Annotated in this window: 117 protein-coding genes (2 of these 117 running past the window's edge); 55 read left to right on the top strand and 62 right to left on the bottom strand. The window is 72.7% G+C overall.

The window, feature by feature from the left end:
* The 4 genes from ACIQMJ_RS30135 to ACIQMJ_RS30120 form a co-directional block, all read right to left on the bottom strand.
* Window positions 1–836: the 5' portion of an SIS domain-containing protein gene (locus ACIQMJ_RS30135; RefSeq protein WP_499764360.1), read on the bottom strand. 241 nt of this gene lie to the left of the window's left edge; only the first 836 of its 1,077 coding nucleotides appear in the window; the start codon lies at window positions 834–836; its stop codon lies beyond the left edge, outside the window.
* 6 nt (window positions 837–842) lie between these two features.
* Entirely contained in the window at window positions 843–1,040 is a 198-nt protein-coding gene (locus ACIQMJ_RS30130; RefSeq protein WP_073886315.1) for a Trm112 family protein, read from the bottom strand.
* A 5-nt stretch (window positions 1,041–1,045) separates the two neighbouring features.
* The gene (locus ACIQMJ_RS30125; RefSeq protein ID WP_499764385.1) at window positions 1,046–2,398 is read right to left on the bottom strand and encodes a phosphomannomutase/phosphoglucomutase; all 1,353 of its coding nucleotides are present in this window, start codon (window positions 2,396–2,398) and stop codon (window positions 1,046–1,048) included.
* Window positions 2,399–2,485: 87 nt separating this feature from the next.
* The gene (locus tag ACIQMJ_RS30120; protein ID WP_073885657.1) at window positions 2,486–2,845 is read right to left on the bottom strand and encodes a DUF3499 domain-containing protein; all 360 of its coding nucleotides are present in this window, start codon (window positions 2,843–2,845) and stop codon (window positions 2,486–2,488) included.
* Between the two features lie 150 nt (window positions 2,846–2,995).
* Here ACIQMJ_RS30120 and ACIQMJ_RS30115 point away from each other — a divergent pair, with 150 nt between their 5' ends.
* Window positions 2,996–3,439 (top strand): metallopeptidase family protein, encoded by a 444-nt coding sequence (locus tag ACIQMJ_RS30115; RefSeq protein WP_366196808.1) that lies wholly within the window; start codon window positions 2,996–2,998, stop codon window positions 3,437–3,439.
* Between the two features lie 127 nt (window positions 3,440–3,566).
* Here ACIQMJ_RS30115 and ACIQMJ_RS30110 read toward each other — a convergent pair whose 3' ends face one another.
* Together ACIQMJ_RS30110 and ACIQMJ_RS30105 are read right to left on the bottom strand one after the other, a co-directional pair.
* On the bottom strand, window positions 3,567–6,839 hold the full coding sequence (locus ACIQMJ_RS30110) for a glycosyltransferase (protein WP_499764359.1): 3,273 nt from the start codon (window positions 6,837–6,839) through the stop codon (window positions 3,567–3,569).
* An 88-nt stretch (window positions 6,840–6,927) separates the two neighbouring features.
* A complete protein-coding gene (locus tag ACIQMJ_RS30105; RefSeq protein ID WP_360452261.1) occupies window positions 6,928–7,233 on the bottom strand; it encodes a WhiB family transcriptional regulator in 306 nt (101 codons plus the stop codon).
* 269 nt (window positions 7,234–7,502) lie between these two features.
* Here ACIQMJ_RS30105 and ACIQMJ_RS30100 point away from each other — a divergent pair, with 269 nt between their 5' ends.
* From ACIQMJ_RS30100 to ACIQMJ_RS30085, 4 genes are read left to right on the top strand one after another with little or no spacing between them, the layout of a single operon-like run.
* A complete protein-coding gene (locus tag ACIQMJ_RS30100; RefSeq protein WP_499764358.1) occupies window positions 7,503–8,255 on the top strand; it encodes a site-2 protease family protein in 753 nt (250 codons plus the stop codon).
* Window positions 8,256–8,280: 25 nt separating this feature from the next.
* A complete protein-coding gene (gene cofD, locus ACIQMJ_RS30095; RefSeq protein WP_499764357.1) occupies window positions 8,281–9,246 on the top strand; it encodes a 2-phospho-L-lactate transferase in 966 nt (321 codons plus the stop codon).
* Window positions 9,239–10,573 carry a coenzyme F420-0:L-glutamate ligase gene (locus tag ACIQMJ_RS30090; RefSeq protein WP_499764384.1) on the top strand — a complete coding sequence of 445 codons (1,335 nt, stop codon included), beginning with the start codon at window positions 9,239–9,241 and terminating at the stop codon, window positions 10,571–10,573. The genes cofD and ACIQMJ_RS30090 overlap by 8 nt, the downstream gene beginning before the upstream one ends.
* Window positions 10,570–11,106: an NUDIX hydrolase gene (locus ACIQMJ_RS30085; RefSeq protein ID WP_499764356.1), complete on the top strand. Its 537-nt coding sequence runs from the start codon at window positions 10,570–10,572 to the stop codon at window positions 11,104–11,106. Before ACIQMJ_RS30090 ends, ACIQMJ_RS30085 begins: the two co-directional genes overlap by 4 nt.
* Before the next feature lie 243 nt (window positions 11,107–11,349).
* On the opposite strand, the gene ACIQMJ_RS30080 is transcribed toward ACIQMJ_RS30085, so the two are convergent.
* Window positions 11,350–11,742: a hypothetical protein gene (locus ACIQMJ_RS30080; RefSeq protein WP_499764355.1), complete on the bottom strand. Its 393-nt coding sequence runs from the start codon at window positions 11,740–11,742 to the stop codon at window positions 11,350–11,352.
* A gap of 157 nt (window positions 11,743–11,899) precedes the next feature.
* On the opposite strand from ACIQMJ_RS30080, the gene manB reads away from it, so the two are divergent.
* Both manB and ACIQMJ_RS30070 read left to right on the top strand, forming a co-directional pair.
* On the top strand, window positions 11,900–12,976 hold the full coding sequence (gene manB, locus ACIQMJ_RS30075; protein ID WP_499764354.1) for a mannose-1-phosphate guanylyltransferase: 1,077 nt from the start codon (window positions 11,900–11,902) through the stop codon (window positions 12,974–12,976).
* Window positions 12,977–12,985: 9 nt separating this feature from the next.
* Entirely contained in the window at window positions 12,986–13,876 is an 891-nt protein-coding gene (locus ACIQMJ_RS30070) for a DNA-3-methyladenine glycosylase family protein (RefSeq protein WP_499764353.1), read from the top strand.
* On the opposite strand, the gene ACIQMJ_RS30065 is transcribed toward ACIQMJ_RS30070, so the two are convergent.
* The 4 genes from ACIQMJ_RS30065 to ACIQMJ_RS30050 form a co-directional block, all read right to left on the bottom strand.
* A complete protein-coding gene (locus ACIQMJ_RS30065) occupies window positions 13,814–14,245 on the bottom strand; it encodes a hypothetical protein (protein WP_499764352.1) in 432 nt (143 codons plus the stop codon). The genes ACIQMJ_RS30070 and ACIQMJ_RS30065 overlap by 63 nt on opposite strands.
* A gap of 764 nt (window positions 14,246–15,009) precedes the next feature.
* Window positions 15,010–15,861, bottom strand: coding sequence for a glycosyltransferase family 2 protein (locus tag ACIQMJ_RS30060; RefSeq protein WP_499764351.1), 852 nt, complete (start codon window positions 15,859–15,861; stop codon window positions 15,010–15,012).
* Window positions 15,862–15,924: 63 nt separating this feature from the next.
* A complete protein-coding gene (locus ACIQMJ_RS30055) occupies window positions 15,925–17,052 on the bottom strand; it encodes a glycosyltransferase family 4 protein (protein WP_499764383.1) in 1,128 nt (375 codons plus the stop codon).
* 79 nt (window positions 17,053–17,131) lie between these two features.
* Entirely contained in the window at window positions 17,132–18,166 is a 1,035-nt protein-coding gene (locus tag ACIQMJ_RS30050) for a glycosyltransferase family 4 protein (RefSeq protein WP_499764350.1), read from the bottom strand.
* Between the two features lie 26 nt (window positions 18,167–18,192).
* Between ACIQMJ_RS30050 and ACIQMJ_RS30045 the strand changes: the two genes are divergently transcribed.
* From ACIQMJ_RS30045 to ACIQMJ_RS30020, 6 genes are all read left to right on the top strand, one after another.
* Window positions 18,193–19,107, top strand: coding sequence for a glycosyltransferase family 2 protein (locus tag ACIQMJ_RS30045; protein ID WP_499764382.1), 915 nt, complete (start codon window positions 18,193–18,195; stop codon window positions 19,105–19,107).
* 10 nt (window positions 19,108–19,117) lie between these two features.
* Window positions 19,118–19,516 carry a CU044_2847 family protein gene (locus ACIQMJ_RS30040; protein ID WP_499764349.1) on the top strand — a complete coding sequence of 133 codons (399 nt, stop codon included), beginning with the start codon at window positions 19,118–19,120 and terminating at the stop codon, window positions 19,514–19,516.
* Between the two features lie 47 nt (window positions 19,517–19,563).
* Window positions 19,564–22,053 carry a glycosyltransferase gene (locus tag ACIQMJ_RS30035; RefSeq protein WP_499764348.1) on the top strand — a complete coding sequence of 830 codons (2,490 nt, stop codon included), beginning with the start codon at window positions 19,564–19,566 and terminating at the stop codon, window positions 22,051–22,053.
* Window positions 22,046–23,131 (top strand): glycosyltransferase family 4 protein, encoded by a 1,086-nt coding sequence (locus ACIQMJ_RS30030; RefSeq protein WP_499764347.1) that lies wholly within the window; start codon window positions 22,046–22,048, stop codon window positions 23,129–23,131. The genes ACIQMJ_RS30035 and ACIQMJ_RS30030 overlap by 8 nt, the downstream gene beginning before the upstream one ends.
* A 329-nt stretch (window positions 23,132–23,460) precedes the next feature.
* Window positions 23,461–23,802, top strand: a complete 342-nt coding sequence (locus ACIQMJ_RS30025) for an SdpI family protein (protein WP_499764346.1) — start codon at window positions 23,461–23,463, stop codon at window positions 23,800–23,802.
* Window positions 23,803–24,080: 278 nt separating this feature from the next.
* Window positions 24,081–24,521 (top strand): Imm1 family immunity protein, encoded by a 441-nt coding sequence (locus tag ACIQMJ_RS30020; protein WP_499764345.1) that lies wholly within the window; start codon window positions 24,081–24,083, stop codon window positions 24,519–24,521.
* Here ACIQMJ_RS30020 and ACIQMJ_RS30015 read toward each other — a convergent pair.
* Genes ACIQMJ_RS30015 through rfbB form a run of 3 tightly spaced genes read right to left on the bottom strand, consistent with a single transcriptional unit; the run spans window position 24,518 to window position 27,177 of the window.
* Complete coding sequence (locus tag ACIQMJ_RS30015; RefSeq protein WP_499764344.1) at window positions 24,518–25,264, bottom strand: hypothetical protein; 747 nt, start codon at window positions 25,262–25,264, stop codon at window positions 24,518–24,520. The two genes, ACIQMJ_RS30020 and ACIQMJ_RS30015, sit on opposite strands and share 4 nt — an antisense overlap.
* A 27-nt stretch (window positions 25,265–25,291) precedes the next feature.
* Window positions 25,292–26,185, bottom strand: a complete 894-nt coding sequence (gene rfbD, locus ACIQMJ_RS30010) for a dTDP-4-dehydrorhamnose reductase (protein WP_499764343.1) — start codon at window positions 26,183–26,185, stop codon at window positions 25,292–25,294.
* Entirely contained in the window at window positions 26,185–27,177 is a 993-nt protein-coding gene (rfbB, locus tag ACIQMJ_RS30005; protein WP_499764342.1) for a dTDP-glucose 4,6-dehydratase, read from the bottom strand. Before rfbB ends, rfbD begins: the two co-directional genes overlap by 1 nt.
* A 254-nt stretch (window positions 27,178–27,431) precedes the next feature.
* Between rfbB and ACIQMJ_RS30000 the strand changes: the two genes are divergently transcribed.
* The 3 genes from ACIQMJ_RS30000 (at window position 27,432) to ACIQMJ_RS29990 (ending at window position 31,101) form a co-directional block, all read left to right on the top strand.
* Window positions 27,432–28,880 (top strand): LCP family protein, encoded by a 1,449-nt coding sequence (locus ACIQMJ_RS30000; RefSeq protein WP_499764341.1) that lies wholly within the window; start codon window positions 27,432–27,434, stop codon window positions 28,878–28,880.
* 83 nt (window positions 28,881–28,963) lie between these two features.
* Entirely contained in the window at window positions 28,964–30,154 is a 1,191-nt protein-coding gene (locus tag ACIQMJ_RS29995) for an LCP family protein (RefSeq protein WP_499764340.1), read from the top strand.
* A 251-nt stretch (window positions 30,155–30,405) separates the two neighbouring features.
* A complete protein-coding gene (locus tag ACIQMJ_RS29990) occupies window positions 30,406–31,101 on the top strand; it encodes a TIGR03089 family protein (protein WP_499764339.1) in 696 nt (231 codons plus the stop codon).
* Between the two features lie 2 nt (window positions 31,102–31,103).
* Here ACIQMJ_RS29990 and ACIQMJ_RS29985 read toward each other — a convergent pair whose 3' ends face one another.
* Entirely contained in the window at window positions 31,104–31,511 is a 408-nt protein-coding gene (locus ACIQMJ_RS29985; protein ID WP_499764338.1) for a DoxX family protein, read from the bottom strand.
* Between the two features lie 144 nt (window positions 31,512–31,655).
* Here ACIQMJ_RS29985 and ACIQMJ_RS29980 point away from each other — a divergent pair, with 144 nt between their 5' ends.
* The 3 genes from ACIQMJ_RS29980 (at window position 31,656) to ACIQMJ_RS29970 (ending at window position 33,639) form a co-directional block, all read left to right on the top strand.
* The gene (locus ACIQMJ_RS29980; protein WP_499764337.1) at window positions 31,656–31,994 is read left to right on the top strand and encodes an ArsR/SmtB family transcription factor; all 339 of its coding nucleotides are present in this window, start codon (window positions 31,656–31,658) and stop codon (window positions 31,992–31,994) included.
* Entirely contained in the window at window positions 31,984–32,460 is a 477-nt protein-coding gene (locus tag ACIQMJ_RS29975; protein WP_499764336.1) for an SRPBCC family protein, read from the top strand. The genes ACIQMJ_RS29980 and ACIQMJ_RS29975 overlap by 11 nt, the downstream gene beginning before the upstream one ends.
* A 111-nt stretch (window positions 32,461–32,571) precedes the next feature.
* The gene (locus ACIQMJ_RS29970; protein WP_499764335.1) at window positions 32,572–33,639 is read left to right on the top strand and encodes a VanZ family protein; all 1,068 of its coding nucleotides are present in this window, start codon (window positions 32,572–32,574) and stop codon (window positions 33,637–33,639) included.
* Between the two features lie 11 nt (window positions 33,640–33,650).
* On the opposite strand, the gene ACIQMJ_RS29965 is transcribed toward ACIQMJ_RS29970, so the two are convergent.
* Complete coding sequence (locus ACIQMJ_RS29965; RefSeq protein WP_499764334.1) at window positions 33,651–33,980, bottom strand: hypothetical protein; 330 nt, start codon at window positions 33,978–33,980, stop codon at window positions 33,651–33,653.
* Between the two features lie 446 nt (window positions 33,981–34,426).
* Between ACIQMJ_RS29965 and ACIQMJ_RS29960 the strand changes: the two genes are divergently transcribed.
* Complete coding sequence (locus ACIQMJ_RS29960) at window positions 34,427–35,947, top strand: ATP-binding protein (RefSeq protein WP_499764333.1); 1,521 nt, start codon at window positions 34,427–34,429, stop codon at window positions 35,945–35,947.
* A gap of 160 nt (window positions 35,948–36,107) precedes the next feature.
* Here the strand turns inward: ACIQMJ_RS29960 and ACIQMJ_RS29955 are convergent, their stop codons facing one another.
* From ACIQMJ_RS29955 to ACIQMJ_RS29930, 6 genes are all read right to left on the bottom strand, one after another.
* Complete coding sequence (locus tag ACIQMJ_RS29955; protein WP_499764332.1) at window positions 36,108–37,271, bottom strand: acyl-CoA dehydrogenase; 1,164 nt, start codon at window positions 37,269–37,271, stop codon at window positions 36,108–36,110.
* Window positions 37,272–37,323: 52 nt separating this feature from the next.
* Window positions 37,324–37,830: a 5-(carboxyamino)imidazole ribonucleotide mutase gene (gene purE / locus ACIQMJ_RS29950; protein WP_499764331.1), complete on the bottom strand. Its 507-nt coding sequence runs from the start codon at window positions 37,828–37,830 to the stop codon at window positions 37,324–37,326.
* The gene (locus ACIQMJ_RS29945) at window positions 37,827–39,023 is read right to left on the bottom strand and encodes a 5-(carboxyamino)imidazole ribonucleotide synthase (protein ID WP_499764330.1); all 1,197 of its coding nucleotides are present in this window, start codon (window positions 39,021–39,023) and stop codon (window positions 37,827–37,829) included. The genes purE and ACIQMJ_RS29945 overlap by 4 nt, the downstream gene beginning before the upstream one ends.
* A 133-nt stretch (window positions 39,024–39,156) precedes the next feature.
* Window positions 39,157–40,137, bottom strand: coding sequence for an ABC transporter permease (locus ACIQMJ_RS29940; protein WP_499764329.1), 981 nt, complete (start codon window positions 40,135–40,137; stop codon window positions 39,157–39,159).
* Complete coding sequence (locus ACIQMJ_RS29935) at window positions 40,134–41,003, bottom strand: ABC transporter ATP-binding protein (protein ID WP_499764328.1); 870 nt, start codon at window positions 41,001–41,003, stop codon at window positions 40,134–40,136. The genes ACIQMJ_RS29940 and ACIQMJ_RS29935 overlap by 4 nt, the downstream gene beginning before the upstream one ends.
* Window positions 41,000–41,389 carry a GntR family transcriptional regulator gene (locus ACIQMJ_RS29930; RefSeq protein ID WP_499764327.1) on the bottom strand — a complete coding sequence of 130 codons (390 nt, stop codon included), beginning with the start codon at window positions 41,387–41,389 and terminating at the stop codon, window positions 41,000–41,002. Before ACIQMJ_RS29930 ends, ACIQMJ_RS29935 begins: the two co-directional genes overlap by 4 nt.
* Window positions 41,390–41,677: 288 nt before the next feature.
* Here ACIQMJ_RS29930 and ACIQMJ_RS29925 point away from each other — a divergent pair, with 288 nt between their 5' ends.
* On the top strand, window positions 41,678–42,157 hold the full coding sequence (locus ACIQMJ_RS29925) for a ricin-type beta-trefoil lectin domain protein (protein WP_499764326.1): 480 nt from the start codon (window positions 41,678–41,680) through the stop codon (window positions 42,155–42,157).
* A 115-nt stretch (window positions 42,158–42,272) separates the two neighbouring features.
* Here the strand turns inward: ACIQMJ_RS29925 and ACIQMJ_RS29920 are convergent, their stop codons facing one another.
* On the bottom strand, window positions 42,273–43,079 hold the full coding sequence (locus ACIQMJ_RS29920; protein ID WP_499764325.1) for a GGDEF domain-containing protein: 807 nt from the start codon (window positions 43,077–43,079) through the stop codon (window positions 42,273–42,275).
* A gap of 148 nt (window positions 43,080–43,227) precedes the next feature.
* Here ACIQMJ_RS29920 and ACIQMJ_RS29915 point away from each other — a divergent pair, with 148 nt between their 5' ends.
* From ACIQMJ_RS29915 to ACIQMJ_RS29905, 3 genes are read left to right on the top strand one after another with little or no spacing between them, the layout of a single operon-like run.
* Window positions 43,228–45,504, top strand: coding sequence for a sigma-70 family RNA polymerase sigma factor (locus ACIQMJ_RS29915; RefSeq protein WP_499764324.1), 2,277 nt, complete (start codon window positions 43,228–43,230; stop codon window positions 45,502–45,504).
* Between the two features lie 35 nt (window positions 45,505–45,539).
* On the top strand, window positions 45,540–46,055 hold the full coding sequence (locus ACIQMJ_RS29910; RefSeq protein ID WP_499764381.1) for a GtrA family protein: 516 nt from the start codon (window positions 45,540–45,542) through the stop codon (window positions 46,053–46,055).
* 37 nt (window positions 46,056–46,092) lie between these two features.
* A complete protein-coding gene (locus tag ACIQMJ_RS29905) occupies window positions 46,093–46,641 on the top strand; it encodes a GtrA family protein (RefSeq protein WP_499764323.1) in 549 nt (182 codons plus the stop codon).
* 4 nt (window positions 46,642–46,645) lie between these two features.
* On the opposite strand, the gene hisN is transcribed toward ACIQMJ_RS29905, so the two are convergent.
* Window positions 46,646–47,431 (bottom strand): histidinol-phosphatase, encoded by a 786-nt coding sequence (hisN, locus tag ACIQMJ_RS29900; RefSeq protein ID WP_499764322.1) that lies wholly within the window; start codon window positions 47,429–47,431, stop codon window positions 46,646–46,648.
* 39 nt (window positions 47,432–47,470) lie between these two features.
* Here hisN and ACIQMJ_RS29895 point away from each other — a divergent pair, with 39 nt between their 5' ends.
* Window positions 47,471–48,136: a response regulator transcription factor gene (locus tag ACIQMJ_RS29895; protein ID WP_499764380.1), complete on the top strand. Its 666-nt coding sequence runs from the start codon at window positions 47,471–47,473 to the stop codon at window positions 48,134–48,136.
* Window positions 48,136–49,410, top strand: a complete 1,275-nt coding sequence (locus tag ACIQMJ_RS29890; RefSeq protein WP_499764321.1) for an ATP-binding protein — start codon at window positions 48,136–48,138, stop codon at window positions 49,408–49,410. The genes ACIQMJ_RS29895 and ACIQMJ_RS29890 overlap by 1 nt, the downstream gene beginning before the upstream one ends.
* Here ACIQMJ_RS29890 and ACIQMJ_RS29885 read toward each other — a convergent pair.
* From ACIQMJ_RS29885 to ACIQMJ_RS29845, 9 genes are read right to left on the bottom strand one after another with little or no spacing between them, the layout of a single operon-like run.
* On the bottom strand, window positions 49,397–49,702 hold the full coding sequence (locus ACIQMJ_RS29885) for a hypothetical protein (protein WP_499764320.1): 306 nt from the start codon (window positions 49,700–49,702) through the stop codon (window positions 49,397–49,399). The two genes, ACIQMJ_RS29890 and ACIQMJ_RS29885, sit on opposite strands and share 14 nt — an antisense overlap.
* Window positions 49,699–52,341 carry a glycohydrolase toxin TNT-related protein gene (locus ACIQMJ_RS29880; RefSeq protein WP_499764319.1) on the bottom strand — a complete coding sequence of 881 codons (2,643 nt, stop codon included), beginning with the start codon at window positions 52,339–52,341 and terminating at the stop codon, window positions 49,699–49,701. The genes ACIQMJ_RS29885 and ACIQMJ_RS29880 overlap by 4 nt, the downstream gene beginning before the upstream one ends.
* Before the next feature lie 14 nt (window positions 52,342–52,355).
* A complete protein-coding gene (locus ACIQMJ_RS29875; RefSeq protein ID WP_499764318.1) occupies window positions 52,356–52,664 on the bottom strand; it encodes a WXG100 family type VII secretion target in 309 nt (102 codons plus the stop codon).
* Complete coding sequence (locus ACIQMJ_RS29870; protein WP_499764317.1) at window positions 52,661–53,176, bottom strand: YbaB/EbfC family nucleoid-associated protein; 516 nt, start codon at window positions 53,174–53,176, stop codon at window positions 52,661–52,663. Before ACIQMJ_RS29870 ends, ACIQMJ_RS29875 begins: the two co-directional genes overlap by 4 nt.
* On the bottom strand, window positions 53,173–53,856 hold the full coding sequence (locus tag ACIQMJ_RS29865; RefSeq protein WP_499764316.1) for an adenosylcobinamide amidohydrolase: 684 nt from the start codon (window positions 53,854–53,856) through the stop codon (window positions 53,173–53,175). Before ACIQMJ_RS29865 ends, ACIQMJ_RS29870 begins: the two co-directional genes overlap by 4 nt.
* Window positions 53,853–54,410, bottom strand: a complete 558-nt coding sequence (locus tag ACIQMJ_RS29860; RefSeq protein ID WP_499764315.1) for a GNAT family N-acetyltransferase — start codon at window positions 54,408–54,410, stop codon at window positions 53,853–53,855. The genes ACIQMJ_RS29865 and ACIQMJ_RS29860 overlap by 4 nt, the downstream gene beginning before the upstream one ends.
* 10 nt (window positions 54,411–54,420) lie before the next feature.
* Window positions 54,421–55,350 carry a hydroxymethylglutaryl-CoA lyase gene (locus ACIQMJ_RS29855; protein WP_499764314.1) on the bottom strand — a complete coding sequence of 310 codons (930 nt, stop codon included), beginning with the start codon at window positions 55,348–55,350 and terminating at the stop codon, window positions 54,421–54,423.
* Complete coding sequence (locus ACIQMJ_RS29850) at window positions 55,337–55,867, bottom strand: PH domain-containing protein (protein WP_499764313.1); 531 nt, start codon at window positions 55,865–55,867, stop codon at window positions 55,337–55,339. Before ACIQMJ_RS29850 ends, ACIQMJ_RS29855 begins: the two co-directional genes overlap by 14 nt.
* A gap of 48 nt (window positions 55,868–55,915) precedes the next feature.
* Window positions 55,916–56,704, bottom strand: coding sequence for a biotin--[acetyl-CoA-carboxylase] ligase (locus ACIQMJ_RS29845; protein ID WP_499764312.1), 789 nt, complete (start codon window positions 56,702–56,704; stop codon window positions 55,916–55,918).
* Between the two features lie 176 nt (window positions 56,705–56,880).
* Here ACIQMJ_RS29845 and ACIQMJ_RS29840 point away from each other — a divergent pair, with 176 nt between their 5' ends.
* A complete protein-coding gene (locus ACIQMJ_RS29840; protein WP_499764311.1) occupies window positions 56,881–58,512 on the top strand; it encodes an acyl-CoA carboxylase subunit beta in 1,632 nt (543 codons plus the stop codon).
* Window positions 58,509–58,721, top strand: a complete 213-nt coding sequence (locus tag ACIQMJ_RS29835; RefSeq protein WP_499764310.1) for an acyl-CoA carboxylase subunit epsilon — start codon at window positions 58,509–58,511, stop codon at window positions 58,719–58,721. Before ACIQMJ_RS29840 ends, ACIQMJ_RS29835 begins: the two co-directional genes overlap by 4 nt.
* A gap of 55 nt (window positions 58,722–58,776) precedes the next feature.
* On the opposite strand, the gene ACIQMJ_RS29830 is transcribed toward ACIQMJ_RS29835, so the two are convergent.
* Window positions 58,777–59,178 carry a hypothetical protein gene (locus tag ACIQMJ_RS29830; RefSeq protein ID WP_499764309.1) on the bottom strand — a complete coding sequence of 134 codons (402 nt, stop codon included), beginning with the start codon at window positions 59,176–59,178 and terminating at the stop codon, window positions 58,777–58,779.
* A 173-nt stretch (window positions 59,179–59,351) separates the two neighbouring features.
* Between ACIQMJ_RS29830 and ACIQMJ_RS29825 the strand changes: the two genes are divergently transcribed.
* Window positions 59,352–59,960, top strand: coding sequence for a Maf family protein (locus tag ACIQMJ_RS29825; protein ID WP_499764308.1), 609 nt, complete (start codon window positions 59,352–59,354; stop codon window positions 59,958–59,960).
* Window positions 59,961–60,138: 178 nt separating this feature from the next.
* Window positions 60,139–61,461: a dicarboxylate/amino acid:cation symporter gene (locus ACIQMJ_RS29820; protein WP_499764307.1), complete on the top strand. Its 1,323-nt coding sequence runs from the start codon at window positions 60,139–60,141 to the stop codon at window positions 61,459–61,461.
* 121 nt (window positions 61,462–61,582) lie between these two features.
* Here the strand turns inward: ACIQMJ_RS29820 and ACIQMJ_RS29815 are convergent, their stop codons facing one another.
* A complete protein-coding gene (locus tag ACIQMJ_RS29815; RefSeq protein WP_499764306.1) occupies window positions 61,583–62,218 on the bottom strand; it encodes a hypothetical protein in 636 nt (211 codons plus the stop codon).
* A gap of 163 nt (window positions 62,219–62,381) precedes the next feature.
* Between ACIQMJ_RS29815 and ACIQMJ_RS29810 the strand changes: the two genes are divergently transcribed.
* From ACIQMJ_RS29810 to ACIQMJ_RS29770, 9 genes are all read left to right on the top strand, one after another.
* Window positions 62,382–64,154: an acetyl/propionyl/methylcrotonyl-CoA carboxylase subunit alpha gene (locus ACIQMJ_RS29810; protein ID WP_499764305.1), complete on the top strand. Its 1,773-nt coding sequence runs from the start codon at window positions 62,382–62,384 to the stop codon at window positions 64,152–64,154.
* 10 nt (window positions 64,155–64,164) lie between these two features.
* Window positions 64,165–64,548 carry a DUF1707 SHOCT-like domain-containing protein gene (locus ACIQMJ_RS29805; protein ID WP_499764304.1) on the top strand — a complete coding sequence of 128 codons (384 nt, stop codon included), beginning with the start codon at window positions 64,165–64,167 and terminating at the stop codon, window positions 64,546–64,548.
* Window positions 64,545–65,420, top strand: coding sequence for an HAD family hydrolase (locus ACIQMJ_RS29800; RefSeq protein ID WP_499764303.1), 876 nt, complete (start codon window positions 64,545–64,547; stop codon window positions 65,418–65,420). Before ACIQMJ_RS29805 ends, ACIQMJ_RS29800 begins: the two co-directional genes overlap by 4 nt.
* A gap of 11 nt (window positions 65,421–65,431) precedes the next feature.
* A complete protein-coding gene (locus ACIQMJ_RS29795; RefSeq protein WP_499764302.1) occupies window positions 65,432–65,872 on the top strand; it encodes a GNAT family N-acetyltransferase in 441 nt (146 codons plus the stop codon).
* 6 nt (window positions 65,873–65,878) lie between these two features.
* Window positions 65,879–66,466 (top strand): DUF3558 domain-containing protein, encoded by a 588-nt coding sequence (locus ACIQMJ_RS29790; protein WP_499764301.1) that lies wholly within the window; start codon window positions 65,879–65,881, stop codon window positions 66,464–66,466.
* 114 nt (window positions 66,467–66,580) lie between these two features.
* Entirely contained in the window at window positions 66,581–66,958 is a 378-nt protein-coding gene (locus tag ACIQMJ_RS29785; RefSeq protein ID WP_499764300.1) for a transcriptional regulator, read from the top strand.
* Window positions 66,959–66,985: 27 nt separating this feature from the next.
* A complete protein-coding gene (locus tag ACIQMJ_RS29780) occupies window positions 66,986–68,329 on the top strand; it encodes a PPE domain-containing protein (protein WP_499764299.1) in 1,344 nt (447 codons plus the stop codon).
* On the top strand, window positions 68,329–69,126 hold the full coding sequence (locus tag ACIQMJ_RS29775; protein WP_499764298.1) for an ESX secretion-associated protein EspG: 798 nt from the start codon (window positions 68,329–68,331) through the stop codon (window positions 69,124–69,126). The genes ACIQMJ_RS29780 and ACIQMJ_RS29775 overlap by 1 nt, the downstream gene beginning before the upstream one ends.
* A 197-nt stretch (window positions 69,127–69,323) precedes the next feature.
* Window positions 69,324–70,166 (top strand): DUF559 domain-containing protein, encoded by an 843-nt coding sequence (locus tag ACIQMJ_RS29770; RefSeq protein WP_499764297.1) that lies wholly within the window; start codon window positions 69,324–69,326, stop codon window positions 70,164–70,166.
* A gap of 56 nt (window positions 70,167–70,222) precedes the next feature.
* Here ACIQMJ_RS29770 and ACIQMJ_RS29765 read toward each other — a convergent pair whose 3' ends face one another.
* A complete protein-coding gene (locus tag ACIQMJ_RS29765) occupies window positions 70,223–70,672 on the bottom strand; it encodes a gamma-glutamylcyclotransferase family protein (RefSeq protein ID WP_033429064.1) in 450 nt (149 codons plus the stop codon).
* A 136-nt stretch (window positions 70,673–70,808) separates the two neighbouring features.
* Between ACIQMJ_RS29765 and ACIQMJ_RS29760 the strand changes: the two genes are divergently transcribed.
* Window positions 70,809–72,212, top strand: coding sequence for an NAD(P)H-quinone dehydrogenase (locus ACIQMJ_RS29760; RefSeq protein WP_141980507.1), 1,404 nt, complete (start codon window positions 70,809–70,811; stop codon window positions 72,210–72,212).
* Window positions 72,213–72,268: 56 nt separating this feature from the next.
* Here ACIQMJ_RS29760 and glpK read toward each other — a convergent pair whose 3' ends face one another.
* Both glpK and ACIQMJ_RS29750 read right to left on the bottom strand, forming a co-directional pair.
* Window positions 72,269–73,774, bottom strand: coding sequence for a glycerol kinase GlpK (glpK, locus tag ACIQMJ_RS29755; RefSeq protein WP_499764296.1), 1,506 nt, complete (start codon window positions 73,772–73,774; stop codon window positions 72,269–72,271).
* A 14-nt stretch (window positions 73,775–73,788) separates the two neighbouring features.
* Window positions 73,789–74,529: an MIP/aquaporin family protein gene (locus ACIQMJ_RS29750; RefSeq protein WP_499764295.1), complete on the bottom strand. Its 741-nt coding sequence runs from the start codon at window positions 74,527–74,529 to the stop codon at window positions 73,789–73,791.
* A gap of 177 nt (window positions 74,530–74,706) precedes the next feature.
* On the opposite strand from ACIQMJ_RS29750, the gene ACIQMJ_RS29745 reads away from it, so the two are divergent.
* Window positions 74,707–76,431 (top strand): glycerol-3-phosphate dehydrogenase/oxidase, encoded by a 1,725-nt coding sequence (locus ACIQMJ_RS29745; RefSeq protein ID WP_499764294.1) that lies wholly within the window; start codon window positions 74,707–74,709, stop codon window positions 76,429–76,431.
* A gap of 9 nt (window positions 76,432–76,440) precedes the next feature.
* Here the strand turns inward: ACIQMJ_RS29745 and ACIQMJ_RS29740 are convergent, their stop codons facing one another.
* The 6 genes from ACIQMJ_RS29740 to ACIQMJ_RS29715 form a co-directional block, all read right to left on the bottom strand.
* Window positions 76,441–77,703: an amidohydrolase gene (locus ACIQMJ_RS29740; protein WP_499764293.1), complete on the bottom strand. Its 1,263-nt coding sequence runs from the start codon at window positions 77,701–77,703 to the stop codon at window positions 76,441–76,443.
* Entirely contained in the window at window positions 77,700–78,866 is a 1,167-nt protein-coding gene (locus tag ACIQMJ_RS29735; protein WP_499764292.1) for a M20 family metallopeptidase, read from the bottom strand. The genes ACIQMJ_RS29740 and ACIQMJ_RS29735 overlap by 4 nt, the downstream gene beginning before the upstream one ends.
* 194 nt (window positions 78,867–79,060) lie before the next feature.
* Window positions 79,061–79,390 carry a hypothetical protein gene (locus ACIQMJ_RS29730; RefSeq protein ID WP_499764291.1) on the bottom strand — a complete coding sequence of 110 codons (330 nt, stop codon included), beginning with the start codon at window positions 79,388–79,390 and terminating at the stop codon, window positions 79,061–79,063.
* Window positions 79,391–79,486: 96 nt separating this feature from the next.
* A complete protein-coding gene (gene meaB / locus ACIQMJ_RS29725; RefSeq protein ID WP_499764290.1) occupies window positions 79,487–80,482 on the bottom strand; it encodes a methylmalonyl Co-A mutase-associated GTPase MeaB in 996 nt (331 codons plus the stop codon).
* Window positions 80,475–82,685 (bottom strand): methylmalonyl-CoA mutase, encoded by a 2,211-nt coding sequence (scpA, locus tag ACIQMJ_RS29720; protein ID WP_499764289.1) that lies wholly within the window; start codon window positions 82,683–82,685, stop codon window positions 80,475–80,477. Before scpA ends, meaB begins: the two co-directional genes overlap by 8 nt.
* A complete protein-coding gene (locus ACIQMJ_RS29715; RefSeq protein WP_499764379.1) occupies window positions 82,682–84,484 on the bottom strand; it encodes a methylmalonyl-CoA mutase family protein in 1,803 nt (600 codons plus the stop codon). The genes scpA and ACIQMJ_RS29715 overlap by 4 nt, the downstream gene beginning before the upstream one ends.
* A gap of 102 nt (window positions 84,485–84,586) precedes the next feature.
* Here ACIQMJ_RS29715 and ACIQMJ_RS29710 point away from each other — a divergent pair, with 102 nt between their 5' ends.
* The 3 genes from ACIQMJ_RS29710 to ACIQMJ_RS29700 all read left to right on the top strand — a co-directional run bounded on the left by ACIQMJ_RS29710 (window position 84,587) and on the right by ACIQMJ_RS29700 (window position 88,777).
* On the top strand, window positions 84,587–86,263 hold the full coding sequence (locus tag ACIQMJ_RS29710; protein ID WP_499764288.1) for a serine/threonine-protein kinase: 1,677 nt from the start codon (window positions 84,587–84,589) through the stop codon (window positions 86,261–86,263).
* A 73-nt stretch (window positions 86,264–86,336) separates the two neighbouring features.
* On the top strand, window positions 86,337–87,167 hold the full coding sequence (locus tag ACIQMJ_RS29705) for a purine-nucleoside phosphorylase (RefSeq protein WP_499764287.1): 831 nt from the start codon (window positions 86,337–86,339) through the stop codon (window positions 87,165–87,167).
* The gene (locus ACIQMJ_RS29700; protein WP_499764286.1) at window positions 87,164–88,777 is read left to right on the top strand and encodes a phospho-sugar mutase; all 1,614 of its coding nucleotides are present in this window, start codon (window positions 87,164–87,166) and stop codon (window positions 88,775–88,777) included. The genes ACIQMJ_RS29705 and ACIQMJ_RS29700 overlap by 4 nt, the downstream gene beginning before the upstream one ends.
* Before the next feature lie 3 nt (window positions 88,778–88,780).
* On the opposite strand, the gene ACIQMJ_RS29695 is transcribed toward ACIQMJ_RS29700, so the two are convergent.
* Together ACIQMJ_RS29695 and ACIQMJ_RS29690 are read right to left on the bottom strand one after the other, a co-directional pair.
* Window positions 88,781–89,089 carry a hypothetical protein gene (locus ACIQMJ_RS29695; RefSeq protein ID WP_499764285.1) on the bottom strand — a complete coding sequence of 103 codons (309 nt, stop codon included), beginning with the start codon at window positions 89,087–89,089 and terminating at the stop codon, window positions 88,781–88,783.
* A 119-nt stretch (window positions 89,090–89,208) separates the two neighbouring features.
* Window positions 89,209–89,439, bottom strand: a complete 231-nt coding sequence (locus ACIQMJ_RS29690; protein WP_499764284.1) for a hypothetical protein — start codon at window positions 89,437–89,439, stop codon at window positions 89,209–89,211.
* A 327-nt stretch (window positions 89,440–89,766) separates the two neighbouring features.
* On the opposite strand from ACIQMJ_RS29690, the gene ACIQMJ_RS29685 reads away from it, so the two are divergent.
* Entirely contained in the window at window positions 89,767–90,219 is a 453-nt protein-coding gene (locus ACIQMJ_RS29685) for a flavodoxin family protein (RefSeq protein ID WP_499764378.1), read from the top strand.
* Here ACIQMJ_RS29685 and ACIQMJ_RS29680 read toward each other — a convergent pair.
* The 5 genes from ACIQMJ_RS29680 to ACIQMJ_RS29660 all read right to left on the bottom strand — a co-directional run bounded on the left by ACIQMJ_RS29680 (window position 90,216) and on the right by ACIQMJ_RS29660 (window position 93,670).
* A complete protein-coding gene (locus ACIQMJ_RS29680) occupies window positions 90,216–91,145 on the bottom strand; it encodes an aldo/keto reductase (protein WP_499764377.1) in 930 nt (309 codons plus the stop codon). The two genes, ACIQMJ_RS29685 and ACIQMJ_RS29680, sit on opposite strands and share 4 nt — an antisense overlap.
* Before the next feature lie 64 nt (window positions 91,146–91,209).
* Complete coding sequence (locus ACIQMJ_RS29675; protein ID WP_499764376.1) at window positions 91,210–92,154, bottom strand: aldo/keto reductase; 945 nt, start codon at window positions 92,152–92,154, stop codon at window positions 91,210–91,212.
* Between the two features lie 44 nt (window positions 92,155–92,198).
* Complete coding sequence (locus ACIQMJ_RS29670; RefSeq protein WP_233824129.1) at window positions 92,199–92,582, bottom strand: MerR family transcriptional regulator; 384 nt, start codon at window positions 92,580–92,582, stop codon at window positions 92,199–92,201.
* Window positions 92,583–92,676: 94 nt separating this feature from the next.
* Window positions 92,677–93,060, bottom strand: coding sequence for a type II toxin-antitoxin system death-on-curing family toxin (locus ACIQMJ_RS29665; RefSeq protein WP_077009934.1), 384 nt, complete (start codon window positions 93,058–93,060; stop codon window positions 92,677–92,679).
* 409 nt (window positions 93,061–93,469) lie between these two features.
* Window positions 93,470–93,670 (bottom strand): type II toxin-antitoxin system VapB family antitoxin, encoded by a 201-nt coding sequence (locus tag ACIQMJ_RS29660; RefSeq protein WP_233824133.1) that lies wholly within the window; start codon window positions 93,668–93,670, stop codon window positions 93,470–93,472.
* Between the two features lie 81 nt (window positions 93,671–93,751).
* Between ACIQMJ_RS29660 and ACIQMJ_RS29655 the strand changes: the two genes are divergently transcribed.
* Window positions 93,752–94,345, top strand: a complete 594-nt coding sequence (locus ACIQMJ_RS29655) for a TetR/AcrR family transcriptional regulator (RefSeq protein WP_499764283.1) — start codon at window positions 93,752–93,754, stop codon at window positions 94,343–94,345.
* A gap of 64 nt (window positions 94,346–94,409) precedes the next feature.
* Here ACIQMJ_RS29655 and ACIQMJ_RS29650 read toward each other — a convergent pair whose 3' ends face one another.
* Window positions 94,410–95,711 (bottom strand): glycoside hydrolase family 18 protein, encoded by a 1,302-nt coding sequence (locus ACIQMJ_RS29650; RefSeq protein ID WP_499764282.1) that lies wholly within the window; start codon window positions 95,709–95,711, stop codon window positions 94,410–94,412.
* A gap of 204 nt (window positions 95,712–95,915) precedes the next feature.
* Between ACIQMJ_RS29650 and ACIQMJ_RS29645 the strand changes: the two genes are divergently transcribed.
* Window positions 95,916–96,755, top strand: a complete 840-nt coding sequence (locus ACIQMJ_RS29645; protein WP_499764281.1) for an NAD(P)H-binding protein — start codon at window positions 95,916–95,918, stop codon at window positions 96,753–96,755.
* A 179-nt stretch (window positions 96,756–96,934) separates the two neighbouring features.
* Here the strand turns inward: ACIQMJ_RS29645 and upp are convergent, their stop codons facing one another.
* Window positions 96,935–97,561, bottom strand: coding sequence for a uracil phosphoribosyltransferase (gene upp / locus ACIQMJ_RS29640; RefSeq protein WP_499764280.1), 627 nt, complete (start codon window positions 97,559–97,561; stop codon window positions 96,935–96,937).
* Between the two features lie 131 nt (window positions 97,562–97,692).
* Between upp and ACIQMJ_RS29635 the strand changes: the two genes are divergently transcribed.
* The 8 genes from ACIQMJ_RS29635 to ACIQMJ_RS29600 all read left to right on the top strand — a co-directional run bounded on the left by ACIQMJ_RS29635 (window position 97,693) and on the right by ACIQMJ_RS29600 (window position 106,073).
* Complete coding sequence (locus ACIQMJ_RS29635; protein ID WP_499764279.1) at window positions 97,693–98,673, top strand: Gfo/Idh/MocA family protein; 981 nt, start codon at window positions 97,693–97,695, stop codon at window positions 98,671–98,673.
* Window positions 98,674–98,748: 75 nt separating this feature from the next.
* Window positions 98,749–99,231, top strand: a complete 483-nt coding sequence (locus ACIQMJ_RS29630) for a hypothetical protein (protein ID WP_499764278.1) — start codon at window positions 98,749–98,751, stop codon at window positions 99,229–99,231.
* A gap of 24 nt (window positions 99,232–99,255) precedes the next feature.
* Complete coding sequence (locus ACIQMJ_RS29625) at window positions 99,256–99,903, top strand: DUF1707 SHOCT-like domain-containing protein (protein WP_499764277.1); 648 nt, start codon at window positions 99,256–99,258, stop codon at window positions 99,901–99,903.
* Between the two features lie 65 nt (window positions 99,904–99,968).
* Entirely contained in the window at window positions 99,969–100,352 is a 384-nt protein-coding gene (locus ACIQMJ_RS29620; protein ID WP_499764276.1) for a hypothetical protein, read from the top strand.
* The gene (locus ACIQMJ_RS29615; protein WP_499764275.1) at window positions 100,352–102,532 is read left to right on the top strand and encodes a bifunctional polysaccharide deacetylase/glycosyltransferase family 2 protein; all 2,181 of its coding nucleotides are present in this window, start codon (window positions 100,352–100,354) and stop codon (window positions 102,530–102,532) included. The genes ACIQMJ_RS29620 and ACIQMJ_RS29615 overlap by 1 nt, the downstream gene beginning before the upstream one ends.
* 280 nt (window positions 102,533–102,812) lie before the next feature.
* Window positions 102,813–103,784: a deoxyribose-phosphate aldolase gene (deoC, locus tag ACIQMJ_RS29610; RefSeq protein WP_499764274.1), complete on the top strand. Its 972-nt coding sequence runs from the start codon at window positions 102,813–102,815 to the stop codon at window positions 103,782–103,784.
* Window positions 103,781–105,214 (top strand): aldehyde dehydrogenase family protein, encoded by a 1,434-nt coding sequence (locus ACIQMJ_RS29605; RefSeq protein WP_499764375.1) that lies wholly within the window; start codon window positions 103,781–103,783, stop codon window positions 105,212–105,214. The genes deoC and ACIQMJ_RS29605 overlap by 4 nt, the downstream gene beginning before the upstream one ends.
* Complete coding sequence (locus tag ACIQMJ_RS29600) at window positions 105,207–106,073, top strand: aldehyde dehydrogenase family protein (RefSeq protein WP_499764273.1); 867 nt, start codon at window positions 105,207–105,209, stop codon at window positions 106,071–106,073. The genes ACIQMJ_RS29605 and ACIQMJ_RS29600 overlap by 8 nt, the downstream gene beginning before the upstream one ends.
* On the opposite strand, the gene ACIQMJ_RS29595 is transcribed toward ACIQMJ_RS29600, so the two are convergent.
* The 9 genes from ACIQMJ_RS29595 to ACIQMJ_RS29555 all read right to left on the bottom strand — a co-directional run.
* Window positions 106,070–106,639 (bottom strand): hypothetical protein, encoded by a 570-nt coding sequence (locus ACIQMJ_RS29595; RefSeq protein WP_499764272.1) that lies wholly within the window; start codon window positions 106,637–106,639, stop codon window positions 106,070–106,072. The two genes, ACIQMJ_RS29600 and ACIQMJ_RS29595, sit on opposite strands and share 4 nt — an antisense overlap.
* Before the next feature lie 121 nt (window positions 106,640–106,760).
* On the bottom strand, window positions 106,761–108,095 hold the full coding sequence (locus ACIQMJ_RS29590) for a hypothetical protein (protein ID WP_499764271.1): 1,335 nt from the start codon (window positions 108,093–108,095) through the stop codon (window positions 106,761–106,763).
* On the bottom strand, window positions 108,092–108,886 hold the full coding sequence (locus ACIQMJ_RS29585; protein ID WP_499764270.1) for an ABC transporter ATP-binding protein: 795 nt from the start codon (window positions 108,884–108,886) through the stop codon (window positions 108,092–108,094). The genes ACIQMJ_RS29590 and ACIQMJ_RS29585 overlap by 4 nt, the downstream gene beginning before the upstream one ends.
* Before the next feature lie 14 nt (window positions 108,887–108,900).
* Window positions 108,901–109,671 carry a zf-HC2 domain-containing protein gene (locus tag ACIQMJ_RS29580; RefSeq protein WP_499764269.1) on the bottom strand — a complete coding sequence of 257 codons (771 nt, stop codon included), beginning with the start codon at window positions 109,669–109,671 and terminating at the stop codon, window positions 108,901–108,903.
* Window positions 109,668–110,189, bottom strand: a complete 522-nt coding sequence (locus ACIQMJ_RS29575; protein ID WP_499764268.1) for an RNA polymerase sigma factor — start codon at window positions 110,187–110,189, stop codon at window positions 109,668–109,670. The genes ACIQMJ_RS29580 and ACIQMJ_RS29575 overlap by 4 nt, the downstream gene beginning before the upstream one ends.
* A 59-nt stretch (window positions 110,190–110,248) precedes the next feature.
* Window positions 110,249–110,593 carry an SRPBCC family protein gene (locus tag ACIQMJ_RS29570; protein ID WP_499764267.1) on the bottom strand — a complete coding sequence of 115 codons (345 nt, stop codon included), beginning with the start codon at window positions 110,591–110,593 and terminating at the stop codon, window positions 110,249–110,251.
* A gap of 16 nt (window positions 110,594–110,609) precedes the next feature.
* Entirely contained in the window at window positions 110,610–111,185 is a 576-nt protein-coding gene (locus ACIQMJ_RS29565) for a Fic/DOC family protein (protein ID WP_499764266.1), read from the bottom strand.
* Window positions 111,185–111,772, bottom strand: coding sequence for a type II toxin-antitoxin system antitoxin SocA domain-containing protein (locus ACIQMJ_RS29560; RefSeq protein WP_499764265.1), 588 nt, complete (start codon window positions 111,770–111,772; stop codon window positions 111,185–111,187). Before ACIQMJ_RS29560 ends, ACIQMJ_RS29565 begins: the two co-directional genes overlap by 1 nt.
* Window positions 111,773–111,854: 82 nt before the next feature.
* Window positions 111,855–112,586, bottom strand: the 3' portion of a protein-coding gene (locus tag ACIQMJ_RS29555; protein ID WP_499764264.1) for a collagen-binding domain-containing protein. 354 nt of this gene lie beyond the right edge of the window; 732 of the gene's 1,086 nt are visible here — the last part of the coding sequence; the start codon falls outside the window, past its right edge — the gene reads right to left on this strand; it ends in the stop codon at window positions 111,855–111,857.

Genomic DNA, 112,586 nt, shown 5'->3' with positions numbered 1-112,586 from the left:
TGCTCGTCGTCCGGGTCGGCGAACAGGTCGACGCCGGACGTGCCGCGCACGGCCCGGCGGTGCAGGACCGACCGGGTCAGGGCTTGAGGATAGCCGGCCACGTCGCTCACGACGCCCGCGTAAGTGGCGAGCACGCCCGCGCCGTGGGCGGCGACGGCGGTCGCCAGGTCGTCCAGGCCCCACAGCAGCGGGGTCCGTTCGGCGATGCGCAGGGCGAGGGTCTTGGCCGGGTTGACGAACGACTCGTGCACGGGGTGGCAGCGTTCGGCTTCGCGGTCGAGCTCGTCCGCGACGGCCTGCACGTCCACGCTGAGCAGCCCCAACGCCTTGAGGGCGGCGACCCAGGCGGCGAAACCGCGGGCGAAGCCGAAGCCCTGCGGCACGGGCACGCGCGGTGGGATGAGCAGCGCGTGCTGGGCGGCGGACGCGGCGACCGGGCCGTCCGGTTCGGCGGTGATCAGCACTCGCGCGCCGCGTCGGGCGGCGCGGTCGACGGCTTCGGCCATCTGGACGTCGCCGGGGTCTTCGGTGTGGGCGAGGACCACGTCCAGCGCGCCGACCCAGGTCGGGACGTCGTCGGCGATCACGACCGGCACGGGGCAGCGCGGGCCGAGCAGGGCGGTGACCACGTCGGCGAGGGAGCCGCCCACGCCGGGCCGCGTGACCAGCACCAGGGCGCGCGGCCGTTCGGCGAAGACGCGGTCGACGCCGAGTTCGTCGGCCGCCTCGGCGGTCGCCCGGACCTGCGCGCCGGCGCGTGCGGCGGCGCGCAGGAGACCTTCCCGGTCGGCGTCGGTGAGCCGGGACTGGTCGTCGAGGAGGCTGTCGTCAAGCACCCGTGCTCACCCGGCCGTCGGCTCGACAGCCTCGTCCAGCAGCAGCACGGGGATGCCGTCCCGGACCGGGAACGACCGGCCGCACGAGGTGCAGGTCAGGTAGTCGGCGAGCGGGTCGGACGCGGTGCCGACCTTCAGCGGCGCGTGCTCGGGGCACGGGCACGCCAGGATTTCCAGCAACTGCGCGTCCAGTTGGACTGCCACGGCGCTCATCCCCTCACGATCGCCAGGACCTCGTCGCGCAGCGCGGCGACGGAGGCCGCGTCGGCGGCTTCGACGTTGAGCCGGAGCAGCGGCTCGGTGTTGGACGCACGGAGGTTGAACCAGGAGCCGTCCGGCAGGTTGACCGTGAGGCCGTCGAGCTCGTCGAGCTCGACGCCGTCGCGGCCGCCGAACTCGGCCTTGATCGCGGCCAGCCTGCCCTGCTGGTCGTCCACCGTGGAGTTGATCTCGCCGGATGCCGCGTAGCGGGCGTAGTCGCTGGTCAGGGCGGACAGCGGGCCGTCCTGCTCGCCGAGCGCGGCCAGCACGTGCAGCGCGGCCAGCATGCCGGTGTCGGCACGCCAGAAGTCGCGGAAGTAGTAGTGGGCGGAGTGCTCGCCGCCGAAGATGGCGCCGGTCTTGGCCATCTCCTCCTTGATGAAGGAGTGGCCGACGCGGGTGCGCACGGGCACGCCGCCGTGCTCGCGGACGATCTCCGGCACGGCGTGCGAGGTGATCAGGTTGTGGATGATCGTGCCGCCGGGGTCCTTGGCCAGCTCGCGCACCGCGACCAGGGCGGTGATGGCGGACGGGGACACCGGTTCGCCGCGCTCGTCGACGACGAAGCAGCGGTCGGCGTCGCCGTCGAACGCGACACCGGCGTCGGCGCCTTCTTCCTTGACGCGTTCCTGCAGGTCGACGATGTTCTTCGGGTCGAGCGGGTTGGCTTCGTGGTTGGGGAAGTCGCCGTCGAGCTCGAAGTACATGGGCACGATCTCGATGGGCAGGCCCTCGACGACCTCGGGCACGGTGTGGCCGCCCATGCCGTTGCCCGCGTCGACGACGACCTTCAACGGCCGGCTGCCGCTTAGGTCGACCAGTTCGCGCAGGTAGGCGGCGTAGTCGGCGAGCATGTCCTGCTCGGTGACGGTGCCCTTGGTCACGCCTTCGGCGTCCGGCACGCCGTTCTCGGCGTCCTCGCGGATCTGCGCCAGGCCGGTGTCCTGGCCGACGGGGGCCGCGCCGGGACGGCACAGCTTGATGCCGTTGTACTTGGCCGGGTTGTGGCTGGCGGTGAACATCGCGCCGGGCAGGTCGAGCTTGCCGGAGGCGAAGTACAGCATGTCGGTGCTGGCCAGGCCGATGTTGATCACGTCGACGCCCTGCGCGGTGACGCCCTCGGCGAACGCCGCGGCCAGGCCGGGCGACGAGTCGCGCATGTCGTGCCCGATCACCACGGCGGGTCCGCCGACCAGGCGGGCGAACGCCGCGCCGAAGTCGCGCACGACGTCGGCGTCGAGCTGTTCCCCGACGACACCGCGGATGTCGTAAGCCTTGACGATGCCGGACAGATCGCGCACGGCCACACTCCCAAGTTGGCTCTTGACACTGCCTTGGGAAGCCTACCGGCGCGCGCGTGGGCGTCGTGTCCGGTCGCTGGGTCTTCGTCAGTCTTCGTTCGGATCGGGCAGAACGCGCAGGTGGCCGCGCCGGATGGTGCCGGCGGGCAGCTCGGGCAGCTCGACCTGCGGTGTGGCCCGGCCGGCTTCGCGGACCGCTTCGGCGAGGGCCGTGAGGTCGTCCACGGTGGGTTCGGGGGCGCGGAACTCGCCCTGGTGCCGGACGACCTCCCAGCCGCGCGGCGCGGTGAGGCGCAGGGCGTGCTCTTCGCAGAGGTCGTAGGAGTGCGGTTCGGAGTAGGTCGCGAGGGGTCCGACGACCGCCGTGGAGTCCGCATAGGCGTACGTGAGCGTGGCGACTGCCGGGTTCGCGCACCCGGTTCGCGAGCACCGTCTCACGCTCCGCACGGCGGGGACGATATCGCGTCCCGCGCGGCGTGTGTTGGATTACCTCCGGCGCGGCGTTGGCGGTGGCTCGCGGGTTGGGCGAGTTGCCTGGTCGCGGAGGTCCGGTTGGACGCGGTCGGGCGGTGGACAACTACCCTCTACCTCGTGGTGATGGCTCGGGGTTCACGGCGGCAGGGCGCTCCGCGGCGACGCAACCGCGACCGGCACGGTCGGGGGTTGCGCGGTCCCCTCTACCCGGCCACGTTGCCGGCGGCCCGCAGCCGGGCGGAGCGGTTCGACGCGCTGGTGCTGGAGGCGTTGGAGCCGATCGAGGCGCGGTGGCGGACGGAGCTGACGCAGCTGGACGTGGCGGTGGACGACGTGCCGGACGTGCAGTCGGGCGATGACGGCGACGTGGTGGAGGACGGCAACGTGCCCTTGGCGCGGCTCGTGCCCGCGGGGGCGGATCGGCGGGCGCGCATCGTGCTGTACCGGCGTCCGCTGGAGGCGCGGGCCAAGGACGGGGCGGACCTGTCGGATTTGGTGCACGACGTGCTGGTCGAGCAGGTGGCGAACTACCTGGGCCTGGACCCGGACGTGATCGACGGCGAGTGACGCCGTCCTGAGCGTTCAACTCGGGGTGCCTGGACGTAGGACTCGCGCGTTCCGAACGTAGGACTCGCGCGAGAGTCGAACGTTCAGGTCCCGAGAGTCGAACGCTCAGGTACCCCGAATTCAACGCTCAGGGTCGGCGGCGGGTGGGGATGGCGGTCAGGAGGGTGAAGAGCGCGGCGGCGGCCTGGAGCATCAGGAGCAGTTCGCGCAGGGTGGAGGAGGCTTCCACGCGCACCTCCGAGGCCGTGGTGGGCACCGTCACGCCGACCAGGTGACCCCAGGCGCGCACGATCGTGGTCTCGCGGCCGTTCACCCACGCCCGCCAGCCCGGCTCCTCCTCGGCCGCCAGCACGAGCAGCCGGCCTTCGGGCCCCTCGGACACCTGGACGCCCACGTCCGGCGGGGCGGCTTCGACCGGGGCGATGCCGGGCGCGCCCAGCTCCACGGGCGGGTTGCCGCCGGTGCGGGCCCGCCGCGCCAGCTCCGGTGACAGCAGCACGGCGTTCCCCGCCGCCAACTGCACCCGCAGCACCGGTCGCCCGTCCGACATCGCCGGCGTCACGGCCACCAGCTCGCCCACCGCGTCACGCACCCGCTGCGCCGTGCCCAGGTCCGGGACGACCACGAACGCCACCCCGGACGCCGCCGCCTGCGCCAACGCCACCCGCGCGGCCTCCGGGGACCCGCCGGTCAGCTCGCGCGACCACCGCTCCAGCCGGGTGGTCGCCGTCGCCACGGGCACCAGGTCGTCGTCGCCGAACGCGGGCATCCGCCCGGCGACCAGCCGCGGCGGCGCGCCGAGCACCAGCACCGACCGCCCGGTGCGCGGCAGCTCCTGCGCCAGCGTCGACGGCAGCCGCGCCCCGTCCGCGGTCAACGCGCCCGACCCCAGCCCGACGAACCCGGCGCACGCCAGCCCCACGACCGTCAGCACGCCGACCACCGACACGACCCGCCGCACCGGCGCGGTGCCCGCGTCACGCCGGAACGCCGACAGCACCACCCACAGCAACCCCCAGCCGACCAGCACCAGCGGCCCGCCGGTCCAGCCGGTGGTGGCGTCACCGCCGGGCAGCGGGGCCACCGGCACGGTCCGCAGCACGATCACCGCGAACCCGCCGAGCACCACCACCGCCACCCCGGCCAGCATCGACCGCGTCGGCCGCAGCACGGCCGCGAGCAGCGCGAACGCCACCACCGCGAGTCCGACGAACGGCACCGCGCCGGTCCCGCCCGGCCGCAGCGACAGCAGGTCCACCAGCCCCACCGCGGGCGACTCGACGAACGCGCCCACCCCGTGCAGCACGACGGCCGGGTGTTGCAGCACCACCGCGGGCCACGGCAGCAGCAGCGCCATCGGCAGCAGCACGATCATGAACAGCGACGCGACCCGCCGCCGCCCGTCGCCGTGCCGTCCCGGCACCACGACGAACCCGGCCAGCGCCGCGAACGCCACCAGCCCGTGCACCAGGGGCGAGAACGCGCCCACGGCCGCCAGCGCCAGCGCCGTCCCCGACGCCACCGGCAGCCACGACGCGCCCGACCCGCCGCGCAGCGCGGACGCCACCCCGGCGAACACCGCCGGCGCGAGCACGTGCACCACGACGACGTCCAGCCGACCCTGGCTCACCGCCGCCGTGGCCGCGGGCAGCAACGCGTACGCCGCCGCCACGAGGGCCCGCACGGGTCGCCGCACGGGCATCCGCCGTGACGCCGCGTACGCCATGAGCCCGGCCAGGGGCGCGTCGCCGAGGAACAGCAGCGCCACCAGCGTGGCCGGTGACCCGACCAGCACGCCGACCGTCCCCAGCACGGCCAGGGCGGCCGGCGCGGGCGCGGTCGTGCCGCCGGCCACCGGGTGCCAGGCCGCCAGGTAGGACGACCAGGTCTCCGCCAGGTCGCCGACGGGCAGCAGCCGCCCGCCGCTCAGGTCGAGCCCGATCCGGGCGGCGTTGGCCAGGACGCCGAACACGGTCAGGCCCACGACCAGCAGCAACGGCGGCCCGAGGACCAGCGACCACAGCACGCGCGCCCGGTCGACCTCCACGAACACCACGCCGGGCGCACCGGGTCCGCGCGGCACCGGCGACGGCCGCGGACGGGGTGACGGCCGGGCCCCGGACGGCGACGCCTCCACCGGCACGGTCACCGCGGGCCGCCGCAACCCGCCCGTCGCCCGCACGGGACGGCGCCGGGACAGCACACCGGCCGGCAGGGCCGCCGGGCCGACCACGGGACGCTCCACTTCGGACGGCAGCGACCAGGCGCGCGGCCGGGCGTCGTCCTCCGGCAACCGGCCCAGCGCCAGGTCCGCCTCGACGCGCCGGCGGACCAGCGCGGCCGACGCGGCGCGGATCGCGTTGCGCAACCGGGTGATCCGGCTCGTGAACAACCCTCGCACGACGCCGTGCTCGGCCCGCTCGGCCCGCCCGGCCAGCAGCCGGGCCCGTCCGCTCAGCAGGTACCGCAGCGCGCCCAGCTCGGCGTGCGCGTCGGAGAACCGGCGCAGCAGCAGGAATCCGAAGGCGCGCAGGAACGCGAGCACGGTGATCCGCGGCAGCCCCAGGGCGAACGACAACGTGCCGCAGTTGACCAGGAACGTGCGCAAGCCGTGCGCCCGGTCCACGCCGCGCAACGCCGGTCCGGGCCGGGCCGCCGTCGCGTCCAACCGCCGCGCGCCGCGGCCGACCGCGCGGGCGTGCCGCATCCGCGCCACCGGCACCGACAGCACCAGGTGCCCGGCGAGGTTGGCGCGCCAGCCGAAGTCGATGTCGTCGCGCAGCAACGGCATCGTGCGGTCGTAGCCGCCGAGGGACTCCCACGCCGTTCGGCGGATCAGCGACCCGGCCGACGGCACGGCCAACGCCTCGGTGCTCTGCTGGAACGACCCGGCCAGCTCGACCCGGCCCATGCCGGTCTGCCGGTGGCCGGACGCGTCGGTCGACAGGCCCGCCTCCACCACCAGCCGCGGGTCGGTCCAGTCCAGGCTCAGCGGTCCGAGGACGGCCGCCGACGGCGACACCTCGGCCGCGGTCAGCAGAGCGGACAGGCAGTCCGGTTCCGGCGCGCTGTCGTCGTGCAGCAACCACAGCCACGCGCCCGGATCACCCCACCGCTGCACGGCGTGCTCGACGGCCGCGTGGACCGCCGCGCCGAACCCCGTGCCGCGCGGCAGCGTCAGCACGCCGTCTATCACCCGATCGGGACCGTCGGAGGCTCCGGACAGGAGCTTCGCCGTGCCGTCCAGCGAACCCGTGTCGACCGCGATCACGTGCCGCGGGCGCGGCTGTTGGCGGCGCAGCGCCGACAGCGCCGTGCCCAGCCACCGGTCGCCGTCGTGGCACACCAGCACCGCCAGCACGGGCGCGGTGCGCAGCCGCGGAGTGGCCCCGCTCGTCAAGTGCCGCTCCTAGGTCGCTCCGACTACGCCGTGGAACGACCACGGTAAGCCAGAGCGCACGCGCAAGCGATCACCCGGCGGGATCCGATCACACCGCGCGCTTTTTGAGCTTCCTCCGCTCACGCTCGGACAGGCCGCCCCAAATGCCGAAGCGCTCGTCGTGCTGCAGGGCGTACTCCAGGCATTCGGAGCGCACCTCGCAGCCGAGGCAGATCCGCTTGGCCTCCCTGGTCGAGCCGCCCTTCTCCGGGAAGAACGCCTCCGGGTCGGTCTGCGCGCACAGGGCGCGCTCCTGCCAGTCCTGCTCATCGGCCGCGTCGAACAGGTCGAGTACGACCGGCTCCCGTGCCGGGACGTCCCCGTCCACGATGCGACCCCCGTCGAATTCCTGCATAGTCCGCCTCCTCGCCTTCCGCTCTCCCCGGTTGGCGGACACCACTCGCCGTCCCCACAACGACGAATGACACCGATGTGATTACACCTGTGTCACAACACGCGGTCAAGCGGAGTCCACAGGACGGGGGATATTCGCGCGGATGGCCTGAAAAGCCTTGACTAGCAGCACAGACGGTGATTGGGGTGGCGCGCGGAGCGACGGCGGCTGCGCGGATGGCCTACCGGGCGGGCTGTGGAGCACCGGGTCGGGAAGGCCACACTGGAGGGGTGAAGCGATCAGCGGTGCGTCCGAGTCCACTGTTCCTCAGCCTGCTCGCGGTGACGGTGGCAGGCGCCGTGCTGACCCTGTTCGAGGACTCCTCGGCCGCGCTCACCGCGGGCACGGTGCTGTTCGTGCTCGGCGGCTGGGCGGTTTCGCTGTGCCTGCACGAGTTCGGCCACGCGATCGTGGCCTACCGGGGCGGCGACTACGCCGTGCAGGCCAAGGGCTACCTCACCCTGGACATCCGCCGCTACACCGACCCGGTGTTCAGCATCGTGCTGCCGCTGGTGCTGCTGGCGTTCGGCGGCATCCCGCTCCCCGGCGGCGCGGTGTGGATCAACCACCACGTGTTGCGCACCAAGCGGGTCGAGTCGATGGTGTCGCTGGCCGGGCCGCTGAGCAACCTGGTGCTGGGCGTGCTGCTGTCGCTGTCGGTGATCCTTTTCACGCCGCCGGCGGGTTTGGCGGCCGCGTTGTCGTACCTGGCGGCCGTGCAGGTGCTCGCGTTCGTGCTCAACATCCTGCCGATCCCGGGGCTGGACGGCTGGGGCGCGATCGAGCCGTACATGTCGTACTCGGCGCGGCAGTTCGGGGCGAAGGCCCGGATGTGGGCGCCGTTCGTGCTCTTCGCGGTGCTGATCGGGTTCCCGACCATCGGCCGGCTGTTCTTCGAGGCCGGGTACACCGTGTTCGAGTTGATCGGCGGCGACCGGTGGCTGGCGGCCCTCGGGCAGGGCACCTTCCTGTTCTGGCGCTGACCCCCGGGTGGGAGGATGGCGACTCGTGAAGGTCGTCGTACTGGTTGGCGGGGTTGGCGGGGCGCGGTTCCTGGTCGGGCTGAAGAGCCTGCTGGCCGCTCCGGAGCACGAGATCACCGCGGTGGTGAACACGGGTGACGACGTGTGGATGCACGGGTTGCGGATCTGCCCCGACCTGGACACCTGCATGTACACCCTCGGTGGCGGGATCGACTCCGAGCGCGGGTGGGGGCGCGCCGGCGAGACGTGGTCGGTCAAGGAGGAGCTGGCCGCCTACGGCGCCGACCCGACGTGGTTCGGGCTGGGCGACCGGGACGTCGCCACGCACCTGGTGCGGACCCGGATGCTGCGCGCGGGCTACCCGCTGTCGGCCGTGGCGGAGGCGCTGTGCCACCGGTGGGAGCCGGGCGTGCGGCTGCTGCCGATGTCGGACGACCGGGTCGAGACGCACGTCGTCGTGACGACGGACGAGGGCGAGAAGGCGATCCACTTCCAGGAGTGGTGGGTCAAGCACCGGGCCCAGCTGCCCGCGCGGTCGTTCGCGTCGGTCGGGGTGGAGACGGCGACGCCCGCCCCCGGTGTGCTGGACGCCCTGCGCGACGCCGACGCGGTGCTGATCGCGCCGTCGAACCCGGTGGTGAGCGTGAACACGATCCTCGGCGTGCCGGGGGTGCGCGACGCGCTGCGCAAGACCGAGGCGGGCGTGGTGGGGCTGTCGCCGATCATCGGCAACAAGCCGCTGCGCGGGATGGCGGACGCGTGCCTGTCGGCGATCGGCGTGGAGACCTCCGCCGAGGCCGTCGGCCGGTACTACGGGTCGCGCAAGACCACCGACAAGGGCGTGCTGGACGGCTGGCTCGTGCACACCGGCGACCGGTCGGACGTGCCGGGCGTGGCGGTGCGCGCGGTGCCGCTGCTGATGTCCGATGTGGACGCGACGGCGGCGATGGCGCGGGCGGCGCTGGAACTGGCCGGTGTCGACGTTGACTGACCACGCGGCGTCCGCGCCGATCACGCTGCTGCCGGTGGCGGGGTTGCCGGAGTTCCGGCCCGGTGACGACCTGGCGGCGGCCATCGCGGCGGCGGCGCCCTGGTTGGCCGACGGGGACATCGTCGTCGTGACGTCCAAGGTTCTGTCCAAAGTGGAAGGTCGGCTGGTGTCGGTGCCGGCCGACCCCGAGGCGCGTGACGCCGTGCGGCGGGAGTGGGTCGAGGCGGAGTCGGTGCGCGTGCTGGCCCGGCGCGGGCGGACGTTGATCACCGAGAACAAGCTGGGGATCGTGCAGGCGGCGTCCGGGGTGGACGCGTCCAACGTGAGCGGTGACGAGATCGCGTTGCTGCCCGTGGACCCGGACGGCTCGGCGGCGTCGCTGCGGTCGGCGCTGTCGGCGCGGCTGGGCGTGTCGGTGGCGGTCGTGGTGACCGACACCATGGGCCGGGCGTGGCGGGTCGGCCAGACCGACGCGGCGATCGGGTCGTCGGGGCTGGCCGTGCTGCACCGGTACGCGGGGTCGGCGGACCGGCACGGCAACGCGTTGGTGGTGACCGAGGTCGCGGTGGCCGACGAGATCGCGGCGGCGGCCGACCTGGTGAAGGGCAAGCTGGGCGCGGTGCCGGTGGCGGTGGTGCGCGGGCTGCCGGTCGTCGACGACGGGTCGTCCGCGCGTGACCTGGCCCGGCCGGTGGAGGACGACCTGTTCCGGTTGGGCACGGCCGAGGCGGTGGCGCAGGGGCGGGCCGAGGCGGTGCTGCTGCGCCGCTCGGTGCGGTCGTTCTCGGCGTCACCGGTGTCGGTGGAGGCCGTGCGGCGGGCGGTGGCGGCGGCGTTGACCGCGCCCGCGCCGCACCACACGCGGCCGGTGCGGTTCGTGCGGCTGACCGCGCGGCGCGAGGCGCTGCTGGACGCGATGGCCGAGCGGTGGCGGGCGGACCTGCGGGGCGACGGGTTGTCGGAGGAGCGGGTCGCGGCACGGGTGGGGCGGGGTGACATCCTGCGCGCCGCGCCGGAGGTCGTCGTGCCGTTCCTGGTGCGGGAGGGCGCGCACTCCTACCCGGACGAGCGGCGTTCGGCGGCGGAGCGGACGATGTTCACGGTCGCGGGCGGGGCGGCCGTGCAGGGGCTGCTGGTGGCGCTGGCCGCGGAAGGGCTCGGCTCGTGCTGGGTGTCGTCCACGATCTTCTGCGCGGACGTGGTGCGTGACGTGCTGGGCGTGCCGGAGGGCTGGGAGCCGTTGGGCGCGGTGGCGATCGGGCACCCGGAGGCGGAGCTGACGCCGCGCCCGCTGCCGGAGTCGGACGAGAGGTACGTGGAGCTGTGAGCCCGTCGTTGCACGCGGACGCGGTGGCGACGTTGGGCGCTTGGCGTCCCGCGGACCGGACGCAGGAGTCGTTGCGGCAGGCGTACCTGGGGTTCCTGGCGGCGCGGGAGGACGCGTGCCGGCGGTCGTGCGAGCCGGGTCACATCACGGCGTCGGCGCTGGTGGTGGACGCGTCCGGGGAGCGGGTGCTGCTGACCCTGCACCCGCGGGTGGGTCGGTGGTTGCAGCTGGGCGGGCACTGCGAGGCGTCGGACACGACGCTGGCGGGCGCGGCGCTGCGTGAGGCGACGGAGGAGTCGGGGATCACGGGCCTGCGGATCTCGCCGGAACCGGTCCACCTGGACGTCCACCCGATCACGTGCTCACTGGGCAAGCCGACCCGTCACTTCGACGTCCGCTTCCTGGTGCGCGCCCCTGTCGACGCCGAACCGCTGCGCAGCTCCGAGTCCCTCGACCTGGCCTGGTGGCCGCTGACCGCCCTCCCCCCGGACACCGACGACCTGCACCCCCTGATCACCGCCGCCCACCCCTGACCCCGCCCCGCGAGTCCTACGTCCAGGCCCCGAGAGTCGAACCCTCAGGTCCCGAGAGTCGAACGCTCAGGTCCCGAGAGTCCTACGTTCAGGACCCCCGAATTCAACGCTCAGGTACCCCGCCGGGTGTCGCGAGCGTTGAACTCGGGGTACGCGAACGTAGGACTCTCGGGCGCTGAACGTAGGACTCTCGGGGTCTGAGCGTTCGACACGCGGGACCTGGAGGTTCGACTCGCGCGGAGGTCAGGAGTCGCCGTTCAGGCGTTGGGTCAGGCCCGGGGGGTGCGGGGGCTGGCCGCCGGACAGGCGCTGGGACAGCGACGGGCGAGCGGTCGGGACCTGTTGGACGGTCGGGACCGGGCCCGGTGCCACGCGCAGCTCGGGCTCCGGTTCCGGGGCGGCCGGGGGTGCGGGTGGCGGCGGCGGGGCCGGTTGACCTGCGGCGACGTGCGCGGCCAGGACCATGGTCGAGTCCGGGTCGCCGCCACGCGGGTCGACCGCGTTGACCATCGCCCGGGGGATCTGCTGGGTCGCCGACGAGTCCATGGGCGACGTCATGTTGTCCGGCGTCACGACGTGGATGCCACGTGCACGAGCACGGGCCAGCGCCGCGTCGGCCCGAGCGCGGGGGTCCATCCGGATCTCTCCTGCGTGTGCCTTGGGCCGGCTGGGGTGACGCCGGCGTGCCGATCGGTGACGCTCGCCGACACGGACCACCGCCCGTGCCGCCGGAGTGCTCGTGCCAGAGTATTCGCAAACTACGGGTGGAAGTAAGCGGAGGAGGAAAAACGGCATGTCGGAGCTGCAAGGCGCCGAGGCAGTGGTTCTGGTCGGGGGCAAGGGAACCCGGCTGCGACCACTGACCCTGTCCGCGCCCAAGCCCATGCTGCCGACCGCCGGGGTGCCGTTCCTCACCCACTTGCTGTCGCGGATCCGGGAAGCCGGCATGACCCACGTCGTGCTGGGCACGTCCTACAAGGCCGAGGTCTTCCAGGAGCACTTCGGTGACGGCGCGGCGCTCGGCCTGGAGCTCGAGTACGTGGTCGAGGACGTGCCGCTGGACACGGCGGGCGCGATCCGCAACGTCGCCCACAAGCTGCGGGAACGCGACGTCGTGGTGTTCAACGGCGACATCCTGTCGGGCGTCGACCTGCGTGCCGTGGTCGACACGCACCGCAAGGCCGAGGCGGACGTCACGCTGCACCTGGTCCGGGTGGACGACCCACGCCGGTTCGGCTGCGTGCCGACCGACGACGACGGCCGCGTCACCGCGTTCCTGGAGAAGACGGAGAACCCGCCGACGAACCAGATCAACGCGGGCTGCTACGTGTTCCGGCGCGAGGTGATCGAGGCCATCCCCGCGGGTCGGCCGGTGTCGGTGGAGCGGGAGACGTTCCCCGGGCTGCTGGCGGCGGGCGCGCGCGTGCAGGGGTACGTGGACGCGTCGTACTGGCTGGACCTGGGCACGCCGGCGGCGTTCGTGCAGGGGTCGGCGGACCTGGTGCGCGGGGTCGCGCCGACGGCCGCGCTGGCGCTGCGGGGTGACGCGGTCATCCTCGACGGCGCGGAGGTGGACGCGAGCGCCGTGGTCACGGGCGGTGCGACGATCGGGACGAACTGCACGGTCGCGGCCGGCGCGGTGGTGGACGGCTCGGTGCTGTTCGACGGCGCGGTGGTCGGCGAGGGTGCGCGGGTGGAGCGCAGCGTGCTCGGCGCGAACTCGCTGGTGCAGGCCGGTGCGGTCGTGTCGGACGCGGTGATCGGGGACAACGCGGTCGTCGGCGCCCGGTGCGAGCTGATCAACGGCGCGCGGGTGTGGCCGGGTGTCGTGCTGCCGGAGGGTGGTGTGCGGTTCTCCGCCGATGTGTGATGGCCGGTGATGCTCACTAGGACGTGGGCGCCGACGTTCCCGCTGGACCTCGGCGCGCTGCTGATGCCGCTGCGGCGGGGCGCGGGCGACCCGACGTTCCGCGCGGGACCCGACGGGGTGTGGCTGACCGCCACCACCCCGGCGGGTCCGGGCACCCTGCGCGTCCACCGCACCGACGTGGTGGAGGCGGACGCGTGGGGTGACGGCGCGCAGTGGCTGCTGGACGGCCTGCCGGCGTTGCTGGGCGCGGCGGACGACGACTCGGCGTTCGAGTGCCACCACCCGCTGGTCGAGCAGACGCGGCGGCGGCGTCCGGGCATCCGGCTCGGCTCGACGGGCCGCGTGTGGGACGTGCTGCTGCCCGCGATCCTGGAGCAGAAGGTCACGGGCGTGGAGGCGTTCCGGTCGTACCGGGAGCTGGCGCGCAGGTTCGGCACGCCGGCCCCGGGACCGGCCGACCTGGTCGTCCCGCCGACGCCGCGGGCGGTCCTGGGCATCACGGACTGGGAGTGGCACCGGGCGGGCGTGGACGGCGGCCGTCGCCGAGCCCTGATCGCGGCGGCCCAGGTGGCGCACCGGCTGGAACGCGCGTGCGAGCTGGGCGGCCAGGAGGGCCGGGACCTGCTGCGGAAGGTGCCGGGCATCGGCGTCTGGACGGCGGCGGAGGTCGCGCAACGGGCGTGGGGCGACCCGGACGCGGTCAGCTTCGGCGACTACCACCTGGCCGGCATCGTCGGCTGGGCGCTGGTCGGCGAGGCCGTGGACGACGACCGCATGGCCGAACTCCTGGCCCCCTACACCCCGCAACGCCACCGCGCCGTCCGCTACATCCTCGCCTCAGGCGTCACGAAGCCCCGCCGGGGCCCCCGCTTCTCCCCTCGCGATTATCGCGCGATGTGATTCCCCCAGGACCGACTTCAGGGCTATGAGCAACGTCTTGTCATCGCCGGCCATTGTTGCGATTTCTTCGTCATCCGGCAGCCGGGAGAGATTCGGACTCGTCGGATTCACGGTCTCCCGGTACAGCCGTGATACGCAACGGACGAGCACCACCGTTTCCAGACCGGCGTTGTGCCTTCCCACAATCGCTTCCCCGAGCAGCGGAACGGTGGTGGCCTCGTCGTCGGCGAGTGCGCTGAGCAGCAGCGTCCAGTAGGTCGCACCGGGCGTGAAGTTCTCGTCCCCGAGAATCGACACAGTGGTCGTGTAAGCGGCGACTCGCTCGTCCGGGTCCGGAGATGTCAGCACGGTGAGCAACAGCCGCGCCAAGGAGTGGAATTCGCCTGGTGCGACACGAGCGAGTTCAGCGCGGTCCCCATGGTGGCCATGAGAGGTTCGAGGACGTGCAGAGCATGTCCCCCGGACCAGGTCGGGCGGAAGTTCTCCCACCGGCGGAAATCGTCGAGCAGAGGCGGTAGGACCGCGCCCGTGGTGTCGGGACCGAGGTCGGACAACCACGCCATGTCGACCGGCCGCGGTGACCGGTCCCCACGCAGGACCACCGCGAGGGCCGACCGACCGTCCACGCGACGGCGCTCGATGTCGAGCACGTCGGTCAGCCTGACGGACTCCTCCCCGCCGAGTTGTGACTGCCACAGCCACGCCAGCGCGTGCCACTCGGTCGGGTGCAGGTCGTCCTCCGGCAGCCGCCCGTGGACGACGACCGCGAGCGTGACCAGGTTGGCGGTGCAGGCCGATGCGGCGGGCGATCGGCAGCACGCGCGGGACGTAGTCGGGGTGGTCGGAGCCCGGTTGGCGGTGCTGGACCGTGTTCACCAGGTCGGTGAACAGCCGGTACAGGGCCGTGCGGTCGGCTTCGGGGGTTTCGGCGAACAGCTCGCGCAGGAACGAGACCACCGGGGCGCGCATCCAGCAGGTCCATCCCGCCCGTGGCCAGCACCGTCGCGGCGGAGACGTGGTCCAGCAGCTTCACGAGACCGGTGTCGCCGCCGAGCAGCTTCATCGCGTCGCCGTACGAGAAGCAGCGGCGCATCGGGACATCATCCACGGCCACGGACCGCGGCGAGGCGCAGTTATCGGGTCATCAGCTTGAGCCGCAGGGACAGGCCCGCGCGCACGGCCAGCATCACGGGCGCCCACAGCGGGCCGCGGTGGCGGTCGGAGAGGTAGCGGTAGGCGCTGGAGTGGTGGGCGGCGAGCATGCGCTTGGACGCGCGTTGGGTCGAGTGGCCGCCGATGTGCACGACCTCGGCCTCCGGCACGTAGACGTTCAGCCAGCCGGCGCGGCCCAGGCGGTCGCCCAGGTCGACGTCCTCGAAGTACATGAAGTAGCGGGGGTCGAAGCCGTCGACCGAGTCGAACGCCTCGCGGCGCATCAGCAGGCACGAGCCGGACAGCCAGCCGGCCGTGCGCTCCTCCGGGGCGGCCTCGGCCTGGCGGTACTCGCGCGACCACGGGTTCGACGGCCACACGACCGCGAACAGCGCGTGGCCCACACCGCGCCCCAACGACGGCAGCAGCCGGGCCGATGGGTACACCGCGCCGGACGGTTCGCGGATCAGCGGGCCGAACGCCCCGCCGCGCGGCCACCGCTTGGCGGCCTCCAGCAGCTTGTCCAGGCTGCCCACGCCCCACGACAGGTCCGGGTTGGCGACCACCACCCAGCCGACCGAGTCGGGCAGCGACGCGACGCCGCGGTTGGCGCCGGCGCCGTAGCCGAGGTTGCCGCCGGTCGGCAGGAACGTCACGTGCGGGTGCTCGGCGGCGGCGCGTTCGGGCACGCCGTCGGTGGACCCGTTGTCCGCCAGCACCACCGACACCGGCCGGGTGGTGGCGGCGGACAGCGTGGACAGGAAGGTGTCCAGGGTCTCGCCGGGCGAGTAGGTGACGGTCACCACCGCCAGCTCGTCTCCGTAACGCGTCACGCCGGCCACCCTAGTGGTGACGCGCCGGGCGCACGAAGGCGTGTCCCCCGCCGCCCGCCGTCCTCAGCGCCGCCGGTGCGAGCGCGCCGCGCGCTCGTAGGCCAACCGGTGCCGCGCCGCCGACGTCGACCAGGAGAAGTCCTTCGCCCGCACGACCGCTGCGGCGGCCAGCTCGGCCCGGCGGGCCGGGTCGTCCAGCAGCTCGGTCAGGGCCGCCGCGATGTCACCCGCGCCGACCCCGCAGTACGCCACCGCGTCGCCGCCGACCTCGGGCAGGCTCAACCGCCGGGTCGTGAGCACGGCCGCGCCGCACGCCATCGCCTCCAGCACCGGCAGCCCGAACCCCTCGCCGAGCGACGGGTACGCCACCACCTCCGCGCCGCCGAGGAACCCGGCCAGCGACGGGAACGGCAGGTAGCCGGCCCGGATCACGCGCACCCGGTGCGGCACGGCGTCCAGGGCGCGTTCGACCTGGCTGTCCCAGCCGGGCTGGCCGGCGAGCACGAGCGCGGGCGGGTTCGGCCGGTCGCGGCACGCCTGCGCGAACCCGCGGATCAGCGCCGGCACGTTCTTGCGCGGCTCCAACGCGCCCAGGAACGCCACGTAGGGCGCGTCCCCGAGCGACAGCATCCGCCGCACCTCGGCCACGTCCTCGGGCTTGGGCGGGTGGAACCGCTCGGTCTCCACGCCGTGCTGGGCGATGTGCAGCACCCGCCGGTCCGCGCCCGCGACCCGGGCCAGCTCGTCGGCGGTCGCCCGCGACGGCACCACGCACAGCTCGGCCCGCCGCAGCGAAGCCCTGGTCCAGGCGCGGAAGAAGCGGGCCTTCACCGACGAGTGCAGCACCGCGTCGGTGAAGAACGTCGCGTCGTGCAGCGTCACCACGGACGCGGCGCGGTTGGCCAGCGGCACGGTGTAGTGCGGCGAGTGGACGACCGCCACGCCGAGCCGGGTGGCCAGCCGTGGCAGGGTGGTCTGCTCCCAGGTCAACCGGGCGGTCCGGGTGGCCACCGCGTCCGTCGCCGGGATGACCCGCGAGCGGGGGGCCAGGGTCGTGTAGAGCGCGGCGTCCCGGGGTTGGCACACCACGCTGAGCCGTGCGCCGTCCGCGTCCAGCGCGGCCACCAGGGAGTCCACGTACCGCCCGACGCCACCTCGGTCGGTCGGGACGGCGGTGGTGTCGATCAGCACGCTGGGTTCGACGGGTGACACGCGCAGAAGGGTACGGCGGGCGGCCTGCGGGTAGACCGTGAATGGCGCAAACTGTGCCTCAACGAACCAGGCCCAGGTGGATGCCCCACACCGCCCGTGCGGCGTTTTCCCAGGTGAACGCCTCGGCCCTGAGCCGGCCCGCGGCGACGAGCCGATCAGCCAGTGACGAATCGGACAGCACCGACCGCAGCCCGGTGACCAGCGCCGCGCGATCACCGCGCGCCACGGCCACCCCCGCGCCGCCGGCCACCTCGACCAGGGCGGGCGCGTCGGAGTGCACGACCGGCACACCGGCCGCCATCGCCTCCACCACCGGCAGCCCGAACCCCTCGGCCAGGCTCGGCGCGGCCAGCACCGCCGCGCGCCGCAGCACGAACGCCAGCCGCGCGTCGCTCAGTCGTCCCATCAGGTGGACGTGCGGCGCGCGCAGGTCGACCCCGCCCCAGCCCTGCGGCCCGACCACGACCAGCGGCACGCCCAGCTCGGCCGTCGCAAACGCCAGCAGGTCGAAACCCTTGCGGGGCTCGATGGTGCCGATCGCGAGGACGTACCGGGGCGGCACGTCCACCGGCTCCTCCGGCGGGAACGCCGTCACCCCGTTTCCCACCACGTGGACGGGCGCGGGTCCGGGCGCGTACCGCCGCAGCTCCTCGGCGACGACGGACGTCGGCACCACGACCGCGCCCGCCCTCGCCGTCGCGCGGCTGATCACGCGCTGGTGCCACGCCACCCCGCGCGGCGTCAACGTCGACGGGTGCGTCCACGGCACGGTGTCGTGCACGGTCACGACCACCCGCCCGCGCGGCGGCGCGAACGGCGTGAACGCGTGCACCGAATCGCCGCCCGGCCAGTACGGCACGCCCCGCTCCCACGCCGCGATCAGCGCACGTCGGGGCAGGGGCAGCACGCGCGGTCCGCGCACGCCGGGTACCACGGCCGCCGACACGTCCGCGTGCCTGCTCACCGCCCCGGTCACGGTCCACCCGGCGGGCGCGGTGGCGGCCAGCGCGGCGGCCAGCTCGCGCGTGTACCGGCCGGTGCCGCCGGGCACCGGCGCCAGCAACTGCTCGGTCAGCACAACGAGGTCGGGCACGTCGCGTACCGTCTCACGCCGTGTCGATCCCCAGCACGACGGTGGTCGTGGTGACGTGGCGGGGCCGGGAGCACATCACCGCGTGCCTCGACGCCCTCGCCCGCCAGCGTCCACATCGGACACTCGTGGTCGACAACGCCTCCGACGACGGCACGGCCGCGCTGATCGCCGCGCACCCCAGCCGCCCCGAGGTGCTGCGCCTGCCGGTCAACCGCGGCTACGCGGGCGGTCTCGCGGCGGCCCTGCCGACGATCACCACCCGGTACGTGGCCTGGCTGAACGACGACGCGGTGCCCGACGACGGCTGGCTCGCCGCCCTCGAAGACGCCCTGGACGCCACGCCCGACGCCGCCGCCGCGTCCCCGTCGATGCTGCTGGCCGACGGCTCGACCCAGTCGGTGGGGGTCCGGTTGACCGCCGACGGGCACGGCGCCGACCTGGTCCTGGCCGGGCGCGAGGTGTTCGGCTTCTGCGGCGGCGCGGCGCTGCTGCGCCGGGACGCGCTGGAGCACGTGGGCGGCGTGCCGGCCGCGTTCTTCTGCTACTACGAGGACACCGACACGGCTTGGCGGCTGCGGCTGGCCGGCCACCGGGTGCTGTCCGTCGGACCGGCCCGCGTGCGCCACCGGCACGGCGCGAGCACCAACCCCGGCTCGCGCCCGTTCCACCGCTGGAACGAGCGCAACCGCCTGCTGACCCTGCTGCGCTGCGCGCCCCCGGGCACGGCCGTGCGCGAACTGGCCAGGTTCGCGGCGATCACCGCCCTGCTGCCGGTCCGGCGCGACGTCCCCGACGCGGCCAACTTCCACGTGCCGCTGCGCCTGCGGGTGCTGCTGGAGGTGCTGGTCAGGCTGCCCGCGACGGCGGTCCAGCGGTGGCGGATCGGCCGACGTGCGACAGTGGACCGCCGCGTGGTGTGGCGGGAGTGGGCGGGCCGTTAGGGGGAGTCCGGTGACCGAGTACGTCGAGGTGCGCACGGAGGACGGCGAGCTGGTGCCGTTCGAGCTGGACGAGGAGTACGACGGCCCGGTGCGGGCGCGCCGCTGGAACCCGGTGGATCGCGCCGAGGAGACCCTGGAGAACGGCATCGAGCGGGCCAAGAAGGTGGCCAGGTCGGTCGCCGCGAAGATCGGCAGCATGCCGTCGCCGCGGCCCGACAAGGTGGCCGTGGAGATCGGCCTGAAGGTCAGCTCCAGCGCCGCGCTGGCGATCGCGAAGTCCTCCGCCGAGGCCCACGTCAAGATCACCGTCGAGTGGCACCGCGACAGCCTGCCCCCGCAGGCCCCGGCCGAGGAGAACGAGTCGAAGCCCGCCGCGGAACCCGCCGACGGGCCCGACGCCGAGGCGTAGGGCACCTTGACCGCACGCTGCGGAGCGTGATGAGGCAGAGTTAGCCCGTGGAGCAAGGGACCCTGCCTGACGTCTCGGTGGTCGTGGTCAACTACCGCGGCGCCGACGACACCATCACCTGCCTGCGCGCGTTGTTCGACGACCTCGACTACCCGGCGGAGAAACTCCAGGTCATCGTGGTCGACAACGCCTCCGGCGACGGCAGCGCGGACCGCGTCCGGGCCGCCTCGCCGAACGCCGAGGTGGTCGAGTCGCCGGAGAACCTGGGCTTCGCCGGCGGGTGCAACCTCGGCGTGCGCTCGGCCCGCGGGTCGGTGGTCGCGTTCCTCAACAACGACGCCCGGCCCCACCCGGGGTGGCTGCGCGAGGCGGTGGCGGTGCTGCGCGCCGAGCCCGCCGTCGGCGCGGTGGCCAGCAAGGTCCTCGATTGGGACGGCCGCGACATCGACTTCGTGGACGCCGGCCTCACGTGGTTCGGCATGGGCTACAAGCGGCACGCCGGCCAACCCGACGACGGCTCCCACGACGTGCCGCGCGACGTGCTGTTCGGCACCGGCTCGGCGCTGGTGGTGCGGACCGGGGTGTTCCGCGAGCTGGGCGGGTTCGACGAGCGGTTCTTCATGTTCTACGAGGACGTCGACCTCGGCTGGCGGATGAACCTGCGCGGCTGGCGCGTCCGCTACGTGCCCACCTCCCTGACCTACCACAAGCACCACGCCTCGATGTCCAGTGTGGACAGCAGCCGTGAGCTGTACCTGTTGGAGCGCAACGCCCTCGCCGCGCTCTACAAGAACTTCTCCGACGAGACCCTGGCCAAGGCGCTGCCCGCCGCGCTGGCCCTGGTGGTCCGCCGGGCCACCGCGCGCGGCGAGATCGACGCCACCCAGCTGGAGATCACCCGCCGCCCCGACAACCCCGCCAACGACCGCGCGCCCGTGCCGGTGTCGCGGCAGGCGCTGGCCGGGTTCCTGGCGATCGACCAGTTCGTGGAGCTGCTGCCGTCGCTGGCCGAGTCGCGCAAGGCCGAGCAGGCCGCGCGCCGCGTGTCCGACGCCGACCTGGTGCCGCTGATGCGCAAGGCCATGGAGCCCGCCTACCCGCTGCCCCGCTACCTGGCCGCGCACGACGTGCTGGTCGAGGTGTTCGGGCTGGAGCAGGTCTTCGGCCGGCCGCGCCGCGTCCTGGTCATCACCGGCGACGCCATCACCGAGAAGATGGCGGGCCCCGCGATCCGGGCCTGGAACATGGCCGACGTGCTGTCCGGCGAGCACGAGGTCCGGCTGGTCACGATCAACCCGCTGTGCGCGCCGCCCGAGGCGTCGTTCCCGGTGCTGAAGGTGGCCCGCCGCGACCTGGGCGCGCAGGTCGAGTGGGCCGACGTGGTCGTGCTCCAGGGGCACGCGCTGGAGTTCGTGCCGGAGCTGAAGAAGCCGACCTCCACCAAGGTCGTCGTCTGCGACATCTACGACCCGATGCACCTGGAGCTGCTCGAACAGGGCAAGGACGCCACCGACGAGCAGCGCGAGCTGGACCTGGTCGGCGTCACCAAGGTGATCAACGACCAGTTGGCGCGCGGCGACTTCTTCCTGTGCGCGTCGGAGCGGCAGCGGCACTTCTGGCTCGGCCACCTCACCGCGCTGGGCCGGCTCACGCCTTCCCTGTACGACAACGACCCGACCGTGCGCTCGCTGCTGGCCGAGGCGCCGTTCGGGCTGCCGGGCAAGCCGCCGCAGCGCACCGGACCGGGGCTGCGCTCCACGTTGGGCATCGACGAGTCCGACAAGGTCGTGCTGTGGGCGGGCGGCGTCTACAGCTGGTTCGACCCGCTGACCCTGCTGCACGCGATGGACCGGCTGCGCACCCGCCGCCCGGACGCGCGGCTGGTGTTCCTGGGCATGAAGCACCCCAACCCCGAGGTGCCGGACATGGACATCGCCGGGCAGACCCGGGCGCTGGCCAAGCGGCTGGACCTCGTGGACTCGCACGTGTTCTTCAACGAGACCTGGGTGCCCTACCACGACCGGCAGAACTGGCTGCTCGACGCGAACGCGGGCGTCACCACGCACTACGAGCACGTGGAGACGACGTTCGCGTTCCGGACCCGGGTGCTGGACTACCTGTGGGCCGGGCTGCCGATCGTGACCACGGACGGCGACTCGTTCGCCGACCTGGTGCGGCGCGAGGGGCTCGGCGTGGTGGTGCCGTCGGAGGACCCGGACGCGCTGGCCGACGCGCTGGAGAAGGTCCTGTACGACACCGCTTTCGCGGCCGGGTGCGTGGAGCGGATCGCGGGCGTGCGGGAACGGTTCACCTGGGAGAACGTGCTCGCGCCGCTCACCGAGTTCTGCCGCAACCCGCGACCGGCCGCCGACCGGCTGCCCGGCTCGACGTTCATGGTGCGCAACCGGCCGCTCGGGCGGATGGAGAAGGTGCAGCGGGACGTCGCGCTGGTCAAGGAGTACATGACCGCCGGCGGCGCGGGCGAGGTGGCCCGCCGGGCGACCGGCCGCGTGCTGAAGAAGCTGCGCCGTGGCTAGGCCGCTGCGGGTGCTGATCGACGGCACCCCCCTGCTCGGGCAGCGGACCGGCATCGGCCGGTACACGGCGGCGCTGGCCGAGGAGCTGGCGTCGATGCTGGACGAGGTCGACGTGCGCGCGGTCGCGTTCACGCTGCGCGGGTGGCGGGCGCTGCGGACCGTGCTGCCGCACGACGTCGTGGCGCGCGGGCTGCCCGTGTCGGCGCGGCTGCTGCGGCAGTTCTGGCTGCGGATGCCGTTCCCGCCGGTGGAGTTCCTGGCCGGGCCGACCGACGTCATGCACGCGACGAACTTCGTCCTGCCGCCGGTGCTGCGGGCGGGTGGCGTGACCACCATCCACGACCTGGCGTTCCTCGACACGCCCGGCGACCTGCCCCCGTCCGACCGGCGGTTGCCGGAGCTGGTGCACAAGTCGGCCACGCGGGCCGACGTGGTGTGCACGCCGACCCGCGCGGTGGCCGAGGTCGTGATGGACCGGCTCGGCGTGCCCGAGTCGAAGATCGTGGTGACGCCGCTGGGCGTCGACCCGGCGTGGTTCGCCGCCCGGCCGCCGTCGCCCGCGCTGCGGTCCCGGCTGGGGCTGCCGTCGGAGTACCTGCTGTTCGTGGGCGCGGGCGGGCCGCGCAAGGGGCTGGGGACGCTGCTGACCGCCCACGCGGCGCGGCCGTCGTTGCCGCCACTGGTGCTGGCCGGGCCGCACGTGGCCGGCTCGGACGACCGGGTGCTGCGCACCGGGTACCTCAACGACGTGGACCTGAGGAGCGTCGTGGCGGGTGCGGCGGCGCTGGTGATGCCGTCGCGCGACGAGGGGTTCGGCCTGCCCGTGCTGGAGGCGTTGGCGTGCGACGTGCCGGTGGTGTGCACGGACGTGGCGGCGCTGCGCGAGGTCGCCGGCGGGCACGCGGCGCACGTGCCGGTCGGTGACGTGGAGGCGCTCGCGTCGGCCATGGTGGAGGCCGTGGAAGCACCGCCGACGCCCGCCGACCAGGCGGCACGGCGGACCCACGCGGCGGAGTTCACGTGGCGGCGCACGGCCGAGCAGACCGTGACGGCCTACCGGCGCGCCGCGGGGCGGTGACCGGAGCCGGGCGTCGCCGCGAGGCGGGTTGCGGGGGCCCACCGCGGGCCGGTGCCGTGGCCGTTGTCGCAGTCGAGGCCCGACGCGTCGAGGACCTTCGGCTCGCGCTTCACGACGTCCGGCAGGCGGCGAGCGGTATAGGCTGGAGTTCTGAGACTTGTGCGGCACCGCGCTCGGCCCGGCCTCGCCGGCCTCGCCGCGGAGGTGGGTCGAGGAGGAGCACAGCGAATGGGAGCGTCGGAGCCGACCTCCGGGACGTGGCGCGAGTCCAGCCACGACGATGCCGTCCCCCGCGCCACCCGGACGGCGTTCCTCGCGGGTCCGCGGCCGTGATCCAGCCCTTCCTGGCACTGGTCCTGGGATTCGGCGGCCTGGTCGTCGGCCTCGTCGGCTACCTCGGCCTCACCGAACGGTTGCCCCGCAACCGCTTCGCCGGCCTGCGCACCCCCGCGACCATGCGCAGCGAAGAGGCGTTCCGCGCCGCCAACAAGGCCGCGGGACCGCCGACGATCGTCGGCGGGGCCATCGGTGTGGTGGGAGCGGTCGTGGCGTGGTTCGTGCCGGACGACGGCACCCTGCTCGCCACGGTCCTGGTCACCTCGGTCGGCATGGTGCCGCCGATGGTCGTCGGCATGCTGCGCGGCATCGGCGCGGCGAAGCAGGAGAGCTGACTACGAGTGCCCGGGTTGCCGGTCGGACTGGGCGGGCTTGAGGACGCTCCACGAGATCTGCCGTGAACCGGTCACGGCACAGACGCGACGCAGGAACCGCTGACGCTCGCCTTCGTGGCGAGGCGCGGTCGCTTCAGGGGATCGCCCGATCGCGGACATGGCGGAAAGGTTCTCGCACTGCTTGAGCGCAAAACCAGTGCGACAAACCTACTCCACCCCAACGGCGCAACCGACCCCTCGGGTGGTCACTCAGCGCGTCCACTGCGATGATGCCGGCCATGAGCTTCACGGCTGTGTGGCCGATCAACGACGAGCAGGACGCCGACGCCGCCGACGAGATGACCGTCGGTGAGCCGGAGGACGTCGACACCCTCCTGACCCGCCTGGCCGAGCCCGGCGCGGGCCCGGCGGTGATCGAGCACCAGGACCGCGACATGATCACCGACACCGAGGGGCTGCTCGGCGCGCCCGGTGCCACCCGGATCCCCGACCACGACGTCGCCGCGGCCGTTCACCGGGGTTACGGCTACCTGACGTACGCCGACCCCGAGCACGACTACTCGACCTTGCAGGGCGACCCGGCGTCCCCCGAGTACCGGTCCGAGTACGTCGACTTCCCGGCCGGTGCCGGTGTGCCGCTGGACGTGCTGGCGACGGCGCTGAAGGAGTTCCTGACGACGGCGGACCGTCCGACGTCGGTCACCTGGCAGGCCGCCTAGGTCCGCGCGACGGCGTGGGACACCCAGACGTTGGGCTCGACGTAGACGGCCACGTCCTGTGACGTCGAGACCAGCACCGGGCTGAGCGCGCCGGGCACGACCACCGGGCCGTCGGAGTCGAACGGCAGCCCGGTCCACGCCCGCCACCGCTCCAGCGGGGCCTGCACGGTGGACGAGCACCGCGCGATGCCCTCCACCCGGCCACCGGCTCGGACGTGGGTGCGCAGCCAGCGGTCGGCGGGCAGGCCGTCGGGCCGGGTGCGCGCGGCGTAGGCGCCCATGGGGGTGCGGGGTTCCCCGGCCTTGTCCGGTGGGCGGAGTGGCACGAGCAGTTCGGTGAGGCCGGTGGCGGCCGTGCGCATCGCGGCCAGGACCGCGGTGGAGAGCCCTCGTCCGAGGTGGTCGGGGGCGACGGCGATCTCCAGGGCGCAGGCGGTGTCCGGTTCGACGCCGTCCATCAGGTCTTCGGCGGCCCACACCGCGACCTGGTCCCAGCCGCCGTCGGGCAGGCGGGGGCGGGAGTCGCGCTGCGCGCGGTAGGCGACCATGATCCCGCGGGCGACGGGCCGGCCGTCGTGCAGCACGGCGACGACGAGGTGGGGCCAGCGTTGCGCCACCCGACGGCCTCGGACGAGGAGCGAGGCCAGGTCGCCCTGCATGAACGCGGGCGAGCCCGGCGGGTAGGGGATGGCGTACACGGCCTCGGCGAGGTGGGGGTGGGAAGCGAGGGTGACGACGTCCACGGTGTCCTCCTGCACCGGTGGTCGGGCTCAGGGGACGGCGTTGGTGGCGACCGCGGTGGTCAGCGCGTCGCGCCAGTTGCGGAGCGGGGTCAGGCCGGCGGCGGCCCAGGTCTCGTTGGAGAGGACCGAGTAGGCCGGGCGGGGAGCCGGGCGGGGGAACTCGGCGGTGGTGCAGGGGCGGACGCGGGCGGGGTCCAGGCCCAGTTCGGTGAAGATGGCGCGGGCGAAGCCGCACCAGGTCGTCTCGCCGGCGCCGGTGGCGTGCAGGACGCGGGGCGGGGTGCCGCCCGCGGCGACGGTGGCGGCGAGCTCCACCAGGCCGTCGGCCAGGTCGAGGGACCAGGTCGGCGAGCCCACCTGGTCGTCCACAACGGACAGCGTGTCGTTCGTCTTCGCCAGGCGGGCCATGGTCTTGACGAAGTTGTTGCCGTGCTCGCCGTAGACCCAGGCGGTGCGGACGACCCAGGAACGGTCCCAAGTGGACAGGACCCGGTTCTCGCCGTCGAGCTTGGTGCGGCCGTAGACGGACTTCGGGCCGGTCTCGTCGGTCGGCTCGTAAGGGCGGGTGCCGTCGCCGGGGAACACGTAGTCCGTGGACACGTGGAGCAGGGGGACGTGGTGCTCGCGGCAGCTCGCGGCCAGGGTGGCCGGGCCGGTGGCGTTCACGGCGGCGGCGCGGTCGGCGTCGGTCTCGGCGGCGTCCACGGCGGTGTAGGCGGCGGCGTTGACGACGACCGGGCGGTAGCCGGCGTCACGGGCGGCGGAGGCGAAGACCGCGACGGCGTCCGCCACCGCCGGGGCGTCGGTCAGGTCCAGCTCGGCCGAGGACGGGGCGTGCACCAGGCCGTCTTCGGGGGCGGCGGCGACGAGGTCGCGGCCCAGCTGGCCGCGACCGCCGGGGACGAGCAGTGCGAGCGCCATCAGCCGGCCAGGGCCGCGCGCTGCTTGAGCGGCTCCCACCACGAGCGGTTGTCGCGGTACCACCGGACGGTGGCGGCGAGGCCCTCGGCGAAGTCGACGCGGGGGGCGTAGCCGAGCTCGGTGCTGATCTTGGTGATGTCCACCGAGTAGCGGCGGTCGTGGCCCTTGCGGTCGGTGACCGGCTCGACGAACGAGTCCCAGTCACGGCCCGTGGCCTCCAGCAGGCGCTCGGTGAGCTCGCGGTTGGTCAGCTCGGTGCCGCCGCCGATGTTGTAGATCTCACCGCCGCGGCCGCCCTCCAGGACGAGCTGGATGCCCCGGCAGTGGTCGTCCACGTGCAGCCAGTCGCGGACGTTGAGGCCGTCGCCGTACAGCGGCACCTTCTTGCCGTCGACCAGGTTGGTGACGAACAGCGGGATGACCTTCTCGGGGAACTGGTACGGGCCGTAGTTGTTCGAGCACCGGGTGATGCACACCGGCAGGCCGTGGGTGCGGAAGAACGAGCGCGCCAGCAGGTCCGACGACGCCTTGGACGCCGAGTAGGGCGAGTTGGGCTCCAGGACGTGGTCCTCGGTCCACGAGCCCTCGTCGATCGTGCCGTAGACCTCGTCGGTGGAGACGTGCACGAACTTGGCCACCCCGGCCTCCAGCGCGCCCTGGAGCAGCGTCTGGGTGCCCAGCACGTTGGTCAGCACGAAGTCGGCCGAGCCGGAGATCGAGCGGTCCACATGCGACTCGGCGGCGAAGTGCACGACCACGTCCGTGCGGCTCATCAGGTCGGCGACCAGCTCGCGGTCGCAGATGTCGCCGCGGACGAAGGTCAACCGCGGGTTGTCGGCGACCGGGGCCAGGTTCGCCTCGTTGCCGGCGTAGGTGAGCTTGTCCAGCACCACCACCTCGGCATCGGCGTAGGCCGGGTACGCGCCGCCCACCATTTCCCGCACGTAGTGGGAGCCGATGAACCCGGCCCCACCCGTTACCAGAACCCGCATGCTCAGTGCCCTCCCGAAGCCGGCTGCTCACCGCAGTCTGTCACGAGGCCCTTCTCTGCAACCCACCCGGTTGTTACAGCGTCTCCCGTATAAGAGGAATGTCCGGCGCGGTTCAGCACCGCGCCACTAATCTCGACCAGGCACGCCTGAGCGCACGGGGGAGGCAGGCAGTGGACTCCAGTCCGCCCGAAACAGCCGGCGGTTCGGCTGCTCTTCGTGTCCTCGCGCTCACGGGGCGTTCCGTCCTGGCCCTGGTGTCGGCGGCTGTGCTCGTCGTCACGTGGTACGGCTGGTACTACTTCAGCGACATCGACGAGAACATCACGACCACCGACGTCATCGCCTCCTCCGTCACCCAGGACGAGGACGGCGTGCCGCGCAAGCCGCTCGACGGCGCGGTCGACATCCTGCTGGTCGGCGTCGACAGCCGCACCGACGCGCAGGGCAACCCGCTGTCCGACGAGGTGTTGGCGCTGCTCAACGGCGGTGTGGCGGACGGCACGCAGAACACCGACACGATGATCCTGGTGCACGTACCCCAGGACGGCACCCGCGCGGTGGCCATCTCGTTCCCGCGCGACGCGTACGTGGAGATCGCCGACGGGTTCGGCACGCACAAGCTCAACTCGGCGCTGGCCAGGCAGAAGAACGACACGGCGCAGCGGCTGCGCGAGGAGGGCGTCACCAGCGAGGCGCGCATCGAGCGGGAGTCGACGCTGGCCGGCCGCAAGACGCTGATCAAGACGATCGAGGGGCTGACCGGCGGCTCGATCACCGTCGACCGGTACGCCGAGGTCAACCTGGCCAGCTTCTACGAGGTCACGAAGGCGCTCGGCGGCGTCGAGGTGTGCCTGAACGAGGCCACCAGCGACCGCGACTCGGGCGCGGACTTCCCGGCGGGCCGGCAGACGGTCGAGGGCGCCAAGGCGCTGTCGTTCGTGCGCCAGCGCGGCGGGCTGCCCGGCGGCGACCTGGACCGGATCGTGCGGCAGCAGGTGTTCATCGGCGCGCTGGCCCGCAAGGTGCTGTCCACCGGCACGCTGACCGACTTCGACAAGCTGGACCAGCTCGTGACGGCGGTGAAGAAGTCCGTCGTCCTCAGCGAGGGCTGGAACATCACCGAGTTCGCCACCCAGATGCAGGGCCTGGTGGGCGGCAACATCCAGTTCCGCACCATCCCGGTGGGCGACCCGATGGACACGTGGAGCGACGGCAACGTGCTGCCGGTCGACCCGGCGCAGGTGCGGCAGTTCATCAAGGGCCTGGCGACCGACAACAACCCGTCGAAGGCGCCCGCCACGACCACGACGCCGTCCGGTCCGCCGGCGTCCGCGATCACCGTGCACGTCCACAACGCCGCCGGGGTGAACCGGTTGGCGGCCAGCGTGCTGGACATGTTGGTGGAGAAGGGCTTCCGCCGCGGCCAAGCGGAGTCCGGGGCCTACGCCGACACGACCACCGTGCGGCACGCGCCGGGCGAGCGGGCGAGCGCCGACAAGGTGATCTCCGCCCTGGGCGGTAACGCCGAGGCCGTCGAGGACGACTCCGTGCCCAGAGGGCAGGTTCTGGTGTACGCCGGTGCCGACTACGCGCCGCCGGACCAGTCCGACCCGGCCTCCGTGGACGGCACCGTCACGAAGACCGCACCCACGACCAGCTCCACCCCACCGATCACCGCCGACGGTGTGGTCTGCGTCAACTGACACACCCACCTCCTGGTGAACCCGGACGTCCGACCGGCCGAAGGTGGTTAGCCTGATCGGACACCCATTCACAGGAGGACCCGGTGCAGGCTGCGGTGATCGCCGGACGCGTGCTCGTCGCGCTGCTGTCCGCGGCCGTGCTCGTGGCCGCCGGGTACGGCTGGACGACGTTGCAGCGCGTGCAGGAGAGCGTGAACACGACCGACGTGCTGACCGTGCTGTCGGACGTGCCCAACGCACCGCCCGCCAACGACGGCGCGACCGACATCCTGCTGGTCGGCAGCGACAGCCGCACCGACGCCCAGGGCGTGCAGCTGCCCGACCACGTGCTGCGGAAGCTGCGCACCGAGGCGACGGACACGCTCAACACGGACACGATCATCGTGATGCGGGTGCCGCACGACGGCAGCAAGGCGCACGCCGTGTCCATCCCCCGCGACACGTACGTGCCGATCCCGGACCTCGGCGAGCAGAAGATCAACTCGGCGTACGGGCTGACCAAGTTCTTCACCATGCAACGCCTGGCGGACGAGGGCGTGGCCGACCTGACCGAGCGCTCCAAGGCGGGCGACCAGGCTGGGCGGCGGGCGTTGGTGCAGGTGGTGCAGGAGCTGACCGGCGTGCGGGTCGACCACTACGCGGAGATCAACCTGTACGGGTTCTACCTGCTCACCGAGGTGATCGGGGGCGTGGACGTGTGCCTGAAGCAGGCCACGTCGGACCCGGACTCGGGCGCGAACTTCCGGGCGGGCGTGCAGACGATCTCGGGTGGTGACGCGCTGGCGTTCGTGCGGCAGCGCAAGGGCATCCCGAACGGCGACCTGGGCCGGATCACGCGGCAGCAGGTGTTCATGTCGGCGGCGATGTCGAAGCTGCTGTCGGCGGGCACGCTCGCCGACCCGGCGCGGCTGTCCGGGCTGCTGGACGCGGTGAGCAAGTCGATCGTGGTGGACCAGGACCTGGACCTGGCGACGTTCGCGGGGCAGGCGCGGGGGTTGGCCGGGGGGAACATCGAGTTCGCGACCATCCCGGTGACCGGGGTCGGGGCGCGCAACGAGCGCGGCCAGAGCATCGTGACGGTGGACCCGGCGCAGGTGAAGGCGTTCGTGGCCGAGCTGCTGGGTGAGAAGACCCCGGCCCCGACCACCGCTCCGTCGTCCACCGCGGCGTCCACCACGGCGTCGTCCACCCAGCGCTTCGCGGCGGACCGCCTGGTGGGCATGGACGGCGCGCGTCGCCGTGCCGCGCAGGCCGGTCCGCCCTGCGTCGACTAGCGCGGCCGTTTCGCCCACCCGTGAGTCGAACGCTCAGGTCGCGAGAGTCGAACGCTCAGGTACCCCGAATTCAACGCTCAGGACGGCCGGCGCGTGCTCTGAGTGTTGAACTCGGATGGTCTGAACGTAGGACTCACGGGACCTGAGCGTTCGACTCACGGGACCTGAGCGTTCGACTCTCGGGACCTGGGGGTTCGACTCACGCGTGGGTGGGTGGGCGGTGAGGCGGCGGGGCGTGGCAAGGTTGGACCATGACCGTCACGGATGCCCTGTTCGCGCCCCTGTTCGCGGCGAACCCCGGCCGTCCCCTGATCACGCACTACGACGACGCGGCGGGCACGCGGGTCGAGCTGTCCCGCGCCACGATCCGGAACTGGGCGGCCAAGACGGCGAACTGGCTGCGTGACGAGCACGACGTCGAGCCCGGTGACCCAGTGGCCGTGCTGCTGCCCGCGCACTGGCAGACCGCCGGCGTGCTGCTGGGCGCGTGGTGGTGCGGCGCGACCGTGACGGACGACCCGAACGGCGCGAAGGTCGCGGTCGTGGCGCCCGGCGGCGAAGCGCCCGGAGCCCTGGTGACGGCCGTGGCGTCGTTGCACCCCATGGGGTTGGGCAGCGGCGCACCCGTGGACTACAACGACGACGTGCGCGTGTTCGGCGACGACTTCGCGCCCTGGGAGCCGGTACCCGGCGACACCCCGGCCCTGCTGCGCTCCACTGTGGACGAAGTGGTGGAGGAGGCGCACCAGCGGGCCGCGACGCTGGGCATCACCACGACGTCCCGCGTGCTGTCCACTGTGGAGTGGGGCCTGCCGGACGGTTTGCTGAACGGTTTCCTGGCCGTGCTGGCGGGCGGCGGTTCGCTGGTGCAGTGCAGCAACGCCGCACCGGACCTGCTGGCCGCGCGCCGCGCCAGTGAGCAGACGACGCTGGACCTCGTCGGCTGACGTCAGGCGGGCTGCTCCGCCTTCCGCCCCTTCGCCCACCGCGCCGCGGACAACGACCCGCCGTTGAACCCGAGCGCGAGCGCGGCCACGCCGAGCACGAGGACCAGCTCGTAGCCGCCCTGGCCGAGCAACCCGTTCGGCAGGTGCACGAGGATCAGCGCGCCGAGCATCTCCACCGCCAGCAGCACGCCGACCACCGGCATCGCCACGCCCAGGATCAGCAGCGCGCCGCCCGCGAGCTCGACGATCGCGGCGAACCAGGCGGACAGCGTCGGCAGCGGCACGCCCATGCCCGCGAACGCGGCGGCGGTGCCGTCGAGCCCCCACTCGGTGACCTTCTGCCAGCCGTGGGCCAGGAACACGACCCCCACGCCGATCCGGCCGATGAGCGCTGCCACGTCCTTGAGCATTGCGTTTCCCTTCGTGTCGACGGTCGAACGCACCCGACGTTATATGAACTTTCAACCAGTTCCGGGCGGGGCGAGCGGTGTTGACAGCGACTCGACAGCGGCGTAGAAAACCAATCAGTTAGATAACCAAGAGGTTAGGTACAGATGGCCGACGATCCCCTGAGCGTCACCTTCGCGGCCCTCGCCGACCCGACGCGGCGGGCGATCCTGGCGCGGCTGGCCGACGGCGCGGCGACCGTGAAGGAGCTGTCCGAGCCGTTCGCGATGAGCGGCCCGGCGGTCTCCAAGCACCTGCGCGTGCTCGAACGGGCGGGGCTCATCACGCGCGGCCGGGACGCGCAGTGGCGGCCGTGCACGCTCGACGCGACGCCGTTGCGCGAGGTCACCGAGTGGGCCGACGGGTTCCGCCGGTTCTGGGACGACAGCTACCGCCGCCTGGACACCTACCTCGAACGGATGAAGGAGCAGGAAGATGACCACTGACACCACCACGTCGTGGAGCACACCGTCCGCTGTGGAGGTAGCCGTCACCAGGACGTTCGACGCGCCGCAAAAGCTGGTGTTCGAGGCGTTCACCAAGCCGGAGCACGTCGTGCACTGGATGCTCGGGCCCGAGGGCTGGACGATGCCCGTGTGCGAGATCGACCTGCGGCCCGGCGGTCGGTGGCACATGGTGTGGCGGCGGGCCGACGGCAGCGAGATGGCGATGACCGGCGAGTACCAGGAGGTCACGCCGTGGTCGAGGACCGTGCAGACCGAGCAGTGGGGTCCGGAGTGGCCGGCGACGGTGAACACCACCGAGTTCATCGCGGACGGTGACCGCACGACGGTCGTGCAGACGATGAGGTACCCATCGCAGGCCGACCGGGACCGCGCCCTGGGCACCGGGATGAAGGACGGGGCGGACAGCAGCTACGAGCGGTTGGCCGCGTACCTGGCGTCCGTCTGACGCTTCGCGTCCGTTCGGCGGGAACGTAAGCCGATCGGGTTTGGCGTTCACGCGATGGGGCTACTGAGCAGATGACCTTCGTCGCGGGGATCGTGAACCGGATCGGTGGACATGCTGAGTTCGTACCTGGAGCCCGTTCGGACGGGCTTCGCGGCGTTCGTGGGCGTCGGCGCGCTGGTCCTGCTGCCGTTGATCGCGTTGCACTACTACCGGTTCGGTCGGGTGGAGCCGCGGCGGGCGCTGGTGCTGTACGGGCTGCTGGCGTACGGGCTGGTGGCGATGGCGCTGATCTTCCTGCCGTTCCCGTCCTCGTTGGAGTGCACCGGCGAGGACATGCTGTCCACCACGCCGTTCCGGTGGGTGACGGACATGCGCAACAACCTGGCGGCCACCGGGCGCTCGGGGATCGAGGCCGTCGTCACGTCCACCGTGTTCCTCCAGCAGGCGTTGAACGTCGCGCTGTTCGTGCCGCTGGGCGTGGTGCTGCGCAAGTCCTACGGCCGCGGTCCGCTCACGGTGATCGCCATCGGCCTGGGCATCTCGCTGGCGGTCGAGGTCGTGCAGTACTCGGGCAACCTGGGCGCGTTCCCCTGCCCGTACCGCATCGCCGACGTGGACGACCTGATCTCCAACACCGCCGGTTCGCTGCTCGGTTGGATGATCGCACCGGCGGCGCTCGTCGTGCCCGCCGTGCCCCACCCCGACGTCTCCGCCGCGCCACCGGACACGGTGAGCGTGCCGCGGCGACTGCTGGGCCTGGCCGTCGACGTGATCATCCTGATCGTGCTGACGCACCTGGTGTTCCGGGACGACCTGTGGTGGCTGCTCGCCCTGACGATCGCGGTCCGCGTCGTGCTGCCGTCGCTGACCGGCCGGACCCCGGGCGGGTGGCTGCTGCGCTACCAACGGCGACGCGCGGACGGCCACCGCGCCAACCCGCTGCGGATCGCCCTTCGGGAACTCCTGGGCGTGACGGGCCTGATCACCTACACGGCGCTGGCGCCGTCGAGCTGGTGGTTCGCCCTGGACCTGACCGTGCTGGCGGTGTTCGTCCTGGGCGCGTTCGTGCTCCCCGTCTTCCGCCGCGACCAGCGGGGCCTGCCGGACCTGGCCGCCGGAACCCGTGCCGTCCCGACGGCCGACCACTCCCGCGCGGCCCCGCTGTCGCCCGTCCCGTGACGGGGTTCGGGTCAGAAGCAGATACCGGTGTAGGCGAGCGCCGAGGCGAGGATGTAACCGTCGCCGAAGTGGGTGTTGTTCTGGTCGTAGAGGTTGCCGTAGTACCAAGTGCCCGACGGGTTGGGCACGTTGAACTTGTCGCCGGCGAACGCGTACGCCTTGACCGAACCCCCGGGCGAGTACCGGAGGGTCGCGTTGCTGGTCAGCACGTACTGCCGGGTGCACTGGACGCCGACGTCACCGGCCGCCGCCTCGACCGGTGCGGCAACCGCGACACCGCCGGACACCGTAAGGCCGACACCCATCGCGAGCGCCACGACAGCGGTCCTGGTCCTGTTCATGAGCCCTGCTTCCTCTTCGCCGTCATCCGCGGTGCGAACGGGACGCAACGGTAGGGGCGGAAAACACAGGACACACTCGACCATCAGAGTAACGCGCCGCTACTAGCCGTGATAACGCGCGAAAAGGCGTGCGGATACCCGTACGTCGAGACATCGCCCTCAAGCGCCCGGACGAGATGCCGGATGTCGACCTGCGGGTGCTCACCAGTGTCTGATCATGAATCTGGCGCCTGAGACAGCGGGCGTGATGACATGATCTTGGTCGCACCAGTGAAACGTTCCACTTCGACGGTGTGGCGACCGCCGCCACCGGTACACGCCACCAACCGGAGCGCCCCATCACGATGGACGAGGCCATGATCAAGGCGCCCTCGTGCGATGCTGTGCAGTGGCTCAGCGTGAGATCGAAGCGGCAGCTCGGTTCAACCTCGTGTACGGAGTGCGCAGTGGCAGACCACACAAACAACACCTGGTCACAAATGGGCGGCATTCCGCACAACGCGGTACAAACCGGAAGTGTAACTGGCGGTATTCACTTCAACAATACAGACAGCAACCTGCCGGTGCCACAGCAGTTACCACCCGACGTAACACACTTCACGGGCCGCCACAGCTTTCTGAGAACACTCGACGCACTACTGGAGAAAGACGAAGAAGGCAAAACGGAACCGGTTGTCATCTCGGCCATTGCGGGAACTCCGGGCGTCGGTAAGACAGCCCTCGCCGTACATTGGGCACATCGAGTGAAAGACCACTTCCCCGACGGCATCCTTTACGTCAACCTACACGGTTACGACCCTTACCAGCCAACCAATCCCATCGAGGTTCTGGACGGGTTCCTCAAATCACTCAACGTGAGCGACGCCCGGATACCGGTGGACCTGGACGGCAAAATGGCGATGTATCGGTCGATACTAGCCAAACGCCAGGTCCTCGTAGTACTGGACAACGCTTCCAAACCCGAACAGGTCCGTCCACTCATCCCCGGCTCGTCGACCTGCCTTGTACTCGTGACGAGCAGGAGCCGGCTGTCCGGACTCGCGATGCGCGATGGCGCCCGGTCGATCTCATTGGGATTGCTGTCATCGGCAGACGCGATAGCCCTGCTGCGCGACATCGTCGGACCCGCTAGAGTGGACTCGGAAATCCACAACGCGACGCGGTTGGCGAAACTGTGCGACCACCTTCCCCTGGCGTTGCGGATCGTGGCACAAAGAATCCGAACCAATCCGTCCACCGATCTACGGCAGCTCGTTGAAGAACTCTCCGTCGAACGGCAGCGCCTGGATGCACTCCAACTGGACCACGAGGACGAGAGTTCGGCCATACGCACGGTCTTCTCTTGGTCATACAAGGCCCTGCCGCCCGACCTGCGACGAACGTTTCGACTACTGGGCCTGCACGACAGTCCGGACATCACCGACGAGACGGCAGCCGCACTGGCCGACGTCGACGCCTTTCGGGCGAAACAGACATTGAACGGACTCGTCAGTGTTCACCTGATCGAAAAATACGGCCTTCACTACCGCTTCCACGACCTGATTCGAGTATACGCCGGCGAGCGCGCGAAGATAGATGAACCCGCAGAGGAACGCACCGCCGCGATCACGCGGCTCAATGCCTGGCGGGCCTACCTTAACCACTACCGGGCAGCTCGCTTGAGCGAATCACTCAACGATCGCTGGGGTGCCGCTGTGCAATTCAGGACGACCGGGGAGATGGTTCTGCCACACCGTTGGAGCGAGCGGGCGATCGACTGCTTCGAGATCGCGCTCACACACTTTCGCCGAGCTAACGATCCACGGCAACTCGGAAAGTGCATGTACGCAATTGCCATCGCCTACGCTCAGCTCGGCGAGGGCGCGAAGTCGACGCGGTACATGCGCATGGCCGTGGAGCAGTTCGCAAAGGTGGGAGACGACTACAGCTATACCGAGTGCCAACGAAGCCTGGATCATCTGGCCTGAGCACGAGAACCGCCATAGCGGCGCCCCATGCGCGTGGGCGTTCCGAACAGTACAGTCACGATGGCGGTGTTCGACTCGCAGGTCCCCGCGAGGTTGCGGCCCGAAGGCGTGCCGATTCTGGCGAATGAGCAGCCTTCGGGACCGCGGAAAACCTGCCGGTTCAGCCGTTGAGCAGGGCGCGCGACATGACCACGCGCTGGATCTGGTTCGTGCCCTCGTAGATCTGGGTGATCTTGGCGTCGCGCATCATGCGCTCCACCGGGAAGTCGCGGGTGTAGCCGGCGCCGCCGAACAGCTGCACGGCGTCCGTCGTCACCTCCATCGCCACGTCCGACGCGAAGCACTTGGCCGCCGCGGTGATGAAGCCGATGTTCGGCTCGCCCCGCTCGGCCTTCGCGGCGGCCACGTAGACCATGTGGCGGGCGGCTTCGATCTTCATGGCCATGTCGGCCAGCATGAACTGGACGCCCTGGAACTCGGAGATCGACTTGCCGAACTGCTTGCGGTCCTTGACGTAGGCGATGGCGGCTTCCAGCGCGCCCTGGGCGATGCCCACCGCCTGCGCGCCGATGGTCGGCCGGGTGTGGTCCAGCGTCTTCAGCGCGGTCTTCAGGCCGGTGCCCGGTTCGCCGATGATGCGGTCCGCCGGGATCGTGCAGTTCTCGAAGTGGATCTCCCGCGTGGGCGAGCCCTTGATGCCCAGCTTGCGCTCCTTCGAGCCCACGACGAAGCCCGGGTCGTCCTTGTGCACGACGAACGCCGAGATGCCCTGCGACTTCTTCGGCGCGTCCGGGTCGGTCACGGCCATGACCGTGTACCAGGTCGACTCGCCGGCGTTGGTGATCCAGCACTTCGTGCCGTTCAGCACCCAGTGGTCGCCGTCGAGGCGGGCGCGCGTGCGCATCGACGCCGTGTCCGAGCCGGCCTCCCGCTCGGACAGCGCGTACGACGCCATCGCCTCGCCCGACGCGATGGACGGCAGCACCTGCTGCTTCAACGACTCCGACGCCGACAGCAGGATCGGCATCGTGCCCAGCTTGTTCACCGCCGGGATGAGGGACGACGACGCGCAGACCCGCGCCACCTCTTCGATGACGATGCACGTGGCCACCGAGTCGGCACCCTGGCCGTCGTAGTCCTCCGGCACGTGCACGGCCGAGAAACCGGACTTGACCAGCGCGTTCAACGCCTCGACCGGGAAGCGCTCCTGCTCGTCCACCTCGGCCGCGTGCGGTGCGATCTCCTTGTCGGCCAGCGACCGCACCGCCTCGCGCAGCGCCTCGTGCTCCTCGGCGAGCTGGTAGGTACCGAAGCTCGGGTCCACGTTAAGTTACCTCCCGGTAGGGCGTCCTACCCGGATGTTAGCGCGCGTTCACTCAGTTCGCCGCTGTGCCGTCGGCAACAGCTCGGAGTGCCGCGTCCTTCTCCAGCACCAGCTCGGCCAGGGACGCCTGGAACGCCTCCATGCGCTTGCGCAGCTCCGGGTCGGCCGCCGCCAGGACCCGCACGGCCAGCAGCCCGGCGTTGCGCGCGCCGCCCACCGACACGGTCGCCACCGGCACGCCCGCCGGCATCTGCACGATCGACAGCAGCGAGTCCATCCCGTCCAGGTACTTCAACGGCACCGGCACGCCGATCACCGGCAGCGGCGTCGCGGACGCCACCATGCCCGGCAGGTGCGCGGCCCCGCCGGCCCCGGCGATGATCACCTGCACGCCGCGCGACGCGGCCGTGGCCGCGTAGTCCAGCATCCGCTGCGGCGTGCGGTGCGCCGAGTACACGCCGACCTCGTAGGTCACGTCGAACTCGGCCAGCGCCTCGGCCGCGGCCTTCATCACCGGCCAGTCCGAGTCGCTGCCCATGATCACGCCGACCTGCGTCACTGCTGCCCTCCGTGGATGTCGTACCCGTCCAGCCACACACCGTCGGACAGCCAGTGCGCCGCGAGCCCCGCCCGCCGCCGCACCTCGTCCATCCGCTCGCCGAACAGCGTCACGTGACCGATCTTGCGCCCCGGCCGCTCCGCCTTGCCGTACAGGTGCACGTGCGCGTCGGGGAACCGGGCGAACAGGTGGTGCAGCCGCTCGTCCGGCCCCATCTCGGGCGGCGCGGACGCGCCCAGGACGTTCGCCATGACGACGGCGGGCGCGACGAGGTCCGTCGCGCCGAGCGGGTAGTCCAGCACGGCCCGCAGGTGCTGCTCGAACTGCGAGGTGCGGGCGCCCTCGATGGTCCAGTGGCCGGAGTTGTGCGGCCGCATGGCCAGCTCGTTGACGACCAGCCCGTCCTCGGTCTCGAACAGCTCGACGGCCAGCAGCCCGACCACGCCCAGCTCGGCGGCGATGCCCAGCGCCAGCTCCTGCGCCTGCTCGGCGAGCGCCGGGTCCACGTCCGGCGCGGGCGCCAGCACCTCGACGCAGATCCCCTCCTGCTGCACGGTCTGCACCAGCGGCCACGCCGCGCCCTGCCCGAACGGCGAGCGCGCGACCAGCGCGGACAGCTCCCGGCGCATCGGCACGCACTGCTCGACCATCAACGGCGTGCCGGCGGCCAGCAGCTCGGGCACGACCCGCTGCGCGCTCTGCGGCGTGTTCAGCATCCACACGCCGCGGCCGTCGTAACCGCCGCGCACCGCCTTCAACACGCACGGCCAGCCGTGCTCCGCGCCGAACTTGAGCACGTCGGCGGCGTCCTGGACGGCGGCGAACGGCGGCACGGGCGCGCCCAGCGCCGCCAGCCGCTCGCGCATCACCAGCTTGTCCTGGGCGTGCAGCAGGGCGTCCGGCCCGGGGAACACCTTCACGCCCTCGGCGACCAGCGCGTGCAGGTGCTCCTGCGGCACGTGCTCGTGGTCGAACGTGACGACGTCGCACGACTTGGCGAACGCCCGCAGCGCGTCGAGGTCGGTGTGCTTGCCCAGTTCGACGTCCCGCGCGACCTGCGCGGCGGGGTCGGAGTCCGACTCGGCGAGCACCCGCAGCGACTGGCCGAGCGGGATGGCGGCCTGGTGCGTCATGCGGGCCAGCTGGCCGCCGCCGATCATGCCGACGACGGGGAGACGAGTTCGGGAGTCCACGGTTCGGTGATTCTACGTGCACAAACGCGATGGTCCGGACCCGGCCGGGCGGGAAGCCTCGCGCACTCCTCGAAGCGCGCGAGACCCCCCTCAGCAGGGCTGCCGCGGTGCGAAGGCGGCGAGCCCGGTCCCATCAGGCCCGACGGGCCCGGCGAACCCACGTGAACGCCAGCACGAGCAGACCGGCGGCGAACGCCAGGAAGATCCCGGCCTCGATCAGCTGGAACGGCACGAGCCGGTCGATCGGGTGGTACTCGGAGACGAAGTGCACGCCCCTGTCGTCCATGCACTCGGTGAAGTCCACGTACGACCTGGTGTCGGAGCACCCCTGCGGGAAGGTGATCTCGTTGCCCGCCGCGTCGGAGTAGCTGCTGCGCACCGTCCACGTCACGTTGTCGGGGTTCCACCCCGTGTGCTGCCCGTACGTCTCGACCTTGCGCAGCGGCTCCTGGTAGAACGGTCGCCAGAACCCCGCCACGGCGGCCCGCACCGCGAGGTACACGCCGAGCGTGAGCCCCATCGACAGCACCGTGCGCCTGGTGATCGCGCTGAACGCCAGGCCGAGCGCGAAGCCGAACGCCGCGTACCCGACCTGGACCTGCGGTGCGGCCTCGAACGCGTCGCTGTAGAAGGGCATGAACGGCGCGAATCCCGTCACGACGGCGTTCATGCTGTTCATCAGCTTGATCAACGCCACGCCGAGCACGGCGGCCAGTGCGGTGGCGGTCACCCCGAGCAGCACGACCTTGGCGGCCAGCCAGCGCAGCGGGCCGACGTCCTGGCTCCACACCACGAGGTGCGTGCGCTGCTCGTACTCCCGCGACAGCAGGGGCGCCGCCCAGAACACCGCGATGACCGCGCCCAGGACCGTGGTCGCGGACGCGAGCGCCTGGCTCACGCCCAGGTACCCCCACTCGCCGAACAGCTCCTGGGCCTCGCCGGTGGCGTCCGCGTGCGACGCCATGCCGACGGCCAGGGCCGCGACCGCACCGACGGCGAGGGCCGTGACGACGATCGCCCACCGGTGCTGCCGCCAGGTCAACCACGCCAGGTCACCCCACCCGACGCGGGCGCGTTCGGTCACGGGCGCGGCGGTCGTCGTGGTGCCGGTCATGCGCCCGCTCCCTTCCGGGTGGCTTCGAGCTGCGCGAGCACGTAGTCCTCCAACGTCGGCAGGCGTTCGACCCACGATCCCGCCACCACCGGCCGCGGTCGCCCCTCGGGCAGCTCGACCAGGAACGTCGACTGGTTGCCGGTGTGCACCGCCCGCACGACCTCGCCCAGCGCGGGCGGCACGTCCGAGCGCGGGCCGGTGTAGCTGACGTGCCGGTCGAGCAGCTCGTCCAGGTCACCACCCGCCAGGAGCCGACCGTGCGCGAGCAGGAGCAGGTAGTCGGCCACGCCGGACAGCTCCGCCACGACGTGGGTGGACAGCAGCACGGTCATGCCGGTCTCGGCGACCTCGCTCAGCAGCTCGGCGGTCACCTCGCGGCGGGCCAGCGGGTCGAGGTTGGCCAGCGGCTCGTCCAGCATGAGCACGTCCGGCCGGGAGCCGACCGCCAGGGCGAACGCCACCTGGGCCTGCTGGCCGCCGGACAGCTTGCCGCACGCCCGGTCCAGCGGGATCTCGAAGCGCGCCAGCCAGCGGCGGGCGCGCTCCTCGTCCCACACGGCGTTGAGCCGCGCGCCCAAGCGCAGCACGTCGGTCGCGGTGAAGTGCCGGTAGACCGGCTTGTCCTGCGACACGAACGCCACCCGGCCCACCGCGTCCGCCGACCCCTCATCGGCGTCGAGGAGTCCGGCCAGGACGCTCATCAACGTCGTCTTGCCGGCGCCGTTCGCGCCGACCAGCGCCACCACCCGACCTCTGGGCAGTTCGAACGTGCACTCGCGCAACGCCCACTTGGCGCGGTAGCGCTTTCCCAGCGACCGCGCTCGCACCGCGACGGCGCCGTCCACAGCTTCGACAGCGGTGCTCACGGGACCGCCACCTCCTCCCCTTCGGCCAGGACGGAACGCACCAGGGCGTCGACGTCCTCGCTGTCCAACCCGGCCGCACGTGCCTGCGCGACCCACTCGGCCAGTCCCGTTCTCAATGCGGCCATCACCTCCGGGTCGGTCGAGCCGAGACCGGCCTTGATGAACGTGCCCGAGCCCTGGCGGGCTTCGACCAGGCCGGACAGCTCCAGTTCGCGGTACGCCTTGAGCACCGTGTTCGCGTTCACACCACTCCTCGCGACGACGTCGCGGACGGTCGGCAGCCGGTCTCCCGGCCCCAGCCAGCCCAGGCGCAGCGCCTCCCGCACCTGGCGCACGAGCTGGAGGTAGGCGGGGAGGCCGCTGGACCGGTCGATGCGGAACTCCACCCGGCGCCTCCAAATTGTGTTACTCAACTAAGACACTGCAACACCGTTCAGCAACGGCCGGCGGTTGTCAAGCCGCCACGGCGCGACCACCCCCGGGAGGCGATCACCCCACCGGCAGTCGTGCCGCCCACGGTGGGGTGCCGCCATCTCCCCCGTCCGTGACAGGCGGGCGGGCACCCGCGACCGGACCGGGTCGTTTATCGCCACAATGGCCGTCCTCGGCGCTCGCGAATCCGGTCCGGCACTTTTACTTGGGGTGCTCGTAAGACCCACCCGAAAGGAATGCGAATGGCATTCGGACGAATCCTCGCCGCCGTCGCCGTGGCCGCGTCAGCCCTGCTCATCGCGCCGACGTCCAACGCCGAGACGCCCGACGCGCAGCAAGAGGAATGGGTGCTCGAAAGCGTCACCCGGCCGGGCGATGTGTGGGACCAGACCAACTGGGACTGGGATCCGATGTTCCCGGTCATCGCCCACCCGTACCACGGCGAGGGCAATCAGAAGTGGCACAAGGACGACGACGGCACCATCAAGGACACGATGTACGGGTGGTGCGCGACCGCGATCGACGGCAAGCTCGCGGGCCGCGACTGCGACGGCTCCGAGAGCCAGCGGTGGGTGGGCCGGTCCTATGACGACTACTACTCCTGGCACTTCGAGTCGGGGTCGTCCGGCCAGTGCGTCACGCACAACGGCGCGTACGCGGAACTGATCCTCACGCCGTGCGACCCCGGGCGGACCGACCAGCGCTGGAACCTCCACCACTGACGGGTGAGGAGCCCGGCGCGCTGGGGAGGCAGGCGCCGGGCTCCTCGTGGGGGAGGGGGTCTTCAGTTGTCGGACGCCGGACAGGGGTTCGGCATCCGGGGGTGCAGCGGGGGTGTCAGCGGCCGAACCCGGCCACCAGCGCCAGGGCTTCCTCGCAGGTCGGGGGCAGTTCCTCCAGCCAGACCCGGACCGGGCCGGTCGGCGCCACGTGCGGGTCCACGGCCAGCCGGTCCGCGGTGAGCACGCGCAGGTTCGCCACGGCCCGCATCAGGTGCCGGTCGCGGCGCAGCAGCACGCACGCCACCGACGTGCCGACCGAGGCCACCGTCTCACCCGCGTCGAACACCTCCTTCAACGCGTCGGCCAGCAAGGTCCTCGCCACCACGCGCGACCACCCGGACGTGCGGGTCAGGTCCAGCGCCACCACGACCAGCACGTGGTCCTGGCGACCGGTCGCCCGCGCCTCGGCGTACACCTCGCGCAACCGCGTGTTGAGGTACGCCGACGTGGCCAGGCCGGTCAGCGGGTCGTCCGCGGCGCAGCTCGCCGCGCGCCTGCTCATCACGTCGGCCCAGCCCAGCGCGGTGGACCGCAGCATCCGCGCCGGGATCGCGTCCACGCTGGGCGACACGATCCCGGTCGACCCGGGCGGCTCCTCCAGCACCGCGTGCAACGCGGCCAGGTCGAGCAGCGTCTCGGCCAGTCCCGCGCCCGACTCGGCCCGCGCCGCCCCGAGCCGGTGCAGCTCCGCGCACGCGTCACCGCCGTCCAGCACGGCCCGGCACACGTCGTCGACCTCTGCCAACGGCCAGTCCGCCGGGAACGCCCAGCCCGCGGCCATCGTGGCGGTGCGCCACCTCGACCGCAGTGCCCGCGACCCTTCAGCGCCGGAGCGCCGCGTGACCGCTTCCCGAACACCCACCCGGATGCCTCCTCGACGTCGGTTTCCGCCTACGAGACGTGCCCCGAGGTCATCCATGACGGCATTGAGTCCACCCAGTCGGGGGGTTCAGGGTGACGGTGCGCGACCTGGTGCGTCACACTGGCGCCGCGCGAGGAGGGAAGACAACGTGGCGACCGTTCCTGCCGAAGTCCAGGGACCGAGCGACGCGGAGCTGATCGACTCCGTGCGCGGCGGGGACATCGACGCCTACGGGCAGCTCTACGAGCGGCACGTGACCGCCGCGCACAACCTGGCGCGCCAGCTCGCGAGGTCGTCCGCCGAAGCCGACGACCTGGTCGCCGACGCCTTCGCCAAGGTCCTCGACGCGCTGCGGGCGGGCCGCGGGCCCGACTCGGCGTTCCGCGCCTACCTGCTCACCGCGCTGCGCCACACCGCCTACGACAAGACCCGCCGCGACCGCAAGCTGGAGCTGGCCGACGACGTGGCCGAGGTCGCGCCCGAGGCGACCAGCGTGCCGTTCTCCGACACCGCGGTGGCCGGGCTGGAGCGGTCGCTGGCGGCCAGGGCGTTCGCCCGGCTGCCCGAGCGATGGCAGACCGTGCTGTGGCACACCGAGATCGAGGGCCAGTCGCCCGCCGAGGTCGCGCCGCTGCTCGGCCTGACCGCCAACGGCGTGTCCGCGCTGGCCTACCGCGCCCGCGAGGGCCTCAAGCAGGCTTACCTCCAGGTCCACCTGGCCGAGACGCAGGCCGAGCGCTGCCGCGCCACCGTCGACAAGCTCGGCGCGTGGACCCGGGGCGGGCTGTCCAAGCGGGAGACCACGCAGGTCGAGGCCCACCTGGACGAGTGCCCGGGCTGCCGGGCGCTGGCCGCCGAGCTGGCCGACGTCAACGGCGCGCTGCGCGGGATCATCGCGCCCCTGGTGCTCGGCGTCGGCGCGTCCGGCTACCTGGCCGCGGCGGGCGCGGGCACGGCGAAGGCGGCCACCGTCGCCGCCGCCGCGGGTGCGGGAGGCGCCGCCGGCGCGGCCGCGTCCGCACCGCGCCAGTTCCTCGGCGCCGCCGTCTCGGCCGCCGCCCTGGTGGTCGCGGTCGCGATCGGCCTGGCGGCCGGGGACGAGCAGGAGGTGCCGGCCGCGCAGGCCGCGCCGGTGCCCACCACGCAGCCCGCCCAGCCGCCGGCGACCAACCCGCCACCACCCGCTCCCGTGCCGTCGCCCGAGCCTTCGCCGGAACCCGCGCCCGCGCCCACCACCGAACCCGCGCCCACCACCGAACCCGCGCCCACCACCGAACCCGCGCCCTCCGCGGAACCGGCGCCCTCCGCGGAACCCGAGCCGCAGCCGCAGCCGCAGCCGGAGCCCGAGCCGCAGCCCGCGCCGCCGAACCTCGTGCCGGTGGTGCCCAGCGGGTTCACCCTGACCCCCGGCGACGACCCGGTCGACCTGCCGATCACCGTGCGCAACTCCGGTGAGACCCCGTCCGAGCCGGCCGGCGCCGCGCTCGTCCTGCCGCCCGGCGTCCGGTCCGTCGGCCCCGCCGCGTCCTTCGCGGGCGACCGCCTGCTCCGGCTCGACGGCGCGGCCGACCAGACGGTGGCCTGCCCGGCCGGCACGGGCGCGGTGACGTGCGCCACCGCGCAGGGCATCGCGCCCGGCGGCACGGCGACGTTCGTCTTCCGGGTGCAGGCCGACTACCAGGCGACGACCGGGCGGATCACCGGCACGGTCAACGCGGGCACGTCGGTGAGCGTGGCGATCGCGGTCGACGTCGAGGTGCGCCCGGTGCACGACGACCTGGAGCTGCTGGTCCACCGCCGGCAGCACGGGTTCTGGGACCCGCGACTGGACATCAAGGCCACCAACACCGGCGGCCGGCCGGGCGACCTGCGGCTGGTCGTGGAGTCCGACCGGCACATCACGCTGGTCGCGCTGTGGCCCGGCTGCGAGCGGTCGTGGGACCGGGTCGTGTGCCAGGTGCCGCTGGAGCGCGGCGAGTCGTTCCGGCTGTCGGTGTGGGCGGTCGGCGCGCCGCACCACGAGGGCGTGGTGCGGGTCTCGGCGACCCTCGGCACCGCGTCCGAGAGCGTCGACGTGCCGATCTCGACCCGGCCCGGCGGCGGCGACCACGACGACCCCGAGCCACCGGTCGTGACGACGACACCCTCGCCGACGCCGACCACCACCCGGTCGACGCCGCCGACGACCACCACCGAGCCGGCCGGGCCGACGACCACCACCACCACCACGCCCGCACCCACGAGCACGCCGTCCCCCGAGCCGACCACGACGACCCGGCCGACGACGGAACCGACCACCGAGCCGACCACCACGCCGGCCCCGACCACGCCCCCGGCGCGCAGCGAACCGTGCCGCCCACGGCCGCCCTGGTTGCCGCCCCTGGTCGGTGACCTGCTGCCGGGTCGTTGCGACACCCCTTCGTGATCGTTCGGTGACGCGGTGGGTAACCTGCCCCGGTGCTGCCACTAGTGCGCAGGGTTCTGGGCCTTCTGCCGGAACCGGTGCGGTTCCTGATCAACAAGCACCGTGAGCTGATCCGCTTCGCCGTCGTCGGCGGCACGACGTTCGTGATCGACAACGGCGTCTGGTACGCGTTGAAGCTGACCGTGCTGCAGGACAAGGTCGTCACGGCCAAGGCCATCGCGGTGCTGGTCGCGGTCATCTCGTCGTACGTGCTCAGCCGCGAGTGGTCCTTCCACACCAGGGGCGGGCGTGAGCGGCACCACGAGGCCGCGCTGTTCTTCCTCGTCAGCGGCCTCGGCATCGGGGTGAACCTGGCCCCGCTGTACGTGTCGCGGCACGTGTTCGACCTGCACTCGGAGATCGCCGACTTCGTCGCCGGATCGGTGATCGGCATGCTCCTGGCCACGGGTTTCAAGTTCTGGGCGATGCGCAAGTTCGTCTTCCCGCAGGCCGACGCGCGCCCGTCGGTGCGACCGCTGCACGTCGTCGCGGAGCAGCGCGAAGTCGCCTGAACAGGGCTTTCACCCCGGCTTTCCGTAGACTGCCGGGGTGTCCGTTGTCGAGAGCGTCGTCCTGCGCCTGCCCGAGCCGTTGCGCTCGCTGGCCCTCAAGCACCGAGAGCTGCTGAAGTTCGCGGTGGTCGGCGGCACGTGCTTCGTCATCGACACGGTCATCTTCCTCGTCCTCAAGACGACCGTGTTGAGCGAGAAGCCGGTCACCGCGAAGATCGTGGCGACCCTGGTGGCCACCATCGTGTCGTACGTGCTCAACCGCGAGTGGTCGTTCAAGACCAGGGGCGGGCGCGAGCGGCACCACGAGGCCGCGCTGTTCTTCCTGATCAACGGCATCGGCATCGCGCTCAACTCGCTGCCGCTGTGGGTGTCGCGCTACCTGCTGCACTTCCAGGAGCCGCACGTGACCAGGCTCGGCGAAGAGGTCGCCGACTTCGTCAGCGCGCAGATCATCGGCACCCTGATCGCCATGGCGTTCCGCTGGTGGGGCTACAAGAAGTGGGTCTTCCCCACCGCCGACTTCCGCCCGCGCCGCGTGACCAGGGCCTACGACCGCAAGGCCGACGAGACCCCCGGCGGCTCCTGACCGGTCAGCGGTTCCCGGCCAGCACCCCGAGCGCCGCGTCGTGCAGGTGCCCGTTGGAGGACAGCACGGTGCCGCCGTCGAACCGCTCCACGCCGCCGAGGTCGCTGAACCGGCCGCCCGCCTCCCGCACCAGCACCTGGAACGGCGCGACGTCCCACGGGTTCACGATCGGCTCCGCGGCCACGTCGATCGCGCCCTCCGCGACCAGGCAGTGCTGCCAGAAGTCGCCGAACGCCCGGTTCTCCCAGCACGCGTCGACCAGCGCCAGGTACGCCTCGCGCGAGTGGTGCTCGACCCACGTGCCCAGGTGCGTGGTGGACAGGTAGGCGTCGGACAGCTCACGCACCCCCGACACGGAGATCTCCCGCTCCCCCGACGCGTCCGACGTGTGCGCGCCACCGCCCGCGGCCGCCCACCACCGGCGGCCCAGGGCGGGCGCGCTCACCACGCCGACCACCGGCACGCCGTCCTGGACCAGCGCGATCAGCGTCGCCCACACCGGGACGCCGCGCAGGAAGTTCTTGGTGCCGTCGATCGGGTCGAGCACCCACGCCCGGCCGTCGCCCGCCGTGCCGCCGCGCTCCTCGCCCGCGACCTGGTCGTCCGGCGCCTCGACCGCGAGCACCGCGCGGATCGCGTCCTCGACCGCCACGTCCGCGTCCGTCACCGGCGTGCGGTCCGGTTTGCGCTCCACCACGAGGTCGCGGGCGCGGAACCGGGCGGTGGTGATCGCGTCGGCCTCGTCCGCCAAGCGGAGGGCCAGGGACAGATCTGCGCGAAGGTCGGACACGCACGGGATCGTGCCACGCCTACGCTGGGTGGTGTGAGCGTGGTCTTGTTGGCCGAGGACGACCCGGCGATCGCCGAACCGCTGTCCCGCGCGTTGCAGCGGGAGGGGTACACGGTGCAGGTCGTCGCCGACGGTCCGGGCGCGTTGGCCGCCGCCGAGCACAGCGGCGTCGACCTGCTCGTGCTCGACCTCGGCCTGCCCGGGATGGACGGGCTGGAGGTGTGCCGCCGGCTGCGCGCGGCCGGGCGCGGCCTGCCCGTGCTGATGCTGACCGCCCGGTCCGACGAGGTCGACTTCGTCGTCGGCCTGGACGCGGGCGCGGACGACTACGTGGCCAAGCCGTTCCGGCTGGCGGAGCTGATGGCCCGCATCCGCGCCCTGCTGCGCCGCCGCGCGCCCGGCACGCTGGAGGTCAACGGCGTGCGGATGGACCTCGCCGCGCGCCGCGTCACCGTGGACGGGCTGGAGGTGCAGCTGGCGAACAAGGAGTTCGAGCTGCTGCGCGTGCTGATCCAGCGCGCGGGCCAGGTGGTGCACCGCGACGAGATCCTGTCCGAGGTCTGGAACGACCCGGAGCTCAAGAGCAGCAAGACCCTCGACATGCACATGTCGTGGTTGCGCCGCAAGCTCGGCGACGTGCGGTCGGTGGAGCGCCGCATCGCGACCGTGCGCGGCGTCGGCTTCCGCTTCAACACCGCGGACTGATGCGCAGCCGGATCCTGCGGGCCATCCTGCTCGCCGTCGCCGTCACCGGGTTCGCCCTGGGCCTGCCGCTGGGCTACACCGCGCTGCGGCTGGTGGAGGACGGCGCGCGCACCGACCTGGCCGCGCGGGCCCAGCGGATCGCCGCGTCCATCGACGACCAGATCGCGAACGGCCGGGAGATCGACCTCGGGCCGGTGGAGGTCGGCGTGCCGGAGGGCGGCCACCTGCTGGTGACCACGCCCGACGGCGCGCACGAGTTCGGCCGCACGCCCGGCCCCGACCCGTTGTCGGTGGAGGTGCCGATCGCGCAGCAGGGCACGGTCCGGCTGGAGCTGTCGTCCGCGCCGATGCACACCGCGCAGTACCAGGTGGCGGCGCTGGTGGTGCTGCTGGTCGTGCTGTCGGTGAGCACCGGCACGGTGGTGGCCACGGTGACCGCGCGCAAGCTCGCCCAGCCGTTGCGGCACGTGGCGGCGCGCGCGGCCCGGTTGGGCGCGGGTGACTTCCGGCGCGACGACCGGCGGCACGGCGTGCCGGAGCTGGACCTGGTGGCCGATGCGCTGGACCGGTCGGCGGGTGCGCTGGCGGAGCTCGTGCAGCGGGAGCGGGAGCTGGTCGGCGACGTGTCGCACCAGCTGCGCAGCAGGCTCACCGCGTTGCAGCTGCGGCTGGAGGCGCTGTCGGTGCACCCGGACGCGGACACGGCGGCCGAGGCGCGGGCCGCGCTGGAGCAGGCCGAACGGCTGGCCGAGGTGCTCAACGAGATGCTGGCCGCGGCGCGGGCCGCCCGCGCGGTGGGCGCGGAGCCGCTCGACCTCGGCACCGAGCTGACGGCCATCGCCGAGGAGTGGCGCGAGCCGCTGCGGCGGGTCGGGCGCGCGTTGCGGGTGCGGGTGCCGGACGGTCTGCTGGCCCGGGCCACGCCCGCGCGGCTGCGGGAGGCGATCGGCGTGCTGCTGGACAACGCGCTGCGGCACGGCGAGGGTCAGGTCGTGGTCTCCGCGCGCCGCGACGACGGCACGGTGGTCGTGGAGGTCGCCGACGGCGGCGCGGGCGTGCCGGACGAGCTGGCGCACCACATCTTCGAACGCGGCGTGTCCGGCGGCGGGTCGACCGGTGTGGGCCTGGCGCTCGCGCGGGCCCTGGTCGACGCCGACGGCGGGCGGCTGGAGCTGTCCACCGCCCGGCCGGCGACGTTCGCGCTGTTCCTGCCCGTGCCGAAGGCCGAGGACGTGGTGGGCGTGACCTGGCGGACCGACCTCACGCCTCGGTAGGCGCGGCGGGCTCCGGGGTCACGGGCCCGGGGGCCGCGGGCTGGGGCAGCACGCCGACCGCGCCGCGCACGACCTGCGCCCACACCAGCCGGCCGAACAGGTAGTGGCAGGCGACGTCCTCGCTGGTGAACGCCGCCCAGTCGTACCGGTTGCCCTGCTCGCGCCAGAAGACCTCGACGCCCTCCTCGGTCGGCACCAGGCACCACCGGTTGTCGGCCTCCGCGCCGATCGACACGACCTCCGCGGGCACGCCGACCGCCAGCAGCCAGCCCTGGATCGACTCCGCGTTCATGCCATCTCCTCCAGGTAGCCCAGCGCGACCAGGTCGGCGACCGGGTAGGTGGCCCGGAAGCGGGCGCCGCCGCCGGGCTGGCCGAACCACTCGGCGGACAGGGTGAACCACACCGGCAGCACCTTGGTGACCCGGTAGCGGTGGTAGCCCGCGTCCACCAGGGCGGGCGGCAGCGACCGTTCCGCGAAGGGGGTGCCGAGCTGGGACAGCACGCGTCCCTCGGGCCCGCCGAACCGGTCCAGCTCCACGCCGACCGCGAGGACGCCGGGCCGGCCCGCCTCGTAGCCGCCCTCGGGGAACAGCTCGCCGGGCGGCCAGGCGTACTCGGGCGGGTCGGCGCGGACCAGGAACCGGCGGTCCCAGTCGCGCTCGTGCATGCCCGCCAGCGGGTCGTAGCCGTCCAGCAGCACGGGGTCGGGCGCGGCGCCGGGCAAGAGGGCCGGGCGCGGCCGGTTGACCGCGGGGACCGGGTCGGTCGACGTGGGCGCGGCCGGCTCGGCGCCGGAGAGCCGCGACCGCAGCGCGTCCTGGCTCACCGCGCGCAGGTCCAGGCCGTACTGGGCGGAGGCGTCGACCAGGTCGCCGTCCGGGTGGCCCTGCGGCTCGAAGCGCAGCCCGGCGGCGAACGTCTCGTCCTCCGACGGCGGCGGCAGTTGGCGCGCGGGCTTGGCGCTGGGCGGCGGCAGCGTGCCGCCGGGGAACATGTGCAGCAGGAACACCGCGGCCGCTTCGGTGGTCGGCTCGGCGGTCTGCGCGGCCCGCACCGGCGGCCCGGCCGGGGTGTCGTCCGGTTCGGCCGGCAGGACCGCGGACGCGGAGCCGGCCGGGAGCGGCGGGGCGATCGCGTCGCGCCCGCCGACCGGGATCGGGACGATCGCGAACGCGAGGTCGCCCTCCTTGACCTGCTGCCCGACGGCGTCCAGGGCGTCCTTGACCTCCTGGCGGAGATCCTCGACCTCGCCCTTGGCCTGGACCTCGCCCTTCGGCTGCGCGTCGGTCTTGACCTGCGCGTCCGCCTTGGCCTGGCCGTCCGCCTTCGGGGCGGCTTCGCCCTTGCCCTGAGCGCCCTGCCCCTGGTTCTGGCCCTGGCCCGACTGGCCCTGGCCTTGACCCGACGACTGACCGGACTGAGTCTGACCGGACTGGGTCTGACCGGACTGGGGCTGACCCGGTTGGGTGGCTTGGGCGGCACGCGCCTCGGCCTTCGGCGCGGCCTGCGCACCGGCCTGCTGACCCGGTGCCTGGGTGGTCGCGTTCGCGGCCGGGCCCTGCGCCACGGCCGCTGCCGCTGCCGCCGGAGCCGCTGCGGGCGCGCCACCACCGACCGACGGGCCGCCGAACGACGGCCCCTGCGGACCCGCCTGGTTCGCGGCGGGCGTCGCGGGCTGGGCGGTCGCGTGCGGCGCTTCGGCGGGCGGCAGCAGCGGTCGGTCCAGGACCGCCGCCGACGACTGGTGCACCGTGCCCTCGGTGCGGGTGACGGCGTCCACGACCGGGTTCGCCGCGCCGACCACGGGGTTCACCACGTTCTCGACCAGGTTGCCGAGGCCGGGCGCGTGGCCCTGGCCGGGTGCGGCACCGGATCGGCCGGGTGCGTTGTCGTGGCCCGGGGCCGCGGTCTCGGCCACGCCGTGCGCCACGTCCGCCGCGCCCTGGACGGTGCGGCCGACCGTGTCGTCCACCACGCCGCCGAGGTGCTGGACGGTCTCGCCGGTCTTGTCCAGCACCGGTTCCACCACGGCCGCGACCGGCGGGGCGACCTTCTCCACCACGTCCAGGACCGGCTCGGCCACCGCGCCCACCGTGTCGGTCACCGCGCCGAGCAGACCGCCGACCAGGCCGGGAGCCGGACTGGTGCCCGCGGTCGCGCCGGCACCGCCGGGGGCCGGGCCACCCGGAGCCGGGCCGCTGCCCGCGCCGGCGGGTGCCGGGACGGTGCTCTCCGACCCGCCGGGCAGCAGGGTGTCGACCAGCCCGGGCAGCAGGCCGCCGAGCGGAGCACCGCCCTGGCCGCCACCGCCCTGGCCGCCGGGCACGGCGCCGCCCTGCGGCTGACCGTGACCGCTGCCGTGACCCGCGTCGCCGGGCGCGTGCACGCCGGGGTTGGCGTCGACCGGCGGCTGGTGGCCGCCGACCAGCACGCCGCTGTCCAGCCGGACCGCGCTGGTCAACGTGTGGGTCAGGTGGGCGACGTTCGCCGCCGCGCCGCGCACCGCCGTGTCCAGCCCCAGCAACGCCGTGGGGTGCCCGGCGTTGGCCGCCTGCTGCGCCGCGTCGTTGTTCTTCGCCAGGTTCACCAGCTCGCGCACCAGCTCGACCTTGGCCGCGCCGACCTGCTCGGCCGCGTGGTCCAACCGGTCGGCCGCCGCGTGGCAGCCGCGCAGCACGGCGTTCAGCGTGCCGTCCGGCGCGGTGAACCTGTTCCAGTGGCCGCGCGCCGCGTCACCGGTCGACCCGGTCATCGCGGCCAGCGCCTTGCCCGCCGAACCGTCGGACTCGCCCGCCAGCGTGGACAGCTTCGCGCCCGCCTCGCGCCACGCCGCGGCCGACGCGCGCAGCTTGTCCTCGTCGGCCTGGGGCCACGAGACCCCGGCCTTCGCGGCGACATCGGCCAGCTCGGCCGGCAGCTCGATCCCCATCACGGCCCCCTGAGTCAGATCGCGCCGAGCGCGTTGCGGTTGCCCTCTTCGACCTCGCCGTACGTGCGTGCCGTCTCGGCGAAGCGCTCCCCGACGCCGCCGAACCCGGCGCTCAACCCGCTCAACCCGCTCAACGCCGCACCGGACGGCTGCACGTGGCTCGCGGCGAAGCTCTGCCCGATCGCGTCGGCGCCCCAGCACTCGCCGATCGAGTCCAGCACGCCGCCCAGCTCGCCCGCGATCTTCCCGGCCCGCTCGGCGAACGCGGTGAAGTCGGCGGCCCCCTCGGCGAGGCGGGCGAGGTCGGTCCGGAAGCCGGTCATCTCGTTCTCCTCGCGGTCGGGCCCGGGCTCGGGATGCCGGCGGCATCGGCGTCGAGCCAGTCGCGCTGTTCGAAGTCCTCGTCGTCGTCCACGGCCGCACGGCGTCGAGCCGGTCGCGCCGGCCCGGCCTCCTCGGCGCGCAGCTCCTCCGGCCGCAGCTCCTCCGGCCGCAGGTCGGCCGTGCCGCGCAACAACGCCTCGGGGTCCGTGCCGGCGGGCAGCACCGGGCTCAACGCCCGGTAGGCGTCCTCGGCGGCCCTGGCCACCGCTTCCCGCGCGGTGCGCACGATCAGCTCGGCGAGCTGCGCCGGCCGCAACCGGTACGCGCCGTCTGCCAGCTCCAGGTCGGTCAGCGCACCCCGGGCGTCGACCACCGCCGTCACCGCGCCGTCGGGGCTGGTCGCCGACCCGGAGACGCGGGCCAGGTCGCGCTGCACGGACGCCAGCTGGTCGCGGCTGCGCCGGTAGTCGGCGAGCAGCTCGTCCACCTGGGCGCGGTGATCGGTCGTCACGGCCACCTCCGGTCTTCGCCGTCGCCGGGCATGGTCGTCGGTCGCGCGTTGGACGTTACGACCCCGGTGCCGGTTCCCGACCGTTCGAGGGAAATCCCGGTGTGCACGGCGCGGTGCACCGTTCGGGCCAACGCCGACCCGATCACCGACCGCGGCCCGCCGTAGGGCTCCACCGGACCGTTCACGGGGCACAGCAGCACGACCGCGTCGGTGACCGTCCCGGTGCCCGGCACGCCCGCCTCTCCCAACGCCTGCGCCTTCGCCTCCGCGACCGTCGCCACCGCGTTCACCAAGGCCGCGTCCGCCAACCGCACCGGCAGCACGCACACCGCGTTGATCGTGCCGACGCTCGGCAGCCGTTCGACGGGCGGCCCGGCGGCCCACGTCGGGTGCGCGCCGATCCCGGTCGTCACCCACGACCGCACGCCGCCGTCGACTTCCACCACCACGTCCCGCACGTCCACGGCGGTGAGCAGCCCGGTGCCGGGACCGCGCAACCCGAGGTCGGCCGCGATCTCGGCGACGTGCGCGTCCGGGTCGTGGCGCGCGTAGTCCTTGGGCACGGTCGCGTTCAGCGCCCAGTGCCGGACGCCGAGGCCGCCGCCGTGCGGGCCGGACGAGATCGCCAGCAGGGGTTCCGGCAACCGCCACACCAGGACGCCGGGGTGCCGCTCGATCACGGCGCGAGCCGCACGAGCGCCCGGTTCGCGCCTCGGCGCTCCACCAGCTCGAACCCCGCGTCGGTGAACATGCCCAGCGTGCCGTGGTACAGGTCGCCGGACCCCTTCTTCGCGCCGGCGGTGTCCACCGGGTAGCCCTCGACGGACCGCGCGCCGTGCTCCCGCGCGTACCGGACGGCGTGCTCCGGCAACACCGCGCCCACACCGCGGCGGCGGGCCGTGCGGTGGATGACGAAGCACGTCACCGACCACACGTCGGTCAGGCCGTCGTCCACCGGGGCGGCCACCTTGGTGCGCGCCAACCGGACGTAGCCGAACCGCGGCGCGACCGCGACCCACCCCACCGGCCGGTCGTCGTCCCCGAACGCCGGCAGCCCGACCGGGACGCCGGACCGGACGCGGGCGCGCGGCAGCTCCTTGTTCCCCGCCGAGCCGTTGGCCCGCATCTCGGCGCTGGTCTGGAAGAACCACGTGGACCAGCAGCCGGACCGCGCGCCGTTGGGCCCGAACAGCTCCTCCAGCGACGGCCAGGTCCCCGGGGTCAGCTCGACCACCCGCACCGCGCTACCCCCGCAGCGCCCGGACCACCCGCGACGGGCTCGGCCGGCCCAGCCGCTGCGCCATCCACGCGCTGGTGTCGGCGAGCTTGTCCAGGTCGACGCCGTGCTCGACGCCGAGCCCGTCCAGCATCCACACCAGGTCCTCGGTGGCCAGGTTGCCGGTCGCGGACTCCGCGTACGGGCAGCCGCCCAGCCCGCCCGCCGACGAGTCGATCGTGCGCACGCCCGACTGCATCGCGGCCAGCGTGTTCGCCAACGCCTGCCCGTACGTGTCGTGGAAGTGCACGGCGAGCCGGTCCACGCCGTCGAACCCGGCCAGCAGCGCGGTCACCTGCCCCGGCGTGGCCACGCCGATCGTGTCGCCCAGCGACAACTGGTCGCAGCCCATGTCCAGCAGCCGCTTGCCGACGCCGACGACCTGCTCGCGCGGCACGGCGCCCTCCCACGGGTCGCCGAAGCACATCGACACGTACCCGCGCACCGCCAGCCCCTCGGCCTTGGCCTTGGACACGACCGGGTCGAACATGGCGAACTGCTCGTCCAGCGACCGGTTCAGGTTGCGCCGCGCGAAGGTCTCGGTGGCGCTGGCGAAGATGGCGACGTGCTCGACGCCCGCCCGCAGCGCCCGCTCCAGCCCGCGCTCGTTGGGCACCAGCACCGGGTAGCTCACGCCGGGCCGCCGCACCAGGCCGGCCAGCAGCTCCTCGGCGTCGGCCAGCTGCGGCACCCACTTGGGGTGCACGAAGCTCGTGGCCTCCAGCACCGTGCCGCCCGCGTCGGCCAGCCGGTCCAGGAACTCGAGCTTCGTGCCGACCGGCACGACCTCCGACTCGTTCTGCAGCCCGTCCCGCGGTCCGACCTCCCAGATCGTCACGCGGTCCGGCAGACCGCCCGCGCCCACCGTGTCCGGCAGGCCGACTTCACGCGCGCCCATCTGCGACCCTGTCCTCCGGCCGGTGGTCGTCGGCCGGGTTGTCGTTGATCTCCCGGTACAGCATCGAGTGCACCTTCTCCACCCGCCCGATGTCGTCGAACTCCAACGGCTCGTCCGACGCCGACTCGACGATCAGCGTGCCGCAGCCGAGCACCCGGTCCAGCAGGGAGTGCTCGAAGCGGACGCTGTTGATGCGACCGAGCGGGATGTCCAGGCCGGTCCGCTTGACCACGCCGATCCGGTACATCACCCGCTCGCTGGTGACGATGAAGTGCGTGGTGCGCCAGCGGATCACCGGCGCCAACGTCAGCCACGCCACCAGGACCAGCACGACCGCGGCCGGCACCGCCCACGCGACCGGCGCCCAGCCGAGGTCCGCCACCTGCACCGCGAGGTAACCGCCACCGCCGACCGCGACGACGAGCACGAGCACCGGGACGACCAGCGTCTTCCAGTGCGGGTGCTGGTGGATCACGACGTGCTCGCCGGTGCTGAGCAGGTCGTCCGGGTAGGCCACGACGGTCCCCTTCGGTGGCTCGGCTCGCCTCCACGTGCGGCTCGAGCCTCACCGTACCCGCAGGTGCACCACGTCCCCGGCGGAAACGGAGTGGTCGGCACCCGCGTCGTCGCGCACCACCAGCGTGCCGTCGGTCTCCACGCGGGTGGCCGTGCCGAGCAGCGCCTCACCCCTGGCCAGCTCGACCCGCACCGGACGGCCGAGGGTCACGCAGTGCGCGCGGTACTCCTCGCGCAACGACGGCTCGTCGCCGCCCGCCCGTCGCCACTGCTCCTCCAGCGCGGCCAGCTCGCGCAGCAGCGTGATCGCCACCCCGGTGCGGTCCAGCGGACCGGCGTGGTCCTCCAGGCTGGTCGGCACGAGGCCGCCCGCGCCCGGCTCGACGTCGGCGGGCAGCTTCGCCACGTTGAGCCCGATGCCGAGCACCACCGCGTGCCCCGGGCCCGCGATGATCTCGGCCAGCACGCCCGCCGCCTTGGCATCACCGACGAGCAGGTCGTTCGGCCACTTCAGGGACGCCTCGACGCCGACGCCGCGCGCCGTGCGGACCAGCGCCACCCCGGCCAGCAGCGTCAACCACGGCAACCGCGCGGGCGCCACGCCCGTCGGGCGGAACAGCACGCTCAGGTAGACGCCGCCGGAGGGCGACGTCCAGCCCCGGCCGCGCCGCCCCTGGCCCGCGGTCTGCCGCTCGGCGACGAGCACGGTCCGGTCGTGCGCGCCCCGGGCCGCCGCGGCGCGCAGGTCGGCGTTCGTGGAACCGGTCTCGGCGACCACGTCGACGGTGGCGTAGCGGCCGGAGAGGGCGGAGCGGAGGGCGGCGGCATCCAGGGTCACGGCTCGAAGGGTAGAAGCGACCCGCCCCACCCGCTGTGTCGGAGCGGTGTGGATGGCGGGGCGGATCGCCGTGATCAAGCCTGCAACCTCCACCGCGCTGGAGGTCAACTCCTCGTCCAGTGACCTGGGCTACTACCCCCGGCCGGGTCGTGGCGGTCTGGTTAAGCTGCCGCGCTATGAGCAGTGCGACCGCCCCCATCGGCGAGGAGCCGGACGTCCACACCACGGCCGGGAAGCTGGCCGACCTGTACCGGCGCAACGAGGAGGCCGTGCACGCCGGCTCGGCGCGCATGGTGGAGAAGCAGCACGCCAAGGGCAAGAAGACCGCCCGCGAGCGCATCGAGATGCTGCTCGACCCCGGCTCGTTCGTCGAGCTGGACGAGCTCGCGCGGCACCGCTCGACCAACTTCGGGCAGGAGCGCAACCGGCCCTACGGCGACGGCGTGGTGACCGGCTACGGCACCGTCGACGGCCGCCCGGTGTGCGTGTTCAGCCAGGACGTCACCGTCTTCGGCGGCTCGCTCGGCGAGGTCTACGGCGAGAAGATCGTCAAGGTCATGGACCTGGCGATCAAGACCGGCCGGCCGATCGTCGGCATCAACGAGGGCGGCGGCGCGCGCATCCAGGAGGGCGTCGTCTCGCTCGGCCTCTACGGCGAGATCTTCCGCCGCAACGTGGCCGCGTCCGGCGTCGTCCCGCAGATCTCGCTGATCATGGGCGCGAACGCGGGCGGCCACGTGTACTCGCCCGCGCTGACCGACTTCGTCGTCATGGTCGACCAGACCTCGCACATGTTCATCACCGGCCCGGACGTGATCAAGACCGTCACCGGCGAGGACGTGGGCTTCGAGGAGCTGGGCGGCGGGCGCACGCACAACACGAAGTCGGGCAACGCGCACTACCTCGGCGACAACGAGGAGGACGCCATCTCCTACGTCAAGGAGCTGCTGTCCTACCTGCCCGCCAACAACATGTCCGAGCCGCCGGTCTTCGACGCGCCCGACGACGTGGTGCACGGCTCGGTCGAGGACTCGGTCACCGACTCCGACCGCGAGCTCGACACCCTCATCCCGGACTCCGCGAACCAGCCCTACGACATGCACGAGGTCATCACCCGCGTGCTGGACGAGGGCGAGTTCCTGGAGGTCCAGCCGCTGTTCGCGCCGAACATCCTGGTCGGCTTCGGCCGGGTGGACGGCCACTCGGTCGGCGTGGTGGCCAACCAGCCCACCCAGTTCGCGGGCTGCCTGGACATCGACGCCTCGGAGAAGGCCGCGCGGTTCGTGCGCACCTGCGACGCGTTCAACATCCCGGTGCTGACGTTCGTGGACGTGCCCGGCTTCCTGCCCGGCACCGACCAGGAGTGGAACGGCATCATCCGGCGCGGCGCGAAGCTGATCTACGCCTACGCCGAGGCGACCGTGCCGCTGGTCACCGTGATCACCCGCAAGGCTTACGGCGGCGCGTACGACGTGATGGGGTCCAAGCACCTGGGCGCGGACATCAACCTGGCGTGGCCGACGGCGCAGATCGCGGTCATGGGCGCGCAGGGCGCGGCGAACATCGTGCACCGCAAGACGTTGGCCAACGCCGCGGCTTCGGGGGAGGACGTCGACGCGCTTCGGGCCCGTTTGCAGCAAGAGTACGAAGACACCCTCTGCAACCCTTACGTGGCGGCCGAACGCGGTTATGTTGACAGTGTGATCCCTCCCTCTTTCACGCGTTCGTACGTCGCCAGGGCACTGGCGATGCTGCGCGACAAGCGCGAGGTGCTGCCGCCCAAGAAGCACGGGAACATCCCGCTGTGAGCGCGGCGCCGCACCTCCGGGTGGTGCGCGGCAACCCGGACGACGTCGAGTTGGCCGCCGTGACGGCGGTCGTGGTCGGCCTCGCCTCGGCCGGCGGTCCCACCGCGGACGAACCGCGCCGGTCGGCGTGGTCGGACAAGTCCAGGCAGGTCCGGCGCCCACTGCCGCACGGCCCTGGCGCCTGGCGGTCCTCCGCCCTGCCGTACTGACCAGGTTCTTCGTCGACCGCCGCCGGCTGGACCGGCGGCGGTCGTCGGCCTGATCTCAGCAGTCGACGCGGCGCGAGTTGACGCGCACGCCGTCGCCGAGCACGGAGACCACGCGGCACCGCGTGCCGTCCGGCACGTGCACCCGGACCCGCAGCCAGACGGCCTCGACGTCGACCCGCGCCTCCAGCACCTCGACGCCCTCCGCCGCCAGCGCCGCCGGCACCGCGTCCAGCCGCGGCAGCGTCCGCGCCATCGACGTCACCTCGCCCATCACCCGGTACTCGACCCGGTCGCTGCCGTCGGCGAACGGCCAGAACGGCACGCCGTACCCGACCGGGTCCGTCGACACGACCCGAGCCGTCAGGACCAGGACCAGGACGGCCGGCACCACCAAGAGCCACCGGTACCGGCCTCGACCCCGGTCGATCCGGCGGACCACCAGAGCCAGACGCTGCACCACTCCGAGGGTGCCGAACGCCGTCACAGCGCGCATCGGTAGTTCTACGCACCGGCGGCACGACGGTGTCCCGAAGTGCCGTGATCAGGCGTTCCCGGTTCGGGACCGCGCACCGGGCCCGAAGCGCGGACGCCCGGCCGCCGCCCGTTCGGGCGCGCCCTAGGCTGCACGCCGTGCGCTTCGTCCTCGCTTCCCAGTCCCCCGCCCGCCTGGCCGTGCTGCGCGCCGCCGGGGTCGAGCCCGTCGTCCGCGTGTCCGGCGTCGACGAGGACGCGCTGGCCGCCTCCCTCGCCGACCCGACGCCCGAAGGGCTGGTCACCGCCCTGGCGACGGCGAAGGCCGAGGCGATCGCCCGCGACGAGGACGACGACGCGGTGGTCGTCGGCTGCGACTCGATGCTGCGCACCGCCGACGGCGAGGTGCACGGCAAGCCCGGCACGGTCGAGGTCGCGCGCGAGCGGTGGAAGAAGATGGCCGGCACCACCGGCGCCCTGCTGACCGGGCACGCCGTGCTGCGGGTGCGCGGCGGCCAGGTCGTGGCGCGGGCCGTCGGGCACGAGTCGACGCTGGTCCGGTTCGGCCGGCCGACCGACGAGGAGCTGGAGGCGTACCTGGCCACCGGCGAGCCGCTGCACGTCGCGGGCGCGTTCACGCTCGACGGCCTGGGCGGCTGGTTCGTGGACGGCATCGACGGCGACCCGTCCAGCGTCATCGGCATCAGCCTGCCGCTGACGCGCGCGCTGCTGCGCCAAGTGGACGTCAGGGTGTCCGACATCTGGTAGCGGTTGTCACATTTCCCCTGATCCGGGAAGCTCGTCGAAGGGCTTTCGCGTTGGGGGGAGCTGTGGGTGAACTGCTGACGCGCCGCCGTCACATCGACTTCGGGCGCAGGACGAGCGCGGGCTGTCGCGGCTGACGCCGCCCCCGTCGCCCACCCCTGCGCACCCAACCGGAGCAGTCGTGTCGTTCGTCCGCAGTTACACGAAGCCGAAGGTGTTCGGCATCACCGTCCTCGCCGCCCTCGTCCTGGGCGCGCTGGCCGGGTACGTCGCCAAGAGCACCGACCAGGCGTGGTTGACCACCACGCTCGGCCACATCGGCGACGTCTTCACCAGCCTGTTGCAGTTCACCGTCATCCCCCTGGTGTTCACCGCGATCGTGGTCGGCATCACGAGCCTGCGCCGCCTCGGCACGAACCGGGCGGCCAGGTTGGGAGGGAAGACGCTGCTGTGGTTCGCCATCACGTCCCTGATCGCCGTGCTCATCGGCCTCGCCATCGCGCTGATCTTCAAGCCGGGCGCGGGCGTGCAGGTCGAGCCGTCGGCGGCGGCGGTGGAGAAGCTCGCCGCCCGCGACCAGGGCTCCTGGAGCACCCTGCTGGAGACCCTGATCCCGTCGAACCTGTTCAGCGCCTTCACCGAGGGTGAGGTGCTCCAGGTCGTGTTCATCTCGGTGCTGGTCGGCTTCGCCGCGTACGCGCTGGGCGAGAAGGCGCAGCCGTTCGTCACGCTGACCCGGTCGGTGTTCGACCTGATCCAGAAGGTCGTCGGCTGGATCGTGCTGCTGGCCCCGATCGGCGTGTTCGGCCTGATCGGCACCGCGTTCGCGACGTACGGCAACTCGTTCGTGCGGCCGCTGTTCTCGCTGATCGCGTCGGTCTACGGCGGGTCGCTGCTGGTGCTGTTCGTGGTGTACCCGCTGCTGCTGCGGTTCGTCGGGCGGGTGTCGCCGGTGACGTTCTTCGCCAAGGCGTGGACCGCGATCCAGTTCGCGTTCGTGTCCCGCTCGTCGGGCGCGACGCTGCCGCTGAGCAGGCAGACCGCCGCCAACCTCGGCGTGGACAACGACTACGCGTCGTTCGCCGTGCCGCTGGGCACGACCACGAAGATGGACGGTTGCGCCGCCGTGTACCCGGCCATCGCCACGGTGTTCATCGCGAACCTGTTCGGCGTGCAGCTGGGCGTGTGGCAGTACGTGGCGATCGTCGCGGTCGCCGTGTTCGGCGCGCTGGCCACCGCCGGCACCACCGGCTGGTTCACCATGCTGACGCTGACCCTGGGCGCGGTGAACATGCCGCCGGAGGTCATCGCCACCGGTGTCGCCGTCGTCTACGCGATCGACCCGATCCTGGACATGGTCCGCACGGCCACCAACGTGACCGGCCAGATCACCGTCCCGGTCCTGGTCGCCCGCGGCGAGGGCCTGCTGGACGACGAGGTCCTGAACTCCCCGAGCGAGCCCCCGCTCCTCACGGGCCCCCGCCCCACCCCCGTCCCCGCCTGACGCGAACGTTCAACTCGGGGGTCCTGAACGCAGGACTCTCGGGACCTGAGCGTTCGACTCTCGCGTGAGTCGAACGCCCAGGTCCCGAGAGTCGAACGCCCAGGACCCCCGAGTTCCACGTTCAGGACGGGGTCGGGCCGCATTGGCGCAGGTCGGACGGGTCCGGGGTGACCGTCGGCCAGCCGGGCAGCGACTCCGCCGCGCCGACCACCGGCGTGCACCCCAGCTCGCCGCCACCGCCCAACGGCGAGAACACCTGCGCGAACCACCGCGAGCAGTCCACCCCCGCCTGGCACACCCGCTGCACGGCCACCACGTCGGCGACCGTGTCCTTGTTCACGTCGTGCAGCGCCAGGTACGCCCCGCTGGCCACGTACGGCACCTGTGCCCGCGACCACGCCCCGGACCTCCGCACGAGCACCTCCCCCAGCACCTCGCCGCGGACCTCGCCCCGCACGAGGCACACCGCCACCTCGGCGTCCACGCACTGCAACGACGAAGCGTCGATGCGCGCACCCGAAGACGCGATGGTCAGCTCGAAGATGTTCGGCCCCGAAGCGCCGCTGGTCCGGATCCGGCCCGCGCCCTCGCCGACGACCAATTCCACTGAATCGACACCGACCTCCTGCTTCACCACCGAACGGCACGCCGTCGTCCCGCACCGCAATTCGTCCTGCGGCGTCACGGCCCCCGCGTCGGACGCCGCGGGAGGGCGCAGTGACCAGGCGATGACCAGGCCCGCGATAGTGATGAGCACAGCTGCGCAAGCTGTCAGAAGCGCGGCGGTGTACGGGCGTGTCACGATTTCCGATTGTTCCACCCAAGCGTGAGCTGTCTCTCGGTCACCGGGTACTGACGGGTCACTAAACTCCCCGACCATTGCCGCTCCAAGTCCCAGCGTTGCCAGGAGGTAGGACGTCGTGTCGCTGCGCAAGGTCCTCGTCGCCAACCGCGGTGAGATCGCCGTCCGGGTCATCCGTGCCTGCCGAGACGCCGGTCTGGCCAGCGTCGCCGTGTACGCCGACCCGGACCGGGACGCCCCGTTCGTCCGGTTGGCGGACGAGGCGTTCGCCCTGGGCGGCAGCACGCCCGGGGACAGCTACCTGTCCATCGACAAGATCCTCGACGTGGCCAAGCGCGCGGGCGCGGACTCGGTGCACCCCGGCTACGGCTTCCTGTCCGAGAACGCCGACTTCGCGCAGGCCGTGCTGGACGCGGGCCTGATCTGGGTCGGGCCCACCCCGCAGGCCATCCGCGACCTCGGCGACAAGGTGACCGCGCGGCACATCGCGATGCGCGCGGGCGCGCCGCTGGTGCCCGGCACCAAGGACCCGGTCTCCGGCCCGGACGAGGTCATCGCGTTCGCGCGGGAGCACGGCCTGCCGGTCGCCATCAAGGCGGCGTTCGGCGGCGGCGGGCGCGGCCTCAAGGTGGCCCGCACGATGGAGGAGATCCCCGAGCTGTTCGACAGCGCGGTGCGCGAGGCCGTCACGGCGTTCGGCCGCGGCGAGTGCTTCGTCGAGCGCTACCTGGACAAGCCGCGGCACGTCGAGGCGCAGGTGCTGGCCGACCAGCACGGCAACGTGATCGTCGTCGGCACGCGCGACTGCTCGTTGCAGCGCCGCCACCAGAAGCTGGTCGAGGAGGCGCCCGCGCCGTTCCTGACCGACGAGCAGCGCGCCGAGATCCACCGCTCCGCGCGCGCCATCTGCAAGGAGGCCGGCTACCACGGCGCGGGCACGGTCGAGTACCTGGTCGCCGTGGACGGCACGATCTCGTTCCTGGAGGTCAACACCCGCCTCCAGGTCGAGCACCCGGTCAGCGAGGAGACCGCGGGCATCGACCTGGTGCGCGAGCAGTTCCGCATCGCCGCCGGCGAGGAGCTGCGGTTCACCGAGGACCCGACCCCGCGCGGCCACTCGATCGAGTTCCGCATCAACGGCGAGGACGCGGGCCGCAACTTCCTGCCCGCGCCCGGCGCCGTCACCACGTTCACCGCGCCGTCGGGCCCCGGTGTCCGGGTCGACGCGGGCGTGGAGAGCGGCACGGTCATCGGCGGCCAGTTCGACTCGCTGCTGGCCAAGCTGATCGTCACCGGCGAGGACCGCACGCAGGCCCTGGAGCGGGCGCGGCGCGCGCTGGACGAGATGGTGGTGGAGGGCATGGCGACCGTGCTGCCGTTCCACCGCGCGATCGTCCGCGACCCGGCGTTCGTGGGCTCCGAGGACGGCTTCACCGTGCACACCCGGTGGATCGAGACCGAGTTCGACAACACCATCGCGCCGTTCACCGACGGCGCGGAGGCCGAGGAGGCCGAGCCGCGCCAGACCCTGGTGGTCGAGGTCGGCGGACGTCGCCTCGAGGTGTCGCTGCCCGGTGACCTGGCGCTCGGCGGAGGTGGCGGCGGCGCGGCCAAGGCGGGCGTGAAGGCCAAGCCCCGCAAGCGCGCCGGCGGCAAGAGCGGCGCGGCGGTGTCCGGCGACGCCGTGGCGGCCCCCATGCAGGGCACGATCGTCAAGGTCGCGGTCGAGGACGGGCAGCAGGTCGAGGCGGGCGAGCTGATCGTCGTGCTGGAGGCCATGAAGATGGAGAACCCGGTCACCGCGCACAAGTCGGGCGTGGTCACCGGCCTCTCCGCCGAGCCCGGCGCCACGGTCACCCAGGGCACGGTGATCTGCGAGATCAAGGAATAGGCTCACCCGTGTGAGCGAGCGGGACATCCGGATCGGCGACGCGGAGCGTGAGCACGCGCTCGAACTGCTCGGCACGCACCTCGGCGAGGGGCGGTTGAGCGTGGACGAGTACGGCGAGCGCTCCGCCCGCGTCGCCACCGCGAAGACCCGCGGCGACCTGTACGGGCTGTTCGCCGACCTGCCCGCGCCCAGGCCGCGGTTCACGCAGGTCGAACCGCCGCCCGTGCCCGCACCGGCCCGGCGCGGGTGGCCGGTGGAGTTCCGGGTCGGCAGCGCGGCCGTCACGGCGGTCGCGATCATCAGCGTGGTGTTGTTCTTCCTGGCCAAGACGCCGTTGGTGTTCCTGCTGATCCCGGCCGCGATGCTGCTCATCGGCCGGATGGGCGGGCGGTGAGCGCGCCGTCGCTGCTGCTGCTCGACCTGGACGGGGTGCTGCGGCGGTTCCCCCCGGACGCGCCGATCGAGGACCGGTTCGGCCTGCCGCGCGGCACGTTGGCGCGGGTGTCGTTCGCCCTGGCCGGTCCCGCGACCGCCGGTCGTGCCACGGACGAGCAGTGGCGCGCGGCCGTGCGGGAGCGGTTGGCCGACGAAGGACTCCTGTCGCCCGAACGCGCGGCGGACGCCGTGGCGGCGTGGACCCGCACCGGCGAGGTGATCGACGAGGCGCTGGACCTGGTGCGCCGCGTGCGCGAGCGGTGCCGGGTGGCGCTGCTGTCCAACGCGACCGACCGGCTGCCGCGCGACCTCGCCGCGCTGGGGCTGGACCGGGAGGTGGACGCGGTCGTGACGTCCGCGCGGCTCGGTGTCGCCAAGCCCGCGCCCGAGGCGTTCCGGCGGGCGTTGCGGGTGCTCCAGCACTCCCCCTCGGGCACGTTGTTCTGCGATGACCACGCGGTGAACGCCGAGGCCGCGCGGGCGGTCGGCATCGACGCCGTGCACACGCCCGACCTCCCGTCGTTGCGCGGGGCGCTGGCGTCCCGGGGTCTGCTGGACGACGGTCCCGGCACCGGCCCGGCCGAACCCCCCGGCCCGTTGTTGCTGGTCCTGCACGACCGCGACGACGCCGCGGAGGCCGCGCGCGAGCTGGCCGACGCCGGGTGGTCGCCCTGCGCCGTGCACAAGGACGTGCTGGCGGGCGAGGACGACCTCGAAGACGCCGACTGGGTCGTGGAGGTGGCGACCGGTCCCGACGACCAGCCCGCCTCCGCCCACCGCGGCCTGCTGGACGAGCTGGCCCGGCGCTACGACGGGTTCGTGACGGACTAGTCTCCCGCGACATGGAGGCCGTCGAGATCAACGCGGGTGAGTTCTACCTGCGCCAACTCCGCGCCGACGACCGGATCGACGACCGGGTGGCGCTGGTGGCGGGCGGCCTGTTCCCCGACCTCGACGCGGCCGGCGCGCACATCGCCGAACGCGCCGACCGGTGGCACACCGAAGAGTCCTGCTCGTGGGCCGTGTGCGACCAGCTCACCGGGACGGCCGTCGGCGAGGTCTCGCTGACCCGCACCGGCGAGCTCGACTGCTGGATCACGCCCGACCTGCGCGGCCGGGGCATCGCGACGCACGCGACCGCCGCCGTGCTGCGGTTCGGCTTCGGGTTCCTCGACCTGCCGCTGATCACCGCCAGACCCCCGGACGACGCGGCGCGCCGCGTCGCGGCGAAGTGCGGCTTCACCGCCGAGGGTCCACTTGGCGTGTGGATCCGGCTACGGTAGGTCGCCATGAGGGGTGCTCGGGTGTTCACCGCCACGCTCTGCGCGTTGGCGATGGCCTCCTGCACGCCCGTACCGCAGAAGAAGGCCGACGGCCGGGTCGACGAACCGCTGCCGGCCACCACGACCACCGTGCCGTCGTTGCCGCCGAGGCCCCGTGAGCTGCGGTTGGACGACCTCGACCCGTGCGCGGTGCTCTCGCCCGAACAGCGCCTCGCGCTGAGCCTGGACAACCCGCCCAGCGCCTATGTGGAAACGGGCTTCGGCAACGCGAAGGCGTGCACCATGCGCAGCAACATCAGCGGGAACGTCGTGCGGCTCGCGCTCGTCACAGTGGAGGGCGTCAGCGTGTGGCTCAGCGAGAACGCCCAGGTCCACGCCGAGCAGACCACGGTGGCCGGCTTCCCGGGGCTGACCGTGCGGACGCCCGGCATGGACCACGTGTGCAACGTCGAAGTGGACGTCGCCGAGGGGCAGTTCCTCGACGTGATGTTCCGCGACGGCGGTAACGAAACAGCGGCGAAGCAGGACACACTGTGCCAAGGGGCGCAACGGGCGGCAGAAGCGGCGGTAGCCGGTTTGCTGCAGCGGCGCTGATCCACGCGGGGGATGTCGGCTCCACCTACTCCCCGCTGTCGGACCGTGTGGCTAGAGTGACCTTGCGCGAGAACGGGACAGCGCGTGACGGGAACGAGGAAGGCGGGAGGGTCCATGGCGTCGGAAGACCACGGCCACGGCGCCGACACGGGCTCACCACCGCCCCTGTCGCACACGTTGAACGTCGAGCGCGAGGCGATCCCGAGCCTGCGCAGCGCGTTCGAGGGCGCGTTGAGCAAGCTGGACAAGCAGATCGAGCTGGCCATCACCGAGGTCAGGGTGCGCCCCTGGGCGGGCGACCCGGTGAGCCAGGACGCCGCGGAGCAGTTCAACGAGCGGTCGCTCGAATCGGGCGACTCGGCGCTGATCGCGTTGGAGAACTACCAGCGGCAGCTCAAGTCGGCCATGGACGCGCTCACCCTGGTCGAGCAGCAGTACCAGTCCATCGAAGAAGACAACACCGGGTTGATGGGACAGCAGGGCGGCCGCTGAGCGCCCGGCGCAGGCGAGGGGAAGTTCATGCCCGATGGACACCGCTGGAGCGGGTACAGCCACGAAGAGCTGTACGAGCAGATCAACGCGGGGCCGGGGCCCAAGGCTTCGCACGCCTCGATGGAGCGGTGGCAGGGCGTCTCCGCCGCGTTGACCGAGATCAACGCGGACCTGCACGTCGGCGTGCTGCGTTCCGGGGCGACCTGGGAGGGCGCGGCCGCGGACAAGGCGCGGAGGGGCATCAACCCGCTGGCCGCGTGGGCGGACGACGCCCGCGCCGGCGCGGAGGTCATGCGCACCTCGGCCGAGCTGCAAGCCGACTACATCGCCAAGGCGCGCTCGGACATGCCGCCGCCGGTGAAGGTGACCGCGGAGGAGCCGAACCTGCTCGTCACCGCGTTGACCAACCTGGTGGGCGGGCAGACCGACTACGAGGCGCAGGAGCAGGCGAAGAACGCGGCGGAGCAGCGCGCGCGTGAGGTCATGACGACCTACGCCTCCAGCACGTTCTCCAACACCAGCACGTTGGCGCAGTTCCACCAGCCGCCGCAGCTGGTGATCAGCGCGCCCGACGCGGTGCGCAACGACGCGCCGGGCGTGTCGGCCCCGGGTTGGGGTTACGGCGGTCCGCGCGGTGGGCGTGGCGGCGGTCGTGGCGGGTGGCGTGGCGGTCGCGGTGGCCGTGGCGGGTACTCGGGTCCGCGCCCGGCCGTGCAGCCTTCGTACGGCGGTGGGTCGACGGGCACGTCGTGGAGCGGGACGTCCGGGACGACCAGGACGTCGACGGCCGCATTACCGGCTTCCGCCCCGGGTTCGGGCTCGGGTCCGGTGCCGTACGGGCCGGGCGGCGTGATCGGCGGTGGCGGTCAGCAGGGCAAGGACCGCAAGAACTCGTCCAGCGACACGACCAACGAGCAGCAGCACGCCGGCGGCCCCGGTTCCGGGTCTGGGTCTGGTTCCGGCGGTGGCGGTGCGGGCTCCGGTTCGGGTGCCGGCGCGAACCAGCTGCTGCCCGGCGCGAACGGAGCGCTGCCGCTGCCCACCGGCACGACGACGGCGAGCTCGGCGGAGTTCGGGGCGTTCGCGACGGCCAACGCGCAGCACGCGGCGACGACGGCGCCCGGGTCACCGGGGTCGATGCTCGGCGCCGGCGGCCAGGTGGGCGGCAACGACACCGTGCACAAGCGCAGCACGCCCGCGCCCGCGCAGCCCGTGTTCGACCCGTTCGGCGGTCTGGGTGGCCCGCGTGGCGCGGAAGAGGAAGAAGATGCCACGCACGACGCCGCCGACTACCTTCGGCAAACGGACGACATCTACGGCCTCGGCGGGACCATCTCGCCTCCGGTGATCGGGGAGAGCACCACCCACTGATGACGACGTTCGGCTTGGACTTGGGCAGCAACGACCTGCGCGAACCCGTGACGATCTCGGCCCTGGAGTTCGACGTGCTCTGGGAGCACCTGCGGCTGGAGACCATGCCGCTGGTGCTCAAGGTGCCGTCGCCGGGCAAGACGCACTCCGAGCGCGCCGAGCTGGAGCAGCGGGCGTGGGCGGAGCTGGACCGGCGCGGCCTGGGCCGCCCGGTGTCGCTGGACCCCGTGCTGGAAGACCTGCTGCACCTGCTGAACCGCCCGGAGCACGAGGTGGACGGCCGCCTGTGGCTGGGGCACAGCGTCCGCGTCCTGGCCGCCGCCAAGGGCCAGTCGGCCGTCCTCGCGGTCCTCGCCCACGACCAGCTGACCCTCCGGCCGGCCTCGGCCGAGGGCCTGCCCCGCGAAGCCCTCTCCGTCCTGCCGCCGCTGCCGGCGGGCCCGGGCCACTCGGTCACCCTCCCCAGCGCCGACCTGGACGCCGCCGCCGCGACCGCCAACACCCCCGACGACCTCCACCAGTCCCTCGTCGCCCGGGGTGTCCGGGCCGAGGACGCCCGCACGTTGGCCGACATGTACCGCGACGCCGGCAATCGCGGCCAGTTCGGCGCCGCGAGCCGCGACAAGTGGGGCAAGCGCGTCCGCCAGGACCGCGTCGTCTCCTTCTTCGACACCCCCCAGGGCCGCTACATCCAACTGCGCCGCGCCACCCCGGGCCAACAACCGTGGAGCACCGTCTCCCCCGTCGACTCCCGCCGCCTGACCCAACACCTGACCGACCTGACCACCACCCCGTGAGTCCTACGTTCACGCCGCGAGAGTCCTACGTTCAGAGCACCTGAATTCAACGCTCACGTATCGCGGCCTCCCACGATCAGGTGAACCGTGTACGGGATCGGGGTCTCGGCACTCGGTTATGCATGATCGAACTTCCTCCGGGCCTTCACGGTGCCTACCCGCGTACGCGTCTGCACGACCACCTCGGGCGGCAAGCGGTGAGCCGCGCCATCCGCGACGGTCACCTGGTCAACTACTGCCGCACGGTCGTCATCCAGCGGGAACGCATGACGAGCCTGCACACCCGTGCCGCCGCCGCGCTGCTCATGGCCGGACCGGACGCCGTGCTGACCGACCACACAGCAGCCTGGTTGCAGGGCTGCACGGCGGCCGAGACCAACCGGGTCCACATCCTCCTGGACTACGACCGCAGGCTCCGCCCACGTCCGGGCCTCGCAGTCCACTACCACCAGTACGATCCGGCGGACGTCGTCCAGGTCGACGGCCTGCGGTGCATGGCACTCGACTACGCCATCGCCGACCTGCTCTGCCGTGGCCGCCACCGTTCCACGGCGCTGGCCTGCGCTGATCAAGCACTCGCCGCTCTCCCACCGCAGCAGCGAGCCGCGTTCAAGGCCGACCTCGCCGTGCGCATCGCAACCCGGCGTGATCATCGCGGCCGACGGCAAGGCGTGTTCCTGCTGGACCTCGCCACGGGCCTGCCCGAGTCACCGGCGGAGAGCGCCGTCCTGCTCACGATCGCCGAAGCGGGCTTCCCGCTGCCCGAGCTCCAGCACCCCGTCCGCGACCTGGACGGGCGTGAGGTCTGGCGGCTCGACTTCGCCTGGCCGGACGCACGCGTGGCGCTGGAGTACGACGGCTACGCGGCGCACGTCGACAAAGCCGAGACCGACCGAGCCCGTGACGAGGACTTGCGGCGGCGCGGCTGGAAGGTGCTCCGGGCCGACGTCTCGGACCTGCGCAACCCCGCACGGTTGTTCCGACAGCTGAGTGTTGAACTCGGGGGTCCTGAACGTAGGACTCACGCGTTCTGGGTGTAGGACTCACGCGCGCCGGACGTAGGACTCACGCGACGTGAACGTTGGACTCTCGGGGGTTAGGGGCCGATGCCCTGGCAGGGGCGGGTGCGGAGGTCGGCGACGTAGTCGTCCGGGGCGCCGGCGGCTTCGGCGGCGTCGGCGACGACGCCGATGTAGCGGGCCGACGGGAGACCGCCCTCGTAGGCGTCCAGGACGTAGAGCCAGGCGGTCACCGAGCCTTCCAGGGTTTGGACGCGGAGGCGGATCTTCTTGTAGAGACCGAGGGCGCCTTCCCAGCGGTCGAGGCGGGACTCGTCACGCGGGCTCACGTCGTAGAGCACGCAGAACACCTGCGAGTCGGGGTCCTCGACGATGGTGGCGAGCGCGCCCTCCCAGCCCAGGTCCTCGCCACCGAACGTCAGACGCCATCCGGCGAGCCACCCGGTCCCCGCCATGGGGGAGTAGGGGGCTCGCTCCATCATCTGGTTCGGGTCCATGTTGGACCCGTACGCGGCATAGAGCGGCACGACGACAGCCTAGCGACCTCGCGATCACCGCGAGGGACCAGAAGACCGGACGACACACCCCGACACCCGACCGCGTACGGTTACCAACGGCTGCAACCGGCGCAAACAGCGCCGAAGACCACGAGGAGGACGTGTCGTGACCCGCATCGTCATCATGGGCGGTGGCCCCGCAGGTTACGAGGCGGCACTGGTCGCGGCCCAGCACGGGGCCGACGTGACCATCGTGGAACGCGAGGGCCTCGGCGGCGCCTGCGTGCTCTACGACTGCGTGCCGTCCAAGACGTTCATCGCCTCCGCCGGGGGCCGCAGCGCCTTCCGCAACGCCGGTGAGCTGGGCATTCGCACGAACAACGCGGAAGCCGCGGTCGAGCTGCCGGTCGTGCACGGACGGGTGAAGGGCCTGGCGCTCGCCCAGTCCGCCGACGTCCGCGCCCGCCTCCAGCGCGAGGGCGTGCGGATCATCAACGGCATCGGCAAGTTCTGCGACAACGCCAAGGGCCTCGCCCAGCACGAGGTCGTGGCCCTCACCGAGGACGGCGGCAAGGAAGTCCTGCCCGCCGACGTGGTGCTGATCGCGACGGGTGCGACCCCGCGCGTGTTGCCCGGCGCCGAGCCCGACGGCAAGCGCATCCTCACCTGGCGGCAGATCTACGACCTGCCCGAGCTGCCCGAGCACCTGGCCGTCATCGGATCGGGCGTCACCGGTGTGGAGTTCGCCTCCGCGTACACCGAGCTCGGCGTGAAGGTGACCATGGTCTCCAGCCGCGACCGGGTGCTCCCCCACGAGGACGCCGACGCGGCCGTGGTGCTGGAGGACGTGTTCGCCGAACGCGGCACCGCCGTGGTCAAGCACGCCCGCGCGGACCGGGTCGAGAACGTCGGCGACGGCGTCCTGATTCACCTGGAAGACGGTCGCACGATCGAGGCCAGCCACGCCCTGATGACGGTCGGCTCGGTCCCGAACACCGCCGACATCGGCCTGGACAAGATCGGCATCGAGCTGGGCCGCGGCGGCTACATCCCGGTCGACCGGGTGTCGCGCACCAACGTCGCCGGCGTCTACGCGGCGGGCGACTGCACGGGCCTGCTGCTGCTGGCCAGCGTCGCCGCCATGCAGGGCCGCATCGCCATGTGGCACGCGCTGGGCCAGGGCGTGAGCCCGATCCGGCTCAAGACGGTCGCCGCGAACGTGTTCACCAACCCGGAGATCGCCTCCGTCGGCATCAGCCAGCAGGCGATCGACTCCGGCGAGGTGCCCGCCCGCACGATCATGCTGCCGCTGGCCACCAACCCGCGGGCCAAGATGGAGGGCCTGCGGCGCGGCTTCGTCAAGCTCTTCTGCCGCCCCGCCACCGGCGTGGTGATCGGCGGCGTGGTCGTCGCCCCGAACGCCAGCGAGCTGATCCTCTCGATCACCCTCGCCGTGCAGAACCAGCTCACGGTCGACGACCTGGCGACGACGTTCTCCGTCTACCCGTCGCTGACCGGCTCGATCACCGAGGCGGGCCGCCAGCTCATGCGCCACGACGACCTCGACTGACGACCGAGGACCTAGGGAAGGGGGCGTCGCCGAGACGAGGCGACGCCCCCGAACCGTCACTCCACCCAGTCGAACGTCCTGGTCACGGCCTTCTTCCACTGCGCGTACGTGCGGTCCCGCGCCTCGTCGTCCATCGCCGGGTCCCACTGCTTGTCCTGCGCCCAGTTCTGCCGGATGTCGTCCTCCGACTCCCAGAACCCGACCGCCAACCCCGCCGCGTACGCCGCGCCCAGCGCCGTCGTCTCGTTGACCACGGGCCGGATCACCGGCACGCCCAGGATGTCGGCCTGGAACTGCATCAGCAGCTCGTTCACGACCATGCCGCCGTCGACCTTCAACGACTTCAGCGGCACGCCCGAGTCGGCGTTCATCGCGTCGATCACCTCGCGGGTCTGGAACGCCGTCGCCTCCAGCACCGCGCGGGCCAGGTGGCCCTTGTTCACGAACCGGGTCAGCCCGACGATCGCGCCGCGCGCGTCCGACCGCCAGTACGGCGCGAACAACCCGGAGAACGCGGGCACGAAGTACGCGCCGCCGTTGTCCTCCACCGTCCGCGCGTGCTGCTCGATCTCCGCGGCGGTGGAGATCATGCCGAGGTTGTCGCGCAGCCACTGCACCAACGACCCCGTCACCGCGATCGAGCCCTCCAGCGCGTACACCGGCGCCTGCGAGCCGATCTTGTAGCACACGGTCGTGAGCAGGCCGTTCTCGCTCATCACCTTGTCCGTGCCGGTGTTGAGCAGCACGAAGTTGCCGGTGCCGTAGGTGTTCTTGGCCTCGCCCGGCGACAGGCACGCCTGCCCGAACGTCGCCGCCTGCTGGTCGCCGAGGATGCCCGCGATCGGCACGCCGGCCAGCGCGCCGCGTTCCCGCACCTTGCCGTACTCCTCCGACGACGACCGGATCTCCGGCAGCATGGACAGCGGCACGCCCATGTCGGCCGCGATGCCCTCGTCCCAGCTCAACGTCTCCAGGTCCATCAGCAACGTGCGGGACGCGTTCGTGGGGTCGGTGACGTGCACGCCGCCGTTCACCCCGCCGGTCATGTTCCACAACACCCAGGTGTCCATGTTGCCGAACAGCAGGTCACCGGCCTCGGCCCGCTCCCGCGCGCCTTCGACGTTGTCCAGGATCCAGCGGATCTTCGGCCCGGAGAAGTACGTCGCCAGCGGCAGCCCGGTCTTGTCGCGGTACCGCTCCTGCCCACCGCCCAGCGCCGCCAGGTCCTGGCAGATGCGGTCGGTCCGGGTGTCCTGCCAGACGATGGCGTTGTAGACCGGCTGCCCGGTCGTCCGGTCCCACACGAGCGCGGTCTCGCGCTGGTTCGTGATGCCGACCGCCGCGATGTCCGCGGTGGTCAGGTCCGCCTTGGCCAACGCCCCCGCCGCGACCTGCCTGGTGTTGGTCCAGATCTCGTTCGCGTCGTGCTCGACCCACCCGGCCTGCGGGAAGATCTGCTCGTGCTCCTTCTGGTCGACGGAGACCACGCGGCCCGAGTGGTCGAAGATCATGCACCGGGTCGACGTCGTGCCCTGGTCGATCGCGGCCACGTACTTCGTCATGCGCTGGAGTCCTTTCAGACCGGGAGAACCAGGTACAGGAGTGCGGCGAGCACGCCACCGACGAGCGGGCCGACGACCGGCACCCAGGCGTAACCCCACTCGGCGCTGCCCTTGTCGCGGATGGGCAGGATCGCGTAGGCGATGCGCGGCCCGAGGTCGCGGGCGGGGTTGATGGCGTAACCGGTGGGCCCACCGAGCGAGGCGCCGATGCCGATGACGACGAACGCGACGCCCGCGTAGCCGAGCGCGGAGTTGCCCAGCTGCGGCACGCCGTCCGCCGTCTCCTTCGCGGCCGGGCTCAGCAGGACCCACGCGACCAGCACGAACGTGCCGATCACCTCGGTGACGACGTTCCAGCCGGCCTTCGGGATGGTCGGGGCGGTGCAGAAGATGCCGCGCGTGCCCGCCGGGTCGTCGTGCGCGTCGAACTGCGCCTTGTAGGTCAGCCACGCGAGCACGGCGCCGAGGAACGCGCCGACCAGCTGACCGGCGAAGTAGACGGGCACCTGGTCCCACGGGGTCTTGTCCGCGACCGCCAGGCCCAGCGTGACCGCGGGGTTGAGGTGAGCACCGCTCGGCGCGGCGATGCTGGCGCCCGCGAAGACCGCGAAACCCCAACCGATGTTGATCAGGAGCCACCCGCCGGTGTTGCCCAGCGTGTCCTTCAGGACGACGTTCGCGACGACGCCCGCGCCCAGCAGGATCAGGATCGCGGTGCCCAGCATTTCCCACACGAAGATCGAGCCACTGCTCACTCGCCGACCTCCTCGCCTTGACAGGAGGGAGCGCGATCCGGGTTCGGCGGCGCTGCCCACCCCACAATGGACGTTGACGCTAGTTCCGAGCTGATCGGTTGTCCACGGGTGGCGTACCAGCGGGTAACGTGGTCGAGTCAGACCTGGTCCGCCAGCATCAGGGAGGCGTCAGTGGTCATGCGCGAGCAGTACCCCGCCACCGCAGGCAGGCTGGGCCCGCAGGAGCGCTCCCGGTCCTGGGAACGGCTCGGCGCCGAGACGTTCGACCTGGTGATCATCGGTGGTGGCGTCGTCGGCGTGGGCGCCGCGCTGGACGCCGCGACCCGGGGGCTGCGGGTGGCGCTGGTCGAGGCGCGCGACCTGGCCTCGGGCACGTCCAGCCGCTCCTCCAAGCTCTTCCACGGCGGCCTGCGCTACCTGGAACAACTGGAGTTCGGCCTCGTCCGCGAGGCACTGCGGGAACGCGAACTGATGCTGACCCGCCTGGCACCCCACCTGGTCAAGCCGGTGCCGTTCCTCTACCCGCTGACCCACCGCGGCTGGGAACGCCCGTACACCGCCGCCGGCCTGCTCATGTACGACACGATGGGCGGCGCGCGCTCGGTGCCGGGCCAGAAGCACCTGACCAAGGCCGGTGCGCTCCGCCTCGTCCCCGCGCTCAAGCCCACCGCCCTCGTCGGCGGCATCCGCTACTACGACGCCCAGGCCGACGACGCCCGGCACACCATGATGGTCGGCCGCACCGCGGCCCACTACGGCGCGGTGGTCCGCACGTCCACCCAGGTCGTCGGCTTCCTCCGGGAAGCGGACCGGGTCTCCGGCGTCCGCGTCCGCGACGTCGAGGACGGCCGCGAGACCTCCGTCCGCGCCCACGCGGTGATCAACGCGACCGGCGTCTGGACCGACGAGCTGCAACGCCTCTCCGGCAGCCGGGGCCGCTTCCGGGTCCGCGCGTCCAAGGGCGTCCACATCGTCGTCCCCCGCGACCGGATCGTCTCCGAGTCGGGCCTGATCCTGCGCACGGAGAAGTCGGTCCTGTTCGTCATCCCCTGGCGGAATCACTGGATCGTGGGAACCACCGACACGGACTGGAACCTCGACCTGGCCCACCCCGCCGCCACCCGGGCGGACATCGACTACATCCTCGACCACGTCAACGAAGTGCTCGCCACCCCGTTGACCCACGACGACATCGAAGGCGTCTACGCCGGTCTGCGCCCGCTGCTGGCGGGCGAGAGCGAGTCGACCTCGAAGCTCTCCCGCGAGCACGCCGTCGCCCGCGTCGCGCCGGGCCTCGTCGCCATCGCGGGCGGCAAGTACACCACCTACCGGGTCATGGGCGCCGACGCCGTGGACGCCGCCTCCGTCGACCTGCCGGGCCGGATCCAGCCCTCCATCACCGACAAGGTCCCCCTGATCGGCGCGGACGGCTACCACGCCCTGGTCAACCAGGCCGACCAGCTGGCCACCCGCTACGGCCTGCACCCCTACCGCGTCCGCCACCTGCTGGACCGCTACGGCTCACTGGTCCACGAAGTCCTCGGATCCGCCGACCCCGACCTGCTCAAGCCCGTCCCGGGCGCACCGGACTACCTCCAGGTCGAAGTGGTCTACGCCGCCTCCCACGAGGGCGCGCTCCACCTGGAGGACGTCCTGACCCGCCGCACCAGGATCTCCATCGAGTACCCCCACCGCGGCGTGGAGTGCGCCCTGCCCGTCGCCCGCCTGATGGCCGGGGTGCACGGCTGGGACGAGGCCATGATCGCCCACGAGGTCGAGGTCTACACGGCCCGCGTCGACGCCGAACGGGCCTCGCAGGCCGAACCGGACGACCAGGCCGCCGACGCCGTCCGCTCCTCGGCGCCGGAGGCCCGCCCGGAGATCGTCGAACCCGTCAGCTGACCCGGGCCCTCACGCCAGCGCGGCCAGCGCCGCGTGCACCATCACCCGCACGCCCACCAGCAACGCCCGCTCGTCCAGGTCGAACCCGGGCTGGTGCAGGTCCTTCTGCTTCCCGACCCCGTCCCAGACGCCCAACCGGGCGAACGACCCGGGCACGTGCTCCAGGTACCACCCGAAGTCCTCGCCACCGGACGACTGCTCGGTCCCGGCCAGCGCGTCCTCGCCCAGGGCCGCCTCGACCCCGGCCCGGAGCAGCATGGTGCTCTCCCGGTCGTTCACCACGGGCGGCACGCCACGCCGGTGGTGCAGGTCGAACCCGACCCCGGTGGGCGCCAGCAGCGCACCCACCAGCTCCTTGATCAACGGCTCCAGCTCGGCCCAGATGTCCCGGTCACCGGTCCGCAGCGTCCCGCGCAGCACGCCGTCCTGCGGCACCGCGTTCGGGGCCTCGCCCGCGTGCACCGCGCCCCACACCAGCACCGTCCCCGACCGGGGGTCCACCCGCCGCGACAGCAACCCCGGCAGGCCGGTGATCACCGTCCCCAGCGCGTGCACCAGGTCGGCCGTCAGGTGCGGTCGTGACGTGTGCCCGCCGGGCGAGGTCAGCCGCAGCTCCAGCATGTCGCTGGCCGACGTGATCGCGCCGATCCGGGTGCCGATCCGCCCGACCTCCAGCCGCGGGTCGCAGTGCAGGCCGAAGATGCGCTCCACACCGTCCAGGCCACCGGCCGCCAGCACGTCCAGCGCACCGCCGGGCATGACCTCCTCGGCGGGCTGGAACACCAGCCGCACCCGTCCGGGCAGCTCGGTCGCCGACGCCAGCGCCAGCGCCGCGCCCAGCAGCACGGCGGTGTGCGCGTCGTGCCCGCACGCGTGCGCCACCCCGTCCACAGTGGACGTGTACGGCGCGCCGGTGTTCTCCGGCAGCGGCAGCGCGTCGATGTCGGCCCTCAGCGCCACGCACCGCGGCCCGGAGCCGACGTCGCACACCAGGCCGGTCCCGCCGGGCAGGATGCGCGGCTTGAGCCCGGCCGAGCGCAGCACGTCGGCGATCAGCTCGGTGGTGGCGTACTCGTGCCGCGACAGCTCGGGGTGCGCGTGGATGTGCCGCCGCCAGGCGACGACCTCGGAGGCGTTCGCCGCGAGCCAGTCGTCGAGCCACGAGGGGCCGCGCCCCTCACCGGGATCATCCACAGGGGCAATGCTGACCCCGCGATCGGTCAACAGCACCTCGGCACCCTCCTCCGGCAGACGCGAGTCCAGGACCGTCATGCCACACCCGTCAGCAGTCGAGAGCGCTGCGCACCGTCGGTGGCAGCGGAAATAGTGGTCCAGGCGAGGGCGAGCGCCCCGTCGAGGACGGCTCGGTCGGCCGAAGCCGAGGCACAGGCGGTCGCGAACTCGATTTGGTGGTTCACCGCGTCTCCGCAGTCGATGGCGATGGTCGGGTGGATGGCCGGCAGCGCACGGGTGATGTTGCCCATGTCGGTGCTGCCGATCTTCTCCTTGAGCTCCTGCTCGGGGCTCAACGGATGCCGGCCCAGTTCGACCGCGGCACGCCGGTAGGCGTCCGCGAGCCAGGGGTCCGGGCTGAGCTCGGCGTACACCGGCGAGACCTTCACGACCTCGTGGGTGCAGCCGGTGGCGACGGCGCCTGCCTCGAAGCAGCGGTTGATCCGCTCTTCGAGGCGGCGCAGCGACTCCAGGTCGTCGGCGCGCAGGTCGAACATGGCCGACGTGCGCGCGGGCACGATGTTGGGCACCGACCCGCCCCTGGTGACGATGCCGCTGACCATCTGGCCGGGCTCCAGGTGCTGCCGGGCGAGCCCGATGGCGACCTGGGCGACGGTGATGGCGTCGGCGGCGTTCACACCCAGGTGCGGCGCGGCGGCGGCGTGCGACGGCTTGCCGGTGTAGTGGACCTCGACGTCGGTGATGGCCAGCGAACGGGCCGCGACGGCCTCGTAGGGGGCCGGGTGCACCATCATCGAGAACGCCACGTCGTCGAATACCCCGCGTTCGAGCATCAGCACCTTGCCGCCGCCGACCTCTTCGGCCGGGGTGCCGATGACCCGCACGGTGAGGTCGAGCTCGTCGGCCAGGTCACGCAGCGCGAGGGCCGCCCCGGTGGACGCGGCGGCGATGACGTTGTGCCCGCACGCGTGGCCGATCTCGGGCAGGGCGTCGTACTCCGCGCACAGCCCCAGCACCAGCTCACCGGAGCCGAACGACGCCGTGAACGCCGTCTCCAGGTCCGCGACGCCGCGCTCGACCTCGAAGCCCTCGGCGGCGAGCAGGTCGGCGACCTTCGCCGCGCTGCGGTGCTCGGCGAACGCCTGCTCCGGCTCCGCGTGGATGCTGCGGGAGAGGTCGACCAGCGCAGTCGAGTACCGCTCGACGGCCGAGCGCGTGCTCATCTTGAAGTCGGTACCCATTTGCGTCCATCCTGCATCACGGTCCGGTGGGCACGTCGCACCCCTCGTTGATCAACCGGCAACCGGTCGCGGGGGTGCGCCAAGCGGTGCACGATTTTCGGTCAGACCGATCACGACGCGCACGGCCCGCGCGTGCGCGCAGGTCATGCTGGAAGGCGACCACCTGTCGCCCCGGTCTTCCCACCCAGTGGGAATCAGCCGGACTTGCGCCCGGCCCTCCACTTCGACCACCGCTTCTTGTTACGCCAGTAAACGAGGGCGAACAGCAGCACCGCGATACCACCGATCCACAACTTCCTGCGGGTTTCGGCGCTCGACGAGGGCGCGGGCTGCTTCTGGGGCGCGTTGAGGTCCGGTCCGGGCGGCACCGTGCCCTCGGGCTGGATCGTGCCGCCGGGGGCCAGTGTCTCCGTGGGCTGGACGACCGCGAGCCGCGGCGATGTCGTGACGGCCGCCCCTGTGCCCGACACGGTGAACACACCGGCCAGCACGAACAGGCACACCGCGAGCACAGATCGCCACATGGTCGCCAAGCCTAGCTATCGCCTTTCGTGGATACCACTGTCAGTGGTCATCCAACCCGGTATCCGTTCACGAGGCGTGAACAACGTGAGCACCGGTCACCCCTCTTCGCCGGACCGGAACGCCGCGAGGATCCGCTCCGCCGCCAACGTGGCCGTCAACCGGCCGTCCCGCACCTGCCGCTCCACCTCGGGCACGACCGACCGCACCGCCGGCGCGGCCCGCAGGCTCGCCAGCAGCTGGTCGTGCACCATCGCCCACGTCCAGTCGACCTGCTGCCGACGCCGCCGCTCGGCCAGCTCACCGGCCGCCTCCAGAGCCTCCCGGTGCCCCACGACCTGCTGCCACACCGCGTCGAGCCCGGACCCGTCCAGCCCGCTGCACGTCAGCACGGGCGGGTGCCACACCGCGTCCGGCGGGCGCAGCAGCCGCAACGCGCCCGCCAGCTCCCGCGCCGCCTTGCGGGCGTCCAGCTCGTGCGGGCCGTCGGCCTTGTTGACCGCGATCACGTCGGCCAGCTCCAGCACGCCCTTCTTGATGCCCTGGAGCTGGTCGCCGGTGCGCGCCAGGGTCAGGAACAGCGAGCAGTCGGTCATGTTCGCCACCGCGACCTCGGACTGGCCCACGCCGACCGTCTCCACCAGCACCACGTCGTACCCCGCGGCCTCGACCAGCACGATCGACTCGCGGGTGGCCTTGGCGACGCCGCCCAGCGTGCCGGACGTCGGCGACGGCCGGATGAACGCCGCCGGGTCGACCGCGAGCCGGGCCATCCGGGTCTTGTCGCCCAGGATCGAGCCGCCGGTGCGGGTGGACGACGGGTCGACCGCCAGCACCGCCACCCGGTGCCCGCGCTCGGTCAGCATCGAGCCGAACGCGTCGATGAACGTGGACTTGCCCACACCGGGCACGCCGGTGATGCCGACCCGGTGCGCGCCGCCCGAGTGCGGCAGCAGCTCGACCAGCAGCTCCTGCGCCGACGCGCGGTGGTCCGGGCGCGTCGACTCGACCAGCGTGATGGCCCGCGCCAGCGTGCCGCGGTTGCCGGCGAGCACCCCCTTGGCGTACTCGCCGACGTCGACCGGCCTAGCCATCTCGTCCCGGCAGGCCACCGGCCGCGGCACCGTGGCCGAGCTGCTCGGACAGCTTGCGCAGCAGGTCACCGGCCGCGTCCGCGATCACCGTGCCGGGCGGGAAGATCGCCGCCGCGCCGGCCTCGCGCAGCGCGTCGAAGTCCTGCGGCGGGATCACGCCACCCACCACGATCATGATGTCGTCGCGGCCCATGTCGGCCAGCGCCGAGCGCAGCGCGGGCACCAGCGTGAGGTGGCCCGCCGCCAGCGACGACACCCCGACGATGTGCACGTCGGCCTCCACGGCCTGGCGCGCGACCTCGTCCGGGGTCTGGAACAGCGGGCCGACGTCCACGTCGAAGCCGAGGTCGGCGAACGCGGTCGCGATCACCTTCTGGCCGCGGTCGTGCCCGTCCTGGCCCATCTTGGCGACCAGGATGCGCGGCCGGCGCCCTTCCTCGTCGGCGAAAGCCTCCACGACCGCGCGGGTCGCCTCCACGTTCGACACGGACCCCGCCTCCTCCCGGTACACGCCGGTGATCGTGCGGATCTGCGCCGAGTGCCGGCCCCACACCTTGCCCAACGCCTCGGAGATCTCGCCGACGGTCGCCTTGGCCCGCGCCGCGTCGATGGCCAGCTCCAGCAGGTTCCCGTCGGCGCCGGCCGCCCGCGTCAACGCCTCCAGCGCGCGCTCCACCGCCGCCGGGTCGCGCTCCTCCCGCAACCGGGCCAGCTTCGCGAGCTGCTGCGCGCGCACCCCGGCGTTGTCGACCTTGAGCACGTCGATCTGCTCGTCGACCGCGACCTGGTACTTGTTCACGCCGATCACCGGCTGCCGACCGGAGTCGATGCGCGCCTGCGTCCGCGCCGCCGCTTCCTCGATGCGCATCTTCGGGATGCCCGCGTCGATCGCCTGCGCCATCCCGCCCGCGGCCTCGACCTCGGTGATGTGCGACCACGCGCGGTGCGCCAGGTCGTGCGTGAGGCGTTCCACGAACGCGCTGCCGCCCCAAGGGTCGATCACCCGCGTGGTGCCCGACTCCTGTTGCAGCAGCAGCTGCGTGTTGCGGGCGATGCGCGCGGAGAAGTCCGTGGGCAGCGCCAGCGCCTCGTCCAACGCGTTGGTGTGCAACGACTGCGTGTGCCCCTGGGTGGCGGCCATCGCCTCGACGCACGTGCGGGCGACGTTGTTGAACACGTCCTGCGCGGTGAGCGACCAGCCGGACGTCTGGCAGTGCGTGCGCAGCGACAGCGACTTCGGGTTCCGCGCGCCGAAGTCCTTCACCAGCTTCGCCCACAGCAGCCGCGCGGCGCGCATCTTGGCGACTTCCATGAAGAAGTTCATGCCGATCGCCCAGAAGAACGACAGCCGCGGCGCGAACGCGTCGACGTCCAGCCCCGCGTCCCGGCCCGCGCGCAGGTACTCGACGCCGTCCGCCAGCGTGTAGGCCAGCTCCAGGTCGGCCGTCGCGCCGGCTTCCTGCATGTGGTAGCCGGAGATGGAGATGGAGTTGAACTTCGGCATCCGCCGCGAGGTGAACGCGAAGATGTCGGAGATGATCCGCATCGACGGCTGCGGCGGGTAGATGTAGGTGTTGCGGACCATGAACTCCTTGAGGATGTCGTTCTGGATGGTCCCGGCGAGCTGCTCGGGCGCCACCCCCTGCTCCTCGGCCGCCACCACGTACAGCGCCAGGACCGGCAGCACCGCGCCGTTCATGGTCATCGACACGCTCATCCGGTCCAGCGGGATGCCGTCGAAGAGCTGGCGCATGTCGTAGATCGAGTCGATGGCCACGCCCGCCATGCCGACGTCGCCCGCCACCCGCGGGTGGTCGGAGTCGTAGCCGCGGTGGGTGGCCAGGTCGAACGCGACCGAGAGGCCCTTCTGCCCGGCCGCGAGGTTGCGGCGGTAGAAGGCGTTCGACTCCTCGGCGGTGGAGAACCCGGCGTACTGCCGGATGGTCCACGGCTGGTTGACGTACATCGTCGGGTACGGGCCGCGCAGGAACGGCGCGATGCCCGGGTAGGTGCCCAGGAAGTCGAGGCCCTCGGTGTCGGCAGCCGTGTAGACGGGTTTGACGCCGATGCCCTCGGGCGTCTCCCACGTCAACGCGTCCACGCCCTTGCCGGTCGCCTCCTGCAACGCGGCCTGCCACCGCGCGGCGTCGGCGGCGGCGGTGGTGGGCTCGCCCAGGTCGACGTCGGCGAAGTTCGGGATCATCGCTGGACTCCAAGGGCGTCGAACGTGTGCTCCAGCACCTCTAGGGCCGGGCAGCCGGTGAACACGTACTCGTCGATCTCCGCTTCGGACGCCCTGCCCGCCAGCAGGACGCGCTCCGCGCCGGCTTCGCGCAGCGCCCGCGCGACCGGCGCGGCCAGCTCGGCGTAGCCGCTCTCGCTGCCGCACAGGCACGCGATCCGCGCGCCGCTCTCGCGGAACTTCGCGACCACGTCGGCCGCGGTCGTCGTCGGGCCGGCGTTCGGCGTCTCGATGCCGCCCGCCTGGAACAGGTTCGCCGCGAACGTGGCCCGCGCGGTGTGCGCGGCGACCGGGCCGAGCGTGGCCAGGAAGACCTTGGGCCGCTCGGGCGCCGCGTCGGCCGCGTCCCGCAGCGCCTCGAAGTCCTGGGCGTACCGGATCCGGGGCAACCCGCCGGCCGCGTCCCCCGGGCCGGGCGCCGCGGTGCCCCACTCCGCCGGCGCGGGCTCGCGCACCACCGGCTGCTCGGCCGGGTTCGGGAACTCGCTGACGCCGGTGATCGCGTCGGTCCGGTCGGCCAGGTTGCGCCGCCGCTGCTCCCAGGTCGCCGCGATCCGGTCGCCGACCAGGTCGAACGCCTTCGGCAGCCCGCCCGCCGCCTCGATCTCCCGGAACCACGCCCACGCCGCGCGCGCGAGGTCGTCGGTGAGCCGCTCCACGTACCAGGAGCCGCCCGCCGGGTCGATCACGCCGGCCAGCTTCGACTCCTCCAGCAGCAACGACTGCGTGTTGCGGGCGACGCGCCGGGAGAAGTCGTCCGGCGAGCCGATCGCGTGGTCGAACGGCAGCACGGTGACGGCGTCCGCGCCGCCCAGGCCCGCGCCGAAGCACGCCACGGTGGTGCGCAGCATGTTCACCCACGGGTCGCGGCGGGTCATCATCGCGGGCGACGTGACCGCGTGCTGGAGCTGCGGGCCCGGTGCGCCGGCGACTTCGGTGACCCGCGCCCACAGCCGCCGCGCGGCCCGGAACTTGGCGATGGTGAGGAACTGGTCGGCGGTCGCCGCGTACCGGAACTCCAGCAGCCGCGCGGCGTGCGCGACGTCCAACCCGGCCTCGGTCAGGTGCCGCAGGTAGGCCACCCCGGCCGCGAGGGACGCGCCGAGCTCCTGCGCGTCCGAGCCGCCCGCCTCGTGGAACGGCAGGCCGTCCACCACGACCAGCCGCAGCTCGGGGAACTGGCGGGTCTTGGCGATCAGGTCGGTCAACGCCCGCAGGTCGGCGGGCTGCCCCGTGCGCGCCTGGACGCCCAGCGGGTCCGCGCCCACGTTGCCCCGCACCTGGCTCGGCAGCACCGGCCGCTGGTCCCAGACCCGCAGCATCGCCCGGCCCGCTTCGAGGAAGCCCGCGCCCGCGTCCACGACGACCGGCGCGAGGTCCAGGTAGACGTCGGCCAGCACGTCGTCGTACGCGGCCGGGTCGAGCCCCTTGAGCCACAGCGACGTGACGCCGTTCTCCAGGTCGGCCATGACCGCTTCGCGGTCGGCGACCCGGTGCTGCTGGCGGACGTCCCAGCCGTCGACCGCGCCCTGCGGCCGACCGCCGCGGGTGAACGGGGCCAGTCCGGGGAAACCGGCGTCGGGCACCTGGTCAGCCGCGGTGTAGAGCGGCTGCACGTCGATGCCGTCGTAGGTGGTGGTGATCAGCGACCCGAAGTCCGCACCCGACTTGCGCAGCACGCCCTGGACCAGGTCCAGCCACTGCTCGCGGTCAGGGGTGGGGAACTCGGCGGCCAGCGCCAACTCGCCTGACGGCTCCATCATGCTCCGCAGTGTTACTCACCAGTAGTACGACGGCTATGTGAGGTTCACCGCCGTGAACGATGCAGACGCCAGTCTTCCACGCTGGTGAATGATGGCCCAGTGGAAACGGAGCGACTGATCGCCGGCCGCTACCGCCTGCGGCACGTCCTGGGGCGTGGCTCGATGGGCACCGTCTGGGCCGCGCACGACGAGGTCCTGCGGCGGGACGTCGCGGTGAAGGAGATCCTGCGCCCCTCCGGCACGCCCGACGACGAGGCCGAGGTACTTCGGGAACGCACCCTGCGCGAGGCCCGTTCGGCGGCGGCGCTCGCGCATCCGAACCTCGTCACGCTCTACGACGTGGTGCAGGTCGACGGGGACCCGTACGTCGTGATGGAGCTGGTGCCGTCGTCGTCGCTGGCGGAGGTGGTGCGGCAGCGCGGTCCGCTGACCGACGTGCAGGGCGCGGTCGTGGCGGACGCGGTGGCGGCGGCGCTGGAGGCCGCGCACCGGGCCGGGATCACGCACCGGGACGTGAAGCCTGGCAACGTGCTGGTCGCCGAGGACGGCCGGGTGAAGCTGACCGACTTCGGCATCGCGCGCAACGTCGCCGAGGCCACGCTGACCAGCCGCGGGATCACCCTGGGCACGCCCGCGTTCATCGCGCCGGAGGTGGCGGCGGGTGGCGCGGTGTCGTTCGCGGCGGACCAGTGGTCGTTGGGCGCGACGCTGTTCGCGGCGATGACCGGGCAGCAGCCGTACGAGGGCGCGAACGTGCTGCAGACGATCAACCAGGTGGTGCACGGCGACGTGCCGTCGGCGGCGGCCTGCGGCGCGCTGGCGGACGTGGTCGCGGGGCTGATGGTGAAGGAGCCGGACGAGCGGATCGCGCTGGCGGAGGTGCGGCGGCTGGTGCGGCCCCTGCTGCCCGAGCCGGGCACCGACGTGTTCCCGACGACGTCGGTGACCCGCCCGGTGGTGGAGGTCGTGCGACCGGCCCCGGCCAAGCCGCCGATCGCGCCGGACACCCCGCTGGCCGCCGACCCCGGCCCGCTGCCGTTCCCGGTGGCCGGGCGGGAACCCGTGACGCGGGAGCTGACCCGCCGGCCGGGGTTGGCGGTGCTGGTGGCGCTGTCGGCGGTGGTGCTGTTCGCGATCGGCGGCGTGTCCGGCTTCGCGCTGACCAGGACGGTGGCGGGCGCGCCGCTGCTGCCGCCACCGACCCGGAGCGCCCCGTCCCCGCCCGCGATCACCGAGACGCCGTCGCTGCTCCCGACCACCGCGGCGGCCGCGGCGGCGAAGGGCGAGCAGGGCGCGGAGTTCACCATCGAGGTGGGGCCGGACTGGACGAGCTTCCTGGAGCAGCGCGGCAACAAGGGCCTCGGCCCCAGCACGGTGGTGCACCTGGTCGCGCCGAACGGGTGGTACGAGGTGACCGTGCAGCGGTTCCCGGACTACTACGAGCAGAACCGGATCGAGGACTACCTCCAGCTGGTGCGGTCGCGGTGGGCGGAGGACCAGTACTTCGGCGAGGCGCTGGAACCGACCGACGCCCTGCCGCCGGGCGGCCCGGAACCCGCCGTCCAGTACAGCTACCGGACCGTGGAGCGGGCCACCCCGCTGGCTCGCGGCACCGTCCCCCCGGGCCCCGACCTGCGCCGCAGCCGCTACTCCCGCGTCCTGCCGCGCGGCAACGACCTGTGGGTGGTGGAGGTCGTCGTGCCGACGGAGCAGGAGGAAACCGGCCGCAGCCGGCTGTTCGACACGATCGCGCCCACGTTCCGGGTGACCGACTAGCCGGAGTCGCGCGCGGGCGGGGAGACCGCAGCACTGCGGGCAGCGCCACCAGGCGGCCATTAGGCTCGCGGCCGTGACCGGTATCAGTGAGCAGACCACGCCCGAGGCCCTGGCCACCGACGCGGCCAAGGCGTTGGCCGAGCGGACCGGGGTGGACAGGCACGACATCGCCGTCGTCCTCGGGTCCGGGTGGCGACCCGCCGCCGACCTGATCGGCGAGGCCGCCGCCGAGGTGCCCATGGGCGAGCTGCCCGGGTTCGAGGCGCCCACCGCCGTCGGGCACGGCGGCACGGTGCGGTCGGTGCGCGTCGGCGACAAGAACGTGCTGGTCATGCTGGGCCGGACGCACGGGTACGAGGGCAAGGGCGTGGCCAAGGTCGTGCACGGCGTCCGCACCGCGGCGGCGGCCGGCGTCCGCGCGGTCGTGCTGACCAACGCGGCGGGCGGGCTGCGGCAGGGCATGGCGGTCGGCCAGCCGGTGCTGATCAGCGACCACCTGAACCTGACCGCGTCGTCGCCGCTGGTCGGGGCGCGGTTCGTGGACCTGACCGACCTGTACTCGCCGCGGCTGCGCGACCTCGCGCGGGAGATCGACCCGTCGTTGGAGGAAGGCGTCTACGCGGGCCTGCCCGGACCGCACTTCGAGACGCCCGCCGAGATCCGGATGCTGCGCACCATGGGCGCGGACCTGGTCGGCATGTCGACCGTGCTGGAGGCCATCGCGGCCCGCGCGGAGGGCGTGGAGGTGTTCGGCCTGTCGCTGGTGACGAACCTGGCCGCGGGCATCACCGGCGAGCCGCTCAACCACGAAGAAGTGCTGGAGGCGGGCCAGGCGGCGGCCAGCCGGATGGGCGCGCTGCTGCGCGAGCTCGTCTCCCGGGCCGAGCTGGTGACGCGGGCATGACCCTCGCCCCGGCCCTGCGCGACGCCGCGTTCCGCTGGATCGCCGACGACCCGGACCCCGACACCCGGCTGGAGCTCCAGTCGGTCGTGGCGCGGGCCATGGGCGGTGACGCCGCCGCGGCCGACGAGCTGGCGGACCGGATGGCCGGGCCGCTGACCTTCGGCACGGCGGGGCTGCGCGGTCCCGTGCGGGCCGGGCCGAACGGCATGAACCGGGCCGTGGTCATCCGCACCACGGCCGGGCTCGCCGCGTGGCTCCAGGCGCACGGGCACGTCGGCACGGTGTTCGTCGGCCGGGACGCGCGGCACGGGTCGGAGGACTTCGCGACCGCCGCGGCCGGCGTGCTGGCGGGGGCGGGCTTCACCGTGCGGGTGCTGCCGGGACCACTGCCGACGCCGGTGCTGGCGTTCCTGGTCAAGCGGCACGGCGCGGTGGCGGGCGTGCAGATCACCGCCTCGCACAACCCGCCCGCGGACAACGGCTACAAGCTGTACCTGGCGGGCGGCGGGCAGATCGTGCCGCCGGAGGACCGCGAGATCGAGGCGGCGATCCGGGGCGTGCCGGCGGCCGTGTCGGTGCCCCTGTCGGACGACCACCTGCCGGTGTCGGACGCCGAGGTGGACGAGTACCTGCAACGGGTCGCGTCACTGCCCCGCGGCACGGCCCGCGACCTGCGGGTGGTGCTGACGCCGATGCACGGCGTCGGCGGCGCGACCGCGGTGGAGGCGTTGCGGCGGGCCGGGTTCACCGACGTGCGGGTGGTGCGCGAGCAGGCCGTGCCGGACCCGGCGTTCCCGACCGTGGCGTTCCCGAACCCGGAGGAGCCCGGCGCGGCGGACCGGTTGCTGGCGCTGGCGGCGGCCGAGGACGCCGACCTGGCCATCGCGCTCGACCCGGACGCGGACCGGTGCGCGTTGGGCGTGCGGGAGCGGGACGGGTCGTGGCGGATGCTGCGCGGCGACGAGACCGGCGTGCTGCTGGGCTCGCTCGTGCTGTCCACCACCGACAGCCCCGACCCGCTGGTGGCGACCACGATCGTGTCGTCGTCGTTGCTGCGGTCGATCGCGGCGGCGCACGGCGCGCGTTACGCGGAGACGTTGACCGGGTTCAAGTGGCTGGTGCGCGCGGGCGAGGGGTTGGTGTTCGCCTACGAGGAGGCGCTGGGCAACTGCGTCGACCCGGCGCACGTCAACGACAAGGACGGCATCTCGGCGGCCGTGGTGGCGTGCGACCTGGCGGCCGGGTTGAAGGCGTCGGGCCGCACGCTGCTGGACGCGCTGGACCAGCTCGCCGTCGACCACGGGCTGCACCTGACCGACCAGGTGTCGCTGCGGTTCACCGACCTGAGCCGGATCGGGGCGTTGATGGCGCGGCTGCGCGCCCGGCCGCCGGCGGGCTTCGCGTTCGAGGACCTGCTGCCCGGGGCCGACGTGGTGCGGCTCACCCGCGACGGCGTGCGGGTGGTCGTGCGGCCGTCCGGGACCGAGCCGAAGCTGAAGGCGTACCTGGAGGTCGTGGAACCGGTGCCGGACGACCTGCCGTCGGCCCGGGAACGGGCCCGGGCCCGGTTGGCCGAGCTCCGCGCGCAGGTGTCGGAGCTGCTCAGCTGACGGTCACGACGCCAGCGCGAGCAGCAGGCACAGCACGGCGACGACGAGCGAACCGCCGGCCACCAGGTACGGGCGGCGGGTCGGCGGGCTCACCGGGCGGGCGCGGTGCTGCGTGACGGCGGCCACCGAGATGCGGCCGGAGATGTAGCTGGTCGTGCACAGCGCGACGCCGGTCGCCAGGATCATCGTGTTGACGTCCCACGGGCTGTGGTCGACCCCCGGCCACAGGGCGATGAAGACGAGCGGCAGGCCGATCAGCCCGACCCCGATGCCGACACCCGCGCCCCAGGTGATCCGGCGGTTCCGCGTCATCGTGGCGATGCTGCGAGTTTCCATGACTCCCTCCCGTGTCACTACTACTGAAGACGCGCGACGGCCCCGCGGGTTCCCGCGCGACGCTCTTGATCTTGTCGCGCCGGCCGGGACGCCATTCATCGGGCCCGTCTCCCACGGGGCGCGGGCGTCCGCCCGATCCTCGCGCGGACGAGTTCCTTGGCGGTGGTGTGTGAGCGGAGTTCACGCAGCGCCTCAGCCGCCGCCTTGAGGTCCTTGGCCCCGCCGCGCTCGTACACGCGGTGCAGGAAACGCAGCATCATCCACTTCGCGACAAGGCCGGACAGCGTCGTCGTCGACAAGACCGCAGCGGCCCACCAGACCGACATGGCACCCCACAACAACCAAGCCCACCGGTGAGCGCGGAGGGCGATCGTCGGGAAACCACGTTCAGTTGTCCACAGCGGCGCGATGTCCCGAATAACCGCCGCGTCACCGGCTCACCCCGCTCCCCCGGGCGGCGACACGACGACGCCAGCGTCAGCTGCCATCGCGCACAGCCATGCTACCGACGACGCGCCCCGGCGGTGGCGGAGGGGGCGACCGATCCGGACGCCGGAGGCGTCGAGGTCATGCGGCGGACGGACCTGTCGACGTGCCGGACCAGGTCGCGCGAGCGGTTGCCGCGCGGGGGCGTTCGCGGCAACCTGGGCCGCGTGCCCCGCCTGCTGATCGTGCACCACACGCCGTCACCCGCCATGCAGGAGCTGTTCGAGGCGGTGCTGGAGGGTGCGACCGACCCGGACATCGAAGGCGTCGAGGTGGTGCGGCGGCCCGCCCTGTCCGCGACCGCGTCCGACGTGCTGGAAGCCGACGGCTACCTGCTCGGCACGCCGGTCAACATCGGCTACATCAGCGGCGCGTTGAAGCACTTCTTCGACACGGTCTACTACCCCTGCCTGGACGCCACGCGCGGTCGGCCGTTCGGGGCGTACGTGCACGGCAACCTGGGCACGGAGGGCGCGGTGAAGGCGTTGCGGGACATCACGGGCGGGTTGGGGTGGCGGGCCGTGGCGGGGACGGTGGCGCTGACCGGCGCGCCCGACGGTGACGCCCGGGCGCGGTGCCGGGAGCTGGGCGCCACCGTCGCGGCCACGTTGACGCTCTAGCGGCCGAGCGAGGGCATCACCTCGGCCGGGTAGCGGGTGCCGGCCACCGCGTCGGGCGGCACGGCCGCGGCGATGCGGGCCAGCTGGGCCTCGGTCAGCGCCAGGTCCGCTGCGGCCGCGTTCTCCTCCAGGTACTTCACCCGCTTGGTGCCCGGGATCGGCACGGCGCCCTGGTGGTGCACCCACGCCAGCGCGATCTGCCCGGCCGTCACGTCGTGCTCGCGCGCCACCTCGCGCAGCGACTCGACCAGCGCCAGGTTGCGGGCCAGGTTCTCCTCGGCGAACCGCGGCTGGCCGACCAGGCGGAAGTCACCGGCCGCGAAGTCGTCCTTGGACGTGTAGCGGCCGGTGAGGAAACCGCGGCCCAGCGGCGAGTACGCGACGATGCCGATGCCCAGCTCGCGGCACGTCGGCACGACCTCGTCCTCGATGTCGCGCGACCACAGCGACCACTCGGTCTGCACGGCCGCGACGGGGTGCACGGCGTGCGCCCGCCGGATCGTCTCCGCGCCCGCCTCGGACAGGCCGATGTGCCGGACCTTGCCCTCGGCCACCAGCTCGGCCATCGCGCCGACGGTCTCCTCGATCGGCACCTTCGGGTCGACCCGGTGCTGGTAGTACAGGTCGATGTGGTCGGTGCCCAGCCGGCGCAACGACGCCTCGGCGGCCTGCTTGACGTAGGCCGGGTCACCCCGCAGGCCCCACTCGGACCGGGGCGCCCCCGGTTCGCGGACGATGGCGAACTTGGTCGCCAGCACGACCTCGTCCCGGCGACCCCTGATGGCCCGGCCGACCAGTTCCTCGTTGGTGAACGGCCCGTACATGTCGGCCGTGTCGAGGAGCCGGACGCCCAGGTCCAGCGCGCGGTGGATGGTGGCGGTGGACTCGTTCTCGTCGCCCGGGCCGTAGAAGTCGCTCATGCCCATGCAGCCCAAGCCCTGCGCGCTGACCTCCAGCGCGCCCAACCGGCGGTTCTCCACGGTCTTCCCCCTACCTGTTCGAGAGCTTCAGGAACTCCGCCGGGTACCGCTCGCCCGCGACGGCCGGCGCGGCGGCCTCGATCGCGCGGAGCTCTTCGGCGCTGAGCTCCAGGTCGGCGGCGGCGACGTTCTCCTCCAGGTACTTCACCCGCTTGGTGCCCGGGATCGGCACGACGTCCTCGCCCTGGTGGTGCACCCACGCCAGCGCGAGCTGACCGGGCGTGACGCCGCGTTCGGCGGCCAGTGCGCGCAGGGCGTCCACGATGGCCGTGTTGCGGGCGAAGTTCTCCTCGGCGAACCGGGGCATGGCGCGGCGCGCGTCGTCCTCACCCAGGTCGGCGACGGACGTGAGCCGGCCGGTCAGGAAGCCCCGGCCCAGCGGCGAGAACGGCACGATGCCGATGCCCAGCTCGCGGCACGTCGGCGCGATCTCCGCCTCGACGTCGCGCGTCCACAGCGACCACTCGCTCTGCAACGCGGTGATCGGGTGCACGGCGTGCGCCCGGCGGATCGTCTCCGCGCCCGCCTCGGACAGGCCCAGGTGCCGGACCTTGCCCTCGGCGACCAGCTCGGCCATCGCGCCGACGGTCTCCTCGATCGGCACGTCCGGGTCGACCCGGTGCTGGTAGTACAGGTCGATGTGGTCGGTGCCCAGCCGCCGCAACGACGCCTCGGCCGCCTGCCTGACGTAGGCCGCGTCACCGCGCGGCCTGCGGTCCGGGTCGGCGAGCCCGAACTTGGTGGCGAGCACGACCTCGTCGCGGCGGTTCTTGACCGCCCGGCCCACCAGCTCCTCGTTCGCGCCCACGCCGCTCGCGTCGGCCGTGCCCGGTCGGGTGACGCCGCCGTAGACGTCCGCGGTGTCCAGGAGCGTGACGCCGAGGTCGAGCGCCCGGTGGATGGTGGCGATCGACTCGGCCTCGTCCCCGACGCCGTAGGACTGGCTCATGCCCATGCAGCCCAGGCCCTGCGTGCCGACCCGCAGCTCCCCCAACGACCTCACGCGGTGATCCCCTCGATGAACGTGTGCTCGATCTGCTCGTAGTGCGTGATCTTGTAGTCGAGCACCTCCAGGCACGACTGGAGCTCGGCGATGCGCGCGCGGACCGAGGCGCGGTGCTCGAACAGCATCTGCTTGCGCCTGCCCGCGGTGGCCGCGCCGCGGTGCCTGAGCTGCGCGTACTCGCGCATCATGCGAATGGGCATGCCGGTGGTGCGCAGGCGGGTCAGGAACGCGAGCCAGCCCAGGTCGTCGTCGCTGTAGGTGCGCCGCCCGCCGGAGTCCCGGGCAGGCGGGTCGACCAGGCCGATCCGTTCGTAGTAGCGCAGGGTGTCGATCGACAACCCACTGCGCTCGGCCGCTTGGGCGATCGAGTAAGTCACGGTGTCGACCGTAGGAGCTGGAGTGCGCTCCAGGTCAACCCGATTCGGCGCATTCGGTGGGTCGGCACGCGATCCGGCCGGACAGCGGGCCGTGCTAGTCGTCCTTGGGCATGCTCCACGCCTCCAGGTGGGCGGCCATGCCGGCGACGTCGATCTGCTCCCGGCCCAGCGCGCGCACCAGGTCGAGGGCCTCGTCCTCCTCGGCGTCGATCCACCAGCCGTTGATGTCGCACAACGTCACGGCGGCGACCCAGCCCAGCCGCCAGTTGCCCTCGGCCAACGGGCGCGTGCGGACGATGGAGTCGAGCAACGCGGAAGCTTTCAGCCAGAGCGTGTCGTAAGCCTCGACCCCCAGCACGGTGGCCCTGGGGCGGTGGGCTGCGGAGTCGAGGAGACCTAAGTCGCGCACGACCAGATCCCCGCCGGTGACGGCGGTCGCCAGCACGAGCAAGTCGCCGGCGTCGAGGTAGTTGACCACTGCTTGACGCGCTCCCTGTCCTGCGGGGCGGGGACTCCGGCGCGGCCACGCCGCATCCGGGACGTCTCCGGCGACACCACCCACCCCCTCAGGTCCGTTTCGCCTCCCCGCCCGACGGGCGGCGAGGATGTTGTCGGCCGCGTTGTGCACCGAAGCGCAACCTGAACGCGACCCGATCTTCAACGGCGCACCATACCGGTGCGCGGAGGACCGTCGTGGACGTTCACAGAGGTAAGCCCGTGAACGACCGGGCGTGCGCCGGTTGAGCTGCATGGATTGATCGTATCGAACATGTGTTCGAACGGCGAGTGCACAAGGGTGCGATCACTCGAAGGTGTGGGATGTGGGCGCGGAGTAGTCGACCGGTCGCGCAGAGGTGCGGAATCCCGCAATCGGAAGGGGCCGGGAGTCAGGCCGAGCCGAGGCGGTCGAGCAGGCCCCGGTACTTGGGGAGCACGCGCCCGAGGACCTCGGACAACTGCTCCTCCTTCTGCAGCCTGGCCCACCGCTCGGCCAACGCCAAGCGCACGACCTCCTGCTTCGAACGACCCTCGGCGGCGGCGAGTTCGTCGAGCCGCCGGTTCTCCTCGTCGCTCAGACGCAGAGTCATCGCCATGGAGAATGACGGTACCAACTTGATACCACGATGACCAGACCGTGACTTATAACAGTGTTACGATACGATGCCCCGGTGCCACGACCGAAGACCCACGACGACGCGCTCCGCGGCCGGCTGCTCGAGCGGGCGGGCGAACTGCTGTCCACCGAAGGCCCCGGCGCTCTGAGCTTGCGCAGGCTCGCGGCGGATGTCAACACCTCGACCACGGCCGTGTACTCGTTGTTCGGCGGCAAGCCGGCGCTGCTGAACGCCGTGTACGAGGAGGCGTTCCGCCGATTCGGTGAACGCATCGCGTGCGTGCCGCAGACCGACGACCCGGTGGAGGACCTCGTCCAGATCGGCTTGGCCTACCGGGCCGGCGCGCTCGCCGACCCGCAGTTCTACCTCGTGATGTTCAGCAAGGTCGTGCCGAACTTCGAGCCGTCCGACGAGACGAAGGAGGCCGCCGTCCAGACGTTCCTGCCGGTGGTGCGGGACGTCGGGCGGGCCGTGGAGTCCGGGTTGTTCGCGCCGGAGCCGCCGGAGCGGATCGCGCTGGCGATGTGGGGCATGGTGCACGGCCTGGTGAGCCTGGAGCTCAACGGGAACCTGCCGCCCGGCGTGGAGATCGCCCCGGTCTACGAACGCGCGCTGCGTGCGCACGCGGACGGTTGGCGGGTGCGGTGACGAAGGTGGGGCCCGGGGAGGTGGCCGCCGCGAAACCTCCCCGGACCCCGTGGACTGCCCGTTGTCAGGACAGTCCGCTGGTGAGCGCCTTGATCAGCTCGCCGTCGGCGGTGTCGCCGTCGAGCGACCAGATCATCGCGCCGCCAAGGCGCCGTTCGGCCACGTAGCGCCCCTTGCGCTTCATCTCGACCGGGTCGTCCCAGGTCCAGAACGTGGTGCCGTCGAACAACCACGCGTGCCCGGCCTTGGCATCCCGGTGCACGGTGAACTTCCCCAGTTGGGCCTTCAGGATCCGGTAGTCCTCGTACCCGGCCTCGTAGGTCGCGGGCGCAGGGCCGGTGGCGGGCTGGAACAGGCCGTTGCCCTCGTCGCGCACGCCGGTCCAGCCGCGGCTGTAGAACGGCACGCCCATGACGACCTTGTTCTTCGGCGCGCCGTTGCGCAGGTAGTGGTCGATCGCGACCTGCGAGCTGAACGCCGGCGTCGTCGGGTCCGCGGCGGGCGTGCGGATCGAGGACTGCTGGTTGGTCAGCGGCTCCCACGCGCCGTGGTAGTCGTAGCCCTGGATCGTGCCGAACGTCAGCAGCTCGAAGACCTTCCCGACCTCGAAGCCCCGGTCCACCTGCGCGGGGTTGGCGGGCAGGAACGCGGTGAGGTCGTAGCGCTTGCCGGTGCGCCAGGTGAGCTTGCCCAGCTGCTTGCGGTACTCCACGAGCAGCGCGGTGAAGTTCTGCTTGTCCTCGGGGCGCACCACGTTGCCGGGCGCGGCCTCGGACGACGGCCACTCCCAGTCCAGGTCGACGCCGTCGAACACGCCGGCCGCCGCGCCGGGGGCGGCGTCGGGCAGGTTGCCCTTGAGCCACATGTCCAGGCAGGACGCCACGTGCGCGGCGCGCGACTCGGGCGTGAGGGCGGCGTTGGAGAAGTACTTCGAGCCGGTCCAGCCGCCGAGCGAGATGTTGATCCGCAGCTTCGGGAACTTCGCCTTGAGCTGCTTGAGCTGGTTCAGGTTGCCCGACAGCGGCTGGCCCGCGACGTCCGCGACGCCGTTGACGCTCTGCTCGGCGCTGAACGGCCGCTGGTAGTCCGCCCACGGGTCGGCGCTGACGCACTTGCCGGACTCGTCGAGGAAGCCGAAGGCGTAGTTGAGGTGGGTCAGCCGGGGCGCGGTGCCGTTGGCGACCAGGTCGCGCACGAGGAAGTTGCGGTCGTAGCCGCTCCACTGGGTGTAGTAGCCGACGACGCGCTCGGACCTGCCGTGGTCGCCGCGGTCGTCGTGCCGGCCGTGCGCGACCGCCTGCGGGGCCGGCGACGCGGCCATCGCGGTGGCCAGGAGGGCGGGGAGCACCCATCTCCTGCTCGACATGCTTCTCCTCGCGGGCTTCGGCTGTGGTCTGGACCACGGTAGTGATGAGGTCTAGACCACCTCTACGGCCGTTCGGCCGAATCCGGTAACGCGAAGTTCTCTCGCGTTGCTTGCAAACTTTTGCATGTGCGCGGTGGGTGGCGATCGCGCTAGCTTCGGCGCTGTTCAAGTTTGAATAGTCGTTCCAGCGAAAAGGGGGAACCCGTGACGATCCTGGTCACCGGCGCGACCGGCACGATCGGCGGCGCGGTCGTGCGGCAACTGGCGGCGGCGGGGGTGCCGGCGCGGGCGTTGACGCGCAACCCGGCTCGGGCCGTGCTGCCCGACGGCGTGGAGGTGGTGGGAGGTGACCTGACGCGACCGGAGGAGCTGCCGCTGGCGGGCGTGACCGCGGTGTTCCTGCTGGCCGCGATCGAGTCACCGGAAGCGGTCGCGCACGCCCGGACGTTCCTGGCGAACGCGCCCGACCTGCGGCGGGTGGTGTACCTGTCGAGCAGCGCGGTGACCGCGCGGCGGCCGGGCAGTTACGAGCTGCACCACGACGTGGAGCGGGTGGTCGAGGCGTCCGGGCTGGAGTGGACGCACGTGCGGCCCGGCGAGTTCATGGCCAACAAGCTGATCTGGGCGCGGAGCATCAAGGAGGAGGACGTGGTGCGGGCGCCGTTCCCGGAGTCGGTGGGCGCGCCGGTGCACGAGGACGACGTGGCCGAGGTGGCGGTGCACGCGTTGCTGCGCGAGGGGCACGCCGGCCGGGTGTACACGGTGAGCGGGCCGGAGGCGCTGACCCACGTCGAGCAGGTCGACGCCATCGGCCGCGGCCTGGGCCGCCCGATCCGGTTCGAGCGCCTGACCTACGGCCAGGCCCGCGCCACCCTGATCCGCGACGAGGGCCTGCCCTACGACGTGGCCGAGTACCTGCTCGGGTACATGGCCCAGCACGCCGAGGAACCGGCCTCCGTGACCCCCGACTTCACCACCGTCACGGGCCACCCCGGCCGCACCCTCTCCACCTGGGCCGCCGACCACGCCACCACCCTGACCTAGCCCCTCGCGAGAGTCGAACGCTCAGGTCCCGCGTGTCGAACCTCCGCGTCCACCGTGTCCTACGTCCAGGACCCCTGAATTCAACGCTCGAAACGTCGGACGGTGACCTGAGCGTTGAATTCGGGGTACGCGAACGTTCGACTCTCGGGACCTGAGCGTTCGACTCTCGGGGGTGGGGGTTAGTGGACGGCGCCGTACTGGCGGTCGCCGGCGTCGCCCAGGCCGGGGACGATGAAGCCCGAGTCGTTCAGGCGCTCGTCGACGCTCGCGGTGATCAGGCGGACGGGGAGGCCGGAGTCCTCCAGGTGCTTGATGCCCTCGGGTGCGGCCAGGGCGCAGATGGCCGTCACGTCGGTCGCGCCGCGGTCGGTCAGCAGGCGGATCGTGTACGCCATCGAGCCGCCGGTCGCGAGCATCGGGTCCAGCACGAACACCGGGCGGCCGGCCAGCGAGTCGGGCAGCGACTCCATGTACGGCGTCGGCTGGAGGGTCTCCTCGTCGCGCGCCAGGCCCACGAACCCCATCTGCGCGTCCGGGATCAACTTGTGCGCCTGGTCGGCCATGCCGAGACCGGCCCGCAGCACCGGCACGAGCAGCGGCGGGTTCGCCAGGCGGTACCCGGTGGTGCGGGCGACGGGCGTGTGCACCCGCTCCTCGGCCACGGGCAGGTCGCGCGTGGCCTCGTACACCAGCATCACGGTCAGCTCGTGCAGCGCGGCGCGGAACGCCGCGTTGTCCGTGCGGGCGTCACGCATGGTGGTCAGCCGCGCCCTGGCCAGTGGGTGATCGACAACGAGGACGTCCATGGTCGAACAGTATGTGGTACCCCCGGTCGACGCCCGGCGGCTCGTTGCCCGCACGTCGGGACGACGATCGGCACTGTCGAGGATCAACGGGCTCGGGGTTGACGACGTGCCGCCGGGGGTAACGAACTGACATGGCCGACCACGTGCGGATCGGGGTGTTGGGGGCGGCGCGGATCGTGCCGGCGGCGTTGGTGAGGCCGGGGCGGTCGGTGGCGTCGGCGGAGGTGGCCGCGGTGGCGGCGCGGGAGGTCGGTCGCGCGCGGAGGTTCGCCGACCGGTTCGGGATCGCCCGGGTGCACGAGAGCTACGAAGAGCTGTTGGACGATCCCAACGTGGACGCGGTCTACATCCCGCTGCCCAACGGGTTGCACGGGAAGTGGACGTTGGCGGCGTTGGCCGCCGGGAAGCACGTGCTGTGCGAGAAGCCGTTCGCGGCCAACGCGGACGAGGCCGCGGCGGTCGCGGAGGCGGCGCGGAGCAGCGGGCTGGTGGTGATGGAGGCGTTCCACTACCGCTACCACCCGTTGGCGTTGCGGTTGCCGGGAGTGGTCGCGGAGTTGGGCGAGCTCCGGCACGTGGAGGCGCGATTGGCGTTCCCGTTGCCGAAGTTCTCCGACATCCGGTACTCGCTGGAGCTGGCCGGCGGGGCGTTGATGGACGCCGGTTGCTACGCGGTGAACATGGTGCGGTACCTCGGTGGCGAGCCGGAGGTGAAGTCGGCGCGGGCGTTGCTGAAGGGTGACGGCGTCGACCGGGCGATGCGGGCGGAGCTCAAGTTCCCGGCCGGGCACACGGGGACCGTGGTGGCGTCGATGTGGTCGCGGTCGCTGCTGCGGCTGTCGGCGAAGGTGTTGGGGGCCAACGGGGAGCTGCGCGTGTTCAACCCGTTCGCGCCCCAGGCGGGTCACCGGCTCGCGGTGAAGCTGCACGGCCACCGGCGGGTCGAGCGGTTCGACCGGCGGCCGTCCTACGAGTACCAGTTGGAGGCGTTCGCCGACGCCGTGCTGCACGGCAAGCCGTTCCCGACGACGCCGGACGACGCGGTGGCCACGATGCGGGTCGTGGACGACATCTACCGCGCCGCCGGGCTGCCGGTGCGCCGACCGACCTGACGGGAACCGGAGCGTCCGCCCGTTCCTCCAAGGGGAGTACCGCCTGGCGAAGGCCACTGCCCCGAGGAGCACCGGATGGACGTCACGCGAGCGAGCAGCCGTCCCCGTCCGGTGTGGTGGCTCGTCGTCCTCGTCGCGGCCTTGGCGCTGGTCGGCTGCCAGGGCCGGGCCGAGCCGGCGGCGAAGTCGGGGACCGGGGAACTGCGGACCGACCTCGACCCGCTCCTCCAGCGCTTCCCCGTGCTCGGCACGCCTTCCGGGGCGCGGTGGATGTCCGGCACGTTCGGGCGCGCGGACTCGCCCGGACCGTCGACCTACTGGATCGACGCGGTCGTGGCGCTGTCGGCGACCGAGGTCGAGCGGGTGCGGTCGGCCTACGCGCCGGCCGACGAGGGCAGGACGCCGGACGTGGTGGAGGGCCTGCGCGGGGAGCTGCCGGGCGGGCCGTTCCTGACCGGGGACGCGCTGGACGCGGCGTTCCACCACGAGCGGTGGCACGCGGTGGCGTTCCTGGACGTGAATTCCGCGCAACTCGTCATCGTCGCGACAGGAACGTGAACTTCCTCTCCTAGACTCACCCGGGTGAGCGACGAGCTGGTCCCCGACCCCCGTCAGATGCGCGCCTCGGACGCCGACCGCGAGAAGGTCGCCCAGGTGCTCCAACAGGCACACGGCGAAGGCCGGCTCGACCTGCACGAGCTGGACGAACGCCTGGCGGCGGTGTACGCGGCCAAGACCTACGGCGAGCTGGTGCCGCTGACCGCCGACCTCGGCGTGCCCGCGCCGTCGCTCATGCCCGCGCCGCTCCAGCACAACGTCCCCGCGTCGCGCATCGGCGGCACGCCCGGCTCCACGGTCTCGTTCGCGTTCTGGTCCGGCGTGGAGCGGCGGGGCGAGTGGGTCGTGCCGCCGACGCACACGGCGGTCGCCGTCATGGGCGGTGTCGAGCTGGACCTGACGCGGGCCCGCTTCACGCAGGGCGTGACGACGATCAACGCCTACGCGTTGATGGGCGGGGTGGAGATCATCGTGCCCGCGGACGTCACCGTGCAGGTGTCCGGCATCGGCTTCATGGGCGCGTTCGAGGACGCCACCCACAAGGGCGCGCCGACGATCCCCGGCGGGCCGGTCGTGAAGATCACCGGGTTCGCCATGATGGGCGCGGTCGAGGTGCGGCGGCCCAAGAAGAAGAAGCTCAAGGGTCGCTCCCACGACGAGCTGGAGGGCTAGTCGCGGGCACCGGGGGGCGTTACCCTTCGGCGTCCCCCGCCGCCCGTCCCCCTGCGAAGTCGCGAATGTCCAGCCCCGTGTTCGTCGACCCGTCCGGCCGCCGCCGGTGGGTCCTGCGCATCGTCATCGGCACGGCCGTGGTGTGCGTGCTCGCCTACCTGACGCTGCTCGCCGTCGCCTTGGCGGGCGGCCCGGTGAACCGGTCGTCGCTGCTCCCCGTGCCCGCGGAGGAGCCGCCGCCCGTCGTCGTCGCCACGACCACGGCCGCGCCCACGACCGCCGAACCGCCGGCGCGCGTCACCACCACGACGACGACCGCGGAGGACGTGCCGACCACGACGGCCGCCGAACCGACGACGACCGCTGAGACGACGACGAAGACGCAGGGGCGTCGCACCGAACCACCGCCCGGCGCCTCGAACCGGCCGACGTCCGCCGGCAGGGGCTGATGCGCGCACACCTGCCGTCACCGCGCGCTCACTGGCTGCTGCTGGCGTTGTCCCTGGTCGTGCTGCTGGGCCTGCTGCTGCTCGACCTGCTCGTGGTGCAGCGGGTCGGTCAGGGCGAGGCGCCGACGGCCGGGCCGGCGGACCACGTGCCCGCCGCCGTGCGCGCGGGCGGGCCGCTGATCGGCACGGACGGCACCGGGCTGACGTCCCGCGCGGTGCCGGACGGCACGGTGGTGCTGACGTTCGACGACGGCCCGGACCCGCGGTGGACGCCGCAGGTGCTGGACGTGTTGCGGCGCAACGACGTCAAGGCGACGTTCTTCGTCACCGGCGTCGCCGCGGCGCGGCACCCGGAGCTGGTCGAGCGGATGGCCGCCGAGGGGCACGAGGTCGGGCTGCACACGTTCACCCACGTCGACCTGGGCAAGGTCGGTGAGGCGCGGACCGCCCTGGAACTGGGTCAGACGCAGCTCGTGGTGGCCGCCGCGACCGGTCGGGTGAGCACGCTCGTGCGCCCGCCGTACTCGGCGAGCGCCGACGCGCTGGACGACGAGGACCTGGCCTCCGTGGAGCGCGTGGTCGGCTCCGGGCACCTGGTGCTGCTGTCCACCCACGACACGGAGGACTGGCGCAACCCGGGCGTGGACGCGATCGTCGCCGCGATGCCGACCGACCAGCGCGGCGCGGTCGTGCTGGCGCACGACGGCGGTGGCGACCGTTCGCAGACCGTGGCGGCGTTGGAGCGGGCGATCCCCAGGCTGCGCGCCGAGGGGCGGAAGTTCCGCACGGCGAGTGAGGCGCTGGGCGTGCCGGCGACCCGGTCGGCCGACTTCGTGGAGCGGGCCGAGGGGACGGCGGTGTCGCTGGCCGTGCGCGCGGCGGTGGCGACGACGGCGTTGATGACGTGGCTGGTCGTGGTGTCGAGCGTGTTGGCGTTGCTGCGGGCGGCGTTGTTGTTGAGCACGACCGGCATCCACGCGCGGCGGGCGCGCAAGGTCGGCCGGCACGTGCGGCGGCTGCCCCGGCAGGCGGTGACGGTGCTCGTGCCCGCGTACAACGAGGAAGCCGGCATCGAGGCGACCCTGCGCACGATCCTGGCGAGCACCGCCGACGTGCGGGTGATCGTGGTGGACGACGGTTCCACCGACCGGACCAGCGAGGTCGTGCTGGCGTTGGACCTGCCCGGGGTGACGTTGATCCGGCAGGCGAACGCGGGCAAGGCGGCGGCGCTGAACACCGGGCTGCGGCACTGCCGGACCGAGCTGGTGGTGATGGTGGACGGCGACACGGTGCTGGAGCCGGACACCGTGGCCGAGCTGGTGGAGCCGTTCGCCGACCCGGACGTCGGCGCGGTGTCGGGCAACGCGAAGGTCGGCAACCGGGGCGGGCTGCTCGGGCGGTGGCAGCACATCGAGTACGTGATCGGCTTCAACCTCGACCGGCGGATGTACGACGTGATGGAGTGCATGCCGACGGTGCCGGGGGCGGTCGGCGGGTTCCGGCTCAGCGCGTTGCGGCAGGTGGGCGGCGTGCCGGAGGACACGTTGGCCGAGGACACCGACCTGACGATGGCGCTGGAGCGCGCCGGGTGGGCCGTGACCTACCGCGAGTCGGCCCGCGCGTGGACCGAGGCGCCGTCGACGTTGGGCCAGCTGTGGCGGCAGCGCTACCGGTGGTGCTACGGGACGTTGCAGGCGATGTGGAAGCACCGGGGCGCGGTGGCGGAGCGCGGGCTCGGCGGGCGGCTGGGTCGGCGCGGGCTGCCGTACCTGGCGCTGTACCAGGTCGTGCTGCCGGTGCTGGCGCCGGTGATCGACGTGTTCGCGCTGCTCAGCCTGTTCACCGACCCGGTGCGCGGCGCGGCGGCGTGGCTGGGGTTCCTCGTGCTGCAACTCGTGCCGGCCGTCATCGCGTTCCGCCTGGACCGCGAGAGCCTGCGGCCGCTGTGGGCCGTGGCGCTGCAACCGGTCGTGTACCGGCAGCTGATGTACCTGGTCGTGATCCAGTCGGTGATCACGGCGCTGGCGGGGGCGCGGCTGCCGTGGCAGAAGCTGAAGCGCACCGGCACGGCCGCGCAGCACGCGCCCGAGCTGGCCCCGGCGTCGGAGGTGACCAAGCCGTTGGACCGACGCCGGTGGGCCGTCGAGGACGAGATCACCAAACCCCTGCACGTGGGCTGACCAGGCGTTATCGGACCGGGCTTGACCCGGCCGGTGGTCCAGCGGATCGGAACGCCGGCGTCAACGGATCGGCGGCTCGACCGCGGTCGGTGCAGCCTGGCTGGATCAGGCGGACGCCGGCGCGCGGCCGTCGCCGCCGATCTGTGGACAACCGCCGAGGCCCCGACGTCCCGCCCGCAGCCCCTCGGGAACACCCGGCCGAGCACCGGCCGTTGTAGGGCTGACCTGCCCGAAGTCGCTCACTTAGGACGGCCGTCCCATTCCGCCTAGACTCGGCGACATGGCTGCTCCGACTACTCCACCGCCAGCGCAGCTGCCCCCGGCGCTCGCGGACGCCGTCCGCGACGACGCGTCGCTGCGGCGGTTCCTGCACGGACTGCCCGGTGTGGACCAGGTCGGCGTCGAACAGCGCGCGGCCGGTCTGGGCACCCGCAGCATCAAGAAGGCCAGCAAGCTGTGGGCCATCGACACCGCCATCTCCATGGTCGACCTGACCACCCTGGAAGGCGCGGACACCCACGGCAAGGTGCGGTCGTTGGCGGCGAAGGCGCGCAGGCCCGACCCGGACAACCCGGACGTGCCGCAGGTCGCCGCCGTCTGCGTGTACCCGGACATGGTCGAGACGGCCGTGCGGGAGTTGCAGGGCACCGGCATCGGCGTCGCCAGCGTCGCGACCGCCTTCCCGTCCGGCCGGTCGAGCCTGAAGGTGAAGCTGGAGGACACCGCCTACGCCGTCGACGCGGGCGCCACCGAGATCGACATGGTGATCGACCGGGGCGCGTTCCTGTCCGGCCGGTACGGCCAGGTGTTCGACGAGATCGCGCAGATCAAGCACGCCTGCGGGGACGCGCACCTCAAGGTCATCCTGGAGACCGGCGAGCTCGCCACCTACGACAACGTGCGCCGCGCGTCCTGGATCGGCCTGCTCGCGGGCGGCGACTTCATCAAGACGTCCACCGGCAAGGTCTCCCCCGCCGCGACGCTGCCCGTCACGCACGTGATGCTCCAGGCCGTCCGCGACTGGCACACCCAGACGGGCGAGCTCAGGGGCGTCAAGCCCGCCGGTGGCATCCGCACGACCAAGGACGCGATCAAGTACCTGGTCGCGGTGCACGAGGTCGCGGGACCGGAGTGGCTGACCCCGACCCTGTTCCGCTTCGGTGCCTCCACGCTGCTCAACGACCTGCTGATGCAGCGGCGCACCCAGTTGGCCGGCCACTACAGCGGCCCCGATTACGTGACGGTGGACTGACCATGTGGGAATACGCGCCCGCGCCCGAATCACGGGACATCGCGAACCTCAAGCCGAACTACCGGATGTTCGTCGACGGCCAGTTCGTCGAGGGCGGCGGTGAGCCGCTGAAGACCGTCAACCCCGGCACGGAGGAGGTGCTGGCCGAGGTCTCCACGGCCGCGCCCGCCGACGTCGACAAGGCGGTGAAGGCGGCACGCCGCGCCTACGAGCGCGTGTGGGGCCGGATGCCCGGCTCCGAGCGCGCCAAGTACATCTTCCGCATCGCCCGCCTGATCCAGGAGCGGTCGCGGGAGCTGGCGGTGCTGGAGTCGTTGGACAACGGCAAGCCGATCAAGGAATCGCGGGACGTGGACGTGCCCACGGCCGCCGCGCACTTCTTCTACCACGCGGGCTGGGCGGACAAGCTCGCCTACGCGGGCCACGGCCCGGATCCGCGTCCGCTGGGCGTGGCGGGCCAGGTGATCCCGTGGAACTTCCCGCTGCTGATGGCGGCGTGGAAGATCGCGCCCGCGCTGGCGACCGGCAACACGGTGGTGCTCAAGCCCGCCGAGACGACGCCGCTGACCGCGCTGGTGCTGGCGGAGATCATCCAGCAGGCCGACCTGCCGCCCGGTGTGGTGAACATCCTGCCCGGTGCGGGTGACGTCGGCGCGGCCGTGGTGGCGCACCCGGACGTGGACAAGGTCGCGTTCACCGGGTCCACCGAGGTCGGCAAGATCATCCAGCGGCAGCTGGCGGGCACCGGTCGCAAGCTGAGCCTGGAGCTGGGCGGCAAGGCCGCGAACATCGTGTTCGACGACGCGCCGCTGGACCAGGCCGTCGAGGGCATCGTCAACGGCATCTTCTTCAACCAGGGCCACGTGTGCTGCGCGGGCTCGCGGTTGCTGGTGCAGGAGTCGGTGGCCGAGGAGCTGCTGGAGAAGCTGCACGTGCGCGTGTCCACGCTGCGCGTCGGCGACCCGCTGGACAAGAACACCGACGTCGGCGCGATCAACTCGCGCGAGCAGCTGACGAAGATCCAGGAACTGGTCGAGTCGGGCGACGCCGAGGGCGCGGAGCGCTGGACGTCCGCGTGCCCGTTGCCGGACAAGGGTTTCTACTTCGCGCCGACGGTGTTCTCCAACGTGTCGCAGGCGATGCGGATCGCGCGCGAGGAGATCTTCGGGCCGGTGCTGTCGGTGCTGACGTTCCGCACGCCGGACGAGGCCGTGGCCAAGGCGAACAACACGCCGTACGGGCTGTCGGCCGGCGTCTGGACCGAGAAGGGGTCCCGCATCCTGTGGGCGGCGCAGAAGATGCGCGCCGGTGTGGTGTGGGCCAACACGTTCAACCGCTTCGACCCGACCGCCCCGTTCGGCGGCTACCAGGAGTCTGGCTTCGGCCGCGAGGGCGGTCGCACCGGGCTGGAGGGCTACCTCGATGTCTGAGAACCGGATCGCGGTCGCGAAGACGTACAAGCTCTACATCGGCGGGGCGTTCCCGCGCTCGGAGTCGGGCCGGTCCTACCCGGTGGTCGACCACAAGGGCGCGTTCCTGGCCAACGCGGCGCAGGGGTCCCGCAAGGACGCCCGGGACGCGGTGGCGGCGGCGCGCAAGGCGTTCCCCGGCTGGTCGGGCGCCACGGCGTACAACCGGGGGCAGGTGCTGTTCCGGGTGGCCGAGGTGCTGGAGGGGCGGCGCGAGCAGTTCACCGCCGAGGTGGCGGCCTGCGAGGGCGTCGCGGTGAAGAAGGCGCAGTCGCTGGTGGACGCGGCGATCGACCGGTGGGTCTGGTACGCGGGGTGGACCGACAAGGTGGCCACGGTGCTGGGCGCGTCGAACCCGGTGGCGGGGCCGTACTTCTCCTTCTCCGTGCCGGAGCCGACGGGTGTGGTGGCGGTGCTCGCGCCGCAGCAGTCGTCGCTGCTGGGGTTGATCAGCGTGGTGGCGCCGGTGATCGCGACCGGCAACACGGCGGTGGTCGTGACGTCGCAGGACCGGCCGCTGCCCGCGGTGACGCTGGCGGAGGTGCTGGCGACGTCCGACGTGCCCGGTGGCGTGGTGAACGTGCTCACCGGGCGCACGGCGGAGATCGCGCCCTGGCTGGCGTCGCACGCGGACGTGAACGCGCTGGACCTGACGGGTGCGCCGGAGTCGACGCGGGCCGACCTGGAGCGCGCGGCGGCGGGGACGGTGAAGCGGGTGCTGCGGGCCCGTCCGTCGGAGGACTTCACCCGCGAGCCGGACCTGGCCCGGCTGCGGGCGTTCCTGGAGACGAAGACGGTCTGGCACCCGATCGGGGTCTAGCGGCGGCAGCCGAGCCAGCTGTAGGCGAGCAGGCCGGCGCAGCCCAGCACGACCGCGGTGGTCGTGGCCGAGGTGGTGCCGGTGGGCTGGACCGGCCACGTCAGCAGGCGGCTGAGCCAGTGGTCGTCGCCGGGCGGGACGACCAGCGTGACGCCGCTCCAGCCGATCGGCAGCGCCCAGGCGGCGCGGGCGCCGAGGAGCACCGCGCCGAGCGCGGCCAAGCCGCCCAGTCCGAGGACGTCGCGCAGCACGAAGGCGTCCGGGGCGATCGGGCCGCCGACCAGGTCGACGGCGAGCAGCAGCGCGGCGACGACCGCGCCGCCGAGCAGCAGGTGCGCGGCCCGGCGGGGCGGCCAGCCGAACGCGGCGGTGCGGTCGAGCGCCAGGTCGTGCCCGCCGAGGCCGGTGGCGACGGCGGCCACCCCGAGGGCCGCGCCGAACGCGGCGAGCTGCGGGCTGCCGTCGGGCTGGGCGAGCGCGGCCAGCGCCGCCACCCCGACCACCACCGCCCCCGCCGACGCCGGCACCCGGCGTGCCCGGGTGTGCAGGAGCAGCCACCGCGTCACGTCGTGCCTCCCGGCGGCTTCGCGGTCGACCACCGGCGGAGCGGCGGAATTGTCAGACCCCGGCGGTAATGTGAAATCAGGGGACCCCTGGCGGGGACCTCTGCGAAGCGCGGCTCGGGCGTCACGTCGTGCCCCCGGTGAGGGTGGTCAGCGCGTCGCCCGTGCACCCGGCCTGCACCTCGCGCGCCGCCTGGACCCGGGCCGCCTGGACGTCCTCCGGCAGCGCCCGCAGCCGTTCCCACCCCTGCGCGGTCAGGGCGTCGATCTCCTCGCCCAACCACAGGCGGAACGTGGGCAGCGGTTCCACGCGACCGGTCAGCCACGCCGTCATCACCGTGCGCGCCGCCACCTCGCGGCTCACCTCGCGCGGGATGCGGTCGCCGTAGCACGTCCGGGTGCCCGCGCCGGCGACGAGGTACGCCGTCAGCTGCTCGGCGGTCGGGGCGTTCCGCCGGAAGTAGGTGAAGTCGTCGAGGTTCACCCACACCGCCTCGGTCGACTCCGGGCCGCGCTCCGGCAGGCCCCGCACCGCCACGGCCACCTCGCGGACCGACGTCGGCGGTGCCGGCAGCTTCGCCAGCAGCCGCAACGCCTCCCGCGCCGGCCCGGCCAACGCCGCCCGCTCGTGCTCGTGCGCCCGCGTCAGGCACAACCGCTCCGCGCACACCAGCTCCGCCGCCGCGTCGTCGGGCGTCACCGCCGTGGCCGGCATCAGCGGCAGCGCGACCGCGCCGGCCACCAGCACGGGCAGCAGCCCCAGCCACCGCCGCCGCAACGCCACCAGCAGGAACCCGGTCGCCGCCACGCCGACGAACCACACGAGCTGCGCCACGCTCACCGACGCCCGCACCGACGCGTAGACGGTCACCGGCATCGGCAGGGACGGCAGCAGCAGCACCCAGCGGGAGAGGTCGGCTCCGGTGGGCCCCAGCCCGAGCGTCAGCAGCGCCAACCCGCCCGCGGCCAGCAGCGGCGGCGTCAGCGGTGACGGCACGAGCCTGCCCAGCCCCATGCCCAGCACCCCGCCGCCCGCCAGGGCGACCACGCCGACCAGCGTGGCCGGCACCCAGCCGAGGTGGAAGTAGTCCGTCGACGCCACGACCTGCACCCCGCCGACCACGAGCACCACCGCGTACGCCCCGGCCAGCGCCGCCGCCAGCGCGCCGACCGTCACCCCCGCCCGCTGGGCCCGGGGCCGCGGCGTGGAGCCGAACAGCTCCTCCACCCCGGACCGCCGGTCGCGCAGGCCCTGCAACGCGCCGCCGCCCAGCGCCACCGGCCAGGCGATCATGAGCATGAACCTGATCCACTCGGCCATCGTCGTCCACTGCCGGGTCCACGCCGTGCTGTCCTTCGTCGACGGGCCCCAGCTCAGCATCCCCACCACGACCAGCACCGTCAGCACGCCCACGACCAGCGCCGCCGTGCGCCTGAGCTCGATCCGGAAGACCCTCACCACTCACCAGCCCCACCGAGCAGGGCCGAGTAGCCGCGCTCCAGCGGGCTGTCGCCGACGTCGTCCGGACCGCCCGCGGCGGCCAGCTCGTCGGGCGTGCCCTGGAACACCAGCCTGCCCTTGTTGATCAGCACCACGTCCGAGCACGCCGTCGCGACGTCCTCGACCAGGTGCGTGGACACGACCACGCACGTGTCCACGCCCAGCTGGACCAGCAGCTCCCGGAACCGGACCCGCTGACCGGGGTCCAGCCCGGCGGTGGGCTCGTCGAGCAGCAGCAGCTCGGGGTCGTTGACGATCGCCTGCGCGATGCCCGCCCGCCGCACCATGCCGCCCGACAGCGACTTCATCCGCGAGTCGGCGCGGTCGGCCAGCCCGACCCGTTCCACGGCCCGCTGCACCGCGCCGGGCACGTCCCGCTTGGGCATCTCCTTGAGCCACGCCACGTACTCGACGAACTCGCGCACCGTGAACCGCTTGTAGTAGCCGAAGTCCTGCGGCAGGTAGCCCAGCGACCGCCGCACCCGGCGCAGGTCCAGCCGCCCGGACATCGGCGAACCCAGCACCGCCAACGTCCCGGACGCGGGCCGCAGCACGGTCGCCAGCGACCGGATCAGCGTGGTCTTGCCCGCGCCGTTCGGGCCGAGCAGCCCGTGCACCCCGGTGCCGAGCCGCAGGTCCAGCCCGTCCACCGCCATCGTCCGACCCGCGCGCACGCGCAGGCCCCCCGCCTCCACCTGCCAGGCGTACCCCGTCGGCGCGACCTCCGCCGCGCTCACCGCACGTGCCATCGGATTCCCCTCCATCACAGGCGCGCGTAAGCCGCGGACCTGAAGACCACGGCGGCGGCGCCCCCGACGAGCACCGCCGCCCAGACCGGCGCCGCGCCCGGCGCGAGCACACCGGGCACACCGCCGAGGACCACCGCAGGGCCGACCACCAGCACCGCCCAGCAGGCGGCGGCGACGACGGCGGCCCGGCGCACCCCAATCACGCCACCCAGCGCCAGCGTCACCGACGTGACGGCCAGGCACGGCAGCAGCCAGTAGGCGGGCGACGCGCCGGTCAGCCCGCCGCCGAGCAGCAACCCCGGCAGCACCACCACCAGCACCGCGAGTGTGCGGCGCAGGACGAGTTGCAGCCCGGCCCGCGCGGTGGACACCACCAGCTCATGAGCCGGGTCCATGCCGCGCGACCAGGCCGCGGCCACACCCAGGACGGGCACGACGGGCGCGACCAGCAGCACCGCCGACGACGTCGAGCGGTCGGACAGCAGCCCGTCCACCCCCAGGGCGAGCAGCACCACGAACGCCGTCATCGCCAGCCACGGCAGGAACGACGGCGTCGCCCACCGCGCGAGCGCGCGCCGTCGGCGAGCGGGCGTCCCGGTCGGCTCCAACCCCGCCCACACGGCCGCCGTCAACGCTGTGACCTGGGGCGGAGCCGCGTCGGCCAGCCGCAGCCGGCACATCTCGCACGTCTCCAGGTGCGCTTCGACCGCCCACAGCACGTCGGCAGGCAGGTCGTCGCCCGACGCGTACCGGGCGATCGAGTCGGCCGTCGGGTGCTCGCTCATGACAGTGCCTCCCGCATCGCGATCCGGGCCCGCCGGGCGCGGGTCTTCACGGTGCCCTCGGGCACGCCGAGCAGCACGGCGGTCTCCCGCACGGTCAGCCCGTCCAGCACCATCGCCTGCAACACCTGCCGCAGCTCCGGGGCCAGGTCGCGCAGCGCGCCGCCGACGTCGTCGCTGAACGCGCCCGCCAGCACCTCGTCCTCGGCGGCGGGCGCGGCCTCGACCGCGGGCAGCGGCCGGGCGTCGTGCGCGCGCCGGCGGAACGCGTCCACCAGCCGCCGCGCCGCGATGGTCCACAGCCACCCGACGGCCGTGCCGTCGACGGCCGCGCCCGCGAACGACCCCGCCGCCCGCCACACCGCCAGGTACGTCTCCTGCATGACCTCGGCGACGACCTGCTCGTCGGCGCACCGGCGGCGCAGGCGCACGGCCAGCCACGGCGACGTGCGGCGGTAGAGCTCCTCGAAGGCCGCGCGGTCGCCGCGGGCCACCGCGCGGACCAGCTGCTCCTCGTTCACACCCGGCAAGACGGTCCGCGGGCGGAAAAGGTTCTCACCGGAGGGTGATCCGGGTCACATCAGTACCAGGTGTCGTCGTGGGCGGCGGCGTCCACGTCGGCTTCGGCGGTGGCCCGGTGCACCACGGCGGCGAGCGCTTCCTCCAGCTCTCGCTGGACGTCGCCGGGATCGTCGGTCTCGACGGCGAGCGCCACCTGGCTGCGGCCCGCGCCGTCGTCGACGACGGTCAGCTCACCCCGGTAGCGGCCTTCCGCCCACGACACGCGCCGGCGGTCGTGGTCGACGTCCGGGGTCGAGCCGGACAGTCCGGGCAGGTGCTGGGGCAGGCTTCCCGGGCGCGCCAGGAACTCGAACAGCTCCCGCGCGGCCATCTCGACCGGCGCCCGGTGCTCGTAGCTGGTCATGGCCACGGGTACCCGGTCAGGCCGGGCTCAAGACGGTGGCGAACAGGTCGCGCAGCGGGTCGTTCGATCGGGTGAGGCTCTGCTCGCACGCGGCGATGAACGCGACGCGGTCCAGCGTGTGCACGGCGACCCGCCACCCCGCCTCCCGCGCCAACTGGCGGAAGAACGCCCGCTGCGCGCGACCGTTGCCCTCGCGGAACGGGTGCACGGCGTTGACCTCGGCGAAGTAGTGCGTGAAGCGGTCCAGGAACGCCTCGCGCGGCAGGTCGCGCAGGTAGCGCTCCCGCTTCAGGCCGTCGAACACGCCGGCCGCGTAGGGCTCGACCTGCTGCCACGCGGCGAACAGCGCGGTCTTGCCGATGTTGACCCGCCGGACCTCGCCCGCCCACGGGTAGAAGTCGCCGAAGATGCGGCGGTGGAAGGCGCACAGGTGCGCCAGGTCGTACAGGCCCGGCAGCGGGGACAGGGCCAGCTGCTCGACGCGCATCGTGCTCAGCCGCGTCTCCGCGAAGTCGCACTCCCGCGGGTCGGTCAGGCCCAGGTTGTTGCGCAGCACCCCGGACGCGGGGTCCAGGTAGGGGTCTTCGTCCACTACCGGCGCAGCGCCTCGATCTCCCGGGCGATGGCCTCGTCCACGGTCAGCTCACCCGCCGCGACGGCGCGCATGGTGGCCACCACGTCGTCCGGCACGGCCAGGCCCTCCAGCCGGGCGCTGCCCACGGCCTCCGCGATCGCTTCCTCGCCGCCGCTGGTCAGCCTGCGGAAGTAGCGGGCCATCACCTCGTGCGAGAGGGGCGCGCTGCTGGGCGCCGACTCGGGCAGGTCGCCCCGCGCCGCGCGCCACGGCTCCTCGTCGTGCGCCATGTCGCTCAACTGGTGGCGGGTGAAGTGGCCGTACCGCTCGACCACCGACGCGACGACCGCGCGTTCGGGCCCGGTGAGGCGGTCCGGATCGCCCTCGTCCCAGGCGGCGACCTCGGACCGGCCCTGGTGGCGGTAGTAGACCTCGGGCACCACGGGACCTCGCTGCCACGCCTCGATGCGGGCGTCGAACAGCGGTTCGCCGTGCTCGGCCAGGTGCCACGCCTGGGCGTAGTAGAGGAGCTTCTGCAGCTTCATCGGCGACTCGGGCCCGGTGGCGTCGAGCAGGGCCGCGGCCACGTCGTGGACGTCCGCCATGCCACCTCCCGCGAGTGCTCTGAGCTGCGACTTCCCAGTCTACCGGAGATCGCGGGCCGGTGGTCGGGGTCCGGCAGCCGGGTCAGGGACGGCGGTCGCGCAGCCGGGCCAGGGCCAGGGCGGTCGCGCCGGAGAGGAGCAGGACGCCGGCGAGGACCAGGGTGTCGCGGATCGAAGCCCCGGTCCCGGCCAGCTCGTCATCATCCGGCCGCACGGCCGCCGGGTGGCTCGTGGTCCCTCCGGTCGGGCCGGTGGCGGGTTGGGTAGTGGTGGTGGGCTCGACGGTGGTGGTGGTCGGGCCGGTGGTGGTCGTAGTGGTCGGTTCGGTCGTGGTGGTTGTGGTTGTGGTTGTGGTGGTGGTGGTGGTGGCGTTGCAGGTGACGATGTTGTCGAAGGGCGCGTAGTGGATCTCGCCGCCGCTGCCGCTCGCCTCACCGCCGTGCACGAGCGACTCGACCACCACCGCGCCCTCGATGTTGACCGGGCTCAGGTCCACCAGGGTCGCGTTCGGCGCGTAGATCGTGCCCCACACGGTGGGCGAGTCCTCCGGCAGCGCGATCGTGCCCGAGGTGGTGAAGTTCCACAGCACGTGCTGCGAGGGCTCGTTGCCCTGCCGGCTCACGTTCGGCACCTCCCAGGTGTAGTCACCGGTCACGTCGACGTTGATGACCAACCACGCCTCGTCGCTCGGCTGCGGGTAGCCGTTGCGCGGGTTGATGTTGTCCAGCGCGCTCATCTGGGCGGCGGTGAGGGTCAGCACGTTCTGCCCCGGCTGGAGCCCGATCGTCGCGTTCGGGTCGGTGCCGTTCCACGG

Source organism: Actinosynnema sp. NPDC091369, from assembly GCF_044757065.1.
In the GTDB taxonomy this organism is placed as follows: Bacteria; Actinomycetota; Actinomycetes; order Mycobacteriales; family Pseudonocardiaceae; genus Actinosynnema.
This window is presented reverse-complemented; position numbering and strand designations above follow the sequence as displayed.

Coding starts and splice junctions, on each gene's coding strand:
- ACIQMJ_RS30115 (WP_366196808.1), top strand. CDS start 2,996: ATGGCTCGGGGTTCACGGCGGCAGGGCGCTCCGCGGCGACGCAACCGC.
- ACIQMJ_RS30105 (WP_360452261.1), bottom strand. CDS start 7,233: ATGCAGGAATTCGACGGGGGTCGCATCGTGGACGGGGACGTCCCGGCA.
- ACIQMJ_RS30080 (WP_499764355.1), bottom strand. CDS start 11,742: ATGGACCCCCGCGCTCGGGCCGACGCGGCGCTGGCCCGTGCTCGTGCA.
- manB (WP_499764354.1), top strand. CDS start 11,900: ATGTCGGAGCTGCAAGGCGCCGAGGCAGTGGTTCTGGTCGGGGGCAAG.
- ACIQMJ_RS30070 (WP_499764353.1), top strand. CDS start 12,986: ATGCTCACTAGGACGTGGGCGCCGACGTTCCCGCTGGACCTCGGCGCG.
- ACIQMJ_RS30020 (WP_499764345.1), top strand. CDS start 24,081: ATGAGCTTCACGGCTGTGTGGCCGATCAACGACGAGCAGGACGCCGAC.
- rfbD (WP_499764343.1), bottom strand. CDS start 26,185: ATGGCGCTCGCACTGCTCGTCCCCGGCGGTCGCGGCCAGCTGGGCCGC.
- rfbB (WP_499764342.1), bottom strand. CDS start 27,177: ATGCGGGTTCTGGTAACGGGTGGGGCCGGGTTCATCGGCTCCCACTAC.
- ACIQMJ_RS29990 (WP_499764339.1), top strand. CDS start 30,406: ATGACCGTCACGGATGCCCTGTTCGCGCCCCTGTTCGCGGCGAACCCC.
- ACIQMJ_RS29985 (WP_499764338.1), bottom strand. CDS start 31,511: ATGCTCAAGGACGTGGCAGCGCTCATCGGCCGGATCGGCGTGGGGGTC.
- ACIQMJ_RS29980 (WP_499764337.1), top strand. CDS start 31,656: ATGGCCGACGATCCCCTGAGCGTCACCTTCGCGGCCCTCGCCGACCCG.
- ACIQMJ_RS29975 (WP_499764336.1), top strand. CDS start 31,984: ATGACCACTGACACCACCACGTCGTGGAGCACACCGTCCGCTGTGGAG.
- ACIQMJ_RS29970 (WP_499764335.1), top strand. CDS start 32,572: ATGCTGAGTTCGTACCTGGAGCCCGTTCGGACGGGCTTCGCGGCGTTC.
- ACIQMJ_RS29965 (WP_499764334.1), bottom strand. CDS start 33,980: ATGAACAGGACCAGGACCGCTGTCGTGGCGCTCGCGATGGGTGTCGGC.
- ACIQMJ_RS29940 (WP_499764329.1), bottom strand. CDS start 40,137: ATGACCGGCACCACGACGACCGCCGCGCCCGTGACCGAACGCGCCCGC.
- ACIQMJ_RS29925 (WP_499764326.1), top strand. CDS start 41,678: ATGGCATTCGGACGAATCCTCGCCGCCGTCGCCGTGGCCGCGTCAGCC.
- ACIQMJ_RS29890 (WP_499764321.1), top strand. CDS start 48,136: ATGCGCAGCCGGATCCTGCGGGCCATCCTGCTCGCCGTCGCCGTCACC.
- ACIQMJ_RS29885 (WP_499764320.1), bottom strand. CDS start 49,702: ATGAACGCGGAGTCGATCCAGGGCTGGCTGCTGGCGGTCGGCGTGCCC.
- ACIQMJ_RS29880 (WP_499764319.1), bottom strand. CDS start 52,341: ATGGGGATCGAGCTGCCGGCCGAGCTGGCCGATGTCGCCGCGAAGGCC.
- ACIQMJ_RS29875 (WP_499764318.1), bottom strand. CDS start 52,664: ATGACCGGCTTCCGGACCGACCTCGCCCGCCTCGCCGAGGGGGCCGCC.
- ACIQMJ_RS29855 (WP_499764314.1), bottom strand. CDS start 55,350: ATGGGCGCGCGTGAAGTCGGCCTGCCGGACACGGTGGGCGCGGGCGGT.
- ACIQMJ_RS29840 (WP_499764311.1), top strand. CDS start 56,881: ATGAGCAGTGCGACCGCCCCCATCGGCGAGGAGCCGGACGTCCACACC.
- ACIQMJ_RS29795 (WP_499764302.1), top strand. CDS start 65,432: ATGGAGGCCGTCGAGATCAACGCGGGTGAGTTCTACCTGCGCCAACTC.
- ACIQMJ_RS29790 (WP_499764301.1), top strand. CDS start 65,879: ATGAGGGGTGCTCGGGTGTTCACCGCCACGCTCTGCGCGTTGGCGATG.
- ACIQMJ_RS29785 (WP_499764300.1), top strand. CDS start 66,581: ATGGCGTCGGAAGACCACGGCCACGGCGCCGACACGGGCTCACCACCG.
- ACIQMJ_RS29780 (WP_499764299.1), top strand. CDS start 66,986: ATGCCCGATGGACACCGCTGGAGCGGGTACAGCCACGAAGAGCTGTAC.
- ACIQMJ_RS29775 (WP_499764298.1), top strand. CDS start 68,329: ATGACGACGTTCGGCTTGGACTTGGGCAGCAACGACCTGCGCGAACCC.
- glpK (WP_499764296.1), bottom strand. CDS start 73,774: ATGACGAAGTACGTGGCCGCGATCGACCAGGGCACGACGTCGACCCGG.
- ACIQMJ_RS29745 (WP_499764294.1), top strand. CDS start 74,707: ATGCGCGAGCAGTACCCCGCCACCGCAGGCAGGCTGGGCCCGCAGGAG.
- ACIQMJ_RS29740 (WP_499764293.1), bottom strand. CDS start 77,703: ATGACGGTCCTGGACTCGCGTCTGCCGGAGGAGGGTGCCGAGGTGCTG.
- ACIQMJ_RS29735 (WP_499764292.1), bottom strand. CDS start 78,866: ATGGGTACCGACTTCAAGATGAGCACGCGCTCGGCCGTCGAGCGGTAC.
- ACIQMJ_RS29730 (WP_499764291.1), bottom strand. CDS start 79,390: ATGTGGCGATCTGTGCTCGCGGTGTGCCTGTTCGTGCTGGCCGGTGTG.
- meaB (WP_499764290.1), bottom strand. CDS start 80,482: ATGGCTAGGCCGGTCGACGTCGGCGAGTACGCCAAGGGGGTGCTCGCC.
- scpA (WP_499764289.1), bottom strand. CDS start 82,685: ATGATCCCGAACTTCGCCGACGTCGACCTGGGCGAGCCCACCACCGCC.
- ACIQMJ_RS29715 (WP_499764379.1), bottom strand. CDS start 84,484: ATGGAGCCGTCAGGCGAGTTGGCGCTGGCCGCCGAGTTCCCCACCCCT.
- ACIQMJ_RS29700 (WP_499764286.1), top strand. CDS start 87,164: ATGACCCTCGCCCCGGCCCTGCGCGACGCCGCGTTCCGCTGGATCGCC.
- ACIQMJ_RS29695 (WP_499764285.1), bottom strand. CDS start 89,089: ATGACGCGGAACCGCCGGATCACCTGGGGCGCGGGTGTCGGCATCGGG.
- ACIQMJ_RS29690 (WP_499764284.1), bottom strand. CDS start 89,439: ATGTCGGTCTGGTGGGCCGCTGCGGTCTTGTCGACGACGACGCTGTCC.
- ACIQMJ_RS29680 (WP_499764377.1), bottom strand. CDS start 91,145: ATGGGCATGAGCGACTTCTACGGCCCGGGCGACGAGAACGAGTCCACC.
- ACIQMJ_RS29675 (WP_499764376.1), bottom strand. CDS start 92,154: ATGGGCATGAGCCAGTCCTACGGCGTCGGGGACGAGGCCGAGTCGATC.
- ACIQMJ_RS29660 (WP_233824133.1), bottom strand. CDS start 93,670: ATGACTCTGCGTCTGAGCGACGAGGAGAACCGGCGGCTCGACGAACTC.
- ACIQMJ_RS29650 (WP_499764282.1), bottom strand. CDS start 95,711: ATGTCGAGCAGGAGATGGGTGCTCCCCGCCCTCCTGGCCACCGCGATG.
- upp (WP_499764280.1), bottom strand. CDS start 97,561: ATGGACGTCCTCGTTGTCGATCACCCACTGGCCAGGGCGCGGCTGACC.
- ACIQMJ_RS29635 (WP_499764279.1), top strand. CDS start 97,693: ATGGCCGACCACGTGCGGATCGGGGTGTTGGGGGCGGCGCGGATCGTG.
- ACIQMJ_RS29630 (WP_499764278.1), top strand. CDS start 98,749: ATGGACGTCACGCGAGCGAGCAGCCGTCCCCGTCCGGTGTGGTGGCTC.
- ACIQMJ_RS29620 (WP_499764276.1), top strand. CDS start 99,969: ATGTCCAGCCCCGTGTTCGTCGACCCGTCCGGCCGCCGCCGGTGGGTC.
- ACIQMJ_RS29615 (WP_499764275.1), top strand. CDS start 100,352: ATGCGCGCACACCTGCCGTCACCGCGCGCTCACTGGCTGCTGCTGGCG.
- deoC (WP_499764274.1), top strand. CDS start 102,813: ATGGCTGCTCCGACTACTCCACCGCCAGCGCAGCTGCCCCCGGCGCTC.
- ACIQMJ_RS29600 (WP_499764273.1), top strand. CDS start 105,207: ATGTCTGAGAACCGGATCGCGGTCGCGAAGACGTACAAGCTCTACATC.
- ACIQMJ_RS29585 (WP_499764270.1), bottom strand. CDS start 108,886: ATGGCACGTGCGGTGAGCGCGGCGGAGGTCGCGCCGACGGGGTACGCC.
- ACIQMJ_RS29580 (WP_499764269.1), bottom strand. CDS start 109,671: ATGAGCGAGCACCCGACGGCCGACTCGATCGCCCGGTACGCGTCGGGC.
- ACIQMJ_RS29570 (WP_499764267.1), bottom strand. CDS start 110,593: ATGACCAGCTACGAGCACCGGGCGCCGGTCGAGATGGCCGCGCGGGAG.
- ACIQMJ_RS29560 (WP_499764265.1), bottom strand. CDS start 111,772: ATGGCGGACGTCCACGACGTGGCCGCGGCCCTGCTCGACGCCACCGGG.